Raw genomic sequence first — 115,343 nt, forward strand, 5'->3', positions numbered from 1 at the left:
CGAGGTACTCCTAGGTCTTAGGGTCCTCATATGCTGGGCCGGACGGACCTCCTTTGATTAGGACGATGGTAAGCTTCCCTGTCATATCGTGCGATGTTCCAGGCAGGCAGGTCGATATGGGCGCAGTTCCAGACAGAATGAATGAGCCGTCCGCTCGTTCGTCAGCGCGGCAGTCGGTCTTGATTGGCGTCCGCGTGCGCCGCAAGGGCGAGAGCTGGTTCAAGAGCCGGATTTCGGACATGTCGCTCACCGGTTTTCGCTTGATGAGCTACGTCAAGCTTCAGGTCGGTATGGAAGTGTGGGTGATGTTTGCCGGCTTTGAAGGACGCAAGGCGTTCGTCACCTGGGTGTGCGACCATGAAGCGGGGTGCGAGTTCGAGACACCGATGCATCCGGCGATTTTCGACCATATCGTGCGTGGGGCGAGCACGGACTGACGACCTCGGGCCAATCAAGCGCGCGGGCTCGACATGATCCGCTTCGCCGGAAAAGGGCAAGAGGGCGCGCTGAGGCTTGCTCGCCGGCATCGTGGGACACGCTCGGTCAGTTCCGTGCCGCGCTGCAGACCCATTGCCGGTTTACTGCACACGACAGGCAGCACCGAAAGGGACCCCGCTTCCGCGGTCGACGGGGCGTGGCTCGCGAACCTGCTAAGGACTCGGTTGATGCTTCGATACATTCTGCAGGCGTTTTTTAGGACCTGGAAGTGCAGGCTGCGCATGGGCGTGTCGCCGGTCTCGGTGCTTCCACGTGAGACCCTGAACCCAACGCAGCCGACTTATGTTTGAGCGTCGCTCACTCGGCTACGCGGCTGCCGGGCCAAACATTGCCGAGCTGAGCAGCTAAGAGCCAGCGCCGCATCAGCAACAACTGATCACCGCGCCGACGTCCGTCAACTCTCCGGCGATCAGGCCGGTTCGTCGAATTGCAGCGACGCCAGCCGAGCGTAGAGGCCACCGCGGGCGATCAGGTCCGCGTGGGTGCCGATGTCCGCGATCCGGCCCTGATCGAGGACGACGATGCGCTCGGCGGCGCGGACGGTCGCCAGGCGATGGGCGATGACGATAGTCGTGCGATCCTTCATCAGCCGGGCGAGGGCATCCTGCACCAGGCTTTCGGATTCCGCGTCCAGCGCCGAGGTCGCTTCATCGAGCAGCAGCAGCGGCGCGTCCTTGAGAAGCGCGCGGGCGATCGCAACGCGCTGGCGCTGGCCGCCGGAGAGGCGGGCGCCGCTCTCGCCAAGTTCTGTGTCCAAGCCCTGCGGCAGCGCCTTGAGAAAGCCGTCGGCATTGGCTGCGCGCGCGGCCTCCATCAACTGCTCGTCGGTGGCATCCCAGCGTCCGTAACGCAGATTGTCGCGCGCACTGGCCGCAAAGATCACGGTTTCCTGCGGCACCAGCGCGATCATGCCGCGCAGGCTCAGCAGGTCTGCCTCGCGCAGGTCGACGCCGTTGAGGAGGACCCTCCCGTGGGACGGATCGTAAAACCGCTCTGCAAGCTGAAGGAGCGTGGATTTGCCCGCGCCGGATGGGCCGACGATCGCCACGGTCTCGCCCGGCGCGACGTCCAGCGAGAAATCCATAAGGGCGGGCAAATCGGGCCGCGTCGGATAGCGAAAGGCCACATTCTCGAATGTCAGCCGCGCCTGACCGGGCTGCGGGATGGCGACCGGCCGCGCCGGTTGGCGGATTTCGGAGACGGCGCTGGTCAGTTCGCTCAGCCGGGTGGCGGCCCCGGCCCCGCGCAGCAGATCGCCATAGACCTCGGTGAGGGCCCCGAAGGCACCCGCGACAAGGCCGCCCGTCATGACGAAGGCTGCGATGCTGCCGCCGGACATCCGGCCCGCCGCGACGTCAAGCGCGCCCTGCCACATGATGAGCGTGATGGAGCCGAAGATCACCAGAATGATCGTCGCGGTCATGGCCGCTCGCAAAGTGATGCGCTGGCGGGCCGTGCGGAAGCTGTCCTCGACCGCGCGCCGGAATCGTCCGGCCTCGCGCTCTTCCTGACCGAAGGCCTGGACGATCTTCATGGCGCTCAGCACTTCGTTGGTGATGCTGCCGACCGCAGCCAGCCGATCCTGACTGTTGCGCGAGAGCGCGCGCAGGCGCCGACCGACCAGAATGATCGGCCCGAGCACGATGGGAATTCCGAACAGCAGCATCGCCGTAAGGCGCGGCGCGAGCATGAACAGATAGAAGATGCCGCCAAAACCGGTGAGCAGATTGCGCATCGCCACCGAGACCGTCGAGCCGACGACCTGCTCGATGATGGCGGTATCCGCCGTCATGCGAGAGGCGATCTCGGAGGGCCGGTTATGCTCGAAGAAAGCCGGCTCCTGCCGCAGCAGATTGGCCTGCGCGGCGATCCGCAGATCGGCCACCACGCGCTCGCCCAGCCAGGCGACGAAATAAAAGCGCATGGCGGTCGCAAAGGCCAGGATGACCACGATAAGCAACAGATACTGGAACCAGCGGCTGATGTCCCCGTCCAGACCAGAGGCGAAACCGCGATCGATGACAAGCTTGAAACCACTGGGGATGGCAAGCGTTGCTGCAGAGGCGAGAACCAGGGCGAAGCCGGCGCCGGCTATGCGGCCGGGGTAGCGGAGCGCGGCGCGCCAGATCAGTCGAAGATTGCCAAGATCGCCCGCTTTGCGCCGATCGTCATTGTCTGGGGTGGACGCCGAGGTAGCCATGGCCGCGCCCTAGACCAACTTTGCAACCAAGGGGAGGGCTTTTGCACCTGCGCTGTGCCTTCTGGTGTGGCAAAGGAGACGCGTCGGCACTATTTAATGCTTCTAAGCTCGGCATCGGCGCTGGCGTCAGGGCGTTGGATGTGCTGGTTTAGACAGATGGCCCCGAGTAAGGAAACACATGCTCTATAGTGCCTATGAAATTCAGCGCAGCTTTCTGGCAAGCGCCAGTGCCATGGCGACCGCGAGCGTAGAACTGCTCCAAAATCCCGCAAATCCCTTTGCTTATTTCGGTGGCGGTCCGATGCTCGCCTCCGCGCTGGATGTGTTCGCGCATGCCGCCGCGCCGCGCGGCAAGCCCGCCTTTGATCTGCCGACCACCGAGGTGGATGGGCAGACCGTAGCGGTGCACGAAGTCATCGAGGCGCGCCAGGTCTTCGGCCAGCTGCGTCATTTCGTGCGGGAAGGGCAGGAGGGCCGGCACCCCAAGCTGCTGATCGTCGCGCCCATGTCCGGCCATTTCGCGACGCTCCTGCGCGGGACGGTGGCCCGGATGCTGCCGGGGCATGACGTCTACATCACCGACTGGCGCGATGCCCGCGATGTGCCGCTTTCCGATGGGTCGTTCGATCTGGATGATTATGTCGATTATCTCGTCGGGTGGCTCGAGCACATCGGCCCGGGCGCACATATGCTGGCGGTCTGCCAGCCGTCGGTGCCCTGTCTGGCTGCCGCGAGCCTCATGTCCGCCTCCAAGCATCCGTGCCGTCCGCGCACCTTGACGATGATGGGCGGCCCGATCGATACTCGCGAGGGGCCGACCGCCGTTAATCAGCTGGCGCAGGAGCGACCGCTGAGCTGGTTCAGCCAGAATGTCGTGACCTCGGTTCCGTTCAATTACCCCGGCGCCGGTCGGAAGGTCTATCCCGGCTTCATGCAGTTGGCCGGCTTCATGACCATGAACCTTGGCAACCACCTGATGAGCCACTGGCAGATGTTCCGCCACCTCGTTCAAGGAGATGACGAGAGCGCGGACGCGACCAAGAAGTTCTACGAGGAATATCGCTCGGTCTGCGACATGACCGCCGAATTCTACCTGCAGACCGTCAATGAGGTCTTCAAGAAGCACAGCCTGCCCAAGGGCGAGTTCATGCATCGCGGCGTCCGCATCGACACCGCGGCGATCACGGATGTCGCGCTGCTCGCCGTCGAAGGCGAGAATGACGATATTTCGGGCATCGGCCAGACGAGGGCGGCGCTCAAGATTTCCCCGAAGCTGCCGGACGAGATGAAGCAATATTATCTCGCCGAGACGGTCGGCCATTACGGCATCTTCAATGGCTCGAAATGGCGCAATCGCATTGCGCCAGTGGTCGAGGCATGGATTGCCCGCCACGATGATCTGCCGCGCGGCTGATCGCCCGTTCTCATGAGGTCGGATTCGCAGTGATCGACATTGGCCTGCAGCAAGTCGCGGTCGAGCGCTTCGCCGTGCGCAACGCCTTCACCATCAGCCGTGGCGCCAAGACGTTTGTGGATGTGGTCATGTGCGTGGTTACGGATGGCACGTTCACCGGGCGGGGCGAGGGCACGCCGATCTATTATCATGGCGAGACGGCGGAAGGGTGTGCGGCGGCGATCGAGGCGCTCGTGCAGGCGCAGGGCGCCGTGCCGGACCGCGAGACGTTGCGCACCCTGATGCCACCGGGCGCCGCACGCAATGCGCTGGATTGCGCACTGTGGGATCTGGAGGCAGCGCGGACCGGCAAGCCGGTTTGGGCGCTGGCCGGACTGAAGGCGCCCCAGCCGGTCCGGACGGCCTATACGATCAGCCTCGATACGCCGGAGAAGATGGCGCAGGCGGCCGCAGACGCGCGGGCGCGGGGGTTCACGCTGCTGAAATGCAAGCTCACCGGCGACGGTGATCAGGCCCGTATCGAAGCGGTGCGGCAAGGTGCGCCGGATGTCGACCTGATCGTGGATGCCAATGAGAGCTGGGCCGATCTGGACGTTCAGGCGCAAGCCCGTGCACTGGCCGATCTGGGCATCGCATTGATCGAGCAGCCCTTGCCTGCACAGGCAGATGCGGCGCTGGCCGGGCTGGCCCTGCCGGTGCCGATCTGCGCGGACGAGAGCTGCCAGTCGCTGGCTGATCTGGCGGGGCTCGGGGCCTATCAGGCAATCAACGTCAAGCTCGACAAGGCCGGTGGACTCACCGAGGCGCTCGCCATGGCGCATGCGGCGCGGGCAGCGGGCAAGCGCATCATGGTCGGCTGCATGCTCGCAAGCTCGCTCGGCATTGCGCCTGCCTTTCTGCTTGCACAGTTCGCCGATTGGGTGGACCTCGATGGCGCCTTGCTGCTAGCTCATGATCGCGAGGGCGCCATGAAAGTCGCCAACGGATATCTTTGGCCCGGAACTTTATGGGGCGAGGCGATTATAACGGATGCTCAACGAAGTTGAACGACAATAGGGTTTTGAAGCGGTCGTAAAGGCCGAGGACCGGCAATTGCCGGGTCGCGATTGGAGGAGGCTGTACGTGCGCCTAGCACGAATTCTCGCATTATTGGTGGTACTCGCGACTGTCGGCGTGTCGGCCTATTTCCTCTATCGCATGCCCTTTGCCTGGCTGCAGATCGTCCCTGCGGCGATTGGCGTTGGCCTGTGCCTCTGGTTCTGGCGTACGGCCCCCAAGCGCAAGAAAGCCCGCAAGCGCGCCGCGCTCGCGACGGTTCTGTTCGTGCCGCTGCTGATGGCCAGCGCGGTGCTGAGCCTCATGGTGTCGCCGGAATCGGTCTGGCCGGTGTTCACCGCGCTGGCGCTGCTCGCGATGATGGTTGCCGTGCTTGCGCTCATGCGGATCGAGCGCAAACAGAACCATGTGTGGGCCGGCTATTATTCCGACGTGGCCTGATCGGCGCTCCCGATACTGCGCGGGGCCAGAGCGCCCGGCAGTTCGTGGAGGACCGGGTAGGGCATGATCATCTTGCCGGCCGGATCGGCGGTAAACGTGGTCTGCGTGGGATAGGCAAATTCCAGCCCCAGATCGTTGAAACGGCCGAGAATATCGAGGCCGATCGCATGGCGGACCATGTAAACCTCGTCCCAATCATGCGAGTGCACATCGAACTCCAGCTCGAAATCCAGTGAGCTGGCCCCAAAGCCGATGAAGCCCGAGCGCACGAAGTCGCCGCCATGCGCGTTGACGATCTCTCGCAGCAGATCGGGAATCTTCGCCGCTTCAGCGGGTGCGGTCTGGTAGATGACGCCGATGGCGAACTTGACCCGGCGGCGATCGAGGCCGGTGTAGCTCGTGATCTCCTTGTTCAGCAATTGCGCATTGGAAACGATCATGCGTTCGCCCGTCACCACGCGCAGGCGCGTGGACTTGAGGCCGATGCGCTCCACAACGCCCGTCTGCGTACCGAAATTGATCGCATCGCCGACCTTGAAGGGCTTGTCGAAGATGATCGAGAGGGACGCGAACAGGTCCGAAAAAATGCCCTGCGCCGCCAGACCAATGGCAATGCCGCCGATCCCGAGACCGGCGACAAGACCAGTGACATTGACGCCGAGATTGTCCAGCACGACGATGGCGGCCACGGCAAAGATCGCGATGGAGAGGAGGACTTTGATGAGGCCGCTGGCATTGGCCAAGGCCTCGCTGCCGCCCAGCTCCGGGTCCGAGCGCATCTGGATGAAGCCGAGCGCCATGTGGCGCACCCAGACCGCGATCTGCCAGGCCGTCACCACGATGAACAGGAAGTTGATCGCATTGAACAATGCGGGCGGCACCGGGAAATAATTGACGACGAGGCGGGCCGCGATGAGCATCATGAACAGATGCCCGGTTTTCCCGACGGTGCTGGCGGCGACGCCCATGATCGGGGCGCTGTGCGCGGCCTTGAGCAGCAGGCGCTGCACGATCCGCTTGAGCAGCCCCAGCGCAAAATAGATGGCGATGCCGATGGCCACGGCGATCGCCACCTCGATCCAGTTCTCGCCCAGCCATGTCATGGCATGTTCGAGACCGCGGAGGGGATTGGCGTGGGATGAAGTTGTCATCGGGGCAGCAGTCATCAGGCCGGCGTGCTCGCAAATTGGGGGATGTCGTGCGATGAGAACGCCGCAGAGAGGATGTAGTTCACGGACAGATTGTCACTGAGCACGAAGCCATATCGCGGATCGGCCATCAGGCCCTTGGTCGTCATGACGTGCAGGCCACGGTCGGTCAGCAGCGCTTCCATTTCCTCCGGGGTGATGAAGCGGTCTGCGTCATGCGTGCCCGTAGCGATGCGGCCGAAGCCCTCTGCCAGCGTCACCACCATCAACTTGGAGAGCGGCGTCCGGTTTGGCGTCGAGATAATCAGCAGCCCATTCGGCTTGAGCAGCCGCGCGACAGCAGAGAGAAACATCGCAGGATCGGTGACATGCTCGATGACTTCCAGCGCCGTGATCAGGTCGAATTGCGGATCGGCCAGCGTCTCCACCCCGCAATTGCGATAATCGATGGACAGGCCCATTGCGGCGGCATGGTCGCGGGCGACGGCGATATTCTCCGGCGCCGCATCTACAGCCGTCACGGCGCCGCCCATGCGGGCGAGCGGCTCGGCGACGAGCCCGGCCCCGCAGCCGACATCGAGAACGCGCTTGCCGGCCAGCGGGCGCAGATCCTGAGGCGATCCACCCCAGTGCGCATCGACAGCGGCGCGGATGAAGCCAAGGCGCACCGGTCCCAGCTTGTGGAGCATGGCGCTGGAGCCATTGGGGTCCCACCAATCGGCCGCGTGCGCGCCGAAATGCGCGGCTTCTTTGGGGTCGATGGTGCTGCTGTGCGGTTCGCTTGCCATTGCCGATCCTGCTGACTAATAGGGCGCCGGCTCGAAGGCCGGTGAATACCGATCCGTCGGCATTTCATGCCCCCTTGATAGTCCAAGAAAGGTCCGCGGCAAGTCCATGGCGCGTATTGTGATGAAATTTGGCGGCACGTCGATGGCCGGCATGGAGCGAATCCGCAACGTTGCGCTTCGGGTGAAGCATGAGGTTGGCCTGGGCAACGAGGTCGCGGTCGTCGTCTCCGCGATGGCCGGCGAGACCGATCGCCTGGTCAACTTTTGCAAGGAAGCCAGCCCACTTTACGACCCCGCCGAATATGACGTGGTTGTCGCGTCAGGCGAGCAGGTGACGTCCGGGTTGCTGGCGATGACGCTCAAAGCGCTGGGCGTCGATGCGCGCAGCTGGCTGGGCTGGCAGTTGCCGATCCGCACGAGCGAGGCACACAGCAAGGCGCGGATCGACACGGTCGAGACCGAAGGCCTGCTGGCGGCGATGACCGCCGGGCAGGTCGCGGTCATTCCGGGCTTTCAGGGGCAGATGGAGAGCGGCCGGGTCTCGACCCTGGGTCGTGGCGGGTCTGATACCTCCGCCGTGGCGGTCGCGGCCGCCGTGCAGGCCGATCGGTGCGATATCTATACAGATGTCGATGGCGTCTACACGACCGATCCGCGCATCGTCAGCCGGGCGCGCAAGCTCGACAAGGTCACCTATGAGGAAATGCTGGAGCTGGCGAGTGTCGGCTCGAAAGTGCTGCAGACGCGGTCCGTCGCGCTGGCGATGAAGGAGAAGGTGCGCGTGCAGGTGCTCTCGTCCTTCGACGCGCCAGGGGACGATCCCGAACCCGGCACGATGATCGTCAGCGAAGCAGAAATTGAGGAAAGCGACATGGAACGGCAGCTCATCACCGGCATCGCTCATGACAAGAACGAAGCCAAGATCATCGTCACGCGCGTGCCGGACAAGCCCGGTGCGGTTGCCAGCATCTTCGGCCCGCTGGCCGATGCGAGCATCAATGTCGACATGATCATCCAGAATGACAGCAAGGACAATGCCGAGACGGACGTGACCTTCACTGTCCCCCGCACCGACCTCGCGCGCAGCGTGGACATTCTGGAGAAGCTGCAGGACGAGATCGGCTTCCGTCGCATCATCACCGACGATCAGGTCGCCAAGATCAGCGTTGTGGGTGTGGGCATGCGCAGCCATGCCGGCGTTGCGGCGACGATGTTCAAGACGCTGGCCGAGCGCGGCATCAATATCGAGGCGATCTCCACCAGCGAGATCAAGGTCTCGGTGCTGATCGACGAGGACGAGACCGAATTGGCCGTCCGCGTGCTCCACACCGCCTACGGTCTCGACGCGGAGCAGGCGCCCGCTTGATCAATTTGGAGCCGCTTCCATTGGGGAGAGGCTCCGAGGCAGCGTGCCGGCATTCGGTCGGCCGCTGATCTCCTCTTTGCCGTCACTTCCCGGTGGGAAGGTCAGATTGGGTATCGTGATGACCGACCGTCTTTCTTCCCTCATGGCCCGCGGCACCGCATTTCTCGGCAGCGAGACCGCGATCATCTGTGGCGCGATGAGCTGGGTGTCCGAGCGGCATCTGGTGTCCGCTGTCAGCAATGCCGGCGGCTTCGGCCTGATCGCGTGCGGCGCGATGACCCCGGATCTGCTCGATACCGAGATCGCGGCGACCCAGGCGATGACGGACAAGCCCTTTGGCGTGAACCTCATCACCATGCACCCGCAGCTGTTCGATTTGATCGCAGTCTGCGCCCGCCATTCGGTGACGCATATCGTGCTGGCCGGCGGCCTGCCGCCCAAGGGGAGCATCGAGGCGATCAAGGCCAGCGGCGCCAAGGTGATCTGCTTCGCCCCAGCCTTGTCGCTGGCCAAGAAGCTGCACCGGTCGGGTGTCGATGCGCTGGTGATCGAGGGTATGGAAGCGGGCGGCCACATCGGCCCCGTGGCGACCAGTGTGCTCGCGCAGGAAATCCTCCCGGTGATGGCAAGCGAGCTGCCGGTCTTCGTTGCCGGCGGCATCGGCCATGGCGAGGCGATCGCTGCTTATCTCGACATGGGTGCGGCCGGCGTTCAGCTGGGCACCCGCTTTGCCTGCGCCAGCGAGAGCATCGCCCATGCCAACTTCAAGAAGGCGTTCTTCCGGGCCTCGGCGCGCGATGCCATTGCCAGCGTGCAGATCGATTCGCGGCTGCCGGTGATTCCCGTGCGCGCCCTGCGCAACGCCGGAACCGACGCCTTCACCGCCAAGCAGCGTGAAGTCGCGCAACTGCTCGACGACCGCAAGGTCGACATGGGTGAGGCGCAGCTGCAGATCGAGCATTATTGGGCCGGTGCCCTGCGCCGGGCGGTGATCGATGGCGACATCGAAAATGGCTCGCTGATGGCCGGCCAGTCCGTGGGCATGGTGACGAAGGAAGAACCCGTCGCCGAGATCATCACGACCCTGATGGCCGAGGCGCGGGCCGCGTTGACCCGCCGGGTCGGCTGATCACGGCGCTGCTCTCGCAGCCAGCCTGTCGGTCATTGGTTAACGGGTAGCGATATCACGGCGTTCCGTTTACAGCGGTGCGAACGCGCCGACTGGTGCGACCGCCGAAAAGAACAAGACGTCGGGAGAGGTGCCGTGCTGAAGGGCCGGTCAAATGACAGGTGCATAAGGGGCGCGTTGTTGCGCGTTTCAACGCCTGCTTGCGTGTCTGCCGCGTCTCCTTCTTTTCCGACTGGCTTTCTTCCTCTGCTGCTCGCCATTCCGTCATCGTCTTTGCCGGGTTTCTCGCCCGGAAAGATCGAGACGAGGTTGGTTCCCGGCGGCAGTTTCTGATAGCAGGAACGCATGGATCAAACGCGGCGCCCGGAATCCCCATCGAGCAGTGCGGCCACGGCCGCGCGCAGAATTCTCTCTCGCCTCCATGAGGTGATGGCGGCGCGTACGCAGACGCAGGTGAAACTCAACAAGGTCGTCGAGATTGTCGGACAGGAGCTTTCGAGCGAGGTCTGCTCGATTTACTTGCTGCGCGATGGCATGCTGGAGCTGTTCGCGACGCGCGGCCTCAAACAGGAGGCCGTTCACGTCACGCGCCTGGCGCCCGGCGAGGGCCTTGTCGGCACGATTGCTCATAATGTCGAGACGCTCAACCTTGAGGAAGCCTCCGGCCATCCCGACTTCGCCTATCGGCCGGAAACGGGCGAGGAGCGCTTCCACAGCTTCGCCGGGGTGCCGATCGTCCGCCGCGAAAATGCGATTGGCGCGCTGTGCGTCCAGCATCTCGACCCGCGCGGCTATGAGGAAGTCGAGATCGAGGCGCTGCAGACGGTGGCGATGGTGCTCGCCGAGCTGATCAACAACGCCAATCTGGTCGATGAAAATCCCGGCGAAGATCGCCCGCTCGAAACGGGCGCGAGCATCCTCTCGGGCTTGCAACTCGTGATGGGCATGGCGCGCGGTCACGCGGTGTTCCATCAGCCGCGCGTGACCATCGAGCATACCGTCGCCGAGGATGTCGAGGTCGAGCGCCAGCGCGTGTATTCGGCGTTCGCCAAGATGCGCGAGCAGATCGAGCGCATGGCGGGGCAGGCCGAGTTCGGCATGGACGGCGAGCACAAGGAGGTGCTCGAGACCTACAAGATGTTCGCCTATGATGAAGGCTGGTCGCGGCGGATCAACGAAGCGATCGACTCCGGCCTTACCGCCGAGGCGGCAATCGAGCGGGTGCAGCAACGCACCCGGATGCGGATGCGGCAGATCGACGATCCGCTGCTGCAGGACCGGATGCACGATCTGGAGGATCTCTCCAATCGCCTGCTGCGCATCGTGGCCGGGCAGCTCGGCACGGCGGCGCAACTGGGGCTGCGGCAGGACACGATCCTGATCGCCCGCAATCTCGGGCCCGCGGAACTGCTGGAATATGACCGGCGGCGGTTGAAGGGCGTCGTGCTGGAAGAAGGCTCGCTGACCGCGCACGTCACCATTGTGGCGCGGGCCATGGGGGTGCCGGTGCTGGGCCGGGTCAAGAACACCCGGGCGCTGATCAACGAGGGCGATCTGCTGCTGCTCGATGTCAACCAGAACCGCCTTTACATCCGCCCCTCCGAGCCGATGGACGAGGCGTTCGAGAGCGGCCTTGCGCTCACGCAGAAGCGGCGCGCGGCCTATGCCGGCCAGCGCGATCTGCCGGCGGAGACAAAGGATGGCCAGCGCATCGAGCTGATGGTGAATGCCGGCCTGCGCGACGATGTCGCCGCGCTGGATGTGACGGGCGCCGATGGCATCGGCCTGTTCCGCACCGAGTTCCAGTTTCTCGTCTCGGCGACCCTGCCGCAGCGCGAGCGCCAGCAGCGGCTCTACAAGGAAGTGCTCGACGCGGCGGGCAGCCGTCCGGTCATTTTCCGCACGGTCGATATCGGCGGGGACAAGGCCCTGCCTTATCTGCGCAAGAGCGATTCCGACGATGAGGAAAACCCCGCCATGGGCTGGCGGGCGGTTCGCCTCGCGCTGGAGCGCGATGGCCTGATGAAGGCGCAGGCGCGGGCATTGCTGGAGGCTGCGGCCGGGCGGACCTTGCATGTCATGTTCCCGATGATCTCCGAGCCATGGGAACTGACGCAAGCGATGACGCTGTTTCGCGAGCAGAAGGACTGGCTTGCCAAGCGAGGCCGAAAGCTGCCGAAGAGCGTCAAATATGGCGCGATGCTGGAAGTGCCGGCGCTCGCCGAGGCGCTCGACTTCGTGCTGCCGGACCTGGACTTTCTCTCCATCGGCACCAACGATCTCACCCAGTTCCTGTTCGCTGCCGACCGCGCCAACCCCAAACTGGCTGAGCGTTACGATTGGCTGAGCGTTGCGATCCTTCGCTTTCTCGCACGCGTCACGCGGACCTGCTCCGAACATGGGGTGCCGGTGGGGGTCTGTGGCGAAATGGGCGGGCGGACGCTGGAAGCCATGGCCCTGCTCGGCCTTGGCATTCGGCGCCTTTCCATCACGCCGGCCTCGATCGGCCCGGTCAAGGCGATGGTCCGTTCGGTGGATCTCACGGCCTTGTCGCAAGTCACGGTCGATTTGCTGAAGGGCGGGGTTGCCAACCTTCGCGAGCCACTCTCGCAGTGGGCCGACGATAACGGCGTCGATCTCGGTTGAGAGCCTGTGCGGTGCCGCGCCAGCGAATTCGCGCGTTGACACCGCATAGCGACTGATGAAACAAAGGAACTGGCAAAAAGACCGAAAATAGACGGAAAAAGGCCTCAATGCGCGAAGATGCGAACGAAAATGAGACCGTCGCGCGCAGCGGACTGAGTGCATCGGCGCAGATGCGGCAGGCACGTGAGGCTGCGGGCATGTCGCTCGATGATGTGGCGAACCGCACGCGGATTACCTTGCGCCATCTCACCGCGCTGGAAGCCGGTGACTATCAGGCCCTTCCCGGAACGACCTATTGCGCAGGTTTCTCGCGCGCTTATGCCCGCGCGGTCGGCATCGACGAACATGCCCTTGTCAGCAAGGTGCGTGAAGAAATCGCGGAAATGGGCGTCGAGCAGGACCCTTATGAGATTGAGGAGCCGGTCGATCCCAGCAGCGTTCCACCGCGCTATCTGGTAATCGCCGCCGCCGTCATCGCGCTGTTGTTTGCGGGCGGTTACGCGATTTGGCGGACCCAGTACATCACGCCGCCGACCGACGACCAGCTTGCGATCGAACAGCGAACCGAGCCGCGCATCGCCGACCCGCGCAACAAATCGGCGGCGCCCGCGCAGAACCCGGCGCAGGCGCGTCCCAATGGCCCGGTGGTCCTGACTGCGGTGAACGAGGTTTGGTTGCGCATCTATCAGCCGGACGGAAAGCGTCTCTTCGAAGGGACGCTGGAGAAAGACAAGAGCTTCACCGTCCCGGCCGAGGCGCAGGACCCGATGATCCTCACCGGACGCCCGGATGCGCTGGCGGTGACTGTTGGCGGGCAGGCTATCCCGCCACTCGGGACTGCCGAGCGGACGATATCGGATGTTCCGCTGACGGCTGCGGCTTTGCTTGAGCGCCGCGTTCAGCCCACAGACACCGATCCGGCGGCATCGCAGACTAGCAATGGTGATGCACCGCCGGCGGGTTGATGCTACCAGGCACGGCCTCGCCAACGGATGGGGTAGCGCTCATTGCGCCTCCGCCACCGGCCAACATGATTTGAGCATATCAGGAATTTCACCATGGCAGCAGAGCTTTCCCCCCACGAGATGACCAGTAAACGGACCGGCGGCGGGATTGTCCGCGCCTTGCTCCTTGCCGGCGCCGGCCTGCCGCTGCTCTTCAGTGCCCCGGCAAGCGCCCAGCGCACGGTGGAAGGCCGCGTCGATCGGCTCGAGCAGGAAATGCGGGCCGTGCAGCGCAAGGTGTTCCCCGGCGGGGCGGGCCAGATCATGGCGCCGGAAGTCACGCCGCCTGCGCCGACGCCCGGTGTCGCAGCCGGCGCGCCCGCGACGACGCCGATTGCCGATCTGACGGCGCGAATCAACGCCGTCGAGGCGCAGCTCGCTCGCCTCACGGGTCAGGTCGAGGAGAATGAGCACCGGCTCCGTCAGCTGGAAGAGAATTTCAAGGCGATGAGCGCCGCACAGGCTGCTCCGGCGGTCGATCCGGCCAGTCCCTTCGGCCCGCCCAGCGCGCCGCTCCCCGATCGCACTACGCAAGCTGCTCCGGCGGCAACCCCGCGTCCGGCCGCACAGCCGTCTCTCGTCGCCCGGACCGAAGCGGTGGCAGCGGTCGAGCGCCCCAGCACGGGTAATGCCGCACTGGATAGCTACACCTATGGCTTCCGGCTGTGGACCGCGAAATTCTATCCCGAGGCGCAGGTGCAACTGCAGCAGACCGTCGACAAATATGGCAAGGACCCGGTCGCCAGCCGTGCCCATAATCTGCTCGGCCGTGCGTTTCTCGATGACAAGAAGCCGGCGGCTGCAGCCAAGATCTTCTACGAAAACTACCGGCAACGCCCGGCTGGCGACCGCGCGGCCGAGAGCCTTGCCTGGGTGGGTGAGTCGCTCATCCAGCTCAACCGGCTGAAGGACGCGTGCCTCGCCTATGATGAGTTGAACGAGGTGTTCGGCGCCAACATGCCGGCCAGCGTGCGCGACATGATGACCAAGGGCCGGACCCGCGCCAAATGTAGTGGCTGACACGCTCGCGCAGCGTCTGCTCCAGGCGGTTCACCATCTGCTTGGGCGCCCCCTCGAGGCATCCGAGCGCGTTGGCATCGCAGTCTCGGGCGGAGCGGACAGCATGGCGCTGCTCTCGCTGGCTGCGCGTTGCTGGCCCGGGCAGGTTGAGGCGGCGACAGTCGATCACCGATTGCGAGCCGATTCCGCCGCGGAAGCAGCCATGGTCGCGCGCTGGTGCCAAAGGGAGGGCGTACCGCACGCGACTTTGACCGTCGCGCGGTCCCTTGACGGCAATCTTCAGGCGGCGGCACGTGCGGCGCGCTATGCCCTGTTGGAGGACTGGCAGCAGGCGCGGGGCCTCGACTGGCTGATGACGGCGCATCAGGCGGACGATCAGCTTGAAACGCTGGTCCTGCGGCTCAATCGCGGGGCGGGGGTGGCGGGACTCTCAGCCATCCGGGCCCGACGCGGGACGTTGTTGCGGCCGCTGCTCCATGAGCGCCGCGCTGATCTGCGCGCGTGGTGCCAGAGCGAAAACGTCCCGTTCATCGACGATCCGAGCAACGAGAACCAGCGGTTCGACCGCGTAAGAGTTCGGCAGGCCCTGACTGGCTGCGATCTCATCGACCCCGGTGGCATGAACCGCGCGCTGGAAGCGCTGGGCGAAGCGGAGGACGCCATCGCGTGGATGCTGGACCGGCTCGCCGCCGAGCACCTTGTGCTGGCCGAGGATCGCGCCGACCTCACCCGAACGGACCTGCCGCCGGAGCTCCTTCGCCGCCTGATCTTGCGCATGGTTGCCCATCTCAATCCGCAGGCAGAAAAACCGCGCGGGCCATCGCTGGATCAAGCGCTTGTTCAACTTTTCGATGGTAAGACCGTCACCTTGGCAGACTGCCTAGTCACCGGAGGGGCGCGATGGACGATGCGGCGGGCACCGCCGCGCAGGTCGTGCTGAGCCCAAAGCCGTTCCGGGCATTGTGTTCCGGGCAGGAAGTCCTATTTTGGACCGCGAAAGCGAGTGGTTGATGAACGATAACAAAGAGCCGCAAGGCAATCCATGGATCAAGAGCGCCCTCATATTGGCGGGCGTGTTTCTTGCGCTGCTGATGTTCGTGACGGTGTTCGACAGCAAGGGCATGAGCAACAACGGCACCGCGATTGCCTATTCCGATTTCCGCGACCGGGTTTCGGCCGATGCGGTGAAGGAAGTGGCGATCGGTCCGGACCGGATCAGTGGCGTGCTCAAGAACGATCAGCGTTTCGTCACCTACGCCGTGCCGGACCCGCAGCTCACGGCGCTGCTGGACGAGCATAAGGTCAAATATAGCGGGCAGCCCGAGGAACAGCCGAACTTCTGGATGATCCTGCTCTACCAGTCGCTGCCGTTCATCCTGATCCTCGGCATCGCCTTTTTCGTTCTGCGCCAGATGCAGAAGGGTGGCGGCGCCGGCGGCGCGATGGGCTTTGGCAAGTCCAAGGCCAAGCTGCTCACCGAGAAGCAGGGCCGGGTGACGTTCGACGACGTGGCCGGCATCGATGAAGCCCGTGAGGAGCTTCAGGAGATCGTCGAGTTCCTCAAGGACCCGAGCAAGTTTGCGCGACTGGGCGGGAAGATCCCCAAGGGCGCGCTGCTGGTCGGCTCGCCGGGCACGGGCAAGACGCTGCTCGCCCGCGCCATCGCGGGCGAGGCGGGCGTGCCGTTCTTCACCATTTCGGGCTCTGACTTCGTCGAAATGTTTGTCGGCGTCGGCGCAAGCCGCGTGCGCGACATGTTCGAGCAGGCCAAGAAGAATGCGCCCTGCATCGTCTTTATCGACGAAATCGACGCCGTCGGTCGCCATCGTGGTGCGGGCCTGGGCAATGGCAATGACGAGCGCGAGCAGACGCTGAACCAGCTGCTGGTCGAGATGGATGGCTTTGAATCCAACGAAGGCATCATCATCATCGCCGCGACCAACCGGCCTGACGTGCTCGATCCGGCGCTGCTGCGTCCGGGTCGTTTCGACCGTCAGGTCGTCGTGCCGCGCCCGGATATCGAGGGGCGCATCAAGATACTCGAAGTCCATATGGCTAAGGTGCCACTGGCGCCTGACGTCGATGCGCGCACGATCGCGCGTGGTACGCCCGGCTTCTCCGGTGCCGATCTCGCCAATCTCGTCAACGAGGCGGCGCTGATGGCCGCGCGGCGTGGCAAGCGTCTCGTGGCCAGCGCCGAGTTCGAGGCGGCCAAGGACAAGGTGATGATGGGCTCCGAGCGGCGCTCCATGGTCATGACCGAGGACGAGAAGAAGATGACGGCCTATCATGAGGCTGGTCATGCCATCGTCGCGATCCACGAGCCGGCGTCCGATCCGATCCACAAGGCCACCATTATCCCGCGCGGCCGCGCGCTGGGCATGGTGATGCGTCTGCCGGAGCGGGACAGCTACAGCTATCACCGCGACAAGATGCACGCCAATCTGGCGGTCGCCATGGGCGGGCGAGTGGCTGAGGAAGTGATCTTCGGCCACGAGAAGGTGTCGTCCGGTGCCTCCGGCGACATCCAGTACGCCACGCGGCTCGCGCGCGACATGGTCACTCAATGGGGCATGTCCGACGAGCTGGGGCCGCTGCAATATGAGGAGCCGCAGGGCGAGACCTTCCTCGGCTACTCGCAAAGCCAGCGCGTGCACATGTCCAATGAAACCGCGCAGAAGATCGACGCGGAAATCCGTAAGGTCGTCGAGTCCGGTTATGATCGGGCCAAGACGGTGCTGAGCGATCATCTCGACCAGCTTCACCTGCTGGCCAATGCGCTGCTGGAGTTTGAAACACTCTCGGGCGACGAGATCAAGACTTTGATCGACAAGGGCGAACTCGTCCGTCCGAGTGGTGAGAAGATCCGGCCCTCTCCCGTCCCGGTGACCGGCACGTCGATCCCCAAGACGGGCAAGCGCAAAGGCCCGATCAGCGATCCGACGCCGCAAAACGTCTGACCCTCATGAGGGTGGACACGAAAGACTGATTGTCGCCGCGAGCCCACGGGCTTTGCGGCGACATTCATTTCAGCAGGCGGCTATTACAAGAAGCGGCACGGGAGGACGGATGCCCATCTATATCGACGAAAGCGGCAGTCTTCCCGCGGGCGCCATGATCATGGCTGGCGTCGAGATCGAGGCGGATGCCGCCGACCGGTTGCTGGCGCGGTTTCGTGCGGTTGTGGGTTTGCGCGGCGAGCTCAAGGGCAGCCGGATCGGTCTGGTCGAACGCGCCTTCTTCTTCGAACTGCTCGACCGGTTCGGTGCCCGGGCCAAGATCTGCATCATCCGCGCCGACCCGCAAGACGCCGGTCACCGTCCCGAAGACCTCGACGTCTATGTCGCGCTGCTCACGCAGCTGGTGGACGAATGGCGACCGGACGCGGAGGAGGATTGTCTGCAGGTCTTCATCGACGCGGGTCGTTACGACACGCTGGTGCTGGAATCCGTGCGGCACGACATTGCCAAAAGGCTCGCGCGATGCGGCAGCGCGCAGATGATCGACAGCAGGCGCTCGGCGGGGGTGCAGATTGCCGATGTCGTCGCCAACAGTTTCTACAACATCGCGATCCGGTCTGGTCGCTCCGCGCGGATCGAAACCATTGTCGACCCCTTTCTTACAGGCGGCGTGCTGCAAACCAGCGATTTGCGCCACAGGCCAGCACCCCGCGCGCCGCGTCCGGTGGCGGCAAGGCACGATTGACGCCGAATTCAGTCCCTAGCCGCATCAAAAAAGGCGGCTTCGACTTGTGCCGAAACCGCCTTTCGATCTGATGTTCTCAGGGCTTAGCCGTCGTAATCGGCACCCAGGCTGTGCGAGCGCGGGGGCGTCGCAGCGGTGAGGCGCAGCGCCTCGGCAGAGCGTGCGATCGAGCCGATTTCGTCCGGCGTGTCGTCGTCGTCGATCTGCATCTTCTGCATCGAACCGACGAGATCATGCTTGAGGTCGTCCGGCATGATCGTCTCTTCGGCGATCTCGCGCAGAGCCACGACCGGGTTCTTGTCGCGATCCCGATCAACGGTCAGTTCGGCGCCACCGGAGATGGTCCGGGCGCGCTGCGCCGCCAGGAGAACGAGGTCGAACCGGTTGGGAACCTTGTCGATGCAATCTTCGACAGTAACGCGCGCCATGCTTGGCTCCTGAGCAGATTAAGGAGAATGCGGGAAAGGCTGTCGGCTAACAGTCGAGGGAGCGAAAGTCAAGAAAATCGCAGGGGCGATGGGAGGCTCGCGGCGCTGCGATCATGGAAACAATAGTGTCCATCCGGCATTGAAAGGGTGGGATGCGCGCGTGATGATTGGCAAGGCAGGGTGGTTGACGCATGAGGGGGGCATGACAGGCAACGTCTCTACGCTGGCACCGCGCGTGCAGGATGATCGCCTGCACGAGGTGGCCGGTAACAAGCTCAGGTTGCTGCCCGGCGGGCAGGATCGGCTCGATACGCTGCTCGATCTGATTGGCAACGCGCGCGAGACACTCGACCTCTATTTTTATATTTTCGCGGCGGACGACTGCAGCAGGCTGATCCGTGACGCTCTGGTCGAGGCCTGCAAGCGCGGCGCCGCTGTCACACTGATGATCGACGCGTTCGGATCGGCGCGGACGCCCGATGGGTTCTTCGATGCCTTCATCGGTGCTGGCGGGCGTTTCGCGCGGTTTGGTGCACGCCGATCGATGCGCTACCTGATCCGCAATCATCAGAAGATCGTGATCTGCGACGGTCGCCGGGCGATGATCGGCGGGTTCAATTGCGAGAACAGCTACTTCGCCGGTCCCGAGGATGCGGATGGCTGGTGCGACCTCGGCCTCGCGCTGGAAGGACTGCTCGTCGAAGATCTCGCCCGATGGTATGAGGGATTGGCGAAGTGGAGCCTGGAGAGCCGGCAGCGGTTCAGCCAGTTGCGGCGGTTGGTTCGCACATGGCAGCCCGGCGAAGGAAAGGCGCGCTGGCTGATCGGGGGACCGACGCGCTTTCTCAACAGCTGGGCCAAGTGCGTGAAGACAGATTTGCACCATGGCCGCACGCTCGATCTGGTCGCGGCCTATTTCTCCCCGAGCCCCGGCATTATGCGCCGCATAGCCGGCATCGCCCAGCGCGGGAGTGCCCGGCTCATCACGCCGGAGCGATCCGACAACACGACCACGGTCGGTGCTGCCCGGCACCTTTATCGACGGCTGCTGCGGGCCGGGGTGCGAATCCTGGAGTATCAGCCGCAGAAGCTGCACATGAAGCTGATCGTCATTGATGACATCGTCTACGTGGGATCAGCAAATTTCGATATGCGCAGCCTGTTCCTCAATCTGGAGCTGATGCTGCGCATCGAGGATGCCGAATTTGCCCGCGCCGCCCGTGCGCTGGTCGACACGATGGCGAAGGACAGCACGGTCATCGACGGCCGCACTTATGCGGCGCTCGCCAGTCCGTTCAGTCGGTTTCGCTGGTGGATCGATTATCTTCTGGTCGGCGTGGCCGACTATACCGTTACGCGACGGCTAAACTTTCGGCGTCGCTGAGCGCTGCGCCGGCCTCGTCGCCTTTCCGGGCCCAAAACAGGCGGGCAGGGGGGATGCATCGCCATACCATGCCCTGCGCGACATTCGCGAAATTGCTCTCAAGGCGCGAGAGCACGAAGCGCGAATATTGATAGACGAGAAACTGGCCGCCCGGACGGATCGCGCGGGCCGTCGCGGCCGCGATGTCGTCGGCGACAGCGGGGGGCAGGGTGGAAAAGGGCAGGCCGGAGATGATGTAATCCGCCGCCTCGAAGCCCTCGCGCATGAGAATGGCTTCCACGTCGGCGGCCGATCCCTCCACGCAGATGAGCCTCGGGTCCGCAATATGCTGGCGCAGATGGCTCACGAACATGGGATTGGTGTCGATGGCGATCAGCCGCGCGTCCGGCCCAAGCCGCTCAAGAATACGCCGGGTGAACACGCCGGTGCCCGGCCCATATTCGACGACGCAACGCACATCCTGCCAGTCGACCGGATCGAGCAGGGCGTGGATAGCGATGTCGGACGTGGGGATCACCGATCCTACCATCCGCGGATGGCGGATGAACTGTTGAAGGAACAAAAATTTGGGAGACATTGCCAACGTCGTTGCGGTCACTTTCCGGACTTCCCTCTCTTTGACGTGACAAATTAACGCGCGACGCGCAAGGTCGTTTCTTAAGCCTTGAAGAATATTGCTAAAATTCGTCGGCCGACACCAATTCTTATAGCGCGCTTGTCTTAGGCTGTTGGGCCGCTCTGCTTGTCGCCTAGCTCCAGACCGTGCTTCATGAGCATGGGGACATTGGCCATGGCGAAGAGCATCGAGGCAGCGGTGACACCCCAAACCTTGACCAGCAGCCAGGTATCGAAATCGAGCGACATCCGCATCAGTTCATTCGCCACGCCGAGCGCCGCGAAGAAGAAGCCCCAGTTGCGCGAGAGCTTGAGCCACCCCGTTTCATCCAGCCCGCTATAGGCCGACTGCAGCAGGTAGCGCAGCAACGGGCGGCCGCCCATCCAGCCGCCGATCAGCATCAGCGCGAAGAAGCCGTAAATGATCGTCGGCTTGAGCTGGATGAAGGCCGGATCATGGAAATACAGCGTCAGGGCGCCGAAGAAGAGAACCAGGATCGCCGAGAGCCAGAGCATCGGCGACACCTTGCCCAGCCGCCATTTGCTGACCACCACGGCCACCGCAATCGCGGCCATGAAGGCGGCAGTGCCGGCAAACATGCCGATGAACTTGGTGGCAAGGAAGAAGACGAGCAACGGCCCGAAATCAAGTGCCATCGGCAGCCAGCTTTCGCCCTTCGGGCCGGGTGCGATCGGCGCGGAATCGATGGTCGCATCGACGCGGGGCCGGGCTTTGTCGTCAGCGTGCATAAGCCGCTCCTGCAATGGCGTGGGCGAGTTCGCCGGGGTCGAAGGGGCGCAGATCGTCGATCTTCTCGCCTACGCCGATGGCGTGAATGGGCAGGCCGAATTTCTCGGCCGCCGCGACCAGAACGCCGCCGCGCGCCGTGCCATCCAGCTTGGTCATCACCAGCCCAGTGACATTGGCGACATTCTGGAAAATCTCGATCTGCGACAGCGCATTCTGGCCGGTCGTCGCGTCGAGCACGAGCACGACATCGTGCGGCGCGGCGGGATTAAGGCGCCCCAGCACGCGGCGGATCTTGGCCAGCTCGTCCATCAACTCCGTGCGGTTCTGCAACCGCCCAGCGGTATCGACGATGAGGATGTCCGTGCCGTGCGCGGTGGCTTGCTTGACCGCGTCGAACACCACGCCTGCCGCATCGCCGCCTTCCGGCCCGGTGACGATGGGCACGCCCAACCGCTCGGCCCAGATGCGCAACTGGCCGATGGCTGCCGCGCGGAAGGTGTCGCCGGCCGCCAGCATCACGCTGTAATCCTGCTCCTGGAACAGATGCGCAAGCTTGGCGATGGTCGTCGTCTTGCCCGAGCCGTTGACGCCGATGACAAGGATGACCTGCGGGCGCGGGAAGGCCTCGATCTCGATGGGCCTGGCCACCGGGATCAGCACTTTCTCGATTTCCTCGGCGAGAATCTCACGCAGATATTCCTCGGTCAGCTCCTTGTTGAAGCGCCCCTCGGCCAGCCGGTCACGGATGCGCGCGGCCATCGCCGGGCCAAGATCGGTCGTGTAGAGCGCTTCCTCCAGCTCATCGAGCGTCTGCTCATCCAGCGCCGCCTTGGCAAAGACGCCGGAAATGCTCTCGCCGAGCCGGTCGGAAGTGCGTTTGAAGCCGCCGAAAAGGCGATCGCGCCAGGAAAGTTCAGCCATGCTCGGCTCCATGCGCGATGAGCGTGTTTCCCTCAAGCCCTGTGATGCGGGCGCGGACAATCTCACCGGGCTTTTGGGGGGCAGCAAAGCGGACCGGTGCGAAGCTCTCGCCATGGCCCATGAGGCCGCTGGTCTCGATCAGCACGCTCTGGGTGGAGCCGACGAGGGCGCGAAGCCATACCGTCCGTTCGGCGTCACAGGCGGCCCGAAGCCGCGCGGCGCGCTCGCGGATTACGGCCCGGTCGAGCTGGGGCATCCGCGCTGCCGGGGTTGCGTCACGCGGAGAATAAGGGAAAATATGGCCGTGAACGATGCGGCAATCGCGGACCAGCGCCAAGCTGTTCTCGAACATCGCATCGTCTTCGGTCGGGAAGCCGGCAATGATGTCCGCGCCGATGGCGATCTCCGGGCGCCGCGCGTGCAAGCGCTCGACCAGATTGACTGCCTGAGCACGGCTGTGCCGACGCTTCATCCGCTTGAGGATCATGTCATCGCCCGCCTGCAGCGAAAGATGGACATGCGGCATGAGCCGCGGTTCGCCGGAGATGAGGTCGAACAGCCGGTCGTCGATCTCGATGCCGTCGAGCGAGGAGAGGCGCAGGCGGGGCAGATGGGGCACATGGCGCAGGATGCGCTCGACCAGCAGCCCGAGACTGGGCGTGCCGGGCAGGTCCGGGCCATAGCTCGTCACGTCGACGCCGGTGAGCACGATTTCCTGTACGCCCTCATCGACCAGCGCGCGGACCTGATCCACGACGGCGCCGGCGGGCACCGACCGGCTCGGTCCACGGCCGAAGGGGATGATGCAGAAGGTGCACCGATGATCGCAGCCATTCTGCACCACGACGAAGGCGCGGACCCGCTCGGCAAAGGCGGCCAAAAGGTGCGGCGCCTGATGTTCGAGGGTCATGATATCGGCGACGCGGACCCGCTCGGGCGATGGAATCTCCCCTCCGTTCGTGTCGAGCGAAGTCGAGACACCAGAGGACGAGCTTGGCCGCATCTCGACTTCGCTCGATACGAACGGAGAGGTCCGGAGATGCTCTGCAAAGGCTGCTTTCTCGCCATTCCCGATGACGGCAGTCACTTCCGGCATAGCAGCGAACATTCCGGGGTCGGTCTGCGCCGCGCAGCCTGTGACCACGATGCGCGCCTCCGGCCGGGCGCGGTGGGCGCGGCGAATGGCCTGGCGGGTCTGGCGGACGGCCTCGCCGGTGACCGCGCAGCTGTTCACCACGACAAGATCGTCCCGCTCGCCCAATTGCTGGCGAATGGCCTCACTCTCGGCAATGTTGAGCCGGCAGCCGAGCGTGATGACCTCGGGGCCGGTCATGCGGCGGGTGCGAACTCAGCCGGATCGAGCGTGCCGTCGAACACATGGGCAGCCGGGCCGGTCATGCTGATATGGCCACCCGGCGCCCAATCGATGAGAAGGTCGCCGCCCGGCAGGCTGACGCGCACCGGACCTTGAGCGATCCCCCGGCGAAGCGCGCTGACTGCCGTCGCGCAGGCGCCGGTCCCGCAGGCCTGGGTGAAGCCCGCGCCGCGCTCCCAGACCACCAACCGAATATGGTCGGGCGCGAGCATCTGCGCGAAATTAACGTTCACGCGGGCCGGGAACAGCGGATCATGCTCGATGAGCGGCCCCAGGCGCGCCATGTCGATATCATCCAGCGCATCGACGAAGAACACCACATGCGGGTTGCCAATGCTCACCGCGGACGGCGCCGGCAGATCGTCCCAGCTCACCGGCATGGCGAGCGTATCCATGGCATAAGCCAGCGGCACCTGCGCCCAATCCGTACGCGCCTCGCCCATGTCGACGCTGACCAGATTCCCCTGGCGATGCGCCTCCAGCAGTCCGGCATTGGTCTCGATGGTCACGTCCCGTCCCACGAACAGCGGCACGCAGCGGGTGGCATTGCCGCACGCATCGACCTCGCTGCCATCCTGGTTGAAGATGCGCATGGAGACATCGGCGCGCTCGGAGGCACCGACGACGATCAGCTGATCGCATCCCACCCCTGTGCGACGGTCGGCAATGGCCCGCGCCAGCTGCTCGGTCATGACGACCGGTCGCTCGCGGGCATCGATGACCACGAAGTCATTTCCGAGGCCGTGCATCTTGGCGAAGGAGAGGAGGGCGGGGTTGGCAGACATGCCGCGCATTTAGGCGCGCGAGGCGGCGAAGTCCATGTTTCGCGGAAAAATGCAGCTGCTCGGGGTTGTCACTGCGGCCCCCAACGCCCATTCTCTATCGAAGCTGATGAGATGGAGGAGGCATGATGAGACGATTGACCCTGGTGGCGGCACTGGCGCTTCTTTCTGCCTGCGGCCAATCCGGGTCAAATCTCTCGGAGGACGTCTCGAACAGCCTCAACGTGCTGGAAGGCGACGTCGGATCGCAAGCCAAGGCAGCCAATGCGATGAACAGCGCCGGCAATAGCGCGGCGAATAGCGCAGAACCCGGCAAAGTGCTCGTCGGTGGCCTGCCTTTGCGGCTGGGCTATTACGTGTCCAATGAAACGGCATGTGAGTCAGCCTCCAAAGCCACGGTCACGCTGATCGGCCGAAATGGCTATAGCGGCGCGCGCTACAGTTGCACCTTCGGCACCATCGAGAAAACCGGACCCACCACCTATCGGGTGACCGAGACATGCCGCGAAGGCGATGCCATCGCGAACCGGCAGGAGGTGCGCACCAGCACCCGGACCTATGACGTGACCGATGCGCAAAATTATGCGGCCCAATCGGACAGCGGCTGGGCCAACAAGGCGCGTTACTGCCCGCAGAGCAGCCTGCCGGCACCGTGGAAAGACGAGGATATGCGCGTGCTGACCGGCGCGCCGCCACTCGAAAAGCCCTGACGCTTCACCGGCGGGGCACAAGTACCCGCCACAAGATTGCGCTTTTGCCTCTGCGGCCCTTTTGCGGTATCCGGCCCGCAGTTCCCCTCATTCAACCGCTGGAGAAGCCCCTGTGGGATATCGTGTCGTCGTCGTAGGCGCCACCGGCAACGTCGGTCGCGAAATGCTCAACATCCTTGCCGAGCGGGAGTTCCCCATCGACGAGATCGCGGCCGTTGCCAGCGCGCGGTCGACTGGCGACGAGATCGAATTCGGCGAGACCGGCAAGATGCTCAAGGTGAAGAATATCGAGCATTTCGATTTCAAGGGCTGGGACATGGCCCTGTTCGCCGCCGGCTCCGGGCCGACCAAGGAATATGCGCCCAAGGCTGCGGCGGCCGGCTGCGTAGTGATCGACAACAGCTCGCTCTACCGCATGGACCCCGATGTTCCGCTGATCGTGCCGGAAGTGAATCCCGAGGCCATCGAGGGCTACCGACGCAAGAACATCATCGCGAACCCTAATTGCTCGACCGCGCAGCTCGTCGTGGCGCTCAAGCCACTGCACGATGCCGCCAAGATCAAGCGCGTGGTCGTGGCGACCTACCAGTCCGTGTCCGGTGCCGGCAAGGAGGGGATGGACGAGCTGTTCGAGCAGAGCCGCAACATCTTCGTCGGGGATTCCGCTGAGGCCAAGAAGTTCACCAAGCAGATCGCCTTCAACGTCATCCCCCACATCGACGTGTTTCTCGACGATGGCTCCACCAAGGAAGAGTGGAAGATGGTGGTCGAGACCAAGAAGATCCTCGATCCCAAGATCAAGGTCACCGCGACCTGCGTGCGCGTGCCGGTGTTCGTCGGCCACAGCGAGGCCGTGAACATCGAGTTCGAGGACGAGATCAGCGCGAAGGAAGCGCAGAAGATCCTGCGTGAGGCGCCGGGCGTGATGCTCGTCGACAAACATGAGGACGGCGGATACGTCACCCCGGTCGAGTGCGTAGGCGATTATGCGACCTTCGTCAGCCGCGTGCGCGAAGATTCGACCGTCGAGAACGGCCTGTCGCTCTGGTGCGTCTCGGATAATCTGCGCAAGGGCGCAGCGCTGAATGCGGTGCAGATCGCCGAACTGCTCGGCCGCAAGCACCTGCAGAAGGGCTGAGCCTTATACCTGTCAACGCCCGGCGGCGACTGTCCGCCGGGCCTGGAGCCCACTCACTCGCTGATCGGCGGTGGCGGGGGCGATCCTGGCCCTCGTTTGGGCTTGCGCAGGAAGAAGGCGGCCGGGATGATCAGCGTGCTGACGATGGCCATGGCGTAGAAATCGTCGAGGAAGGCGATCATCGTCGCCTGCTGGTTCACGATGCCATCGATTGTCGCGAGCACGGTCGTGCCGAAGCTGCCGAAGCGTTGCAACTCGCTCGGATCCACCGGGAGATTGGCCGACGAGATATGCTGCGTGAGATCGGCATGGCTGACCTGACTGTTGCGCGCTAGCAGCGCCATAACCACCGCGATGCCGATCGACGAGCCGATGTTCCGGGTAAGGTTGAGCACGGCGGCGCCCTCGGTGCGGGCGCCGGGTGGCAGGGTGCCGAAGGCGAGCATCTGCAGGGGCACGAATACGATGCCGATGCCGGCCCCCTGAACCACGCCGGTGACCACGAACGGCACCCAATTCTGCTCCAGTGACCAGCTGGTCATCATCCACAAAGAACTGGCCGTGACCGAGAAGCCGCCGGCAATCAGCACGCGCGGATCGATGAGGCTGGTGAGGCGGCTGGAAAGGGCCATGGCGACCAGCAGACCGGCACCGCGCGTCGCCAGGATCCAGCCGGTGTCGACCACTGAATAGCCATAGAGGCCTTGGAGCAGCGGCGGGAGCAGCGCCATGGCGGCGAACATCACCAGCCCGATGATGAACATGAACGCAGCGGCGCTCAGGAAATTGCGATCTGCGAAGAGGGCAGGGGCGAAGAGCGGTTTGCGGGCGGTGAGCGTGTGGACTGCGAACATCCACAGGCCGCTAACGGCCAGAGCGGCCTCGACCCAGATCTCCGTCGAGGAGAACCAGTCGGCATGTTGCCCGCGATCGAGCATGAGCTGGAGGCTCGCCAGACCCAAGGCGATCAGCGCGAAGCCGAACAGGTCGAAGTTCCGCCGCTGGAGCGCCTTCTCGGGGAGAAGAGCGTAAAGTCCGACCAGGCAGACGATGCCGAAAGGGACGTTGACGAAGAAGCACCAGCGCCAGTCGATCCACTCGGTCAGCCAGCCGCCGACCACCGGCCCCATGATCGGGCCGATCATGACGCCCATGCCATAGACGGACATTGCCTTGGCGTGCTGGGAGGGGCGATTGATGTCGAGCATCAGGCTCTGTGCCAGCGGGCCGACAAAGGCGCCGCCGACACCCTGCAGGGCGCGGAACAGCACCATTTCCGTCAGGCTCTGCGCAATGCCGCAGAGCACGGAGGCCACCACGAAGACGAAGACGGAAATCAGCAGCAGGCGTCGCGTCCCGATCCGGTCCGCAAGCCAGCCGGTGATGGGAATGGCGATGGCGGCGGCGAGGATGTAGCTGGTGAGCACCCAGCTGATCGTCTCGTCACTGGCACCGAGCGAGGCGCGCATGTGCGGCAGCGCCACGTTGGTGATCGTCGTATCGAGCACCTGCATGATCATGGCCGACATGATGGCCATGGTCAGTAGCGCCTTATGGCGCACCTGCAGTTGCGGAAGATCCGACGTAGGGGCCATGATGCCGGTTTGCGTCAGCGGGCGGAGGCGACTGCGGCGCCAGCTTTGGTCGCGTGAATGTCCACCGTGACCTTCGCGCTCAGGCCAGCGATCATCGGCCGCTCCGGATGGCCGTCGATAGCGATGCGCACCGGCACGCGCTGCGTCACCTTCACCCAGTTGCCATTGGCATTCTGGGCCGGGAGCACGGAGAATTCCGAGCCCGTACCCGCACCGATGCTGTCGACATGGCCACGGATATGCGAGCCGGGATAGGCATCGATCTTGATATCCGCGCTCTGGCCCGGGCGCATCCTGTCGAGATCGGTTTCCTTGAAATTGGCGGTCACCCAGATCCGGTCGCTGGCGACGATGCTGACCAGCGGCAGACCTTGCACCGCCATCTGACCGACTTGCAGGCGACTGGCCTGGCTGATCCGGCCGGAGACGGGGGCATGGACCACGGTGCGATCGAGGTTGAGAGCGGCCTGATCGCGCTGGGCCTGCGCCGCGGCGATTTCAGGATTCACGCCCGGCACCTGCGCGCCGTTGGCGAGCGCCGCCTTGGCCTTGGCGGCATCGGCCTCCGCCGTGCGCAGCCGCGTGCGGGCATTGTCGAGCGCCTGCTGGGATTGCTGGAGACGGGCGCGGGTGGTGAACCCGTCCTTCATTAGCGCCTGCTGCCGGTCGAGATCCTGCTGGGCGTAATAGACATCCTCACGCGCACCGGTGATGTCGACATTCGTTGCCTGAAAATCGGTGCGGAGGCGCCCGACCGCGACCTGCGCGTTGGCGATCTGGGCGTTAGCCTGCTGGAGCGCGACCTTGTAAGGCTGCTGGTCGACGACGAACAGCACGTCTCCGGCCTTCACCATCTGGTTCTCGCGAACCTCCACCTCGATGATCCGCCCTGCTACATCACTGCCGACCGCCACGATGTCCTGCTTCACATAGGCATTGTCGGTCGACACGGTGCGCCCGCTCGTCGCCCAGAACCACGCGCCCACCGCCAGAATGATCAACGGTACCGAAATCATGAGCAGGCGGTTGCGCAAACGCTTGCCGCGCGGCTCCGCTGCGGCTGTTTCATCTGGTGCGGCCACGGTCTCGGCAGGCGCAGGCGCCTGAGCGGTCGGACGCAGGGCAGGATCGGCTTCAGACATGGACTGCCGCCTCCTTTGCGGCCTCGTCAGTGGCAGGCTGGCTATCACCGGAAAGATTGTCGCGGATGCGGCAGAGCACGGAAAGCACGGTTTCCTGCTCCTCCGCTGAAATGCCGGCGAGCGATTCATTCAGAACCCGCTGGCCGATCTGCTGCAATTCGGCGGCGAGCGGCTTGGCCGCCTCGGTCAGGAACAGCTGCCAGGCGCGGCGGTCCTGCGGATCACGGCGGCGCTCGACCATGTCGGCCTGCTCGAGACGGTCCACCATGCGGCAGGTCGTGATCGGCTCGACATCCAGCCGCTCGGCAAGCGCGCCTTGGTTGATGCCGGGAAAGCGCATGATCTGCGCGAGCGCGCGCATCTGCGGCCCGGTAATGCCAAGGCTGCGGGTGCGCTCGTCAAACCTGCGACGATACAGGCGCCCGAGGTCGCCGATTGCAAAGGCGAGATGATTGCCGTCCATGATGCCGGCGCATTTAGTAAGCCGGCTTATTAAAAGCAAGTCCAGACTCTGTACCCCGGCGACGGGACGGCGCGCTCATTTCCCGCGTATTCGCCTTGCCTTCGGTGGGCGATCTCGCCCACAATCAGGCGATGACAGATACATCGACGATCCGCCTCGACCATCTACAGGGCCATGGTGGCACGCGCATCGCCGTCCATCGGCTCGGCGATGGGCCGGCGGTCATCATGCTGCATGGCCTCAGTTCAAGCGCGCAAATCAACTGGCAGCGATATGGCACGGCCCAGAAGATCGCCGATGCCGGTTTCGAGGCGATCATGATCGATCAGCGCGTGCATGGCAGCAGCGATGCGCCGACGGATGCCGATGCCTATCCGCAGGACGTGATGCTGCTGGACCTGGAAGCGGTAATCGGCGCGCTGGGCGTCACGCAGTTCGATCTTGCCGGCTATTCCATGGGCGCGCGGCTATGCCTGGGGTTGATCGACCGGGGCATGACGCCGCGGCGACTGGTGCTCGGCGGCATGGGGCTGGAAGGCCTGCTGGAGTGGACGCGCCGCCGGCAGTTCTTTCTCAATGCGCTCGATCATTTCGAGACGGTACGACCTGGCGACCGCGACTATATGGCGATCCAGTTCATGAAGACCATGAAGATCGATCCGGTCGCCTTGCGCCTGCTGCTGATGAGTATGAGCGATATGGATCGCGCGGTGCTGGCCAAGGTGAAGATGCCGACCCTGGTGCTGTGCGGCGAGGATGATGACGATAACGGCTCGGCCGATGCGCTGGTCACGGCTCTACCCAATGCAAAGCGCGGGACATGCCCCGGCACGCATATGACAGCGATCACCAAACCGGAATTCGGACAGGTCATCGCCGATTATCTCGCGGGTTGACGAACCTAGCCCTGACAGGCCAGCTTGGCCGTAATCCACAGGCTCAGGCCACAGGTTCAGGGACACCAATCATGCTCAATCCCGTTTCGCGCCTTGCCGTAGCGGCAGCGCTCTCATTGGCCGTTTGCGGCGCGCCGGCTTTTGCCCAGGCCGATTCGGCTCCGGCACAGGCAATGCCCACGGCGGCGCAGGCCGATGCCCTCGTGGCGCAGGCGGAGAAGGAATTCTTCGATTATTCGCTGGAGGCCAATCAGGTCTATTGGGTCAACGCGACCTATCTGACCGAGGATACCGATGCGCTTGCCGCCCGCGTCGGCGCCAAGGGCACCGAGATGTCGGTCCGCTATGCGCTGGAGGCCGCCAAGTTCGAGAAGGTGCCGGGCCTCTCCTACGACACCAAGCGCAAGCTCGACATCTTGCGGGCAGGCATCGTGCTGCCGGCGCCGACCACGCCCGGCGCCGCCGCCGAGCTGAACGCCATCGCGACCAAGCTGCAGTCCGATTATGGCAAGGGCCGCGGCACGCTGGACGGCAAGCCGATCAACGGCAGCGATATCGAAGCGGAGATGGGCAATCTCGACCACACGCCGAACGAATATCGCGAGATGTGGACGAGCTGGCACGACAATGTCGGCAAACCGATGCGCGGCGAGTTCGAGCGGCTGGTAACCATCGCCAATGAAGGCGCCAAGGAGCTGGGCTTTGCGGATGCCGGCGCGATGTGGCGCTCCAATTACGATATGCCGCCGGACGACTTCGCCAAGCTGACCGAAAAGCTCTGGCAGGATGTGAAGCCGCTCTATGATTCGCTGCACTGCTATGTCCGGGATAAGCTGAACGCCAAATATGGCGATGCCGTCCAGCCCAAGACCGGGCCGATCCGCGCCGATCTGCTCGGCAATATGTGGGCGCAGGAATGGGGCAATATCTACCCGCTGGTCGCGCCGGCCGGAGCAGGGGATCTGGGCTATGACATCGGCGCATTGCTCAAGGCCAAGGGCTATGTGGAAACCAGCCCGACTGAGGCGGACCCCGCCAAGCGTGGCAAGTGGGAAACGCAGATGTTCAAGTTCGGCGAGGGCTTCTTCTCCTCGCTCGGCTTCGATCCGCTGCCGGAAACCTTCTGGACGCGCACCCAGTTCATCAAGCCGCTCGACCGGGAAGTGGTCTGCCACGCTTCGGCCTGGGATATCGACAACAAGGACGATATCCGCATCAAGATGTGCACCAAGGTGGACAGCGGCGACTTCGTCACCATCCACCACGAGCTGGGGCACAATTATTATCAGCGCGCCTATAAGGACAAGAGCTTCCTCTATCTGAACGGCGCCAATGACGGCTTCCATGAGGCCATTGGCGACACCATCGCGCTGTCGATCACGCCGCAATATCTGGTCGACATCGGCCTGCTCGATCCGTCCAAGGTGCCAGGCACGGACAAGGACATCGGCCTGCTGCTGCGGCAGGCGATGGACAAGATCGCCTTCCTGCCCTTCGGCCTGCTGATCGATCGCTGGCGCTGGGGCGTGTTCGACGGCTCGATCCAGCCCGCAGACTACAACAAGGCGTGGAATGCCATGCGGCTGCAATATCAGGGCATCGTTCCGCCGACGGACCGTCCGGATGACGCGTTCGACGCCGGGGCGAAATATCACATTCCGGCGAGCGTGCCCTATACCCGCTACTTCCTGGCGCGGCTGCTGCAGTTCCAATTCTATGAGGCTGCCTGCAAGCAGTCGGGCTGGAAGGGGCCGCTCCACCGCTGTTCCTTCTACGGCAACAAGGCCGTCGGCGAAAAGCTGAACGCTATGCTAGAAATGGGCGCCTCCCGTCCGTGGCCGGACGCGCTGGAGACCTTCACCGGCTCGCGCGAGATGAGCGGCAAGGCGCTGGCCGCCTATTTCTCGCCGCTGAAGACCTGGCTTGACCGGCAGAACAAGGGAAAGAGCTGCGGCTGGTGAGCCGCCAGCGGGGCAGGGCGAGCCGCTCTGCCCCGTCCTTACACCGAAGCCTTGATAGTCCGCTGATGCGCTAGGCGCGGGCGAGGCGAGTGGACGTGCGAATGATGGTTAACGCAGCAGGGAATGCGCGCAATGCTTAGATAAACATGCTATTTGACAGCATGTTAGATGGTCTGGTGGGCATATGGTCTGGCTTCTCCTGTTAATCGTCTCGGCCGGCATTGGCTTGCTCGCATCGTCCCTTCCCTCGATCCATTCGATCCTCAAGGCCCTCAAAGGTGGCGATTTGTACCGCCGCTGGAATCGCCTTCGCTGGTTGGTCGTCGGCTTCATCATGGCCTATGCCATGTACGGCAGCACCCGCTTTGCCACGGTGTCGGAGCCAACGGATTTGCTTGGCAGTCTGATTCTGTTGGCGGGCGGGTTCTTCGTGCTCGCCGTGGCCCGGCTCTCCGCGCTGACCACGCAGGATCTCGTGCGCATCGCCATCCTGGAGCGCGATGTGGTGCGCGATCCGCTCACCGGCACGTTCAATCGGCGCTATCTCGATACGCGGCTGGACGAAGAGATCAGTCGATCCCGGCGCTCGGGACTGCCCCTCTCGACGCTGATGATCGATCTCGACCACTTCAAAGGCGTCAATGATTTCTATGGGCATCTGGTCGGAGATCAGGTGTTGCGTCACGTGAGTTCGCTGATCCAGAGCCAGGTGCGTCTGAATGACATCGTGGTGCGCTATGGCGGCGAAGAGTTCGTCGTCATCACGCCGGACAGCAGCCTGGAAGATGCGGCGCGGCTGGGGCACCGGCTGCTGCGACAGTTGCGCGACCACAGCATCGATTTGCCCAATGGCGACACGCTGGCGGTCACCGCCAGCATCGGCGCAGCCACGCTTGCGGAGGCGGAGGGGCGCACGACATTCCTGCGCCGGGCGGACGATGCGCTGTATGAGGCCAAGCGCGGGGGCCGCGATCGGCTTTGCGTCGCCGGCCGGCTGGCGGAGGAGAGCCCTGCCTGACGTCCCTTCGCACCGTCAGCGAAACGGCGGCTCGTTGAACGCGCGCAGCTTGCGGCTGTGGAGGCGGTCGCCCTGCTGGCGCAGGCGTTCGCAGGTCTCGATGCCGATGGCGAGGTGCCCGGCAATGGCCTCCTCGTAGAAACGATTGGCTTGGCCCGGCAGCTTGAGCTCGCCATGGATCGGCTTGTCGGAAACGCACAGCAACGTGCCATAAGGCACCCGGAAGCGATATCCCTGGGCCGCGATGGTCGCGCTCTCCATATCCACGCCCACCGCGCGCGAGAGGGAGAAGCGCAGGGCCGAGCGGGAGTAGCGCAGTTCCCAGTTGCGGTCGTCCGTCGTCACGATGGTGCCGGTGCGCAGGCGGCGCTTCATGTCGCCGCTGGCGCCCAGAATATGCTCGCACGCCTCGGCCATGGCCACCTGCACCTCGGCAATGGCGGGCACCGGAATTTCCGGCGGCAGCATTTCGTCGAGCACATGGTCGTCGCGCAGATAGGCATGGGCCAGCACATAGTCGCCGATCCGCTGGCTGGGGCGCAGGCCGCCGCAGTGGCCGATCATCAGCCATGCCTCGGGCCGCAACACGGCGAGATGATCGCAGATGGTCTTCGCGTTGGCGGGGCCGACGCCGATGTTGACCAGCGTGATGCCCGTGCCATCCGGGGCGATCAGATGATAGGCCGGCATCTGATGACGCCGCCAGGCGCTGTCAGCGATCGCGCTTTCCGGATTGGCGGTGTCGGCGGTGACCTCGACACCCCCCGCACCGGAAAGCGCCGTGAAGCGCGTGCCGGGTCGCTTGAGTTCGGTGCAGCCCCAGCGAACGAATTCATCGACATAGCGGTGATAGTTGGTGAACAGAATGTAGCGCTGGACGTGCTCGGGCGGCGTGCCGGTATAGTGCCGCAGACGCGCCAGACTGAAATCCGTGCGCAGCGCATCGAACAGCGCCAGCGGACGCTCGCCTGATGGGCCCGGCAACAGCAGCCCGTCCGCCACCTCATCGCCGATCTGCGCGAGCTCCGTCGACGGGAAATGGCGCGCCAATTCGCTGGGCGGGATCGCAGCAAGTGTGCCGGCGGGCAGCGAATCCAGCACATAGGGGAACGGGATTGCCTGATCGCTCCGGCCGACGCTGACTTCCACCTCATAATCGGCCATCAGCAGATCGAGCTGTTCGGTCAGATAGCGCGCGAACATCTGCGGCCGGGTGATCGTCGTCACATAATGGCCCGGGCGGGAGAGGCGCGCGAAGGAGCGGCGGCTCGGCACGCCGTCATTGGTCTGATGATAGTCGATGATCAGCGATGGATAGCAGAAATCCCGGTCCGCCACCGAGCGGGCGGAAGGCACGGTGCCATCCTTGGCATAAGCGAAAATGGCCTCGCGCAGATTGGCGGTGGCGGTTTCATAGCCCGCGATCAGCGCTTCGACGATGTGGGTGCTGGAAGCTTGGTTCATGCCCCTTCATAGCTGGCCTGTATGACAGGCGGAAGAGGGGCGCGGGGCGGGGCAGCAGCGACCTGTGCCACCGCCCCGCTCGCAATGGTCTTAGAGCTGCTCGAGCATGAAATCTGCGCTGGAGACGCGGAATTCGCCCGGCGCTTCGACATGGAGCTGCTCGACCACGCCATCATTGACCAGCATCGAGAAGCGCTGGCCGCGCGTGCCGAGACCGAACTTGCTGCCGTCCATGGTGAGGCCGACGGCTTCGGCGAAGCTGCCATTGCCATCTGCGAGCATCGTCACCTTGCCATCAGCCGACGAGGCCTTGCCCCACGCGCCCATGACGAACGGATCGTTGACGGCGGTGCAGGCGATCTCGTCGACGCCCTTGGCCTTGAGGTCGCTTTCCTTCTCGATATAGCCCGGCAGGTGCTTGGCCGAGCAGGTGGGCGTGAAGGCGCCCGGAACGGAGAAGAGCGCGACCTTGCGGCCAGCAAAATAATTCTTGCTGTCAACCGGTTCGGGGCCGTTTTCGGTCATCTTGACGAAGGTTGTTTCGGGCAGCGTGTCGCCAACTTTGATCGTCATCGGTGTCTCCTGTTCTGGGGGAAAGGGCGCGGCTGGTGAACCAGCGCGCAGCGAGCAAGTCGGTGTTCGGCCTGCGCCTGTCAAGGTTGATGCTGTGCGGGGCCGGGCCGCTCTGCGGTACGATGGCCGCTGGGCCGGACGGGCCAAGCGCCTGCGGGGTGGACGCATGCTCCCCAACAAGGCATGGTCGCGATCAGGAGGCCCATCGCATGAGCGCGCCCGCGCAACCGAGACTCTCCCTCGCCGGCAAATTGCTGCTGGCCATGCCGGATATGCCGGACGCGCGGTTCGAGCGCGCAGTCATTCTCCTTTGCGTGCATGACGAGGGCGGCGCCCTGGGCATTGCGCTGCACGAGCCGATGGAGGGCATGGGGCTGCACGGTTTGCTTGGGTCATTGGGCATCGACGCGCAGTCAGTGGGCGATGAGCCGGTGTTGCAAGGCGGCCCGGTCGAACCGCGCCGCGGCTTTGTGCTGCACAGTCGGGACTGGATGACGGCGGACAGCCACCCCATCGATGACGAGATTGCGCTCACCGGGTCGATGGAGGTGCTGCACGCCGTTGCTTCGGGCGGCGGGCCGGCCCGCTGGTTGGTCGCCTTGGGCTATGCCGGGTGGAGCGCGGGACAGCTGGAAACGGAGCTGGCCGCGCCGGGCTGGTATCTCAGCAAGGCGCAGCCTTATCGGCTGTTCTCGATGGCGCCGGAGAACCGCTGGGCCGGGGCGTTTTCGCTCGAAGGCATCGATCCCGCGATGCTGACCGGCAATATGGGACACGCCTGACACGGCAGGGCTGGCTTCCTTTATCCCTTCCGCCCGACCCCAATCACATAAAGATATCTTTATATTTGCGAGGGAGCGATAGCCTTGGTAAGGCGCCGCGGTGTTACCGGTGGCGTGCGTAGCGGCCCCGGCTCAGGCAATCAGGAGAATGATCAGTGGCGACCGTGGCCCAGGACTATATCGTAAAGGACATCTCCCTCGCTGGCTTCGGCCGCAAGGAGATCGAGATCGCCGAGACCGAAATGCCGGGCCTGATGGCGCTGCGCGAGGAATTCGGCGCATCCAAGCCGCTCAAGGGCGCGCGGATCACCGGCTCGCTGCACATGACGATCCAGACCGCCGTGCTCATCGAGACGCTGGCTGAGCTGGGCGCAGAGCTGCGCTGGGCCACCTGCAACATCTTCTCGACCCAGGACCATGCCGCCGCTGCGATCGCCGAGCGGGGCATCCCCGTGTTCGCCATCAAGGGCGAGACGCTCGAGGAATATTGGGACTATGTCATCAAGATCTTCGATTGGGGTCAGGACACGACCTGCAACATGATCCTGGACGATGGCGGCGACGCCACAATGTTCGCGCTCTGGGGCGCGCGTGTCGAGGCCGGTGAAGAGCTGTTCGCACCGTCCAACGAGGAAGAGACGATCTTCGTCGCAACCCTCAAGCGCTTCCTTGCCGAGCGTCCCGGCTATCTCACCAAGACGGTCGCGGCGATCAAGGGCGTATCCGAAGAGACGACCACCGGCGTTCACCGGCTCTATGAGCTGGCCAAGAAGGACAAGCTGCCCTTCCCGGCGATCAATGTGAACGATAGCGTCACCAAGTCCAAGTTCGACAATCTCTATGGCTGCAAGGAATCGCTGGTCGATGCCATCCGCCGCGCTACGGACGTGATGCTGGCCGGCAAGGTCGCCTGCGTCGCCGGCTTCGGCGATGTCGGCAAGGGCTCGGCGGCCTCGCTCCGCAATGGCGGCGCCCGCGTGCTGGTGACCGAGATCGACCCGATCTGCGCCCTGCAGGCAGCGATGGAAGGCTATGAAGTCGTGACCATGGAAGAAGCGGCCACCCGTGCCGACATCTTCGTGACGGCGACCGGCAATGAAGACATCATCACGCTCGACCACATGCGCGCGATGAAGAACATGGCCATCGTCTGCAACATCGGCCACTTCGACAGCGAGATCCAGATCGCGGCGCTCAGCAACATGAAGTGGACCGAGATCAAGCCGCAGGTCGACGAGGTCGAGTTCCCCGATGGCAAGAAGATCATCATGCTCGCCAAGGGCCGTCTGGTGAACCTGGGCTGCGCGACCGGCCACCCGAGCTTCGTCATGTCCTCCAGCTTCACCAACCAGGTGCTGGCGCAGATCGAGCTGTGGACCAAGAGCGATGCCTATAAGAACGAGGTCTATGTTCTGCCCAAGCATCTCGATGAGAAGGTCGCAGCGCTTCACCTCGAGAAGCTGGGCGTGAAGCTCTCCAAGCTGACCGACAAGCAGGCCGCTTACATCGGCGTGACGCCCGAGGGTCCGTTCAAGCCTGATCACTACCGCTACTAAGCCGCATAAGGCTGAGAAGACGTGAAAAGGCGCGGGCTAAGTCCGCGCCTTTTTTCGTGATCCCCGCCGCGCCCCTGATCCGTTCCCGCCCTCTCGGGCAACTTGACCTGCGGCGGCAGGGTCGTGAAGACGGGGACATGGATAATCTCACACATAGCATGGTGGGCGCCGTGCTGGGCCAGATCGGGCTCAAGCGCACCTCCGGCCTTGCCATGCCGACGATTATCATCGCGGCGAACATCCCGGATATCGATGCGACCTGCACGTTGCTGGGGACACAGGCGCTGGCACTGCGACGCGGGCTGACGCACGGCCCGATCGCCATGATCGTGCTGCCATTGATCCTCACCGCGATCATGGTCGCGTTCGACCGCTGGCAGGCGAGGCGTGGGACACGGCCAGAGACGCGGCCGCTGGTGAGCATAGTCTGGCTGTGGGTCGTCGCGCAGATCGGGACGCTCAGCCACCCCGCGTTCGACTGGCTCAACAGCTATGGCATCCGATTGCTCTCGCCGTTCAGCGACCAGTGGTTCCATGGCGATACGCTGTTCATCATCGATATCTGGCTCTGGGCGCTGCTGATCGGCGGCTATCTCTGGGCACGGCGCGGCGAACGCACCGGGCCCGCGCCGATGATGCAGCGCGCGCGGATCATCGCGACGGCCGCCTGCGCCTATATCTTCGTCAACGAACTGATCACCGGCTCGGCGGAGGCGAAAGCCGCCGCATGGCTGCGCGCCCAAGGCCGCGAACCGGACCTGGTGGTCGCCAATCCGCGTCCGTTCGCACCCTGGTCGCGCGAAATGCTTTGGCGCGGGGACGGGCGCTTCGGCGGCTTTCCCTACAACCTCGCCACCGGGCTTGAAGCCGATGCAGGCGCAGCGGAAGGGATGCCGACCGGCATGGATGATCCCGGCGTCGAGCGGGCGCGGCAGCGCGATGAGGATGCGCGGGCTTTCCTGTTCTGGTCGCGGATGCCGGTCGCGCAGCGGGCGGAGAATGGCGACCTGCTGATCTCCGACCAGCGCTTTGCGGGGCGCGGCGCCAGCGCGAGCTTTTCCGTGCAGGTGCCGGCGCAAGCATTGCGGTAGGGCGATGTCGGCAGCGAGCATCTTATGGTTCCGGCGGGATCTTCGCCTGACCGATCAGGCCGCGCTCATACAGGCGTGCGCGGACGGGCCGGTGATCCCGGTCTATATTCTCGATGATGAGACGGCGCGGCACCGGGCCATGGGCGGCGCCTCGCGCTGGTGGCTGCATCATAGTCTCGAGAGCCTCGACGCTGCCCTCCGCGCGCGCGGTTCGCGGCTGATCCTGCGCCGGGGCAAGGCCGAGGCGGTTCTCGCCGCGTTGGCCACGGAGACCGGCGCCGCCCGGATCCATGCCTTGCATCATTATGAGCCCTGGTGGCGCCAGGCAGAGAAGGCGGTTGCGCGCTCCCGCGCGCTGATATTGCACGATGGCAATTACCTCATGCCGCCGGGCGCCCTGACCACGGGCAGCGGCGGCCCCTACAAGATCTTCACGCCCTTCTGGCGCGCACTGCGGGAGGTGATGCCGCCGGGTCGGCCCGTGCCGGCGCCTGATACCGTTCCTGCTCCCCCAAAATGGCCGGTGAGCGATCAACTCGAAGACTGGGCGTTGCTGCCGACTTCGCCTAATTGGGCGGGCGGTTTCGCGCATGATTGGTCGCCTGGCGAGGCGGGCGCCCACGATCGGCTCGATGCCTTTATGGACCATGTCGATGACTATGACGAAGGCCGCAATCTGCCCTCCATAGAGGGCTCCTCGCGCCTGTCGCCGCATTTGCATTTCGGCGAGATTTCGCCGGCGACGCTGTGGCACGCGCTCGGCTGTGAGGATGGCGCCAGCGAGGTTTATCTGCGCGAACTGGGCTGGCGCGATTATGCCCAGAATGTCATCGCGCAGATGAGCGATTATGGCAGCCTTAACGGTCGCGCGCAGTTCGATGTCTTTCCGTGGCGCTCGGGCCGTGAGGCGGCGGAGGACCTCAAGGCCTGGCAGGAGGGTCGCACCGGCTACCCGATTGTCGATGCGGGGATGCGCCAGCTCTGGCAGACCGGATGGATGCACAACCGGGTGCGGATGATCGCGGCGAGCTTCCTCATCAAGCATCTGCTCATCGACTGGCGCGAAGGGGAGCGCTGGTTCTGGGATACGCTGGTCGATGCCGATTATGGCAACAATGCCGTCAACTGGCAGTGGGTTGCGGGCACCGGGATCGATTCCAACATGTTCGTGCGGATCATGGCGCCGCTCACCCAGTCCGAGAAGTTCGACGCGGCCGCCTATATCCGGCGCTGGGTGCCGGAGCTGGCGCATGTGAAGGACGCCGCAATCCACGATCCCGAGTCCGCGGGTGTTAGGCCAGCGCAATATCCGGCCAAGTTAATCGAGCATCGCGCCGCACGAGAGCGGGCGCTCGCCGCTTATGCCCGTGTGAAAGGCTGAGCGCGGCCCGGTTGTCTTTGCGGGAGGAATGCGCTCATATGGGCGCATGACCATTCACAATCCCAAAGCCAGCCGCCAGCGCGCCATGATGCGCCGGGCCGGCGCGCAGGTGGGTGGGCGTTTCTGGCGGACGTTGCCGACGCGGCTGTTCGAGCCGATGCTCGTGAGGGTCGACCGGGGTCTGATGCGTGGATCACTCGAACTGCATCTGCCGGATGGATCGGTGCGCTTGCTCGGCGGGCGCAAGCAGGGCTTTTCCGCGATCGTCCGCCTTGCCAATTGGCGGGCCTTGATCCGGCTGGCGGCCTCCGGCTCAACCGGCTGGTATCGCGCCTGGGCGGATGGCGACTGGTCGAGCCCCGATCCGGTTGCGCTGTTCGCCCTGTTCGGCGCCAATGCCCGTTCGCTGGGGAAGTCCGCGCGCTCGACTGGCCTGCCGCGCCTGATGGGCCGCTGGAAGCTGGCGCGGCGGCATAACAGCCGGCGCGGCGCGCGGCGCAACATTGCCGAGCATTATGATCTCGGCAATGATTTCTACCGGCTGTGGCTGGACGAGACGCTGACCTACTCCAGCGCGCGCCCGACGCATCCGCACGAGACGCTGGAAGCCGCGCAGGTCCGCAAGATCGACGAGCTCCTGGCGAGGCTCGATCTTAAAGATGGTCAGCAACTGCTTGAAATTGGATGCGGTTGGGGCGGACTGGCCGAGCGCGCGTTGGCGCGGGCCGATATCGGCTACACCGGTCTCACGCTCTCCACTGAGCAGCAGCAGATCGTCGGGGGCCGGATCGAGGGATTGGGCGCGCAGGACCGGGCTCAGGTCCTGCTGCAGGATTATCGCGACTGTGCCGGCCGGTTCGATGCGATTGCCAGTGTGGAAATGGTGGAGGCTGTTGGGGAGCGCTATTGGCCGACTTACCTCACCTGCATTGCCCGGCTGCTCAAGCCCGGCGGGCGCGCGGCCATCCAGTATATCAGCATCGATGACGAGATTTTCCCGGCCTATGCCGCACGGGCCGACTTCATCCAGCGCTACATCTTCCCCGGCGGTTGCCTGATCGCGGAACGGCGCTTTCGCCATCTCGCCGAGCGTGAAGGGCTGGAGTGGGCTGATCAGACCCGCTTTGGCCTCGATTACGCCTGGACGCTGCGGCAGTGGCGGGCGCGCTTCGACGCAGTGGTGGATGCGGGGCGTCTGCCAGCCCGGTTCGATGCGCGGTTCGTGGACATGTGGCGCTACTACCTCATGTATTGCGAAGGCGGTTTCGCAGGGCGGAGCATCGACGTATCGCAAGTGACGCTGATTAAGCGCTAGGCGGCGTGGACAAATTCAGGGCGCAAGTGGCGTCCGGTTTCAGACAGAGTCCCGAGAGGTCTGTACATCTGATTTGGCGTGGTCACCGGACGTCGGAGATGCAATGATTTCACGGTGTCTGATCAATAACCTGCTTCGGACGCTGGTATCTTCAGCCGATATGGAACATCCGAATTGAGATTGTCATCGCACCACTTCAGCGCTTCGCGGAGGGGTCCAACATCTAATGAGATAGTGCGAAGGGGAACCTCCTCATCGTCGCGAATGCCAATCTCGAAGCGTTTGGCCTCAATCAGCGTGGGAACAATGGTGGACAGCTTCAGCCAGGGCGAACGCACATTGCGGCGGACCATCAAATGTCCACTAAAACTGCTGAGCATGATCTCGTCGCGATCGCCGAGCTTATAAGGAAAATCGCTCAAACGCTCCCTTGGATACATGGTACTCTTAGGCTTGGCCTCGAATTTCGTATGACCGATCTTTACCCATAAGATGTTCAACGTGCTGAACTGGTAAATAGGCATTTCGCTTTCATCGAACGGGCCATTGCCCCTGATGTCGAAACGCATGTCTCCAAACCGGTCGACGCTAAAAAGAAAGCTAGGAGATCTGCTAACGCACTGCACTCCTTGGACAAATGGCTCGCCCTTCAGCCATTTAAGCGAAGAGACGACAGTGAGGTTAAATGCCCCTATCGTGTTTCGCTCAGCTTCGATCTCATGTGGTTCATGGTTGCGTGCGTGCGATGAGTCAGCTCCGAAGCTCAGAGCTAGCGCAACAAAGGAAGGCAAAAGAGCGCAACGAATAGCCATCGCGTTTCTGTACCTCGTGAACGCTAAGACTTTATGTCGGTAATGTCGTCGTATCCGGAATGTCTGCTCCGGGACGGCAACGCCGGATGGCCGACATTGCGCGAAAGCACCGAATTCGTCCACGCGGCCTAGGCGCCGATCTGCGCGATCTCGGCGCGGATGGCCTCAATCTGGCCCGGGATCAGGGTCAGTCTTGGTTCTTCCTCATCCAGAATCGCTTCAAATGCCGCGCGCTTCCATGCCGCCTTGCGGGCGTCATCGGCGGCGATTTCCGGCGGCATGGTGGAGAGCAGGATGTCGATCAGCCGATCAGCCCCATGGAGCCGACCCCAGAGATAGTCGTTCTCGCGATAGGCACGGCTGAAGAACGCCCCGAAGCAGTTGAATTCGATGCCACGCAGCGTCGCTGGTGCGCCGCCCTTGCGGATCGCCACGGCATCTTCGGGAGATATCCGATCCACCTTGATGGGGTCGTACTCATCCAGACCTTCTCCCTGCAGGAGCGGAAAGGTCGCAATGTCGTAATAAGGGAAGCCGAGATAGGCCTTGAGCAAGGTCCGCCGGTCCTCGGCCGGGAGCGCCACACAAGCGGCCGCAAAACGCGCGTCGATCTGCTGGTCCAGATCCCGCAAGCCCCGCGCTTCCGCGATGATCGCAAGGGACGCCATCAGGTCATCGCCATGCGGCCGCAGGGCTTCGCGTGTGCCCGCGCCAAACCATGCGGGCGTCTGACGTTCGGCATAAAGGCCGATGGCCTCGTAGAGCATATCCTGCATGGCGGAGAGCGCGGCGCCGTTCCCCTCATCCTCCTCGCTGGCGCCTTCCACAGTCTGCTCACGGAGCTGGACGAGGCGCCGGGCGAGGAAGCGCAGCCGGCGGATGCGGAACGCAATGTCGTGATTGCGATAGAACAGAATGAGCGCCGCGCTTGCGCCATCGCCCGACCCGGGATCCATCTGGTCCACGCCCGCCGCATGGAGCTGCGCTCGCAGGCGCTCCCGCAGGCTTTCGCGTGTGGCCGTGCGTGGGCCATCGCGGAGTTGGCTGAGCAGATCGGCCAGTTCATCGATGATGCCGGCATATTTGAGATAGCCATAAGCGGGATAGGCAAAGCCCGCCGCCCGCGAAGCCTTTTGCTGCAGCTTCGCGCGCAGATGCGCCAGACGGCGCGGCGAGGGCCGGCTGAGCAGTAGGCTGAGGCCGACGGTCTGGTCCACGGTCCGCTCGATGTCCGGCCGCAAGCGCTCAGTGATTTCCAGCATCCGGTGAATGCGGCTGGAGCGGGCGCCAATCGCCTCCAGATTGTCCCGGATCGGCTGTTCGCGCGGAATATCGCTGACCGCGCCGAAGATCGTGCGGAAGAAGCCCGGGACCGGGCGCTCACCATTCTGCGCATGGTGGGAAGGGGAGGTGAGGCGAAAGCCCGGCGCACTGGGCGTCGGCTCGATGAACACAAAGCGCCGGTCGACCGTCCGCCGCGCCGGGCGGTTCTTGAGCGCATCGATTGCTTGGGCGAAGGGCGCATTGGCCAGCACCGATCCGTCGATCAGCACGGCATCCTCCGCATCGCCGGTGGCGCTGTGACCGGGGAGCACACGGCGCAAAAACGCATCGCGACCGGGCCAGGCGCGGTCGCGGTCGGCAAGCACCTTGTCCATTTCCCGAGCCGTGAACGGCGGAAAGGCGCCCGGAAAACTGGCCGTCGCACGCGCCGCGAAGGCGAGTTCGGCAGGGTCGGCGAGTGTGCGCGGTTGCCCGCCCCGGGCATGGAAGCTTATCGTGAGCCGGTGCTCCGTCTCGCTGATCTCCGGCGGGCTATTGAGGCGCAGCCGTTCCTCATGGCCGGTGAAATCCGTGGCGGTGACGAACAGGTCCAGCGGATGCCCACGCGGCAGCAGCGATCCTCCGCTCTTCTCCGGCTCCGTCTCGCGCGCCTTTTCCATCGCATCGAAGGCATTGAGCAACAGCTCGGTAAACCCCTTGCCGCCGAAGGGAGGCGCGAACCAGCGCGCCCGAATGAAGTTGGACAGCTTGCGTCGCACCTCCGAGCGCGTTTCCGGCGCCACGGTGCGGGACACCGTGTCATTGCGGCGGCGCAGCAGCAGCCAGAGCAGCGGCGCGGCCCAGAATTTGGTGAAGCGCGAGAGCGGGCGCGCGTCCGGATCGAGCAGGATGTCGACATCGGCGCAGCGCAGCCACAGTTCGGTCAGCGGGTCGAGCGACTGACCGCTCTCTATGGCCTGCGCCAGATACACGCCGTTGATGCCGCCCGCGCTGGCCCCGGCGATGATGTCCGGCAGAATCCGCACCCGCAGGCCGGTCTCCGCAAGGCAGGTCTCCAGAATGCGCTGATAAACGAGATTGCCCGGCCGACCGCTGCGGAAATCCCGGCTGGCCTGCGCCAGATGCCAGATTTCCTTGGTGACCCCGTGCATGTAGACCGCGAGGCTGACTCCACCATAGCAGACCAGCGCCAGCCTCAGTTCCTTCTCCCGCATGAGCGCAGATTGGCGCGCTACGGCCGGCTTGTCGAGCCGTTGCACGGATTATCCGCAAATCAGCGAAGGTCGAACGTGGCCCAGACCGGCAGATGATCGGACGCGCGCCGGGCCAGAACGGAGGAATGGACGCCGCTGTCGGTCAGCGTCAGGCCGCCCCGCCACATGATCCGGTCGAGTTCGGCAATCTGGCGGCGGGCGTGGAAACTGCGGCCGCATGGCGCGATGTCATAGTGGCGCGAGAAATCCTGCAGGCACCCGCGATTGGCGGTCCACTCGTTCGTGTCGCCCATCAGGATGGTCGCATCGGCGGGATGCTGGACGTCTACCATATCGACATGATGCTGAACCGCCGCAGCCTGCCGCCGCCGCCAGAGGCCGGAGAGGTCGAGGTGCATCCCCACCGTCCGCAGGCGAATGCCCTTGATCTCGATACAGGCCATCACAGCGCCGCGCGGCTCGAGGCAGGGGAGATGGATCACGCTGGCATCGGCATGGCTCTGGTCGCGCCGGACGAGAAGCGCGTTGCCGTGCCAGCCCATGCTCTCGACTCGCGTCGGCAACTCGATGGCGCGATAATCCGAATGCATCTCCAGCAGGCGATCCGGTAGCACTGCATGGCGGATGCCGAAGCGGCGGTCGGCTTCCTGCAGGGCAATCACATCGGCATCCAGTTCGTTCAGCACATCAATGATGCGCTCTGGCATACGGCGCCGATCGGTGCCGACGGCTTTGCGGATGTTGTAGGAAGCGACCTTGATCATTGCGCCGTAGATTTGGCCTTATCGGCCGCAAGGCAACCCCATGGCCAAGAAAAAGGCAACTCCGCGCCAGCTCAGCCATTCAACTTATATCGCAATCTTGGAGGATGATGATGAAAGTTGCTCATGACGCGCTCGTGATGGTGGTCGATGGCAGCAAGATGCTGCTGTTCCGTAATGCTGGCGACGAGGAGTTTCTCAACCTTCAGGTCGAAGAGGCGGTGGAGCAGAAATCCGAGCAGGATCAGGATCTTTCGACCGATCGTCCCGGGCGCAGCTTCGCCTCGGCACCCAACAGCCAAGATCGCAGCGCGATGGAAGAAACCGACTTCAAGCAGCAGGCGGAAGATCGGTTCGCAGCGGATGCGGTCGCGCTGCTCAACAAGCGCGCCATGGAGGGCTCGTTCGACCACCTCGTCATCGTCGCGGCACCGATCACCCTGGGGGAGATGCGCCGCCATTATCACAAGACGCTCAAGGATCGGCTCGCCGGCGAAATCGGGAAGACGCTCACCAGCCATCCGGTCGACGAGATCGAACAGATCCTCATGAAGAGCTGACCTCGCCTCTGGCGTTCCCTCTTCGTTCTGCTAAGAGGGCGCATGGCGAAAGTGAAACGTCGATATGTGTGCCAGGCTTGCGGGGCGGTGGCGTCCCGCTGGCAAGGGCAGTGTGACGACTGCGGAGAATGGAATAGCCTTGTCGAAGAAGCGCCGCCCACGGCCTTCTCGGCCAAGCACGATCTGCAGGCCGGCGGACAGGCGATCAATCTGATTGGCTTGGATGCGGATATCGCTCTGCCAGAGCGGATGACGACCGGCCTGCCAGAGTTCGATCGTGCAGTTGGCGGGGGACTGGTGGCGGGGTCCGCCAGTCTGATCGGCGGCGATCCAGGCATCGGCAAATCCACCCTGCTGCTTCAAGCTGCCGCGCGGATGGCCAAGGCCGGGCGGCATGTCGTTTATGTGAGTGGCGAGGAAGCTGCCGATCAGGTCAGGCTGCGCGCCCGGCGGCTGGGGCTGGGCGATGCGCCGGTGCATCTCGCCAGCGCTACGTCGGTGCGGGATATTCTGACGACCTTGGGGCAGCGGGAAGAACCCGATCTGCTCATCATCGATTCGATCCAGACCATGCACAGCGACCTGATCGAAGGCGCGCCGGGCACGGTCAGCCAGGTGCGGGCGAGCGCGCAAGAGCTGATTCGCTTTGCTAAGCGGGGCGGGACGGCGCTCATTCTTGTCGGCCATGTCACCAAGGATGGGACCATCGCCGGTCCGCGCGTGCTGGAGCATATGGTGGATACCGTGCTCAGCTTTGAGGGCGAACGCAGCCATCAGTATCGCATCCTGCGCGCGATCAAGAATCGCTTCGGCGGCACGGACGAGATCGGCGTGTTCGCGATGGTTGAGGAGGGGCTGCAGGAAGTCGGTAACCCCTCGGCGCTGTTCCTGACCGACCGCGAGGAGCGCGTGGCGGGTACGGCGGTCTTCCCCGCGCTTGAAGGCACACGGCCGGTGCTGGTGGAAGTGCAGGCGCTGACGGTGAGACTGGCCAGCGGCGCGACCCCGCGCCGGGCCGTGGTCGGCTGGGACAGCGGCCGGCTGGCCATGGTGCTGGCCGTGCTCGAAGCGCGCTGCGGCCTGAGCTTCGCGACTTGCGAGGTCTATCTCAATGTCGCCGGTGGTTACCGCTTACAAGACCCGGCCGCCGACCTTGCCGTCGCTGCTGCCCTGATCTCGGCGCTTTCCGAAAAACCCGTGCCGCATGACGCGGTGATGCTCGGGGAAATCGCGCTGTCCGGCGAGTTGCGCCCGGTCGCCCATAGTGCGCTGCGCCTGCGGGAAGCCGCCAAGCTCGGCTTCGGGCGTGCCTTGTTGCCGGCATCCAGCGCGGCGCAAGCCAGCGGCATTTCGACGACCGGATTCCGCCGGCTCGGCGATCTTGTTGACCATCTGCTTGGGCGGGACTAGCCAGCCGGCATGACCGTGCTGGATTTTGCCGTTCTTCTGCTCATCGGTGGCTTGGCCGTGCGGGGCTTCCTGCGCGGTTTCGTAACCGAATCGCTGTCGCTTGCTGCACTCATTGGCGCCATCGTCGCGGTGCGGCTGTTCCACGCGCCGTTCACCGCTCTGCTCGACACCATTGTGGGGGCGGAATATGTGGCGGCGCTGCTGGCATTCGTCGCGGTGTTCGGCGTCGTCTTCATGCTGGGCACGCTGCTGGCGCGCTGGATCGGCGACAAGACCAAGACCTCGCTGCTCGGCCTGTTTGACCGGACGCTGGGCCTAGGCTTCGGCGCCATCAAGGGCCTGCTGGTGGCGACCATCGCCTTCGTGCTGTTCACGATCGGCTATGATGCCATCTACGGCGTGCAGACCAATCGGCCGGACTGGATGCGATTGTCCCGCTCCTATCCGCTCCTGAGCGCGAGCGGCGCGGCGATGAGCGGCTGGATGGCGGAGAACAGCCGACGCGGTGGCCTGCTCGGTATTCTTGAGGATGATGGCGCTGACAGTAGCAACGCGAGTGGCGAGGACAGCAATGCCGCGCAGTGAAGGCACCGGCGCATGAGCAGCGCGCTCTACAGTATGGATGTGCTGCGTCGCGCTGCCGGTATTTCGGCCTATCCGCCGCTCGATCAGGCTGATTTCGTCGAGGAGCGGCGCTCGCCGACCTGCGGCAGTCGTGTCTCGGTTAGCTTGCGGGTGGATGAGGCCGGCCGCATCACCGCCTTCGGGGTCGATGCCAAGGCCTGCGCGCTGGGGCAGGCCGCCTCGGCGATTCTCGCCGCGCAAGCTGTCGGTGCAGACCACGCAACCATCGAGTCGGTGAGCGAGGCATGGCGGGGCTATCTGGCCGGGGAGCAGGATGCCCTGCCGGACTGGCCGGATCTCGCCTTGCTCGCAGCCGGTCGCGATTATCCCGCCCGGCACCCCTCAATGCGACTGGCATTCGAGGCCACGGCCGCCGCCCTCGCTCGCGCACAAGAGGATGCGCACGGGGAGACGTCGTCATGATCGGCATACTGGCCGCGCTGAGCGCCGCCTTGTCCATTGGTGCGTCGGCATTCGGCGCTCATGCGGCCAGCAGCCCGCAGGCCGCGGAGTGGTTGCGGACCGGTGGCGTCTATCAGCTTGTCCATGCCGTGGCGGTGCTTGCGTTGCTGCGCCTGCCGGTCAGCAATGGTCCTTCATGGACATTGCTGACCGGCAGCGCGCTGTTCGCCGCCACGCTCTACGCCATGGCGCTGGGTGCCCCCCGCTGGCTGGGCGCGGTCACACCGATTGGCGGCGTGGTGATGATCCTGGGATGGCTCTGGTTGGCCTGGCAACTCGCGCGCGCTGACTGAGGCGATCTGCCTGTTTCAGGCGCCGTCGAGATAGGCGGCAACGTCCGCCAGATCGACATCCTTGGCGAGATAGGTCTTGCCGATGCCACGGGCCAGCAGGAAGGGCAGGGTGCCGCTGCTCATCTTCTTGTCATGCAGCATATGCTCGACGAGCCGCGCGCCGGACGCGGACACGCCCGCATCCGCCAGCGACGCCGGCAGGCCGACGGCGCGCAGATGCGCAACGACCCGCTCTGCATCCTCGGGCGGGCATTCGCCGCGCCGCACGGAGTATCCAAAGGCTAGGGCCATGCCCGCCGCGACGCCCTCGCCATGCAGCAGTCGATCCGAAAAGCCGGTTTCCGCCTCCAGCGCATGGCCGAACGTGTGGCCAAGGTTGAGGAGCGCCCGGCGGCCGCTGGTCTCGCGCTCATCCTCGGCGACGATGGCGGCTTTGGCGGCGACGCTGCGGGCAATGGCATGGGCGCGGGCCTCGGGGTCGCCAGCCATCAGCGCCGTGCCGTTCGCCTCGCACCATGCGAAAAACTCGGCATCGTCGATCAGGCCATATTTCACCACCTCGGCGTAGCCGGCGCGCACTTCGCGCGGGCCGAGCGTGTCGAGCGTGTCCGGGTCGATCAGCACCAGTGAGGGCTGATGGAAGGCGCCCAGCAGGTTCTTGCCTGCCCGGCTATTGATCGCGGTCTTGCCGCCGACCGAACTATCCACCTGGGAGAGCAAAGTGGTCGGGATCTGCACGAAGTTGCAGCCCCGCTTGACGATGGATGCCGCGAAGCCGACCAGATCGCCGATCACCCCGCCGCCCAATGCAATCACATAGTCCCGCCGTTCGATGCCATGGGCGATCATCCGGTCGGTCAGGGCTTCGAGATGCTGCCAGCTCTTGGTGGATTCGCCTGCCGGAAGCGTCACCAGCTCGGCCGCCAGCCCGGCCCGCTCCAGCGTGGCCGCCAGGCGTGGCCATTGGGCCGCAGCGACATGCGCATCCGTCACGACCAGAAAGGGTCGGCTGCTGGCAAAGGGCGCCAGCGCCTCGCCCGCGCGCTCCATCAGCCCGGCTTCGATGCGGACATCATAGCTGCGCTCGCCAAGGGAAACGGGGACGGTGATCATTGGTTGAGCGCTTTCACGATCTTGTCGATGGTCGCCTCATGCGGCGAATCCGAGCTTTTGATGTGGATGGGGGCTTGCTGATAAAAGGGCGTGCGCGCCGCAGCGAGGCTCTTGAGCACTTCGCGCGGCTCACGGCCCTTGAGCAGGGGGCGGCCATCGCGCCGCGAAACGCGGTCGACGAGAATGTCGATATCCGCATCCAGCCAGACGGCCGTGGCGTGCGCGAGGATCAGCGCCCGCGTCTCGTCATTGACGAAAGCGCCGCCACCGGTGGCGACAACCTTGGGCACACCGTCAATCAGCCGCGCAATCACGCGCCGTTCGCCATCGCGGAAGGCCGGCTCGCCATAGGTGTCGAAGATTTCCTGAATGGTCATCCCGGCCGCCCGCTCGATCTCGTCGTCAGCATCGACAAAGGGCAGGTTGAGCCGGGCTGCGAGGCGACGGCCGATGGTGGACTTTCCCACGCCCATCAGGCCCACTAGGACGATGGATGGTCCTGCGGATGACCCTGCGATGGCCTCTTCGCGATATTTATCGTTTCGCCCCATGATCTGCGCGGCTATACAGCCGCCAACGTCTGAGGCAACGGCGTTCGAACGCCATCAGGCATATGTCACTGCAACGGTAAGGCCCGATCCCCCATCATGAAACGCAGCCGCCGCGACCCTTATCAACAGTCCTATCGCTCACGCCGTCCGCGCAATCCGCTGTCGCTGATCGGCGTCATTCTGTTGGTCGTCATCGTGCTGCTCCTCGTGCTGTCCTGGTGGAATGGCGCTGAACGACCCGTCACCGAGATCGAGCTGCCGGTTTCCGCCGAGCAACTTGCCGGTTAGGGCAGGGCAGTGCGAGGCAGACAGATTGGCTTGCTGGCGGGGATGAGCGCGCTGGCGCTCAGCATCCCAGTGCTGGCACAGAGCGGCCCTGAATCGCTGCTGCCCCCCGGATTTGGCGATGCCGCACCGACGCCATCGCCCAGCGGGTCGCAGCCGGCGACGCCCCAGCCCGCGCGGCCGGCCGCACCGGCGCCCACGCCGCTACTGCCACCCGGCGCGGTGATCGACCGCGCCGCCAATGCCATGGCGGCCGACGAGGCGGCGAACGAGACGGTAGCCGACGAAATCGCCGAGAAGTACGACCTGCCCCCGTCGGCACGCCGGTCTCTGGACCGGATCGGCCCGCTCAAGGTGGCGCAGGGCGGTCTTGGCGAGAGCGCTTTCGGGCAACGCAATGGGCAAGCTCTTGCCGGCGTAATGCGCACGATGCGCGCGCCGGTCATGTCCCGCTGGGCGAGCATTTTGATGCGTCGGGCGTTGCTTTCTCAGGTCTCCACGCCGTCTGACATCGGTGGTGCGGACTGGGCCGCCGAGCGCGCATGGCTGCTGCTGCGCATGGGCGAGGCGGATAATGCGCGCCTGCTGATCCAGCAGGTCGATGCCGATCAGTATAGCCGCCGGCTCTATTCCGTGGCGATGCAGGTGCAACTCGCTACCGCCGATCCCGCCGGCTTCTGCCCGCTGCTGCCGCGCGCGCGGGATATGAGCGACGAGCCGGGCTGGTTCATGGCGCAGGCCATCTGCGCGTCCTTCTCGGCAGATCAGGGCACGGCGAGCGCATTGCTCAGCCAGGCGCAGCGGCGCGGCATCGCCCGGGGCATCGATTACCGGCTTGCCGAAAAGGTGGTCGGCGCCGGGCCGAACAGCCGCCGCTCGGTGAAGATCGAGTGGGATGGCGTGAGCCAGCTTACGACATGGCGCTATGGCTTGGCGACGGCGACCAATGTCGCTATTCCGCCCGCGCTGTTCCAGACAGCCGGGCCGCAGGTGCTCGCCTGGCAGGCTCGCGCAGCCAATCTGTCGCCGATGGATCGTCTGGCGGGTGTCGGAGTCGCCTCGCAACTGGGCGTATTCTCGGGCGCCGCAACATTGGGCTTCTTCGCTGCCTTGGCCGAGGACGAGTCCGCCGAGGCTGCCGCGAACGATCGCGTCGACTGGTTGCGGACGGCCTATGGCTCGGGCGATACCAGCGCGCGAATTTCCGCGATGCGCGATTTCTGGCAGGCCCAGCCGGCAGGTGGCTGGAGTGCGGGGCCGGGCGGCGTTTACTATGGCGCTTTGCCCGCTGTCGCGCGCGCGGCTGCGGCGCTGCGGGTCTACGCCGAAGCAGGCGAGGATACGCCCTGGCTGATCGCTGCCATGCTTGCGGGCGGCTATGATCGGAGCGCCGCGCGCTGGCGCAGCGTGCTCGAGGGACTGGACGGTGACGCACAGCAGCGCAGCTGGGCCCTACTGGCGACTGGCCTGCCCGATGCGGCGGTGGACCTGTCCGCAAATCGTATCGCCGCATTTGTCGACGCCGATGAGGCAGAAGACAAGTTGCTTGGTCATAGCCTTGTCGCCGTGCTGGGTGGGCTCAATCGCTTGCCTGCCGGCGAGCGGGCGCAGCTTTTGCAGGATGCCGGGATCAACCTGTCCTCGCGGCGTCCATGGGTCCGGGCAATCGTTGCGGCGGCGGCACGTCGGGAGCAGGGCACGGTAGCGCTGCTGGCGGGCGTCGGGATGCAGAGCCTCAACTGGCGCAACATGACGCCCGAGCAGCTTTATTATATCGTTTCGAGCCTGAATGCGGTCGGTCTTGAGACCTATGCGCGGATGATCGGCGCTGAGGCGATGGCCCGGCTCTGATGGCCGGTGCGGACGAGCGCGAGTCGATCGTCGGTTCGCGCGATGCCACGCTGATCAGCCGCTATCTCACTATGATGGCGGCCGAGCGCGGCGCCTCGCGCAACACATTGCTCGCCTATCGAACCGATCTCGAAGACGCCGCGGCGCGCTGCCAGGGGCTGGCAGATGCGGACGCGGCCCGGCTCGCTACGCTGGCTGCATCGTGGCGGGACCTCGCGACATCGACGGTGGCCCGAAAACTCTCGGCCCTGCGGGGTTTCTTTGCTTTTCTGGAGGCCGAGGCGGTGCGGACTGACAATCCGGCCGCGACTCTGGCAAGGCCCAGCCTGCAGCGCCCGCTCCCCAAAATACTGTCTCATCAGGATGTCGATGCGATTTTTGCGGTGATCGCCGAACGAGTGGCGCGCGTGCCGGTCAATCCGCTTGACCTGCGGCTCGCGGCGCTGATCGAGTTGCTCTACGGTTCAGGGCTGCGTGCGACCGAACTGGTTTCGTTGCCCGCCAAGGCCATGGCGACCGATCGCCCCTTTCTTATCCTGCGGGGTAAGGGCGGGCGCGAGCGGCTCGTGCCGATCTCCGACCGGGCGCGCGCGGCGGTGGCCGCGTGGCGAGCGCATGTGCCGGAGGACAGTGCCTGGCTCTTCCCATCGGGCAAATCCTATTTGAGCCGCGTGCGACTCTTCCAGCTGGTGCGCGCTTTGGCCGCCGAGGCTGGTATCGATCCGGCGCGGGTCAGCCCGCATGTCCTGCGTCATGCCTTCGCGACCCATCTGCTGGAAGGGGGTGCAGACCTGCGCGCATTGCAGGCGATGCTGGGCCATGCCGACATCGCCACGACGCAGATTTACACCCATGTCGACGCCGCGCGACTGGTCGCCCTCGTTAACGCACGCCATCCGCTCGTTGACCTCAAGCGACGCGGCGTATAGCGCGCGAGCATGATCAGTTATCTCGACTTTGAGAAGCCGGTAGCGGCACTCCAGGCCCGGATCGACGAATTGCGCGAGACGGCGGACAATGATTCCATCGATATCGATGCGGAGGTCGAAAAGCTGCAGCAGCGCTCGACGGCGATGCTCGGGGATCTCTACGCGCGGTTGACGCCTTGGCAGAAGACGCAGGTCGCGCGCCATGCGCAGCGGCCGCACTTCCGCGATTTCGTCGAGGGCATGTGCAGCGACTTCATGCCGCTCGCCGGCGACCGCGCCTTTGCCGACGATCAGGCCATTCAGGGCGGCTTTGCGACCATCGAGGGCCGCAAGGTGATGCTGATCGGCCATGAGAAGGGCAATGATACCGCCAGCCGGGTAAAGCATAATTTCGGCATGGGCATGCCGGATGGCTATCGCAAGGCGATCCGGCTGATGCAGCTGGCGGACCGTTTCGGCCTGCCCGTGGTAACGCTGGTCGACACCTCAGGCGCCTTTCCCGGTGTGCAGGCCGAAGAACGCGGTCAGGCCGAGGCAATCGCGCGTGCGACCGAGGCCTGCCTCACGCTCGGCGTGCCGCTGGTGGCGGCCGTGGTCGGCGAGGGCGGATCGGGCGGCGCCGTGGCGCTGGCCTCTGCCAACCGCGTGTTGATGTTCGAACATGCGATCTATTCTGTGATCTCGCCTGAGGGCTGTGCCTCCATCCTCTGGCGGACTGCCGACAAGGCGGCGGACGCGGCGCAGGCGATGCAGGTCACCGCGCAGCAACTCGCCAGCCTGGGGGTGATCGACCGGATCGTTCCGGAGCCGGTGGGCGGTGCTCATCGGGCGCCCGACTCGGCCATCGGGAGCCTCAAGGGCGCAATTCTGGAAGAGCTTGGCGTCCTCGCCAGCGAAGATTCGAATGCGCTGCGCACGCAGCGAGCGCAGAAGTTTCTGGCCATGGGCGCCTGACAACGGGAACAGCCCAAGGCGATTTGCATTCCCTCAACGTCTGTCTATTTTCGGTTCGTCGCAAAATAGACCTGAATGAGAAGGGGAGGCCATGGGCCGCAAATATCTGATGCTGTGGTTGAGCGGCGCCCTTGTGGCAGGCTGCGCAACCACGCAATCGAGCGAGGCACAGCAGGGCGGTATCCGCACGGCGACCTCGATGAGCCAGTCCGAGCGCCAGCAGGGCGCCAAGGCACATCCGGAGCTTCTGGCGGAATTCGGCGGCGTCTATAATGGCCCGCAGGCTACCTATGTGACCAGCGTCGGCAAGCGCATCGCCGTCCAGTCAAGCCTTTCGAACCAGCAGAATGATTTTACGATCAGCCTGCTCAATTCATCGGTGAACAACGCGTTCGCGATCCCCGGCGGCTATGTCTATGTGACTCGCCAGCTGCTGGCGCTCATGAACGACGAAGCCGAGCTGGCGGGCGTCCTTGGCCACGAAGTCGGCCACGTGGCGGCCCAGCACGGCCAGCGCCGCCAGAGCGCAGCCACGCGCAATTCGATCCTCGGCGTGCTGGGTCAGGTGCTGGTTGGCGCTGTTGCGGGCGATTCTGGGCTGGGCCAGCTCCTGCAACGCGGCATCGGCACGGGCACGCAATTGCTGACCCTCAAATTCTCTCGCTCGCAGGAATATGAGGCGGACGATCTTGGCATCCGCTATCTCGCGAGCGCGGGCTACGATCCTAAGGCGCTGTCCTCCATGCTCGCCTCGCTGGCCGCGCAGAACACGCTGGACGGGCAGGTACGTGGCCAGGGCACGGCGGTGCCCGAATGGGCCAGCACACACCCCGATCCCGCCTCCCGCGTGCGCCGCGCGCTCACCAATGCGCAGGCGACACGCTCGACCAACACGCTGCGCAATCGCGACCTATTCCTCAATCAGCTGGGCGGCATGATCTACGGCGACGATCCCAAGGACGGGATCGTGCAGGGCAATCAGTTCCTGCATCCGGTGATGAAGCTCAAGTTCACGGCGCCCCAGGGTTTCTCGATCCAGAACGGCGCCAGCGCCGTGGCGGTTGTCGGCCAATCCGGCCAGGCGCAATTCTCGATGGCGCAGTTCAGTGGCAATCTCGACGGCTACGTCCAGTCAGTCTTCAATCAGCTGGCTGGGCAAGGGCAGGCGCCGGACATTCGCGTCCAGCGCACCACCATCAACGGCCTGCCGGTCGCTTCAGGGTCGGCCAGCATGGCCAACAGCCAGGGGACGCGGCTCGACGTGACGGTGGTCGCCTATCAGTTCGGCCCTTCGACGGCCTATCACTTCATTACGGTCACGCCGGCGGGGCGGGGGCTGGGGTCGCTCTCGACGCTGATCAACTCCGTGACGCGCATGACGGACAAGGAGGCGGCGGCGATCAAGCCGCGTCGCTTGCAACTGGTGACGGTGCGTCAGGGCGATACCGTCCAGACACTCGCCAGCCGCATGGCGTTCGACGATTACAAGGTCGAGCGGTTCCTGGTGCTGAACGGGTTATCGTCCAACACTGCCTTGTCCGCAGGCAGTCGGGTCAAGATCGTGACCTACTGAGCGCTGGGCTTGATGAACAAAAACGGGTGGCAACCAAATGGTCGCCACCCGTTCTTATGAGGGAGTCGTCGAAACAGCCTCAGTAAACTGATAACTCGTCAGGATGCGGCTGGCGTCTCGAGCTCGTCCGACACGTTGTTGAACGTGTTGCCGAGGCTACCGCCAATGGCGCTCATGCCGGCGATGGCGGCGACGGCGATCAGGGCTGCGATCAGGCCATATTCGATGGCGGTCGCGCCCTTGTCGTTCTTGAACAACTTGCGAAGGGTCTTCATAGGATGTCTCCTCAATTCCTTGGTATCAATCACACCCGGCCACTGAATGGGGTCAGCAAGCAGGCTATCGATACGGCGGATTGATTTCCAAATTCCTAATCTAGGGCCCTGTTGTAAAAAAATGGTGGTTAATGGCTGGTCACTTCGTTCGATACTTCATTCCAGGTACGGGTCGTCGATGAACCAAGGTGCGATACGCCCGTGACGAGCGCCAGCACGATCAGGGAGAGGATCAACCCATATTCGACGGCGGTGGCGCCTTTTTGGGATGCGAGGAGGCTGTGGATGAAGGCCCGCACGAGGGTTTTCCTGAAAGCAGATGTCGGTCCAACGCGGTGTAAAGCGCAAGCCGTTAACAATTTGTAGGATGATCGCCCGAGCATGACCGGAATGAACCAAAGCAAACCGCCGCTGGTCGTCGTCGCCGCGGCGCTGGTGGATGCGCAAGGCAGGGTGTTCGTGCAGCAGCGTCCGCACGACAAGGCGATGGGCGGCTTGTGGGAGTTTCCCGGCGGCAAGGTCGAGCCCGATGAAACCCCCGAAGCAGCGCTGATCCGCGAGTTGCGCGAAGAACTCACGATCGAGACCGAAACCGCTTGCCTCGCGCCGGCGAGCTTCGCGACAGGCATGATCGGGGAGCGACCGCTACTGCTTCTGCTGTACGTCTGCCGCAAATGGCAGGGCGTCGTTCAGCCGACAGAAGCGCCGGACAGCCGCTGGCTCCACACCCACCAGTTGTTCGCGCTCGATATGCCCCCCGCCGACGCACCGCTCGTGGCGATGCTGGACGCGCTGCTCTAGCGCCTAGTTCTCGGTGGCGCGGGAGGGGCGCAAAGCCTCCGCCAGCGACACCGTGGCGCTGCCACGCCTTGCAGGGCGAGGCTGGTCGGGATCGGGCGCCCATCCGCTGCCATGCAGGACTACGAAGCGTTCCCGCGTCCGCCCATCCGGGTCAGCGGCCTGCGCGAAGTGCGCCGCTGCCAGCGACAGCCCTGCGCGCGTCAGCGGCGGCGGCGGCGAGGCGAGGCACTGCGCTGCGCCCATGCCGCGCAGATCTGCCATAAGGCTGAAGATCGAGCCGTAGCGCACGTCCAGATTGTCGCTATCCGCCACCGGCATGGTGAAGCCGGCACGGGCGAGCAGATCACCGAGCGCGCGGACGTCGATCTGCGGATGGATGCGCTGGGCAGGCCGCTCCCCGTCAGCCGCCAGCAGCGCCGCCTTGAGCCGCGCCAGAGATCCCGCGCCGATCATCGTCAGGAGGAGCAAACCATCGGGCCGCAACGCGCGGTGCAGCGCAATCAGCGCGCCCGGCAGGTCGTTGATCGTATCGAGCGTGCCGCAGCACAGGATGAGGTCGAAGCGTTCCGGCGGGTAGGGGAGGGCATCCTCCCGAATAATGTCGCCACCGCAGGCCTGCGCGAACCGCGCGCCCGGATCGGCTGCTGTTACCGAGCAACCTCGCGCGGCAAGGGCATCGATCAGGCGGCGGTCCGGGCATCCGATGATGAGTGCGGACTCGAAGGCACGCGTCACGTCGTCCAGTCGCTCCAGCATGGCATCGGCCATCGCAGCGTACAGAAAGTCATGCGCCGGAAAATTGCCGGCGACGCGGTCGCGGCGCTGGGCCCGCAAAGCCTCGTTGAAGATCACCGGGACAGTCATGGCCGGGCTTGTGCCGACTCCCGCCGCGTGGAACAAGCCGCTTATGGCCGTTCGGACGATTTTGCAGGCCGCACTCGCGCCTCTGCTCGATTATGCGCTGCCACCGCGATGCCCCGGTTGCGGTGTCGTGGTCGGCGCGGTGGGGACGTTCTGCGCGGACTGTTGGCTGTCCATCGATTTTATCGGCGAGCCGATCTGCGCGACGTGCGGGGTCGACCTGCCGGGTCCGCTCGGCGGGGACATGACGTGCGGGGCCTGCCTCTCCGAGCCACCGCCCTATGATCGCGCGCGCGCCGTCATGACCTATGGCGAGATTGCACGAACCGTGGCCCATCGCCTGAAATACGGCCGGCGGCTCAGCCTCGCGCGGGTCATGGCGGAGCATATGACGCGACTGGTCGCGCAAGACGAAGCCGCAGGATCAGCCGATCCACCCCTCTTCCTGCCAGTCCCGCTGCATCGCTGGCGACTCTGGTCCCGTGGGTTCAATCAGTCCGCGCTGATTGGCCGCCATATTGCCCGCCGGACTGGCGGCGTGCTGGAGCCGGAGCTTTTGCGCCGCGTGAAGGCGACGCCGCCACTCCATATGCTGAGCCGGCGGGAGCGACAAAAGATCGTGAAGGGCGCCTTCGCGCTCGCCCCCGGAGCGGCCGCGCGTTTGGCGGGCCGCCATGTGATCCTGATCGACGATATCTGGACGACCGGCGCCACCGCGAGCGCCTGCGCGCGCGTGCTGCGGTCTGCGGGCGCGCGGCGGATTGAGGTGCTGTGCTGGACGCGGGTGGGCATGGGCGAACATTGACATTCGTTTCCATGCGCACGACATCCGGTCTTAAGACTTATCACAAGGGAAACAGCCACGCATGGCGCATGTCGAGATCTACACGCGGGCCTTTTGCGGATATTGCGCACGAGCCACGGCGCTGCTGCGAGAGAAAGGCGTCGACTTCGAGGAATATGATCTGACCATGGGCGGCGAGAAGCGCGCCGAGATGATCGAGCGCGCCAATGGCCGCGCCACTTTTCCGCAAATCTTCATCGACGGCCAGCATATTGGCGGCAGCGACGATCTGATGGCGCTCGAACGGAGCGGCAAGCTCGACTCGTTGCTGAACGCCTGACCCAGGCTATCGCCGTGCGCGTTGCCATTTTGCAGATGAATGCCGGCATCGATCCGGCCCGCAATCGCGAGACACTGGTCACGGCGGTGCACGATGCAGCGGCCGGCGGCGCAGCCATGCTGTTCACGCCGGAAATGAGCGGCCTGCTCGATCAGGATCGCACCCGATCAGAAGCCGCGCTGGCGACCGAGGATGAGGACGAGACGCTCCGCGCCGTCCGTGAGGCCGCGCAGGCTTCGGGCTTGTGGGTGCATCTCGGATCGCTGGCTCTGCGCGATCCGGAAACCGGCAAGCGCTTCAACCGCGGCTTTGTCATCGACGCCGCCGGCGACATCCGCGCGCGCTATGACAAGATTCACCTGTTCGACGTTAATCTGACGAGCGGCGAGCGCTGGCGCGAGTCCAGTGTGTACCAGAGCGGCCAAGAGGCGGTTCTGGCGCAAACGCCGTTGGGCAGAATCGGCCTGACGATCTGTTACGACCTGCGTTTTCCTGACCTTTTCCGTGCGCTGAGCAATGCCGGGGCGGACATCATCTCCGTGCCCGCCGCCTTCACCGTGCCGACGGGTGAGGCGCACTGGCATGTGCTGCTGCGCGCCCGCGCCATTGAATCCGCCGCCTTCGTCATTGCGAGCGCCCAATGCCGTCTGCATGAGGATGGTCGGCGGACTTACGGCCACAGTCTGGTGGTCGACCCTTGGGGCACCGTGCTGCTCGACGCGGGGGAGGCGCCGGGACTGTATTTCGCGGATGTTGACCTTGATCGCATTGCCGAGGTTCGCTCGAAAATCCCGGTACTGGCTCATAGAAAGTCTATTCAGGACGTTGTTTTCTCGTGATTTCCTTCGATCTCAAATGCGGCCACGATCATGTCTTCGAAGTGTGGTTCCGGTCATCTGCGGACTATGAAACCCAGCGGGGAGGGGGGCTGTTGCAGTGTCCCACCTGCGGGGATGACAGGATCGAGAAAGCGGTGATGGCTCCCGCCGTGGCGGCCAAGGGTAACCAGAGAACATCGCCTGGCACCGATCTCGCCATGCCGGAGGGCGCGGGTGCCATTCCAGTTATGTCCAAGGCGGATGCTGAGCGGATCGGCGCATTGATGACAGCGCTGGCTCAAGCTCAGTCAGAAATGATCGGGCAATCTGAATGGGTTGGCGAACGTTTTGCCGACAAGGCCCGCGCGATGCATTATGGCGAAACCGAGAGCCGCTTTATCCATGGGACGGCCAACGCCAGGGAAACCCGTGAGATGCTGGAAGAGGGGCTACCCGTCGCCCCCTTGCTGATTCCAATCGCCCCGCCCGATCAGGTCAACTGATCGGCGCTGGAAGGTGGTGCGCCCGACAGGATTCGAACCTGTGGCCCCCAGATTAGGAATCTGATGCTCTATCCTGCTGAGCTACGGGCGCGCAGGCATGGCTTTATTGCGCGGAAGCATATGGGTCAATCACGGCAGGCAGACGCGCACGCCCAGCATAAAACTTCTTGTCGTGGTGGGCACCGTTATCATCATCGCGCGTTCACGAGCGAAATGCAGCGGCTTTAACTGGATGTAAGCACGCATCGACTAATCTGAGAGGACAAGCAGCGCTTCATTTGTGTCGCCAAAGCGGCGCAAAACGGGGCGTTTATAGCCTTCGGCTGCAGTTTTCTCCTGCCGGGCTGTTGAATTGACTAGCGTTATGCCCGGATGCCATAGGCCCGGCGCACAGTTCGGAGGTAGGTCTTGGCAATTCGTGTTGCGGTCGTTGGTTTGGGCAAGATGGGCATATCGCATCTTGGCATCGTCAATGCGTTGGAGGATTTCGAGGTCGCCGCAATCTGCGACTCCACCGCCCTGGTTGGGCAGGTCATCGAGAAGTACGGCAAGCTGTCCTATGTGGCCAGTTATGACGACGTGATTTCGCAACCCGGCTTGGACGCGGTGATCATTGCCACTCCCACGACCACGCATGCCCCAATGGTCCGTGCCGCCTTGGAGAAGGGGCTGCATGTCTTTTGCGAGAAGCCTTTGACGCTTTCTGCGGCAGAGAGCGAAGCTCTCGCCCAGCTTGCTCAATCTCGCGGGCTCGTCGCGCAGGTCGGCTATCACAATCGCTTCATCGGCACTTTCAATCAGATCAAATCGCTGCTTGAAGCCGGGGCCTTGGGCCGCGTGAGCCATGTTCAAGCGGAGGCCTATGGCCCGGTAGTGCTGAAGCCCTCAAAGCCGACTTGGCGTGGCAAGGCTGGGCAGGGCGGCGGCTGCCTCTATGATTATGCCGCGCATCCGCTCAATTTGGTCAACTGGTACTTTGGGCGTCCAACCGGCTGCACGGGGGCCATGCTGAAGAGTGGCTTTTCGGCGGAAGTCGATGATGAAGTTTATGCAGGCCTGACCTTTGGCGACGGCCCTACCGCCCAGCTCTCCGTCAATTGGTCCGATCCCTCGGTGCGCAAGATGACGACGCGCATCTCGATCTGGGGCGAGGGGGGGAAGATTTATGCTGACCGACAGGAACTCCAAGTGTTCCTCACGGGTGGCGCGTCCATTCCGGATGGCTATCAGGAAGGATGGACCGTCAAATACATCACCGAGTTGCAGGCCCCCGTCAGCTTCTACCTGCGCGGCGAGGAGTATAGCGCGCAGCTTGAAGCGTTCGGCAAGGCGATCAAGGCTGGCGGCGTCGACGTCCAGAACGATCTCGCTGCCGCCGCTGAAACGGATGCCACGATCGAGATGATCCGCGCCGCCGCGCTCGGCGGGATCAGCAGTGGCGTATCGATGTCGGCACGTCCGCAACGCTCCAGCGGGGTGTTCGGCAGGTTACTCGGCCGATGAGCGATAAGATTCGGCTGGCCTCGCGCCCTGGCTTTGGGACGTGGCAACAATCACGCCTTCTCAACGCCTGGGTAGATTCCCTGACGATCCCCGAGATCATCGATCGACTGGATGAGGGCATGCTTTTCACCCTCAATCCCGATCATCTCTATCACCTTCAGCGCAATCCGGCATTTGCCGCGGCATATTCTGATGCTGTGATGGTCTCGTCTGACAGCAAATATGTCTACTGGGCGCTTGGTCTTATTGGCCGGAAAATCAAATGTAAGACCTCAGGCTCCGATATCGTTCCGGCTTACTACAAGCACCACGCCAATAATCCTGATGTTCGCATCTTCTTTCTCGGCGCGCGGCCGGGGGTTGCACAGCAAGCACTTACACGGGTCAATGGACTCGTGGGACGAGATATTGTTGTCGGCGCTCACGGCCCCTCGTTCAATTTCGTCAATGACGAGGCGGAGAGCGCTGCGGTGATCGATATGATCAACACTTCCGGCGCGACCTGTCTGATTGTGGGGCTCGGCGCTCCCAAGCAAGAGGTATGGATGCATCGGCACCGTCACCTCATGCCCGGCGTGAAGGTCTATATGGGGGTCGGCGCGGTCATCGATTATGAAGCGGACGCAGTAAAGCGGGCGCCAGCTTGGATGAACCGCAATGGACTGGAATGGGTCTATCGCATGGTCACCGAACCCAGGCGCTACTGGCGGCGTTATGCACGAACGATGGAGTTCTTCTGGCTGGTTCTGGCCGATTGGCTGGGCCTTTATCGCCCTCCTGGATTCCCCTCGCCAATGACGGCGACCCCGCGCTCCGGTACCCAAACAGACTCTGCCCCTGAGCGGGCCTGACAAAGATATCGAGGTTTTACAAAACTATGGAACGTATCCTTTTCGGCGATAATCAGTTCTTCGGCATCAATCATATGTCGGAGGAGAAAGCGCGTCAGCAGGCCATGCGGTTTCAGAGTATCGACGCTATCGTAGATGTTTTGCAGATTGCGCTGCATGCCGGGGCGGGGGGCTTCATGTGCACCACCCATGACAAGATCGAGAAGATCGCCGATGACGTCCGGGCCAATCCGGAGAAATGGAGCGGGTTCACATTTTACCCAGGCATGCCTTATGCTCACAAATATGCCAATGCGGTCACCGAGCTTGGCTATTTCGATGCCGTCCGCAAATTTCTGCCCAAGGAAGGCCTGGTCGACACGATCATGCGCGGTTCCAAGGCCGTGCTAAATAAGGACATCGAGAGCATGATGACATTGCTTGTCGATGCCGAAATGAAGATGTTCCGTGGTCTGCACACGCCGGTCGTTTTCCTCCAGAACGTCGTCACGGATCTCGTCCAGGGCTTGGGTTTCGCCGACGCGTTCCATGTTTTCTCGGATCACATCAAAAGCCGCTACAATGCAGAGGCCGGCTTCATCACCATGAATGTGCCGAAGCTTTTGCCGATGCTGAAAAGCGTGGGCATTGAGAATCCGATTGTCTGCGCGAACTATAACAAGATCGGATTCCGCATGTCCGGCGGAATTGATGGCTATCGTGAGGTGCTGGAGAAGCATCCCGCCCGAATGATTGCGATGTCCGTGTTGGGATCAGGCGCCATTCGTCCGCGAGAGGCCATAGAGTGGATTTGTGCCGAGCCGCATGTGGAATCGATTTTGTTCGGGGCATCCAGTCGCGCCAACATCGAGCAGACTGTTGGGCTTATCAAGGAATTCGATAGCGCACGCGTCCCTGCCTGAGGGCCTCATTTAACATAATATATATTATCGAACTTGTGTCAGGGCGGTAGGGTTCGCTTCACGAGCTGGTACGCTCTGCCCCCACACGCGGCGGGATGATTTGAACCGACCCTTCCCTCATGCCCGCGTGTCGGGCGTCCGCCCGCTCAAAGCGGTTTCGGACAAGCGGGGTAACGTGCAGGACGAAACGCTGTCATCCTGCACGCCTGCCAAAATTATGAGGATCCGCCCTCACAGGATATGTTCAGCCCCTTCATGCTTCCGACGAACAGGCTGCCGACCTCGGCTTTGGATATCGGAAACTCTTCCAGCGGGTCTTTCGCGAGGTCGTAATAAGCGCAGGAGGGATTGCCCGTTTCTGACCTGATATACAGCAGCTTATAGCGCTTGTTGCGGATGGCGACCTGCCGCTCCCTGTTTTTCAGAGGGATCACGGTCTCGGATATGATGAAGTCTTTCTCTTCATCCCGGACGTTGTCTCTTCCGTCGAAGAGGACAGGCGCGAGAGACACCGAATCCAGCGGAATCATGTTCCCGGCGCGATTGGGAACCTGCTGAGGCGTGGCCACATGCGCCAGATCGAGGACGGTCGAGTAGATATCGACAACGTGCGTCAGCGCATCGCTGTAGCCCGGCTTGATGTCCGGCCCCAGCATCACCAGCGGAACCCGCATGCCGCTTTCATAGCCGGTGCCCTTGGCCCTACCCTTCGCCGTCAGATACATATTGTCGATGAAATCGACCGCCGGGCGGCCATACATGGGCGTGCCATTGTCGCCCAGAATGATCACATAGGTGTCCGGGCTGAGCTTCTTGAGCTCCTTGAGGAATATCCCGAGGACCGTATCGGTCGAATTGACCCAGGATCGGTTCAGGGCCGGCGGGGAGCAGTTGCCGAGCTCGGTGGTGCCGAACTTTCCGCCACAAACCTCGATCTCGGCGCGGGACTTCGCATCGAGCGTATCTGCGTTCGGCACGAAGGACGGCTGCGGTCCTGCCGTGATATGGACCATGTTGAAGGCGAGCCAGGCGAACCACGGCTTGTCGGGCGCTTCAGCCTGGTTGCGCTTGATCCAGTTGAGCGTATCGGCGGCCCGCACGACCGGCTCGAAACTGGTCGGCGCGATGCCTGGCAGTGAGCGGACCGGCGCCGGCTCGGTTCGCCATTCCGAGTCAGGGCTGGCAGAATCCTGCACTTGATAATCATGATGCCAGTAATCGGTGATCGCCCCGTTCAAATTGCCTTCGAACAGCGCGAAACCGGCTTCCTTGGGCTTCATGCCGGGATATTGGTTAAGGCCAGCCATGTGCCATTTGCCGAACACCGCGGACGTGTAGCCGGCGGCCTGCAGATCCTCCACGAAGGAATGCTGCTTTTGCGACAGCCAATCCTCATAATCGCGCAGTCCCGTATTATGGGCGTACAGGCCCGTGAGCATGGATGCGCGGGTCGGTGAGCAGAAGGGCTGTGCCCAGGCGTTAGTGAAGGTGCGCCCCTCCCCCGCCAGACGATCGAGAACCGGCGTGGAGGCCGGACGCCCCTTGATCGCGCGGTAATTCGGATGATCGAGCCCCGAGGGTCCGTACTGCTCCACGAGACGATCGATCATGCCAGGATACATGTCGGACACCGCGTCAACGCCCACATCGTCCAGGATGACGAGGACGATGTTCGGCCGAGCCTTAGGCGCATCTTCGGTTCGCGCGACGCCCGGTTGTGCCCACAGCATCAGCGAGAGGCCCAGCACGCTTGTGGTGGCCTTGAAGGCGGCGGCCGAGACTTTGACGAATGTTTTCACGCGCTTGTTATCCTAGATTCGGCCAGGACAAGGGAGGCGGCAGCTGGCCGCGGCCCCCTTCCCTCTCAGTTCACTTGGCTGATTTCTCGAAGGTGACTCTGTCGATCGCGAGTTCGGACATGGCCGGCTCGGCCATGTTCTCCAGCAGGGTGCGGACATTGTACCGGCCGATCACACCGCTGCCCCGTAGCGGATAATAGACCGCGACATCCTGCGACTGCACCACCTTGCCATCCACGATCATGGCGATCGTCGCAGCGCGCGGGCCGACCTTGGGCGCGGCCGTGACGGAGATGCTGACATCATGCCGTCCGACGGAGACTGGCTCGCCCTCCAGCCGCACACGCTCGGCTTCCCGCCCGCTCGGGTTGTAGAGATAGGTGGGGCGACCATCCTGCATGATCAGCCCCCCGCCCCCGGCCTCATCGCCGATGATCACGATCGGCCCTTTCGCAGTCGTGCTCGCGGTGGTGATCGCGGCGCGCATGGTCCAGTCCATGCCGAGGGCCGGGAACGTCCCCTGCGGATAACGGGTTGGCCCCGGATAATAAGTGAACTGGTTGCGACCATCGACCAGCGAGGGCCGCTTCCCCGCCCCCACACGGCCGATCAGGTCGGCCTGGATCGGATTGACCTGATAGCGGCGTGCCGCCTCCTCAAAATCCTTCTGCAATTCGGCCAGTTTCTGGGGATATTGAGCGGCCAGATCGCGCGACTGCGAATAGTCCTGCGTGAGGTTGTAGAGCTCCCATTTGAACGTCGACGGGTCCAGCGGGGTGGTAGACCGGTCAAAGGGCGCGCGGGGCGGCGTGGTCGAGGCCAGCCAGCCATCCTTGTAATAGGAGCGGTTGCCCAGCATCTCGAAATATTGCGCGCGGCGCGTGGAGGGCGCGGTCGCGTTGCCAAAGCTATAGACCATGCTGACGCCGTCGATCGGCTGCTGCGTCACGCCATCGACTTCCGTCGGCGGCACGACGCCGGCTGCCTCATAGATGGTCGGCGCGATATCGATCACATGGTGGAACTGGCTGCGGACCTGCCCGGTCGTCTTGATGCGCTGCGGCCAGCTGATGACCAGCCCATCGCGCAACCCGCCGAGATGCGAGGCGATCTGCTTACCCCAGGGGAAGGGTGCATTTTGCGCCCATGCCCAGCCGGCATTGTAGTTCGAGTAGCTATGCGGGGTTCCGTTCTGGTCCGATGTTTCGATCAGTTCCGCTTCGGTCGGCTCGATCCCGATCAGGCTCTGCAACTCCTGCACCGCGCCACGCCGGCTATCCATGCTGGCGCCATTGTCGCCCTGCAGATAGATGATCATGGTGTTGTCGAGCTGGCCATTAGCCTCGATCTCGCGGATCACCCGGCCAAGCTGGTCATCGAAATATGCGAGCTGCGCGGCCGCCACCTCCATCTGATGGGCATAGGTCCGCTTGGCTTCCGGACTGAGGCTGTCCCAGGCCGGCATCGCATCGGGCCGAGGCGTCAGAACCGCATTGGCCGGAATCGTGCCTGACTGCTTTTGCCGGTCGAAGATCTGCTGGCGCATCACATCCCAGCCCATGTCGAACCGCCCCTTGAAACGCGCGATCCATTCTGCCGGCGCCTGATGCGGGGAGTGCATGGTGCCGGGGGAAAGATAGACGAAGAAAGGATTGTCGGGCTTCTGGCTCCACTTCACCCGCAACCAGTCCACCAGATGGTTGGTCATGTCCTTGTCGAAAATGTAATCGCCATCCTTGGGAGGCTCGATGGCGTTGCGGTTCTCGATCAGCTCGGGGCGAAACTGGTCGCTGGCGGCGGCATTGAACCCGTAGAAATAGTCGAAGCCCATCCCGTTGGGCCAGCGATCGAAGGGGCCCATCGGCCCGGTTTCCCAGACCGGCGTATTGTGGTTCTTGCCGAAGAACGCCGTGTCATAGCCATTGTCGCGCAGCACGCGTGCGATGGTCGCCGCGCTTTTGGGCATGACAGAGGTATAGCCCGGCTCATCGATGGCGACATTGGTGATCGAGCCCGACGCGACGGCATGGGCATTGCGGCCGGTGAGGAGAGCCGCGCGGGTGGGCGAGCACATCGCGGTCGTATTGAACTCATTGTACCGCAGGCCCCGCTTGGCAAGGGCGTCGAAGGTCGGCGTCGGGATCAGGCCGCCGAAGGTGCTCGCCGACCCGAAGCCCACATCGTCGGTCATGATCAGCAGCACATTCGGCGCGCCCTTGGGGGCGCTCGGTGCCTTCGGATAATAGCGCCATTCCGGCGCTTGCGTGCGATCTGCGGGCTCTTTCGCCATCGCTGCGCCGCCGTGGGCCAGGACCAGGAGCGAGAGCGCCGTCGATCCTGCGATGCGGGCGATACGGGATTTCATGGGCATGATCGGTCTTTCCTGGTTTACCGGGCGTTCTTGCTGATCGTGACGGATGCGATGTCGCAGGTGCAGCGGCTTGCGACTGGCGCCACGGACGGGGTGTAGGAGAGCGGCGCCGTACCGGTGCGCCCGATATAGGCATCGCCACGGCCGCGGAGGGCCTGGCTTACCGTCGTGGACGCGACCTCGGCGCCGTCGACCCTGAGGCGTACGGTAGTGCCGCCTGCGGGGACGGGTTCGAAATCTACCGCAATCTTGTAACGCCCCGCTGGCAGCGCATCTTGGGGAGAAATCTCCACCGGCGTCCCGGCACTCCCGGGATTTACGATGAAGGTGGGGCGCCCTGCGTTCAGCACCAGCGCTATGCCGCCAAAATGGTCCCCCTGCACGTAGATCGGCCCACTGGAGCTTGGGCCCGCAGTCGATACGTCGGCGGTCACGGTCCACCCGGCCGCGATCGTCGGGAAGGCGTAGTTCGTATACCGCGTATCGCCGGGGTAGTAAGTGAAGCTGGTCCGCTGCCCGAGCAAGGATGGCCGGAACTGCGGCGCCATCCGCGTATGAAGATCGGCGTTCAGGGGGTAGACCGCGTATCGACGCGCGGCGGCGTCGAAATCCGCTTTGAGCTCTTCCAGTTTCGCGGGATGTTGGGAGGAGACATCCTCCGTCTGGGACCAGTCGCTCCGGAGGTTGTAGAGCGCCCATTTGAAATCGGCCGGCTGCGTCTTGGCCGCCCCGTCCCACGGGACCCGGCCCGGCAGGGTCGATGCCATCCAGCCATCCTTGTAATAGGCCCTGTTGCCCAGCATCTCGAAATATTGCTCGCGATGCCGCTCTGGCGCCGCCGCATCCTTGAACGTGTAGAGAAAGCTCGTCCCATCGATCGGCTGCTGCTGGACGCCGCTCACGACGTCGGGCGCGGACACGCCTGCGGCCTCGAAAATGGTCGGCGCGACGTCGATGACATGGGTGAATTGCTGGCGGATCGCCCCGCCCTTCTTGATCCCCGCCGGCCAGCTCACCACCATCCCATCGCGCAGGCCGCCCAGATGCGATGCGACGCGCTTGCCCCATTGGAACGGCGCGTTGGTCGCCCAGGCCCAGCCGGCCGGATAAGTGCCGAAGGATTTGGGGCCACCGTAGTCGCCCATCGCGGCAATCAGGTCTTGGTCGGTCGTCGGATTGCCGGCGATGACCCGGAGCAGGTCCGCACTGCCGCGCAGGTCTTCCTCGCTCGCGCCATTGTCGCCCTGGATGTAGACGACCATGGTATTGTCGAGCTGGCCGTTCCGTCGCAGCGTATCGAGCACGCGCCCGATCTGGAAATCGAAGAAAGCAAGCTGCGCGGCCGCTACTTCCATCTGCTTTGCGTAGGCGCGCTGAACCTCGGGGCTGACCTGATCCCAGGCCGGAATCTGCTCCGGACGCGGAGAGAGCTGGGCATTGGCCGGAATGATGCCCTGCCGCTTCTGCCGCTCGAAGGTCTGCTGGCGCAGCATATCCCATCCCTGATTGAACTGGCCCCGGAAGCGCGCGATCCACTCGGGCGGTGCCTGATGCGGCGCATGCGTCGAGCCAGAGGCGAAATAGGCAAAGAAGGGATGCTCCGGCCGCAGGTTATGCTGCACGTCAATCCAGTGGATCAGCTTGTCGGCAAGATCCCGGTCCAGAATGTAATCGGGGTCCTCTGGCGCCCGCACCGTGTTGCGGTTCTCGATCAACGCGGGATTGAATTGATCGGCATAGGGTGCGTTGAACCCGTAGAAATAATCGAATCCCATGCCGTTGGGCCAGTTGTCGAACGGCCCGACCGGCGTGTTCTCCCACACCGGCGTATTGTGATTTTTGCCCACGAAGCTGGTGTCATACCCGTTCAACTTGAGCACTTGGGCGATCGTCGCCGCGCTCTTGGGAATGACGGACGTGTAGCCGGGCGCATCGAGCGACACGTCGGCAATCGATCCGCTCCCCACCGCATGATGATTGCGCCCGGTCAGGAGTGCGGCGCGGGTCGGGGAGCACATCGCGGTCGTGTGGAAGGCATTGTAGCGCAGTCCGCTCTGCGCCAGGGCATCGAAGGCCGGCGTGGGGACAGGTCCGCCAAAGGTCGAGGCCGCGCCGAAGCCGACATCGTCGGTCATGATTAGCAGCACATTGGGTGCGTCCTTGGGAGCGACCGGCTCCTTGGGATAGGCCTGCCAAGTCTGCACCGGCTCATCGGCCGCGACGGCCGGCACCGGTTGCATGGTCAGGACCGGCAATGAGGCGACAAGGAGAGAGAGGCGGAGCTTGGCAGAGCGGGGTGACATTGGGGCAGTCCTCTTATTCTGGCTCACGCATCCCGCGCGCAGCGAACTCTCACTTTCCGGGCCGGCGCTTCTCCCGGATCCTGATCGTCAGACCCCATTGTGAATGTTGTGCCGGCGATCAGTTGCATCAGGGAAACCCTCATATTCCCTGCCGCCCGGCGCGTGTCCGGGCGGCAGGAACCGATCAGAACGCCCGCCTGACGGTGAGCGACCATTCACGCGGCGCGCCGGGCGTCCCGATGACGAGGCCGATCGGCAGGCGTGTCTTGTTCTGATAGTAGAACTTGTCGGTGAGGTTGGTCACGGCGAGCGAGACCTTCCAATCTTCGTCGGCGGACTGCCAGGTCAGTCGACCATTAAGCATCGTATAGGCCGGCACCAGGGACGCCGGGTTATTGTCCGAGTTGGTGTAGAAGGACGACTGGTAGGCGAGATCGAGGCGCGGGGTCAGCGTGCCCGCGTTCCCGACGAGGATCTCATATTGCGCACCAGCGCTGACCTTCCACTCGGTCACGAAAGGCGCGATCGAATTGAGCGTGATGCCGGCAATCGTGGCGCCCGCCGCGCCCAGCTTCGTGAGCTGGAAATCGAGGTAGCTGACACTGCCGTCGAACGACAGGCCACGGAGCGGATTGACGGTCAGTTCCGCCTCGAACCCCTTGAACCGGGCGTCGCCGGCATTGGTGGGGGTCGCGTTTTGCGGTGTCAGGACAACCCCGTTCACAACGGTTGGCGCCGTGTTCGAGAAGATGATGTCCTTGTAATTGTTGATGAAGGCAGAAGCATTCAACCGCACCGCGCGATTCAGCAGATCGCTCTTGAAGCCGATTTCATAGGCTTCCAGCGATTCAGGATTGAACGGCACCACCTGCTGAATGACGAACGGCCGCGGATTGACGCCACCACCGCGGAAGCCCGTGGAATATTGCGCGAACACCATCAGATCGTCGGTCAGGCGATAATCAATATTGGCGCGATAATCCCAGCGCTTCCCGCTGTAACTGCCCACGGCACCGTCGATGAGGCGCTGTGCGGTATAGCTCACCTGGCTCGTGTTGAACGGGTTGAAGCGGCGGAAGTTATAGTCCTTCTTATCGTCGGTGTAGCGAATACCGCCGGTCAGATTGAGGCGATCCGTGAGATGCGCCGTGACATGGGCAAATCCGGAAACGCTGCGTGCCGGAATGGTGTCATCCGAATAGAAAACGGACGATGTCGCAGCCCCCGGCGCAATGATGCTGCCGCCTTCGATATAGCTGGTGGCCTTGTAATAATAGCCGCCCAGCGTCCAATCCAGCAGCCCCGAAATGCTCGTGCCATTGAGGCGCAGTTCCTGGGTGAACTGGTGGTGGGTATTGGTGATGTTGTTGGTGTTGATGCCATAGGGCGTCGTGTCAAAATCCGTGCCATAGCGGCCGGATATGCTTTGATACGAGGTGATCGACTTCAGAGCCAGATCAGGGCCGAGCTTCCAGTCAATCGAGCCAGAGACTTCCCAAGTGCGAAGACGCGTATTGGGCTGCCACACGACCGTATTGTGGCTGCCGCCGGCATCGGTGAATGCGGGCGTCGTGTAATTCGCGTAGTTTGTGTACGATTCCGGTCCGGTGATGAAGACGTTGCGGTTGGTGATGCCGGGCGTCAGCGTCGGCGCAACCGTAATCGCGAGCAGCTTGGTTGCGCTCGGTTCTGAGTCGTCCACCAAACGGCTGGCCGCCACATTGACCTCGATGTCGTCACTGGCGACCCAGCGCAAAGCGACACGCCCGGCGGTGTATTTCGTGCCGCCTTCCTGTCCGATCACGCAATCTTTGCCCACCGCAGCCGAGGCCGTGAACACCCCGTTATTCGGGTAGACGCAGCCGAAATCCAGTCGGTCGAGATAGCCCTTCTTGCTGCGCGTGGCGCCCGATACACGCACGAAGAGCCGGTCCGGCACGAGCGCGAAATCGCCTGCACCGCGCAAGTCGAGGCGGTCGAAGCTGCCCGTTGTGGCCTCGATGAAGCCGCCTTCGCCCGAGGGTTTCTTGGTGAAGAGCTTGACCGCGCCGCCGATGGAGTTCTTGCCCGCCAGCGTTCCCTGCGGCCCGCGCAGGATCTCCACGCGCTCGAGATCGAGCAGGTCCAGCTGAGAACCAAAGACCGTGCCATGATAGACATCGTCGACATAAAGGCCGACGCCCGGCTCATAAGCGAAGTTGGTATCCGCCTGTCCGACGCCGCGCACATAGATCGCCGCGCCAGGGCCGAAAGCCGAGGTGGTCGGCTTCAAGACGACGTTGGGCGCGCTGTTCGTAAGATCAGTGACGGTGTTATAGCTGCGCGACTCCATCATCGCGCTATCCATCGCGGTAATGGCGATCGGCGTGTCCTGAAGACGCTGCGAGCGGAACTGGGCGGTCACCACAATATCGCCGACGCCCCCATCGGCCTCCTGCGCGCTATTGTCGATTGTGGCTTGTCCCTGTGCCATAACAGGCGTGACGGCAGATAATGCGACGGCCACGACGCTGGCCCGTACGAGTAAAGCGCGAATTTTGGACACGATTCCTCCCCCTTATAAACATTGATCCGTCCCCTCTCGCGGGCCGGTTGATCGTCAGTTCGGAGGAAAGCGCTTGAGAAGCAATGTACCGGCGGGCTATCACCGTGATAACCAATTGGTTATCGGCACGGTGTGGGTATGGCGACGACGAGGCAGCTCGAGATTTTTCTGGCGGTGGTGGAGGCAGGCGGATTCCGCCGGGCTGCGGATAAGCTCGACATCAGTGAAGCCTCCGTCAGCAAGCAGATAAAAGCTCTGGAACGCGCGTGCGGCACCGCCCTCTTCGACCGCGCGGCTGGAAAATCGCCGGAGCTAACCAGCGGCGGTCAGCGCACGCTGAAACTGGCGAACGAAACCCTTCAGCTTAAAAAGCAGATCCAGTCGCCAAAATTGAACGCAGGTATCGAAGAGGATCTGGAGTTTATAACGAGGCCATATTTCTTCGAAACATTCGTGAAGCCTAAAATAAAAATTATAAATGAAGCCGTTTTTCCGAGTAAATTGCGGTTGACGATTCTTGAATCGACATCGGAGATCGTGAGCCGTCTCTCCACAAATCACAGTGCATTCTGCATCGCGAGATTATATGTGCAGCAGAATGATCAAGTGAATTTTCATTATCTCAAAAAGTCTCTGGCCTCGGTCTATGTTCCTACGAACGTTTATAAAATGTGCGTAGATGGAAAAATAAACATCGACGATTTGCCTTATGTGACTCCGAGCTCCAATCACGGGGTTAACGAGATTTGCATGAAGGAAATTCAATCCCGCGAATTTAATCACAACATAATCCAGTCTCAGGTTTTTTCAGACCAGATTATTGCGGAAGCCATCGAAAGGGGCGCCAAGACGTTCCTGCTTGATCATCATGCCCGCTCCGCCGTTGAGAATGGCGACATCGTGAAATTATCTCATGACGAAACGACCTTCTGGATTACGTTCGTCTGCAGCAAGAAAAGCTCGGACGATATCCAAAAGAGAGTTTTGAACTCGATCAGGAAAGTCTTTGATCAGGAGGTGTTTTGACGGGTCAGGGGCTTCGCCTTCTCAGCCGTGCCGATGCTCTTCCGCGCAGGCGAGATCGGGCGCTTCGGTCTGCACCGTCACATGGTGAATGGCGAAGCGCGATGCTATGGCGTTTGTCACCGCCATGCGGACGGCATCTGCCCGCCCCTCCCCGCTCAGGGTAACATGACAGGTACAGCTGATATCGTCGTTCGACATCGACCAGACATGGAGATCATGGACACCGGCGACACCGGGCACATGAGCGATAACGCGGCGCACCTCGCCCAGATCGAGCCCTTGGGGCGTGCCTTCCAGTAGGATGTTGGTTGTATCGCGCAGGAGGACCCAGGTCCGCGGCAAGACCCACAGGCCGATCGCGATCGCCACGGCGGGGTCAATCCATGTCGCCCCGGTGAGGCGAATGGCAATGGCACCCGCGATAACGCCGATCGAGCCGATCATGTCGGCCCATACCTCCAGATAAGCCCCTTTCACGTTGAGGCTCTTGTCCTTGCCGGCCGAGAGGAGCCGCATCGAGACAAGGTTCACCACCAGCCCGATCGCCGCCACGATCATCATGCCTAGGGATTGCGTCTCCTGGGGCGCGTTGAAGCGCGAGATCGCTTCGATGAAGACGTAGATCGCGATCATGAAGAGCAGAACCGCGTTGAAAGCGGCTGCCAGAATTTCGAACCTTCGATAGCCGAACGTCCGCTTGTCATCGGCGGGCCTGCGGCCGATGCGGATGGCTAGCAGCGCGATCCCCAGAGCTGCCACGTCCGTCAACATGTGCGCTGCGTCGGAAAGCAGGGCGAGGCTGTTGAAGACGAACGCGCCCACTACCTCCGCGACGAGATAGATCGAGGTGAGGATGAGAGCCAGAACCAGCATCCGGGCGCTGGCTCCGGCGGTATGATCATGGGCGTGCCCACCACCGTGATGATCATGCGCCATGTCGGACTCCTTCCATCGCCAGCTTGTGGGCATTCGCTGCCTACGCCATCCGTGCGCCTTAGCGCGCGTATAATGTCAGCAGAACGAACAAGCTCAGCAAGGTTGCCGATATGAGGCCGCCAGGCCGGCCCGCCTCAGCCAAAAGAAACAGGCCGCACCAACCCAGTGGTGCGGCCTGCCCTGTTTTTGCTTTCGCCGCTGTGGCTCAGATCTTGAAAAGCTGCTGCGCGTTGGTGCCCAGGATCTTGTCCCGCTGCACCGGCGGCAGCGCGCTGACCCTTGCCTTCACGCCGACCATGTCCTGGATGGAGAAGGGATAGTCCGAGCCGTAGAGCACCCGGTCCTCGCCCACTTGCTTCACAAGAAATTCGAGCGTGGGCTGGTCATAGACGATCGCGTCATACCAGAACTTGCGGAAATAGGCGCTCGGCGGCTTGTTGACGAGCCGGCGGCTGGTGGTGTTCTCCCACATCTTGTCCATCCGGGCGATGAGGTAGGGCAGCGTGCCGCCGCCGTGGCAGGCGATAAGCTTCAACCCTTCGAACTTGTCCATGAAGCCTGTGAGGATGAAGCGGGCATACACCAGCGCGGTGTCGCTGGTGAAGCCGATGGTGTTGGCGAGGCCGAAGGACTCGACGCCCCACTTCTTGATGTCAACCATCGGCACAGTCGGGTGGATGAACGCCGGTAGGCCGGATTCCTCCACCGCCTTCCAGACCGGATGGAAATGCTCATTGTCCGGCAGCATGCCGACCATGTTGGTGATCAGGCAGAGGCCAGCGGCGCCCATGCCGCGCACGCGCGCGAGTTCCTCGATGGCGGCATCGGGATATTGCCACGGTAGCGAGGCCATCCATTTGATGCGGCCGGGATATTTCTTCTCCGCCGCCGCGAAGTCGTCATTCACCTCGCGCGCGGTCTGGATCGCAACCTCGCGCGTGCTCCAGAACACGTTCGGCGCCGTAAGGCTGATGATCGCGATATCGACCCCGGCCTTGTCCATGGCGGCAATGCGCATGTCGAGATCGGTCATATCCGGCGCCAGCCGCACGATCGGCGCGCCACGATAGGAGATCGTTTCGTCCGGCTTGGTCGGGAGGAGGCTCGTGTCCGCATCCGGATGCTTGCGCAGCATTTCCACCCAGCGCGGGGTGAAATTGTGGGTGTGAACGTCGATGACAGGCACTTTCGCGCCGCCGCGTCGCTGTGCGCCGGCGCTGCCGGCCATAGCAGCAAGGCCGAGGCCCGCCGCGCCGGTCAGAATATCTCTGCGTTCCAGGGTCATCTCTTTCTCTCCTCTTAAAATTTCAGACGCACGCCGGCGCGGTAGCTGCGGCCGGTCTGGTCAAAGAAAACAGGGTTGGTCACCGAGTTGCCCGGCGCGATGGGTGGGTCCGTATCGAACAGATTGTTGATCGCGGCATAGATCTGCATCGTGGAATCCCCTGCCCCACCGATGGTGTAGCGCAGCGAGAGATGGAAGGTCAGCATGTCGTCCACGACATTATTGTCGATGCTGTTGGCCAAGGTGTTGCTGTAATTGGGATCATCCGGCCCGATCAGGCTCGCATCGTAGCTGCCCTTGGGAATGTAGTGCCCCTGCACCGTGGCACCGAACGGTCCCTTCTCGAAGGTGAAGGTCCCATCCAGCGTATATTTCGGCACGCCGATCGGGCCGCCGACCTGACGGCCGGTCTGCCCGGCGCGGTCCAGAGAGCCCGTGGCATCGACCTGGATCAGATCGAACACGCGGGTCGCCAGCAGGTTGATGGCGATGCGGTTATCGGCCCCGAAGCGCTTCGAGAAATCCAGCTCGAAGTCGATGCCGCGCGTCTTGATCTGGTTGACGTTGAGATACTGGTCCACCACGTCCGTGATCAGGCCGCTGGGGCCGGTGTCGCGCGTGATCAGCGCGCAGTAGCTGGCCCCGCCCGCGTTACAGCGATCCGTGATCACCTGCGCGCCGACGAGGTCGATCGCGTCGCGGATCTTGATATCGTAATAATCCGCGGAGAAGCGCAGCCCCGGGATCATCCGCGGCTGAAGCACGACGCCGGCGGTGGTGGTATCCGCAATTTCCGGCCGCAGCGACTGGTTGCCGCCGCGGAACACGCGTGCAAGCACCTGACTGCTGTTCGAGATGTCGAAGATGGAGCCCTGAGAGGCGACCAGCGGCGTATAGAGTTCGGCGGCATTGGGCGCGCGGATGTCGCGCGACCGTGTGCCGCGAAAGCGCACGCCCTCGACCGGCTCATATATGCCGCCGAGCTTCCAGGTCGTCACAGAACCGCTGGTGCTGTAATTCGTGCGGCGGATCGCGCCGTTGAACTCGAGCAGTTCTATGCCGGGCATGTCGCGCAGCAGCGGCACGACGGTTTCCGCATAGCCTTCCACGATGTTGATCGTTTCCGGCCCGAAGGACGAGGCGTTCGCGATGTAAAAGCCGTTGGTCAGCGAAATCGGGTCTGCCGTGCCGCTCACACGCTCGCTGCGATACTCACCGCCCACCGCGATGGAAACCGGCCCGGAGCCGAAGTCGAACAGATCGCCCCGCAGGTTGGCGGCGACCACATGCTGCTGAAAGCGCGTGCGCTGCTCGGAAGTGCCGAAGCTGTAGGCGCGCGCCGCCTCCGAGAAGCGATACTGGCCGAACAGGTTGAGCGGCTGACAGCCCGTCGCGGCGGCGCGGACCGCAGCATTGGGGCTGAGGGTCGCACGGCACACGATATTGCCATTGTCTACGCCGGTCCGGAACCGGCCTTCGTCCACGGCGTCCAGCGCTCGGGTGAAGTTGGCGGTGATGCGGTTGTTCTCGACGATCTGGCTCGCGTCGGTCTGGCCGAATTGATAATAGGCGTCCGCCTTCCAGCCATTGCCCAGATCGGCATCGAAACCGCCGACGATGCGGAAGGTCTTGGTGACATTGTCTCCGACCGCCACGCCGAGGTCCTGCCCAACGCGCCCGAAGGTGAGCGTCTGCGCGCCAAGCGTGGTCATCTGGTTGACGATCGACCGCGGCAGATAGGGGTTGTCGCGATTGATGGTCAGATTGGTGTCGCGGGTCTGCGCGCCCGGCGTGATGACGCGCACCCGGCCATAGGACACATCAATGAAGGGTGTCACCGCGCCCAGCTCATATTCGGTGCGTCCGTAGAGGGCATAGCGCTCCACAGGCACTTTCAGAACGCCGGCGGACCGGAAGGCGTTCTGCCCCTGCCCGCTCCCGCCCTGCATGAACAGCGTCGCATATTGGCCCCGCACGAACGGAACCGGGTTGCCCGCGTCGTCGAACTGGATCGTCGCGAGCGCGGTCGGGGCGTTGATCTTGCCCGCATAGGTCTGCGTCGCCGTATGGACGTTCGGGCTAATGATCCGCGCCGCCTGGCCGTTGGTGCGGTAGGCGGTGTTGGTCAGAACCTGCCATTCCTGCGCACACAGATCATAGCTGTAGCAGCCGCCCATGCCGCGGTTATTGTTATACTCGCCGCCGATGATGACGTGGCCGCGTCCACCGGCAAAGCTGGTGCCTGCTGCGGCGGCGATCAGCTGATCGCTATCCTCGCCTCGCTCGGAGATGCCAGCCTGCACATTGACCCGGAAGCCCTGCAGCTTCTTGTCGAGAATGAAGTTCACGACGCCGGCGACGGCATCCGAGCCATAGGCCGCCGAGGCGCCGCCCGTCACCAGCTCGACGCGGTTGATGAGGATGCCGGGAATGAGATTGGTGTCGACAGCGCCGGCAATCGTGCTGGGCACGAACCGGCGCCCGTCGACCAGAACCAGCGAGCGCTGCGCGCCCAGACCGCGAAGATCGACCGTGCGGGCACCACCGGCGCCGATGGTCACGCCGGACGTGGTTGGCGAAGTGGTGGCGCGAAAGGCCGGAAGCTGGGCAAGCGCCTCACCGACGCTGGCCGCCGAGGTATTCGCCAGACGCTCGCTGCCGAGCTGCGTGACAGGCGTCGGCGCGGTAAAGCCGGAACGGGCGATCCGTGAGCCGGTGACCACAATCGCATCGCCCTCTTCGGCCTCCGGCGCCGGCTCAGCCTGAGCCATGGCTTGCGGCGCAGGCGCAGCAGGCGCTGGTGCGGCCATGGCGGCGGCAGGCCGCGGCTCCATGCGCACGATGGTGAAGCCGCTGCCGCGCTCCAGCGGCTGCAAAGGGGCGCTTCCCAACAGCCGGGCCAGCGCTTCCTTGGGCTCATACTGCCCTTTGATCGGCACCGACGGCCCATAGCCGGTGGACGAGGCGGAAAAGACGATCGACGTGCCGCTCTGCAGCCCGAACGTCCGCAGGGCTGATGGCAGAGGCTGCGATGGAATATCGAAATCGACCGGCTTGGCCTGCGCCGCCGAAGCGACCAGCGCGATCGCCGCCGCGCCGAGCATCAAGGCGCCACGCGTGTTGAAACCAGACATGAACATGAAAATCCCCTCACCTGTTTTTAGACTTCTCTACCTGATGAGGCGGTTCGCGCGACTTACCTCAGTCGTGCGTTCAGATTTCTTTCGCGGGCGATGTCCAGCAACCGATATTCGCCGTCGGAAACCCGCGTCCACCGGGCCACGCCCATGGCATCGATGGCCGAAAGAAATGTCGACACGTCGCCGGCGCGGAGAACGGCACTCATCCGCCGCTCGGCAATGGCGGGCGTGCCGATGAGGATTTTGGTCGGGAGATAGCGGTTCATCTCGGCCACGATGTCGCCGAGCCGGGCCTCGTCGAAAATCAGGACACCCTCCCGCCAGCGCGAAACATTGCGCAGGTCGACCGGGGCGAGTGTCCAATTGCCGTCCCCCGCGACGAGGCGGTAGCCCGGGCGCATAAAGACGGTCGATGCCGTGTCCGACTTTGTCTTGAGGCCCTGCACGACGACATGGCCCTCCATGAGCGTCAGCTCGACACTGCGCTCGACGAGATTGACGTCGAACTGGGTGCCGAGCGCCTTGATCCGCTCACCACCAGCCATCACCACGAAGGGCCGCTCGCGATCTTTCGTCACCGCAAAGTTGGCGCGGCCGCTGAGAAGCTCGACGCGCCGGGTCGTCTCCCCCATGCTCGCCTTGAGCGCGCTGCTCGCATCGAGGAAGACCTTGCTGCCATCGGGCAGGACGATCGCCGACGTCTTGCCCTCCGGCGTTTCGTAATAGGCTGTGACGACGGACGCTCGCTGCTCGCTGCTGGTGGGCAGCAGATCGAGCGCAACGACGGCCGTCACGGCACCAGTGAGCAGCAGGCCGAGAGCCGCCGCGATGGCGAGCCGGCGTTTGCCCCGCGGCGCCTGGCGCGCCTCCTCGCGCAAAGCCATGATTTCGGGATGGGAGCGGAGGCGGTCTAGTTCGAGAAACTGGGCAACCAACGCGTCATAGTCGCGCCGGTTCTCGTCACGTTCGGCAAGCCAGCGCTCGAACTGGCGAACCTCTTGCTGAGGCAATGTGCCTGAGCGCACACGGGCGACCCATCCGGGGGCATCCACGGGCGTCGGCCGGTCGGCGGGTCGCACGAGGCGAGGCAGAAACTTCATTCCGTCCCCCTGGCATTGTCGTGCAATGCTTTCAAAGCCTGCATGATGTGCTTTTCGACCGCGCTCGCCGAGATGCCCAGATGCGCTGCGATCCGGGCGTAGGTCATCTCCTCGAAGCGATGAAGGACGAACACCTGCTGGGTGCGCGGAGGCAGCGTGCGGATCACCTCCAGAGCGGCGGTGAGGCTTTGCTGCCCGATCAGGATGCGTTCTGGCGAGAAGGGATCGATCTGATCCGGCACCTCTTCGTCGGCATAGCGCAACTGGGCATTTTTATGATGCCGCCGCGCCAGCACATGGGAGGCGATGGTGAAGAGATAGCCCTGCACATTCTCGATTTCCGCGCTTTTCTGGCGGCTATGCAGATTGGCCAGGACTTCCTGCACGAGATCCTCGACCTCGCCGATGGGCACCCGTTTGCTGAAATAGCGATGCAAAGCGCGCCGGTGCAGCGACACGCGTTCGTCATCCAAAACAGGCACGGATTTATCCTGCACCTATGCCATCTCCGTGAGAGGTCCATTTGTTCTGTTTTCTATGAGCGTCGTTACCCGGAATTCCTCAGCGCATTCATAAAAAAAGAAAATTCGGCTTCACTTTTCAGATGCCTCCCTGCCCGATGGGGGCTCTGTCCGGTCGGTGCTGGAGTTTGGCCATCGACCTGTCTACCGTCTTGCGAGCTTTCCTATCGTGACGGAACCTTCATTGAGCAAGACACCCGCAGACATCGCACCGCTTCAGGACATCATGGCGCGGCTTCGCAATCCGGATGATGGCTGCCCGTGGGATGTCGCCCAGACCTTCGCCACCATCGCGCCTTACACGATCGAGGAGGCCTATGAGGTTGCCGACGCCATCCAGTCCGGCGATATGGCGGCGCTCAAGGATGAGCTGGGCGATCTGCTGTTCCAAGTCGTGTTTCACAGCCAGATGGCTTCGGAGCAACAGGCCTTCGATCTTTCCAATGTCATCTCCGCGATTTGCGAGAAGATGTTGCGGCGCCATCCGCATGTTTTTGCAGCGCCCGGGTCGGTCTCGCCCGGTTGGGACGAGATCAAGGCCGCAGAGCGCGCCGGCAAGGCCTCGGAGGATCGCTCGGCCTTGTCAGGCGTTGCGCTCTCCTTGCCCGCCCTTTCGCGTGCGGAGAAAATCCAGAACCGTGCCGCGCGCGTCGGGTTTGATTGGGACGACATCGCAAATGTGCGGGCCAAGGTGCTGGAAGAGCTGGAGGAGGTCGAACAGGCTACCGATCAGGCAGAGTTAGAGGACGAGATCGGCGACCTGTTGTTTGCGGTCGTCAATCTCGCACGGCATCATCATGTCGATCCCGAGACGGCGCTCCGCCGGGCCAGCGGGAAGTTCGAGCGGCGGTTCCGCGCGATGGAAGCCGATGCGGGCGAGTCATTTCCCGGCTTGTCGCTGGATGAGAAGGAAGCCCTCTGGCAGAAGGTCAAGCGCGCCGAGCGTTGAGGGCGAGCCTCAGGCGATCAGCCCGGCCTGGTCGCCGTGCAGGCGCACGAAGCGATCATAATCGGCCGGCTCCATCCGCACAGAGACGTGGATGGTAACCTCGCCCCCGTCGGCCTCCGCCGTTTCCGACAGCACTTCGCCATGGGCATGAAGCCAGGCAAGCGCCGCGCCTTCACGTCCGTTCAGATCGAACTCGTAGCGCCTGTGGCTCTTGCCGAGAATATCGGAAAGACGCCGGCGTAGCGCCTCGATCCCCTCGCCCGTCAGCGCGGAAACGAGGGCGACATCGGGCTCATGCTCGGCCCGGTTGCGGATCGCGGCCTGATGGTCGGAATCGTCGATCAGATCGACCTTGTTCCAGACTTCCAGCACCGGCACGGCGCTGTCCGCAGGCGCCTCGTCATCCTCACCGGCGACGGCCCCCAGATCGGCCAGCACGTCCAGTACATCGGCTTTCTGTGCGTCGCTGTCGGGATGCGCGATATCACGCACATGGAGGATGAGATCGGCGGAGAGCACCTCTTCCAGCGTTGCGCGGAACGCTGCAACGAGCTGGTGCGGCAGGTCCGACACGAAGCCCACCGTATCCGAGAGAATAGCCTTGTCGATGCCGGGCAAGCTGATTTGCCGCATTGTGGGGTCGAGCGTAGCGAACAGCATGTCCTGTGCAATCACGGCCGATCCGGTCAGGCGATTGAACAGGGTCGATTTGCCGGCATTGGTATAGCCGGCGAGCGCGATCACCGGCCAAGGCGCGCGCTGGCGCCGGGCACGATGAAGTCCACGGGTTCGCGTGACCTGCTCAAGCTCGCGCCGGATGCGGGCCATGCGATCGCGGATCATCCGTCGGTCGGCCTCGATCTGCGTTTCGCCGGGGCCGCCAAGAAAGCCAAAGCCGCCCCGCTGCCGCTCTAGGTGGGTCCAGCTGCGCACGAGCCGGCCGGCCTGATAATCGAGATGCGCCAGCTCGACCTGCAGTCGCCCCTCGGCCGTGGCGGCGCGCTCGCCGAAAATCTCCAGGATAAGGCCGGTGCGGTCGATGACCTTGGCGGCGCAATTCTTCTCTAGATTGCTCTGCTGGACGGGCGTCAGATTATTATCGACCACGATAAGCTCGGCCTGCTCACGCACGGCGAGCGCGGCGATCTCTTCCACCTGCCCGGAGCCGAACAGCGTGGCCGGGCGGGATTGTCGCACGCGGAACGCCGCGGTCCCGCACACGTCCAGTCCGATGGCGAGCGCGAGGCCTTTGGCTTCCTCCAGCCGGGCCGAGACGTCCCGCCGCTGGCGTCGCCCGAGATCGGCGTGGACCACGATGGCCCGCGTTCCACGCGTCACTTCTTCCTGATCGAGATGAAAACTAATGGGTCATCCCCATCTGTTCAGTCCTCATCTTCATCATTTTCGCCCGAGAGATCGAGCGGATGGGTGGGCTGAACGGTCGAGATGGCATGCTTGTAGACGAGTTGCACGAGACCATCGCGCTGGAGCAACATGCAGAACAGGTCATAAGCCGCGATCTCGCCCTGAAGCATCACGCCGTTGACCAGAAACATAGTCACCGGGTCGCCGGACTTATGGACCGCCGATAGGAAAATTTCCTGCAAAAGCTTCGGCTTGCGCTCATTTGATGAGAAGGCGGATTCAATCTTGGCGAGATCCATCGGATGCGCAGGCATGACCGTGGAAATGGCGTGCTTGTAGACCAGTTGGGTTTGACCGTCCCGCCGAAGCAGGACCGAGAAATTATCAAACCAGGTGACGATGCCCTGAAGCTTGACGCCCTTGACCAGAAACATGGTCACCGGGGTCTTGCTCTTGCGAAGGCTGTTGAGAAATATGTCCTGTAAGTTATTGAGTTTTTCGGCCATTTTCTACTCCATTATTGGCGGCTCGCTGTCCGCGTCGCGCTCTGTCAAAGCGTCGATATGCCCCATGAGTGGGGTGACTGGTGCACGCTATGTGATTCCCAGGGAGAAATCCAGCCCCGGCTTGTTGCGCTGCACAAAGGTTTTCAATGCTCAACTATCGCGTTCATCTCCCAAGCCAAGCGACTTCAGCTTGCGGTGCAGGGCCGAGCGCTCCATGCCAATGAACGCAGCGGTGCGCGAAATGTTGCCGGAGAAGCGCTTGATCTGGATGCGCAGATACTCCCGCTCGAAATTCTCGCGCGCTTCCCGCAGCGGCGCCCCCATGATCGCGGTGGACATGCCCGTGTCGTCGCCACCGCCGGTAGCCTCCGCGGGCAGCATCTCCAGCTCGATGACCCCGCCCGAGTTCATCGGCGCCAGGATGACGGTGCGCTCGACGACATTGCGGAGCTGGCGGACGTTGCCCGGCCAATCAGCCGATTGCAGGGCGGCCATCGCATTGGGCGCCATGTTCGGGGAGGCCATGCCGCGTTCGGCGGCAAAGCGCGCCAGATAATGCTCGACCAGACCGGGAATGTCATCCCGCCGTTCTGCCAGCGGCGGCAAGGTGAGCGGCACGACATTGAGCCGGTAATAAAGATCTTCACGGAACCGCCGCTCAGCGATCTCTTCCTTGAGATCACGCGCCGTAGACGAGATAACCCGGATGTCGACTTTCACCTGCCGCTGGCCGCCGATGCGCGTAAAGCTTTGGTCGGTCAGCACCCGCAGGATCTTGCCCTGCGTGGTGAGGGGCATGTCGGCGATTTCATCGAGGAACAGCGTGCCGCCATGGGCCTGCTCCAGCAGGCCGGGCCGGATCACCCCGTCGGAGCCCTCCACGCCGAACAGCGCTTCCTCGGCGCGCTCGGGCTCGATCCGCGCCGCCGTGACGATCACGAACGGACCGCTCGCCCGCGTCGACCAGTTGTGGAGCATTCGCGCCGCCACTTCCTTGCCGACGCCGGCCGGGCCGGTGATGAGCACCCGGCTACCAGTGCCAGCGACCTTCTTGATCGTGGCACGCACCGTGTTGATGGCATTGCTGGTGCCGGTCAGTTCCTCTTCCTGGCCGAACCGCGCGCGCAGCACCTGATTTTCCCGGCGCAGGCGCTCGGTTTCGGTCGCCCGGTTGACGATGTGAAGAAGCTGGTCGGATTCAAACGGCTTCTCGATGAAGTCGACTGCCCCGCGCCGGATCGCCGCGACGGCCGTATCGATATTGCCATGGCCCGAGATCATCAGCACCGGAATGCTGGGGTCTCGCTCCTTGATGATGTCGAGCAGTTCAAGGCCATCCAGCTTTGACCCCTGCAGCCACACGTCCAGCAACACCAGCGAGGGGCGCCGCGCGGCGAGCGCTTCCAGCGTCTCGTCACTATTGGCGGCAAGGCGCGTCTCGAACCCCTCATCCTCGAGGACACCCGCGACCAGTTCCCGGATATCGGCTTCGTCATCGACGATCAGAACATCAAGCGCCATTCAACGTCTCTTTCATATTGTCTCGGCCTTCTCGTCGCCCTCTGCGAGGCGCGACAGCCGTTCCACGTCGAAGCGGAGAGTCACGACCGTGCCTCCGCTTTCGGCATCGCCGAAGGTGATGGAGCCGAAATGCTCCTCGACGATCTTCTTCACGATCGCGAGCCCGAGGCCGGTGCCCTTGGCGCGCGTCGTCATATAGGGTTCGATGATCCGCTCGCGCTGTTCCGGTAGGCCGATGCCGTCGTCGGTCACGGAAATGGCGAGCTGCCCTTCCTCACGCAGCACGAGCATCGTCACATGGCCATGCGGGGCATTGGCGAGCGGTTGATCGCCCTCCCCCTTCGGCGTGTCGGCAAGATGCCGCTGCTCGATGGCCTCGACCGCGTTCTTGACGATATTTGTCAGCGCCTGGCCGATCTGCCGACGATCGCAGACCAAGGCCGGGTCGGCTTCCTCGCTGGCGAAGGTGAAGGTAATCTCGGGGTGCGCGACCTCATGCAGGAACATCGCATGGCGGGCGATGTCGATCACCGCTTCCTCCCGGAAGACCGGCTTGGGCATGCGCGCGAATGAGGTGAACTCATCGACAATACGGCGCAGATCGCCGACCTGCCGCACGATCGTCTCGGTCAGGCGGCGGAAGGTGCTGGGATCGGACTCGATCTCCTTGCCGTAGCGCCGCTGCAGCCGCTCGGCGGCGAGCTGGATCGGGGTCAGCGGATTCTTGATTTCGTGGGCGATGCGGCGGGCGACATCCGACCAGGCGGCGCGGCGCTGGTCGAGCAGTTGCTCGGTGATATCATCGAAGGTCAGTACCTGATTGCCGTCCTCGACGACCACCCGAACCGCGAGGGTCCGCACTTCGCCCCGGGCGCGGATTTGGATAATGTCGGCGCCGGTGCCGGCCTCCATCAGCGCTGCCAGCTCCTCGGACACATCGGCAAGCCGTTGGCCGACTGCCTGTTCGCCGGGGCGCACGAGCAGACCCGCTGCCGAGCTGTTCAGGATCTGGATGGTCCCGTCGCGGTCGACAGACACCACGCCCGCGCTGACACCGGATAGCACGGCCTCGATGAGCGCCCGCCGATCTGCGAGCTGATTATTGGCCGAGACGAGCGCGCCGGTCTGCGCCTCCAACCGCTGGGTCATTCGGTTGAACGCGCTTGCCAGTGTGCCCAGTTCGTCGCGAGAATGAGAGTCAGTGACCCGCGCCGACAGATCGCCTGCCGTCACACGCCGCGCGGCATCCACCAACTCTCCCACCGGTCGGACGAGTCGATCCGCCACGGCCAGCGCAATCCACACCGCCGTGCCGACCAGCATCAAGGTGCCGATGAACAACGCGATGTTGAAGCGCAGCTGTAGCTGCCGCGACCGGGCGGCAAACTCGTCATAATCGGCGAGCACAGCCTGGGCGCGCTCCATCTCGCTGAAAGCGGAGACGGCCGAATCGCGGGTGGCGTAGAGGAAGGTGTTGGACTCGGGATAGAGCAGCACAAAGGCTTCGATCTGGTTGGGCTTGGCCTGCACCACGACGGGCTGGCCATTGCGCAGATCGCGGATGATCTCCGGCGTCAGCATATCCGTGGCCGTCTGTCGTTCCGGATCGACCGTCGCTGCCGTCCGCGCGACGCCATCCTTGCCGATCTCGATGATCGCTGAGCGGTTCAGTTTCCGCGTGACCACCTGATAGATATAACCCTCCGCGAAGGACGGGCTGGAAATGCTTGATTGGGAGAGATAATTGCGCAGGTCTCCCGCCATCGTCACGGTCTCGTCGCTCAACTCCTTGAGGTTGGACTGATAATAGCCGCGCGCGAGATCGGAGGCGTTCTGGAGCATGCCGCGCGCGTCGGCCGAGAACCAGAACTGCACGCCATATTGGAAGAGCAGCGAGGCAAAGATCACCACCAGCAGGAGCGGAAGGCTCGCGATCACCGAGAACAGGGCGACGAGGCGGACGTGCAGACGCCCGTTGCCGCCCACGAGACTGCGATTGGCGCGCCGCCGGGCGATCCTCTGGCCGAGCAGAACGAGCAGCAGAATGGCCGGCAGAAGATTGAGGACCAGCAGCAGCGCCACCACGGCGGCGCTGAGCAATGTGTCGTCATCCTGCGGACGTGTGAGTAACCACCAGGTGAACCCCGCCGTGGCGACAAAGACCCCCGCTGTGAGCGGAACAGCCAGACGACTGAGCCGCTGCCAGATGCGGAACGGCCGCGACGGATCGCTCACATTGTCCAGCACGGTCGATCTTTGATCCATCGTGGCACCGATACAACATCGGCGTGGCGGAGCAAACACGCTTAACGCGCGATGGCGGAAGTTACGGCGCTGGCCGGCCCCGGTCTACCGCACCGCAATCAGCGATGGCGCAGCGGCATGGTGGGGTCGATATCATAGTGGTTGAGCTTCTTGCGCAAGGTGTTGCGATTGAGCCCCAGTGTGGCCGCTGCCCTGATTTGGTTGCCATCCATCGCGGCGAGAACTTCGCTCAGGAGCACAGGTTCGATGACGTCCAGCAGCCGGTCGTAAAGCTCGCAGGGGCTGGCATTGCCGCCGACCGCGAGGTGATCCCGCGCCCAGCGCCGCGCCGCGTCCGCCAGATCGGCGGCGCTGCTGTCGGCCGGATCACCGACGCTATCCTGCACGCGCAGCACCTGCCGGACATGCTGGACCTGAATCTCCTGATCGCGCGTGAGCACGGTCAGACGCTTCATCAGGTTCTGGAGTTCGCGCACATTGCCGGGCCAGTCATAGCGCTCGAGCAGCGCGGCGGCCTGCTCGGAGAGCAGCTTGCTCGGCAACCCCTCGAAGACAGCCTGATCGAGAAAATGCCGCGCAAGGATCGCGACATCACCCGTTCGCTCGCGCAGCGCCGGCAGGCGAATCGGCACGACGTTGAGCCGGTAGAACAGGTCTTCGCGGAACCGGCCTTCGCTAATCAGGGTTGGCAGATCCTGATTGGTGGCGGCAATGATGCGCACGTTCACCCGCACCGGCCTCGTGCCGCCCACCGTCGTGATTTCGCCGGACTGGAGCACGCGCAGCAGCCGCGTCTGCGCATCCATCGGCATGTCGCCGATTTCGTCCAGAAACAGCGTGCCGCGCTCGGCCTGCTCGAACCGGCCCGCCGTTCGCGCGAAGGCGCCCGTAAACGCGCCCTTTTCGTATCCGAACAGCTCGGCCTCGATCAGCTCGCGGGGAATGGCGGCCATGTTGATCGCCACGAACGGTTCATTGCGGCGCGGCCCCAGGCTGTGGATCGCCTCGGCCACCAGTTCCTTGCCGGTGCCGGATTCGCCCAGAACCAGAATGTTGAGATCATTGCCCACCACCCGCGCGATGGTGCGATAGACCTCCTGCATCTGCGGCGAGCGCCCGATGAGCGGCAGGCCGTCGTCCGTGCCCTCACCAGCCGCCGGTTCCGCCAGCTTGCCCTTGGCCCGAACGCTGAGCGCTTCGGCTACCGCGCGGCTAAGCTCATTCAGATCGAACGGCTTTGGCAGATATTCAAATGCACCCTGACCTGTGGCGCGAACGGCCGTGTTGAGCGTGTTCTGCGCCGAGAGGATGATGACCTTGAGGTCAGGCTCGGAGGCAAGGATATTGCCGACATCGTCGAGACCATCGCCGTCCGGCAGGATCACGTCGGTAATCAGCACATCGGGCGTGAAGCTCGCCAGCGCCTCATGGCGCTCGGCTATCGAGCCGGCGGTGCGGATGATGTGGCCTTGCCGCTTGAGCGCCTCGCTGACGACCATGCAGATCGCCGGATCGTCATCGACCACCAGAACCTTGCCGGTCAGGCGCGTCATAGGCTCCCTCCCATGGGCAGGAGAACCCGGAAGATCGACCGCGCGGCCACCTTGTCCCGCTCATACTGCACTAGGCCGTTCATATCGCGCACCAGCTTGTCGACCAACGCGAGACCAAGGCCCTGTCCGCTGCGCTTGTTGGAAATGAAGGGATTGAACAGCACATCGCGGATATTGTCCGGCACGCCGGGGCCGTTGTCGATCACCTGAATCTCGATCTGCAGCGGCGCTGCGCCCTTGCCGCGAGCGCCCATCACCGACAGGCCATGGCGATAGGCCGTCGCAACCTGAACCGCGCCATCCGCCATGCCGTCCACGGCCTCCACCGCATTCTTGACCAGATTGAGCATGATCTGGACCAGCGCGTCGCCATTCACCTGTGCGAACGGGAGAGACGGGTCGTAGGTGCGGGTGATCGTGCAATTGCGGGCGAACCCGGCGCACGCCAACTCCACCGCCCGGTCGAGCAGCGGATAGATATTCTCCGGTCGGCATTCGAGCGGCTGATTGCTGGTGAAGTGCTGCATCCGGTCGATCAGGGCTGCGATCCGGTCTACCTCGTCGCAGATCAACTTGGTGAGCGGACGGGTTGCCTCCCCGGCATCGCCCTCCAGCAATTGCGCCGCGCCGCGAATGCCCGAAAGCGGGTTCTTGATCTCATGGGCGAGCATCGCTGCCGCGCCGGTCGCCGAGCGCACGCCCATGGACGTGCGCCGCGTGCCGAGCGCCTGCGATTGGCCATGGACATGCAAGGCGACGATCCGCCAGCGATCGTCTTCCAGCAGCGGGTGGATGAGAATATCCATCTCCAGCGCTTCATTCCGCCCGGCATGGACCTGAATATCATAGGCAGACAGCGGCTTGTCCGTCATCCAGATCGCCGCATCGACGCGTGGATCGGCAATGCGCAGCACCCGCCCGATGGCGCTGCCGACCAGTGCCGAGCGCGCCATGTTGAGCAGATTCTCCGCGCGGGCATTGGCCAGGACAATGCGGCCGTCCGGGTCGATCATCAATGTCGCGACAGGATGCGCGGAGACGATTTCAGCGGCGGCAGGCATGGATCGGATCGGTGCATTCGCATCCGCCCCAGCCCTGAAATCGGCCTCAGGCTGCATTCCTGGCCTGTTCCTGTTCCAGATCGAGCCGTTCAGGGTGCGTCACGAACGGCGCGTAGAAGCGCTCCAGCATATCGAGCACGGTCGCCGCATCCGGCACCTGATTGACCATGTTGCGAAACTCGGCAGAACCGGGCAGGCCCTTGGTGTACCAGCCCAGATGCTTGCGGGCCATGTTGACGCCGGTCGTCTCGCCATAATGGTCGAGCATCGCGCGATAATGCTCGACGATCACGGCATATTGCTCGGCAATGTCGGGGTTCTCGACGGTCCGGCCGCTCACCAGACCCTGCATAACCTGCCCGAGCAGCCACGGCCTGCCATAAGCGCCACGCCCGATCATCACGCCATCGGCGCCACTCTGCGCCAGCGCGGTGCGCGCGTCGTCGAGCGAGCAGATGTCGCCATTCACGATGACGGGCAACTTCACCGCATCCTTGACGCGCCGCACGAACGCCCAGTCCGCGCTTCCCTTGTACATCTGGTTGCGGGTCCGCCCGTGAACCGTGATCAGCTTGGCACCCAAATCCTCGGCGATGTGCGCCAGCTCGGGTGCATTCAGGCTGTCATGGCACCAGCCCATCCGCATCTTAACGGTCACCGGCACGTCGACCGCCTTCACGGTCGCCTCGATCAGTCGGGCAGCGAGCGGCAGATCACGCATCAGCGCCGAGCCGGCATCGCCATTCACCACCTTCTTGACCGGGCACCCCATGTTGATGTCGATGATCGCCGCGCCGCGGTCGGCGTTGAGCTTGGCCGCCTCGGCCATTTCAGCGGGCTGGCAGCCGGCGAGCTGAAGCGACACCGGTTCCTCGACGGGGTGCCAGGCGGCCTTCTGCAGCGATTGCCGCGTCTCGCGGATCATCGCGGGTGAGGCGATCATTTCGGTGACGTTGAGGCCCGAACCATAGCGCCGCACGAGCGTGCGGAACGGCATGTCAGTCACGCCCGTCATGGGCGCGAGAACGACCGGTATCTCGATCCGCACGGGACCGATCTGGATAGGTTTGAGCAGCGTCATGTCCGGAATGTTGCCTAAAAAACAGGCAGCCCTTACCGCGAATGACGCTGGCGGGCAAGCAAGCCGTGCGCTAAGCGCGCCTCCATGCCCGATCAAGCCCCTCGCGCAGGCCTGTCAGCCGCGGTTTTGCTCGCTGCCGGTGCCGGCTTGCGCACCGGTCACGAGACACCCAAGCAGTTGCGAACGCTCGCCGGCAAGCCGGTTGTGGCCCACGCGCTGGATGCGTTGCGCGCCCATCCCGGCGTTGGCCCTGTGGCGCTCGTCGTGACGCCGGGCAGCGAGGATGCGATGCGCAGCCTGCTCGGCCCCCGCGCGGAAGGTCTGACGATCGTTGCAGGGGGCAGCAGCCGGCGCCTCTCTGTTCTCGCTGGCCTGGAGGCATTGGCCGGCAGCGAGCCGGGCAGCGCCCATGTGCTCGTTCATGACAGCGCCCGACCGCTGCTTCCGGTTGCCGTTATCGACCGAGTGCTCGGCGCCCTCGCCGATGGCGCCCGATGCGTGGTTCCTGTGCTGCCGGTCGTCGATACACTGGTGCGGTCCAGCGGTGATGAGGCCGGCCAGGTGGTCGATCGGTCGACCCTTGCGCGCGTGCAGACCCCGCAGGGCTTCGATTTTGCCGCGCTCACTGCCGTCCATCAGAACTGGACGGGGCCGGAGGAGCCGACCGACGACGCACAGATGCTACGGCGCGCGGGCATCGACGTGGCATTGGTGCCAGGCGACAGCGCGCTTGAGAAGATCACGGGACCGGGCGATCATGAACGGATGGAGCGACTATTGACGGTCGGCATGAGCACGCGCGTGGGCATGGGCTTCGATGTGCATCGCCTCGTGGAAGGCGAAGATCTCTGGCTGTGCGGCGTGCAGATCCCCCACAGTCATGGCCTCTCCGGCCATAGCGATGCCGACGTGGCGATCCATGCGCTGGTCGATGCGATACTTGGCGCGTTGGCCGAGGGGGATATCGGGAGCCATTTCTCACCCAGCGACCCGCAATGGAAGGGCGCGGCTTCGGATCGGTTCCTGGCCTTCGCCTGCGATCGCGTCTCGGCGCGCGGCGGGCGGATCGATCATGTCGACGTGACGATCATCTGCGAGGCGCCCAAGATCGGGCCGCATCGCGCCGCGATGCGCACCCGTTTGGCGGCGATCATGACCTTGCCGGAAACCCGGATCAGCGTGAAGGCCACCACGACCGAGCGGCTCGGCCTGACCGGCCGCGGCGAGGGCATCGCGGCACAGGCGTTGGTCACCCTGCGTCTGCCGGATGACGATGTTGAAGCGGCATCGTGACGCGGTCCCAAGGCAACCAAATGCCGCCCACCACCGTTCCCGCTCATCAAGGCCGTCATTATTGGCGTTGGCTTTTCACCCCGATGCGATCATGCGTGGACGATTATGAGTGAGTCGACCCTGAACCAAGCCGATGGCGTTCTACCGCCCGAACTCGTTGCCTTGGCCCGCCGCGTTATCGCAGAGAACCGCGCCATTGGCCGCACTGTGGCGGTGGCGGAGAGCTGCACCGGGGGACTCGTCGCTGCGGCACTAACCGAAATTCCGGGCTCGTCGGCCGTCTTCGAGGCAGGCTTCGTCACCTATTCGAACGCGCAGAAGGTCAAATTGCTCGGCGTCAGCGAAGATGTGATCGATGCCTTCGGGGCGGTCTCCATCGCCACCGCCTGGGCGATGGCGCATGGTGCCCTCAACCGGACGGGAGCCGATGTCGCCGTCTCGATCACCGGCGTGGCCGGCCCAGATGGCGGAACGGAGCTGAAGCCTGTAGGCACGGTCGTGTTCGCCCGCGCCGAAAAGGGCATGCAAGATGCCGATGCCGTCGCCGACTTGCGGAAATTCGAGGATGAAGGCCGCGCGAAGGTGCGGCTTCAGGCGGCGCTATGTGCGCTCGAACTGCTGCTGCCCGAGGCATCGGCCCCATAAAGCGCTGCCGCGCGCTCTTCGAAAGCGCCGATCATCTTGCGCAATGCCCGGTCGAACACCTGGCCGGCCAGCATCTCGAACATACGGCTCTTGAACGCAAAATCGACTTCGAAGTCGATCAGCACCCCGCCCTCCCCATCCGGCCGGAAACGCCAGTCGTTGGAGAGATGGCGCAACGGCCCGTCGATATAATCCACATGCACATGATGCGGCCGCTCCTTCACGACGCGCGAGGTGAAGGTCTCCCGCAGCCCCTTGAAGCCGACCACCATGTCCGCCAGCATCTCCGTGTCGCTGTTCGAGCGGACGCGCATGGCGCTGACCCAGGGCAGGAACTCCGGATAAGAGGCGACGTCTGCGACCAGATCGAACATCTGCTCGGGGGAGTAAGGCAGGTGGCGTGTTTCGTTATGCTTGGGCATGAGCGTTCAGAGGCTGCTTTTCATCGCGGCTTTGGCGAGCGCAGTTTCGCGCGCGGCTCGCATCTGGGCGAAGTCATCGCCGGCATGATAGCTTGAGCGGGTGAGCGGGCTGGAAGCGACCTGCAGGAAGCCCTTAGCCCGCGCGATAGCGGCATAAGCCTTGAACGCTTGCGGGGTCACAAACTCCGCGACGGCGGCGTGCTTGGGCGTCGGGCGCAGATACTGGCCCATGGTCAGGAAATCGATATCCGCCGAGCGCATGTCGTCCATCACCTGATGGACCTCGAGGCGCTGTTCGCCGAGGCCCAGCATGATGCCGGACTTGGTGAAAATGGAGGGATCGAGCCGCTTCACCGTCTCCAGCAGCCGCAGCGAAGCATAGTAGCGCGCGCCCGGGCGGATCGTGGGATACAGCCGGGGCACGGTCTCCAGATTGTGATTATAGACATCCGGCCGCGCCGCGACGATGGCCTCCACGGCCGCTTCATGCTTGTTGCGGAAATCCGGCGTCAGAATTTCGATCGTCGTTTCCGGCGTCGTGCGGCGCAGCGCCTCGATCACCTTCACGAATTGCCCTGCCCCGCCATCGGCGAGATCATCGCGGTCCACCGACGTCACGACAATGTGCTCAAGACCCATTTCGGCGCAGGCATCGGCCAGATTCTGCGGCTCGCGCGGATCGACGGGCCGGGGCATCCCTGTCTTCACATTGCAGAAAGCGCAGGCCCGGGTGCAGGTGTCGCCCAGGATCATCACCGTGGCGTGCTTCTTGGTCCAGCACTCGCCGATGTTCGGGCAGGCCGCCTCTTCGCAGACCGTCGCCAGCCCCTTGTCCCGCATCAGCTTGCGTGTGGCTTCATAACCGGCGCTGACCGGCGCCTTGACGCGGATCCAGTCGGGCTTGCGCGGGCGGAAGCCTGCGGGATCGGACGAGAGATCGTTCATGCCGCCCAGATAGCGACCGCAAAGCCCGCTTGCCAGCCCCCACGATCATCGGCAAAGAAATTGCCATGGTACAGTTTACAGACATGCTCGAAGGGTATCGCCGGTTTCGCGGTCAGGACTGGTCTGAACAGCGCACGCGCTGGGCGGAACTGAGCGAGGGCCAGAGCCCCCGCGTGATGGTGATCGCCTGCTCGGATAGCCGCGTCGATCCGACCCAGATTTTCGACACCAGTCCCGGCGAAATCTTCGTCGTCCGCAACGTCGCCGCGCTGGTCCCTCCGTTCGAGACCAATCCCGGGCGGCACGGCGTCTCCGCTGCCGTCGAGTTCGCCGTGCAGTTCCTCGGCGTGGGGGAAATTCTTGTGATGGGCCACGGCATGTGCGGCGGCTGCAACGCGGCGCTCACCCGGGCCATGCACGATGCGGCGCCCGGCGAGGGCGGGTTCATCGCGAACTGGATATCCCTGCTCGATGACGCGCGGGCGGAGGTCGTCGCGACGCATGGCAGCGACCATGGCGGCGCGGCGGGGCGGGCGATGGAACTGGCAGCCGTCAAGGTCAGCCTCGCCAATCTGCGCACCTTCCCGTGGATCGCGGAAAAGGAAGCGAGCGGTGCGCTGGCGCTCCGAGGCGCATTCTTCGCCATATCGGATGGCGTCCTGCACGTGCTCGATGAGCAGAGCGGCGAATTCGCTCCGTTCGAATAGGCAATGGACACAGAAGTCGCCTTCTTCGTCTACGGACTGTTGATGACAGGCGGCCCGGGCTTCGCTGCGCTCGGCATGGAGGGCGGCGTGCGCCGGCTCGGGCCGGACCGGGTGGTCGGCCGGCTCTATCATCTGGGTGATTATCCCGGCCTGGTAACGGGCGAGTCCGGCGTGGTGCATGGCGAACTGATCGGCATCCGCGATCCACTGCTGCTCGAGAAGATGGATGCCTACGAGTTGTACGATCCCGAGAAGCCCGGCGCGTCAGAGTATCGCCGCATCGAGGTCGACCTGCTGGATAGTGGGCGCCGGGTCTGGACCTATGAATATAATCGCAGCGTCGAGGGTCTGCCGGTGATCGCCACCGGCCAGTGGCGCAACGCGTAGCTCGGCGTCGCGCTGACATCCCGCGCGCTCGCCACATTGGGTCGATCCGCGCCGAGTCGGCGGACGCTGGTGGAGCTGTTGGTCTTAATCGCCAGCACGGTGGCGACCCCTTGTCCGTCAAAAGCAATCCGCCGAGCACCAGACCGGGCCCGATTCTGCAGTGAGGGGCAGCCGAGCGGCCTGACGGGAGCGGCGATGAGTCTCTGACTCACCGAGCCCCTGCCCCTCCCTGCAAGCCTCCGTTAGCGGGTCAGCTTCTTGTACGCGAGTCGCGTCGGCCGATCCGCCGCGTCGCCCATGCGGCGGCGCTTGTCTTCCTCATAGGCCTCGAAATTGCCTTCGAACCATTCGACATGGCTGTTGCCCTCGAAGGCGAGGATGTGAGTCGCCAGGCGGTCGAGGAAGAAGCGGTCGTGGCTGATGACCACGGCGCAGCCGGCGAAGTTCTCGAGCGCGTCTTCCAGCGCGCGCAGCGTCTCGACGTCGAGGTCGTTGGTCGGTTCGTCGAGCAGGAGGACGTTGCCACCCTCCTTGAGCATCTTGGCCATATGGACGCGGTTGCGCTCACCGCCTGAGAGCTGGCCGACCTTCTTCTGCTGGTCCGGCCCCTTGAAGTTGAAGGCGCCGACATAGGCGCGCGTCTGCAACTCATGCTTGCCGATGGTCATCAGATCATGGCCGCCGGAGATTTCCTCCCAGACGTTATGATTCGGATCGAGCGCATCGCGGCTCTGGTCGACATAGCCCAGGCGCACGGTCGGCCCGACCTCGATGCTGCCCGAATCGGGCTGTTCCTGCCCGGTGATGAGCCGGAACAGCGTAGATTTACCCGCGCCGTTCGGGCCGATCACGCCGACAATGCCGCCCGGCGGCAGCGTGAAGGAGAGATCATCGAACAGCAGCTTGTCGCCATAGGATTTGGTGAGGTTCTTGGCCTCGATCACCTTGCCGCCAAGGCGCTCGGGTGTCTGGATGACGATCTGGGCCTTGCCCGGCGCGCGATTCTCCTGCTTCTCGACCAACTCGTCGAACGCCCGGATACGCGCCTTGCTCTTGGTCTGGCGCGCCTTGGGCGACTGCCGGATCCACTCCAGCTCCTCCTTGATCGCCTTCTGGCGGCCGGCATCCTCACGCTCTTCCTGCGCCATGCGCTTGGCCTTGGCGTCCAGCCAGCTCGAATAATTGCCCTCGAACGGGATGCCCCGACCGCGGTCCAGCTCCAGCACCCAGCCGACGACATTGTCCAGGAAGTAGCGGTCGTGGGTGACGAGAATCACGTTGCCGGTGTAGTTGATCAGGTGTTGCTCCAGCCACTGGACGCTCTCGGCATCGAGGTGGTTGGTCGGTTCGTCGAGCAGCAGGATGTCCGGCTTTTCCAGAAGCAGGCGGCACAGAGCGATACGGCGCTTCTCACCGCCCGAGAGATTGTCGACGCTCCAGTCGCCCGGCGGGCAGCGCAGCGCCTCCATGGCGATCTCAAGCTGATTGTCGAGCGTCCAGCCGTCGACCGCGTCGATCTTCTCCTGAAGCTCGCCCATCTCGGTCATCAGCGCGTCGAAATCGCAATCTTCCGGCGGGTCGCCCATGATCGCGCTGATCTCGTTGAACCGGTCGACCAGATCGGCGACTGGCCGCACGCCGTCCTTCACATTCTCGATCACCGTCTTGTCGGGATCGAGCTGCGGCTCCTGCGGCAGATAGCCGACGCGAATCCCCTCGGCGGCCCAGGCCTCGCCCGTGTAATCATTGTCGATGCCGGCCATCACCTTCATCAGCGTCGATTTACCGGCGCCGTTGACGCCGATGATCGCGATCTTCGTTCCCGGCAGGAACTGAAGGTGGATGTTATTGAAAAGCGGCTTGTTTGCGCCGGGGAAGGTCTTGGTCAAACCCTTCATGACAAAGCTGTACTGGACGGCCATTGGGAAACGGTCCTCTTGAGCGGAATGGAGTGTCTTTGAATTGGCGCCCGGTTAGCTTACGGCGGGTCCATTGGCAAATCCCGGGTTGTCCCGCTCCGCCGCTCTTCGCCCCATCACCATCAAAGCGCTGTCCCACGCGAAAAACCGTCCCTTATTGCCAAGCACTTTGGTTGATAAGGCTATTGATTTCCCTGCGGCATGCGTTAATTGGGCCGCTCGTGCCCTTTGCTGTGCACGACCTTTGCTATGGGAGCCTAATAATATGAAGAAGTTTGCTGTGGCCGGCGCCGCGATCGCGCTCATGAGCCTTGCAGCGTGCGGCGAGAAGCCGGCTGCTGAGACCAACAACGTCTCCAACGAGCTGGTTGTGAACGAGCTGGACGCCGCTGCCAACGCTGCTGACAATGCTGCGAACGCGATGGACAACCTCGCCAACGTCTCGAACAACGCGGCGAACGCAGCAGAGTAATCTGCGACTGCGCTTCTGCGCATTGTTCAAGGGCGGCGTCGATCATCGGCGCCGCCTTTACATTTGGCGGTACGGTCGCCGGCTCTGCCGTTTGGATCGTGCCCGCCAGTTACAGGCACCGGTGATCTCCTTGCGATCATCGCCGCCTCGCCACCGGGCACATCCGGCATCGGCGCGGCCTTTGTGCTTGCATCAAGGGCAAAGCGAAAGCTAAGGCCCGCCCTGGATCGGGGAGTAGCGCAGCCTGGTAGCGCATCTGCTTTGGGAGCAGAGGGTCGCAGGTTCGAATCCTGTCTCCCCGACCACTTTTCCCTTATTTTCTGAATATCATAACCCGCGCGGCCATGATTGGGCCGGGCGGTCGCTCTGCCTTTGCGGCAAGCGCAAGGCGCAGCAACGTCCGCTCTTCGATGGATGGTGGGCCCGGCAGGACTCGAACCCGCAACCTAGCCGTTATGAGCGGCCAGCTCTAACCATTGAGCTACAGGCCCCATTCTCCACCGCAGCGCATGGCGCCGGCTCTGGGCGCGTTAGCTTGCGGCGATCCTGCTTGGCAAGTCTTGATGCATGGTGGCGAGCGGAGCGAACAGGCGTCGGATCAGCCGTTATGGCCCTGCTCGCGATAGGCCTCGGGCGCGGTCGGCAGCACGATGCCGAAGGCCTGTGCCGTGATGGCGAACTCCCCGCCGAGATGGCGGACGATTCCCCGCACCAGTTTGAGGGTGAACGCAAGGCCGAGCGGCGGCGTGTCGCCATAGAGACGCTGCTCGACTACATAACCCTGTTCGAGAAAGGCGCGCGCCTCAATGCCGCGCAAGGCCGTCGGGCGACTCATCGTCAAGCTCACGGAGGCGCGCTCCGGCGCCGGACAGACGCACAGGACAAGCTGTTCCCCCGCAGCCAAGCCGGCATGGCCGATGCGGATCAGGTGATTCAACATGCGTTCGATCTGGTTGCGGTCGCCATGCACGAGGCTGGAACCGCTCTCGACCGAGAGATTGACGGTCTGGCCAAAGCCGGCCGCGTCCACCACCCTGTGAAGGGCAGCGGTCAGATCGACATCATCCTGCTGGGCAGAGAGGTCTCCCCGCTCCAGTCGGCTCGCCGCGTCGAGATCGTCGAAGGTCGTCAACAATGCGCGCGCATCGGCCAGAATGGCGCGGGCGATGTCGCGATAGACCTCGGGGACCGGACCGAGGATCTGCGCCTCGATCATTTCGCCATAGCCTTGCACGGCATTGAGCGGCGTGCGCAGCTCATGGATCAGTTGCCGCGTGCTGGTAGCAGAGAGCGTGGCGCCCTCGTCGCTCGCCTGCGTTTCAGTGGGGCGAACCGGCGCCTCGAACCGCCGCTCGCGCCTGGCAATGCCGGTATAGCCCCGGAAGCGACCGCTCTGTCGGTCAAAATGCGGTTCGCCGGAGATGCGCCATTCGCCCGCCAGCGCACCGTCCTGCAAGGTCAGGCGGCTATTCTCGAACGCGGCGCGGTGCCGAAATGCCCCAAGCGTGGCGCCATCCACCCCATGGCTGACATCCACGCCCGGCGTCGCAATGCTCAGGCCAATGATCGCCTCGGGAAATGCGCCGTCGGTCAGGCGGACGAGGCCCGAAGCATCGGTCTCGAACTGAAAGCTGTCGACATCGGCATCCGGCGTGTCCTGGACCCGAGACTCTTGCTGGACTGCATCCGGCACCGGGTCAGCGGCGCCGGCCGCCTTGAACGGGTTCGCCTTCTTAAACCGCTCGATCTGCGCAACGAGACGGCCGATCTGGCTTGCCTCGTCTGTGCTGCCCGAGCGATCAAGCTCCTCGGTCGCAACGACCCGGTCCGCACTCGGCGTCCCGGCTTCCGCCTGCCGAACCTCAGTTGGGGGCAGCGACAGATCGACTTCGCCGAAGCGTCGTAACGCGGCCATTGCGGCTTCCGGCAGATCCGGACGGCGACGGAGCACGCTGCGGGCCAGCGGGCCCAGATGGGGTATCATCGCGGCCCAGTCTTCGCCGGTCAGGCGGACAGATTTCATCATCGCCACGATAACCGAAGGATGATCGCCCGCCAGCCACTGCACCAGCGTGGGGGAGCGGAGTCTGGACCCAAGTTCCACGACGGATGCGATGCGGCCTTCCAAGCTCACCTTCGGCCGGGCTTCCTGCAGGATGGTCAGGATGGTGTGGGCCTCGTCCGGCGAAAGCTTCTGGGTTTCCGCGCCGGAGACATCATATTGGGCAAGCAGATCCATGCACTGGCGCCAGCGCGTCACGGCGGCACCTGTGCCCTCGCCGCCATTGGCCAGCACCGTCCGCAGAAGATCGTTGAAACGCATTCAGTTGGCCCCTGTAACGGAACCGCGTGTACTGATGGTAAACCGACCCGCCTAGCGTTAAAAAATGGGACGTTGCATTGTGGGACAATTACGTTGCAGCGACATTATATGTCTGCAAGAACATCTACCGTGAAAGGAAATGTCCTCTATGCCCGGTAGTTCGCTGGATGAGACCGACGTCAAATTGCTCGACCTGCTTCAGGAGGATGGTCGCTTGACCAATGTCGAGCTGGCACGGCGCGTCGGCCTGACCGCCCCGCCCTGTCTGCGCCGGGTGAAAAGCCTGGAGGATCGCGGCTTCATCGCCTCCTACCACGCCCATCTCGATCCGGTCGCCTTGGGCTACACGACGACAGTGTTCGCCATGGTCAGCCTGAAAAGTCAGGCGGAAGAGGATTTGCAGGCATTCGAGGCCCATGTCGCGGCGCTGCCGGAAGTCCGCGAATGCCACATGCTGAACGGCGAGATCGATTTCATCCTCAAGGTGGTGGCGCAGGATCTGCGCAGCTTCCAGCAGTTCCTCACCTCGCAGCTGACGCAAGCGCCCAATGTGGCCAGCGTGAAGACGTCGCTGACGATCCGCACGTCCAAGAACCTGCCAGGCGTTCCGGTCGGCCGCTGAGCCCGGGCGTGGCTGAGGGCTGAGGCAGTCCGTCCAACGCCCAGCAAAAATGCCGGCGACAGAGCCGCCGGCATTTTAACTTTTTCGATCCACCCGCAGGGGTTCAGGCGTTGGGGCTGTTCAGCCACACCGTCCAGAGGTCGGCCGTCCGCTTGCGCACGCCGGTGCCGCTGACCTTGCCGAATGCCTCGAGAGCACCTGCCTTGTCGCCCGACCGTGCGAGCGCGATGCCAAGGCGCGTATTCACCTCGTCCGCATCCACGCCGCCCTTCTGCAGCGCGAGGCGATAGAGGGTGACGGCCTTGGCATTGTCGCCATAGCTCATGAAGGCGCTGGCGGTGTTGGCTGCGGGCTTGCCGGTGGCGGCAGAAGCGGCACTCTTCTCAGAGGTTGCCAGCGATGCGCGATCCTGCGTGATCCCGCTGGTCGCGACCTGATAGAGGTCGGACAGCGTGGTGCCGCTCAGAACGCCGCTGGAGCGGCCCTGATCGATCACCGCCTTGACCTCGCCGGGCAGGCCGAGGCGATTGGCCGCCTCTGCATATTCATTGTAGTTATAGGCGCTCTTGAGCGACTTGGTGGCCGCCATCAGACGCATGATGTCGATGCTCTCGTCGCGGGTCGCATTGGGATATTCGTCCTGCAACATCCGCAGCACCAGCGCCCAGTTGTCCGGCGTGCCGCTGACCGGCAGTGCCAGCTTGGTCCAGTCGGAGAGCGTCGGCGATTTGGCGAATACCGCCATGCTCAGGCCCTTGTTGTACCAGCTCGCATCGACAGGCTGGCCGGAAGCCTTCTGCAGTTCGATCGCGCGCTTGAGGTGCGGCAGGCCCTGCTCCACCTTGGCCTTGCCGGCATCGGTGAACTGGTTGTTGACGATCTGGTCCTGCGCCTCGTTGAAATAGGTGTTGGCGATCAGCACGTCCGGCGTGGGGCCGCCATAGCCGCCGTCGATCGCCGACTGGAAGTGCGTGCGGGCCTGATCATATTGCTTGGCGTTGAAGGCGAACTGGCCGACGAAATAGTGGAACTTCGCCACTTCGGTCGCCGGCGTCATGCCGGAGTCGATCATCGCTTCCAGAGCCTGGCGCTGGATGGCCTCATCCTTCTGGTTGATGCCGACCTGCAGCAGCAGGCTGCCGAAGAAGTAGCGATCGTCGGGCTTCGTCGCCGTGGACTGGATCTCGTCCAGCTTCGCCTTGGCGCCCGCAAAATCCTGCTTCTTCACCAGCTCCTGGGCTTCGACCGCTCCCTTCTGGAAGCCGCGGCTCAGCGAAATCTTGGGTGCCGAACTCTGTTCGGCCTGCTTGCCATCCCGGCTCTGCGCCGATGCGGGAGCCGTTGCGAAGGCGCCCGCCGCAAACGCGGCCAGGGTGATCGTAAGAGCAGTGGTATTGAACAGACGCATCAAATATTCCTCCAGAACTAAGATCTCGGCCCCCAAGTCGCGGATCCCGCTGACTTCATGAGCCTGCACTGCAGGATCACGCGTGAACGGGAATTGAATGTCGCTATAACCACGGTTCCGGAGCTTGTCATGAGGGCGCGACGCCGGTTGGCATGGGAAATCCGCAAGCCGTCGCGCTCCCGCCCCCATTCGGCTTCGACCGGTTCGAGACAGCGTGCAATTTTGCCCTTTTCTCTGGCCTTTTCTGCAGTCGCGGGCTAGTCACACCGCTTCGAGTTCCCACCACGTAATCATAAGAGAAAACGCTTGAGCGACGAGACAATCCTCGCCGAACCCTCGGATATCAGCCCGATCAACATCGTCGATGAGATGAAGTCGAGCTATCTCGACTACGCCATGTCGGTGATCGTGTCCCGCGCGCTGCCGGATGTGCGCGACGGGCTGAAGCCCGTGCATCGCCGCATCCTGTTCGGCGCCCACGAAATGGGCTTCACTTATAACAAGCCCTACCGCAAATCGGCCCGCATCGTCGGCGACGTGATGGGTAAATACCACCCGCACGGTGACAGTTCGATCTACGACGCATTGGCGCGTATGACGCAGGATTGGTCGATGCGCGTGCCGCTCATCGACGGTCAGGGCAATTTCGGCTCGATGGACCCGGATTCGCCGGCGGCCATGCGCTACACCGAGGCGCGCCTCGCCAAGGTCGCCAATGCGCTGCTCGACGATCTCGACAAGAACACGGTCGATTTCCTGCCGAACTACGATGGTAGCGAGAGCGAGCCGCAGGTGCTTCCTGCCCGCTTCCCGAACCTGCTGGTCAACGGCGCCGGCGGCATCGCGGTCGGCATGGCCACCAATATTCCGCCGCACAATCTCGGCGAAGTCCTGCGCGCCTGCAAGGCGTACATGGATAACGGCGCGATCTCCGCCGAGGAGCTGATGGAAATCGTGCCGGGGCCGGACTTCCCGACCGGCGCGCTCATCCTCGGCCAGTCCGGTGCCCGCTCGGCTTACACGACTGGGCGCGGATCGATCATCATGCGCTCGCGCCATATCATCGAGACTCTGCGCGGGGACCGCCAACAGATCGTCCTCACCGAAATTCCGTTCCAGGTCGGCAAGGCCGGTCTCGTCGAAAAGATCGCCGAGGCGGCCAAGGACAAGCGGATTGAGGGCATCTCGGACATTCGCGATGAATCCAACCGCGAGGGCGTTCGCGTCGTCATCGAGCTGAAGCGCGATGCCACGGCGGATGTGGTGCTCAATCAGCTGTGGCGGCACACGCCCGCCCAGTCGAGCTTCCCCGCCAATATGCTCGCCATCCGTGGCGGGCGGCCCGAGTTGCTGACGCTGCGCGACATCATCGAGGCCTTCGTGCGCTTCCGTGAGGAAGTGATCACCCGCCGGACCAAGTTCGAGCTGGCGAAGGCACGGGACCGCGCGCACATCTTGCTCGGCCTCGTCATTGCAGTCAGCAATCTCGATGAAGTCGTGCGCATGATCCGCGGGGCCAGCAGCCCGGCGGCGGCCCGCGAGGCGCTGCTGGCGCGCGCTTGGCCGATCGGGGACATTGCGCCCTATCTCAAGCTGGTCGAGGCCGCGGATGATGAGCCCTCGGGCAGCGTCTATCATCTGTCGGACGCGCAGGTTCGCGCCATTCTCGATCTGCGCCTGCACCGGCTGACGGCGCTTGGCCGCGACGAGATCGGCAATGAGCTCAAGGGGCTGGCCGATGCGATTGCTGGCTATCTCGAGATCCTCGCCAGCCGCGTTCGCCTGTTCGAGGTGATGCGCGCAGAGTTCGACGCGATCGAAGCTGAATTCGCCACGCCGCGTCGCTCCACCCTCGCCCCCGCTGCCGACGGCATTGAGGATGAGGATCTGATCGAGCGCGAAGACATGGTCGTGACCGTGACCATGTCCGGTTACATCAAGCGCACGCCGCTCGATACCTTCCGCGCCCAGAACCGCGGCGGCAAGGGCCGCGCCGGCATGGCGACGAAGGAAGAGGATGTCGTCACCGAGCTGTTCGTGACCTCCACGCACACGCCGGTGCTGTTCTTCTCGACGCTGGGCAAGGTCTATCGCCTAAAGGTCTGGCGCTTGCCGGAAGGCGGGCCGGCCACACGCGGACGTCCGATGGTCAACCTGCTGCCGCTGGCCGAGGGCGAGACCATCCAGACGGTGCTGCCGCTGCCGGAAGACGAGAATGAATGGGCGCAGCTCCATGTCATGTTCGCCACCGCCAAGGGCAGCGTGCGCCGCAACAGCATGGATGCGTTCGCGAATATCCCCTCGAACGGCAAGATCGCGATGAAGTTTGAGGGTGAGGACGCCGACGACCGCCTGATCGGCGTCGCGCTCCTCAGCGAAGAAGATGACGTGCTGCTGGCCTCCCGCCAGGGCAAGGCGATCCGCTTCCGCGGCGATGATGTGCGCGAGTTCCAGAGCCGCAACTCCACCGGTGTGCGCGGCATGACGCTGAAGGAAGGCGACGAGGTCATCTCGCTCTCCGTGCTCCAGCGTGCCGGTATTCAGGACATGGAAGAGCGCGAGGAGTATCTGCGCTTCGCGCCATGGAAGGGCGAGAAGGAGGGCGAGCCGAAGATGGCCGCCGACCGTTTCGAGGCGCTGCGCGCCCGCGAGCAGTTCATCCTGACCGTCTGCGCCAATGGCTATGGCAAGCTCTCCTCGGCGTTCGAGTATCGCCGCACCGGGCGTGGTGGCCAGGGCATCACCAATATCGACAATATCGAGCGTAACGGCCCGGTTGTGGCGAGCTTCCCGGCGACCCGCGAGCATCAGCTCATGCTGGTGACCGATCAGGCCAAGCTCATCCGCATGGGGCTCAGCAGCTTGCGCGTGATCGGCCGTGGTTCTGCAGGCGTGCGCCTGTTCGACGTTGCGCAGAACGAGCATGTCGTGAGTGCCGCTCGGATTGAGGAAAGCACGGACGAGGTCGACGCGGACATGCCGGCGACCGAGGGCGAGGTATCCGACACCGCAGAGTGAAGAACAGGCCCGTCAGCGTTGCCTTGAGCGCGCTGGCGGGCGGTTCATGATCAGACCCAGCGCCGCTCGAACCGCTGGCCCAGTCCGGTCAACAACTCATATTGAGACAGACCGGTGTGCGCTGAGGCGGTGGGCAGATCATAGTCCACCTCCAGCGAGTCCCCTTCCTCCAGATCCGGTGCCGCGCTGACATCGACGGCGATCAGATCCATGGAGACGCGCCCCAGCAGCGGCAGCCGCTCTCCGCCATGGAGCATCGCCCCTCCCCCGGCAAAAGCCCGCAGATAGCCGTCTGCGTAGCCAAGATTGACGATTGCCGCCTCGACGGGCGCCTTCGCGGTGAAGGTCGCGCCATAGCCCACTGTTTCGCCAGCTTCGACCCGGCGCCGCTGGAGGATTTGCGCATGGGGACGCACGACCGGGCGGATATGGCCGGTCGCAGTTGGCGTCGGCAGGCCGCCATAGAGCGCGAGCCCGGGCCTGGTCAGATCGAAAGCGTAATCGCTCCCAAGCAAAATGCCTGCGCTGTTGGCCAGGCTGTAGCGCCGCGCCGGCACCTGCTGCCGCACGGCCTCGAAGCGCGCGCGCTGCACCGCGTTCAGATCGGACGTTTCATCGGCGCAGGCAAGGTGGCTGCAGAGTGTCTCGATCTCCAGCCCGTCCAGCACGCCAGCGCCAAGTTCATCGGGGCGTAGGCCCAGCCTGTTCATGCCGGTATCGATCATGACATCGCACGGGCCGCCGCCTGCAGCTTTCCATCGGGCGACTTGCGCGGCGCTGTTCAGCACCGGTCTTGCCTGTGCCGCCAGCGCAAAAGCCACATCTTCGGCGCGCACTCCGTGCAACACACTGAGCGATGCGCCTTCCAGCAATGGCAGCAGAGCCGCCGCTTCCTGCCATGTCGCGACGAAAAAATCCCGGCACCCGGCGGCGAGCAGATGCTGAAGAACCTCGGTCGCGCCGAGCCCGTAGCCATTGGCCTTAAGGGCTGCCCCGCAGGCTGCCGCCCCACTCTGCCCTGCCAGCCAGCGCCAATTGGCGATCAGCGCGTCACGATCCAGATGCAGGGCCAGCGGCGATGAGGGACAGTCGATCATGTCGGCGGGGTAGCGCGCTCGCCCCTGCCCGTCGAGAGCAATCCGGCCACCCGCGCCCTGCTGGAGGGCACGGGTGGCACGGGGTCAGAACGCCTTGCGGACTGTCAGCGAGACAAACCGGCCGAGCGGGTTTGCCACAGTCGAGTCATAGACCTGATTGTTGGCAATCGCCGCGAAGGGCGGCGCGGCATCGAACAGGTTGAGCGCACTCAGCGAGAAGGACAGGCCGCTCAGCACGCCATCCGCCTTGGGCACGTCGTAGGTCAGCGTCAGATCGACCGTCGTGTAGGAGTCGACGGACTGCGATGGCGCGATGGTGCCCACCGTGTTGGTGTAGGCATTGGTATAGTTCACGAACATCGTGGCGCCGAAATTGTCGCCCCGCCACCCGAGATTGGCGCGGCCCCGGAACCGCAGCGGGAAGTTGGCGAGGTTCAGTCGGTCCACCGTTGGCGAGGTCGGGCCGGTCGCTCGCCCATAGCTGAGCAGATAGGTGCCCGAGACGCCGATATTGGCCGATCCACCGCCCAGATCGAACGCATAGTTCGCGAGGAAATCCAGCCCGTCCATCTTGATGCGCCCGACATTGTTGCGGCGGGCGTCGACAATGGCATCGACATCCGAGGCTGCAATGATCGCCGGCGGCGCCCAGGGCAGATTGTAGATCGCGTTCACCTGCGCGACGGTCGGGTTGAAGGTCACGAACGGCGCGTAGGCCGGGTCGGTGAACACTTGCACGCTGAACACCGGCGCCGTCTCGATGACGTCGTTATAATCGATGCTGAAGTAATCCAGCGAGGCGGTGAAGCCGCTGCTCGGCGGGGTGAACTTGACACCAACCGACCAGGTCGTGGCCTTCTCCGGCTTGAGATCGGCATTGCCGCCGACATATTCGATCACATTGCCGAACGGCCCGAAATTGGGGATGGAAAACACCGTCGCTGTGCTGGCAGGGTTGGTATCGGACAGGGTGGGCGCCCGGAACGAGGTGCCATAGCTGGCATGAGCCGAGACGCCCGGCACGGGATCGTAGCGAATGCCGAACTTCGGATTGGTCGTACCGCCGACATCACTATAGTGATCGTAGCGGCCGGCAATGTTGAGTTCGAGACGCTCAATGCCCGGCATGGCATTGGCCGCACCGACCAGCGGCACGTTCACCTCCGCAAAGGCCGACCAGACGTCGCGCGAGCTGGCCGTATCGCCAAAGAGGTTGATCTGCGAGAGCGACGGCCCGTTGATATTCTCGGCGGCGGTGTTGCGGTAATAATCATGGTGGAACTCGCCGCCCACCGCCATGCGCACCGCGCCGCCGCCGATGTTGAAAAGCGCACCGTCCGTCTTCACGTTGATGAGGTCGACCGTGTAGAGGCCGGTCACGTCGAAAAAGGCGACTAGCTTTTCGATCTGCTCCCGAGTGTTCTGCCCTGTCCCGTAGACGTTCAAGGCAGTCGCCGGATTGGAGTCGGCCAGTGCGGCCGACAGCAGAGCCGTGTTCAGGAAGCCGTCCGTCTTGGCGCCGCCTTCCGTGGCGCCATGGGAGCCGTAGATGGAAAGCTGCCAATTGCCATCCAGCGAATAATCGAACCCGGTCGCCAGCTGGTAGGAGCTTTCGTAGATGTTGCCCTGGATCGGCCCATATTCGTTAAAGGCATATTCGACGATCTGCGAGGTCTGCCCCGGCGCGAACTCGATGAAATAGGGATTGCTGCTCGGAACAGGCGTCGCGGCGCCCAGCGTCAGAGACCCCGCGCGCTGGTTCAGGGTCCGCTTGGAGTAGAATCCGCTGGCCCACATCTTGAGCGCAGGCGTCAGTTCCTGATCCAGTCGTCCAATCACACTCCAGCGCTTGAGCTGCGGCAGAAGATCATTGTTCACATAGCTTTGCTGGAAATTGGGCGTCGTAGACAGATTCGCCGGTGTCAGATTCTCACCGCTGCCACCCGGATGTCCGTAGCGGGTGAAGGTCGCGGGATCGATCACATTGCCCGGCGAGCTGGTGAAGGCGCAGTTGTTCAACCCGCCAAAAGCACGCTGATCGCACTGGAACAGCTCCGCGCGATCTTCCTGGCGCAGGCGGCTGTGGTAATAATAGTCGCCGGCAATCATCACCGAGCCGGTGTCCCACTTCTTACCGAGAATGGCATTGCCCTGCCATTCGTCATAGCCATCAGCGAAGCCGTAACGCGCGCTGGCCTCCAGCCCGTCAAAGTTGCGGCGCAGGATGAGGTTGGCAACGCCCGCGACAGCATCCGAGCCGTAAGTGGCCGAGGCGCCGTCTGCCACAATGTCGATCCGCTCAAGGGCGATGGCCGGGATCACCGAGGCATCGAAGAGTTGGCCGGCGACACCACCCGGAGGCGCGCGGCGTCCATCAAGCAAAGTCAGCGTCGCCTGCGTGCCGAGGCCGCGCAGGTTGACGCCATTGGCGCGGGTGCTGTTGAGCGTCGCGCTGTTGACGTTGGTGCCCAGCGTGGCTTCGCCCGGCCCCAAGGCAGAGACCTGCGGAATGGTCTTGAGGATATCCGATGTCGTGGCCAGCCCCGTGTCGCGGATTTCCTGCTGACCGACTGCAATCACCGAGGAACCCACCGGCGCAACCCCGCGCAACTGGGTGCCGGTCACCACGATGTCAGCGGTGTTCGCGGCATCATCCTCGGACTGATTGGTCTGTGTGGTGCCCGTCTGAGCGCTGACACCCTGCGACGCAACAAGCGCGGTAAACGACACGAAGCCAAGCGCAGATGCGCGCCGGAAGCCATTTTTGGCCATGATCCTCCCCAATATGACAGCGCGATCGGCCCTACTGTCGATCGTCAATATCGACTTACGAAAATGAATACACTTTGTCTAAACATTTTTGCAATCGATTGCTCAGACAAATGCAACTGCTTTAGATTAGGTCGGATTCTGCTGGTCGATCGTTGGGTAATCCGCTCTTTCCTGATCACTGAGCGAAGGAGAACAAATCGAACTGCGTCGAAAGGAGATGTCGGCTATTCTAATCAGCCTTGCTCTGGCAAGCCCGTAGAAATCGCCGATAAACGCGATTCAGGCCGGTCGCCCGACTTCGACAATCACTCGCGCCGCATAGACTCCGCCGGGTTTTTGCCCGGTCGCAGGCGAGATCATGATGCCAAGCCGCGCTCTATGGCGCGCTGGGCACGTGGGAAACCGATTGCAGGTTTCCGAGGCTGGGCACCACCACCCATCGCGCTGCGGCTTCTTCGGCCAGCACTGCCGCGATGCGCGCGGCGGCTTGGCCATCCCCGAAAGGACTATGGGCATGGGCCATGGCGGCATAGGCCTGCGGGTCGTCCAGCAACCGCGCGACTTCAGCGACGATGCGATCAGGGACGGTGCCGATGAGACGGGCGGTGCCTGCCTCGATGCCCTCTGGCCGTTCGGTCGTCTCCCGCATGACCAGCACCGGTTTGCCGAAGCTGGGCGCTTCTTCCTGGATACCGCCACTATCCGTCAACACCAGGGAGGCTGCATCCAACAGGCCTACAAATCCTGGATAATCCAGCGGCTCAATCAGCGCGACATTCTCCAGGCCGGAAAGCGCGGGCTCCAGCGTGGCGCGGACCTGTGGATTGGGGTGGACCGGCCAGATGATGGCCACATCGTCGCGCTGGGCGAGGGTGCGGATGGCGGCGGCAATGTTCGAAAGCCCCTGCCCCAGATTCTCCCGCCTGTGGCTGGTGACGATAACGATCCGGCGCCCTGCAAAGCGCCGCAGCACGGGTGCGATCGAGCCCGCCAAAAAAGGCTGCTCCCGCAGCCTGCCCTGAGTCGCGAGCAAGGCATCCACCACCGTGTTGCCCGTCACGATGATCTGCCCTTGCGTTTGCTCGGCTTCCAGCGCTGCCGCTGCCCCCGCCGTCGGGGCGAAGTGCAGATTAGCCGCGCAGGCGATGATGCGGCGATTCACCTCTTCGGGCCATGGGTTGTAGATATCGCCGCTGCGCAAGCCCGCCTCGACATGCCCAACCGGAATGCGGCGGTAATAAGCCGCAAGGGCGGCCATCATTGCGGTCTTGGTATCGCCGTGGACCAGCACCCTGTCTGGCCGCTCGGCGTCGAACACCGCACCCAAGGCAAGGATGAGCCGCGCCGTCAACGTATCGAGCGTCTGGTCCGGCGCCATGATGTCGAGATCGAAGTCCGGCACAATCCCGGCGAGGTCGAGAACCTGGTCGAGCAAGGCGCGATGTTGAGCTGAAACGCAGACCTTCGTCTCGATCTGCGGCAGAGATTTCAGCGCATCATAGACAGGAAACATCTTGATGGCTTCGGGCCTCGTGCCGAAAACCAGCATCACTTTATAGCGCACCATCGTTCGCTTGCCCCCCACAGACAAGGCCTGTCTAACCGATGGTTAATGCGTGGTAAACATTTGTTAACCGGAAAAGAAAATGGCCCGCCAGCAATGCCGACGGGCCAATCTCTCAAAGCAGGAGGCCACTAGCCTCCTTCAATCTTAATTGATCAGAACAGACCTTCGATCTGACCCTTGTCGTCCAGACGGATGAAGTCCGCCGACGGTGTCTTGGGCAGGCCGGGCATGCGCATGATGTCGCCGCACACCGCGACGATGAACTCGGCGCCTGCCGACAGGATCACATCGCGCACAGGCACGACGTGGTTGGTCGGCGCACCACGCAGGCTCGGGTCGGTCGAGAAGCTGTACTGCGTCTTGGCCATGCAGACGGGCAGATGGCCATAGCCATCGGCTTCCCAGCCCTTGAGCTTGTTGCGCACGCTGCTGTCGGCGGTCACTTCGCTAGCGCGGTAGATGCGCTTGGCGATCGTGTCGATCTTGTCGAACAGCGAGAGGCCGTCCTCGTAGATCGGTGCGAAGTTGGACGAACCGCCCTCGGCCAGGGCGACAACCTTGCGGGCCAACTCTTCGGTGCCCTTGGAGCCATTGGCCCAGTGGCTGCACTCGACCGCTTCGGCGCCAGCGGCTTCCGCGATTTCCTGAACGACAGCCATTTCCTCGGCCGTGTCGGTGACGAACTGGTTGATCGCCACGACCACGGGCACGCCGAACTGACGGACGTTCTCGATGTGACGGGCGAGGTTGACGCCGCCCTTGCGCACCGCGTCAGGGTTTGCCGTGCCGAGATCGGCCTTGTCGACGCCACCATGCATCTTGAGCGCACGGATGGTGGCCACGATGACGGCCGCGGAGGGCTTCAGGCCAGCCTTGCGACACTTGATGTCGAAGAACTTCTCGGCGCCAAGGTCAGCGCCGAATCCGGCTTCGGTCACCACATAGTCGGCGATCTTGAGCGCCGTCTTGGTGGCGAGCACCGAGTTGCAGCCATGCGCGATGTTCGCGAACGGTCCGCCGTGGATCAGCACGGGGTTGTTCTCGAGCGTCTGCACGATGTTGGGCTGCAGCGCGTCCTTGAGCAGAACGGTCATCGCGCCCGAGGCGTTCAGCTCGCGGGCCAACACGGCCTTGCGGTCGCGCGTGTAGCCGGCGTGGATGTTGCCGAGGCGACGCTCCAGATCCTTGAGGTCCGAAGCGAGGCAGAGGATCGCCATAACTTCCGACGCCACGGTGATGTCGAAGCCATCCTCGCGGGGATAGCCGTTGGACACGCCACCGAGCGAGTTCACGATCGAGCGCAGCGCACGATCGTTCATGTCGAGCACGCGACGCCACGCGATACGGCGCGGGTCGAGGCCGAGCTTGTTGCCCCAGTAGATGTGGTTGTCGATCAGCGCGGCGAGCAAGTTGTTCGCCGAGGTGATGGCATGGAAGTCGCCGGTGAAGTGAAGGTTGATGTCCTCCATCGGCACGACCTGCGCATAACCGCCGCCGGCAGCGCCGCCCTTGACGCCGAAGCACGGGCCGAGCGACGGCTCACGCAGCGCCGCGACCGTCTTCTTGCCGATGGCGTTCAGGCCGTCAGCAAGGCCGACCGTCGTCGTGGTCTTGCCCTCGCCTGCTGGCGTCGGGTTGATCGCGGTGACGAGGATGAGCTTGCCATCCTGATTGCCCTGGACGCTGTTGATGAAGTCCCAGGACAGCTTCGCCTTGTAAGGGCCGTAGTTCAGCAGCGCGTCCTGCGGGATGCCGACCTTCGCGCCGACCTCGGCGATGTTCTGCATCTTCGCTTCGCGTGCGATTTCGATGTCGGAGCCTTGAGCCATGATTCTCCTAGCCTTTCCATGATACGGCCCGGAACGGGCCGACCGTCTTTGTCCGGAATTAATTAAGCGGCAACGGACGCGAGCGCGTCAGATACCCTGCTTGCCCTTGAAGTTCACGATCCACTCATTGGTCTTCACCAGACCGCCGAACGGATAGAAATGGAGGTGGACCTTCCCGTGCTCCTCGCCCAGCGCGGGGACGAGATCGGCGATCACCGGATCGGGACCGGCGCTGCCGATCAGGCTGGTGATCGACAGGCCGTACTTCTTGACGACCTTGGCGGAGGTGCCGACGCCGCAGCGCGCGGCGAAGCGGAGCAGCGTCTTGATCGAGGCCGGGCCGGCAAGGCCGATGCGCACGGGGCCGTCAATGCCCTCGGCGCGGATCTGCTTGAGCCAGTCGAGCACCGGATCGGCATCGAAACCGAACTGGGTCATGATCGAATAGTCGACCCCCTGCTCCTTGAGCGAGGCGACCTTGTCATGCATCGCCTTGACGAGCTTTTCGTTAGTGATGTCCGGGTGACCTTCGGGATAGCCGGAGATGCCGACATGCTGGATGCCATATTCCTTGAGCGTGCCCGAGGAGATCACGGCCAGCGCGTCGTCATAGGGCCCGAGCGGTTCGGAAGGATCGCCGGCGATCACGAACACATGCTTGAGGTCGATCTGGGCGGCGAGCATGTCGAGGAAGCGGTTGAGGTCTTCCTTCACCAGCAGGCGCCGTGCGGAAATGTGCGGAACCGGCTTGAAACCGAGGTCCTGAATGGCCCGAGCCGCGCGGACGCGATCCTCGAACTCGGCACCCGGCAGGAAGGTGCAGGAAATGAGCGTGCCCTGCGGGATCATGTGCGCGGCATTCTGCAGCGCTTCCACGTCCTTGGGCGTGATTTCGAGCGAGTAGTCTTCAAACAGCCGCGCCAGTGCGGTCTTGTCCAGGGTTGCCGTAGCCATGAAAAGTCCTCGCCTCGATTAGGGCTTACTGTGTTTTTAGAAGGTGTCGGGGCGGCCACCCCGGAGGATGGCCGCCCGCAACGGATCAGGATCAGGCGTCGACGCGAGCGCTGCGCCAGCCGCCTTCGTAGGTCTCGCGCGCGGTCACCGAATAGGGAACCGGGCTCACGACGGCACGAACAGCGATCTGCTTGTGCGGCTCGACGGTGGACTTGCGCGTGCCACCATTTTCTTCGCCCCACAGGACGGTCAGCTCGGTGCCAACCGGGATCTCGTGGTCGATCGTCGCGAGCGAAAGCGCGCGCTTCTCGTTGTACGAGTAGCCGGTGAACATCGAGATGCCGACCGTGTTGCCAGCGGCGTCGAGGACGGCGTCGGCATTGGTGTTGGCATAGTTGGCCAGCGGCAGGTCGAAGAACTTGTAGTGCGAGTCGGCGTCGGCATCGAACAGCGAACCATAGATCTTCGCCATGTCGTCGCCGTTCCAGGCCAGCGTGACCTTCTTGCGCTGCGTCGAAGCGTCGAGGGCTTCGAGCGCTTCGCGGCCGATGAAGTCGTGGTCGAACTTCACGAACGGACCGTAACCGATCTCATAAGGATTGGTGTAGTAATCCTCGATGTTGTTCGAGACGAACGAACCGCCGATCGCGCCGGTGGCTTCGTAGCTCTTGGCCGGCAGCCACTCACGATAGGCCTTCAGCTTCTCGCCGGTGTAGATGGCCGGCAGCGGGCTCGGGATCCAGCCGGATTCCAGCGTGTTCGAGGGATAAGCGCGCGAACCGACCTGCACCAGGCCGAGATCCTTGCCAGCCTCGACGATGGCGCCGCGGATGTCTTCCATCTCTTCGTACGGACCCCAGATTTCGAGGCCCGGCGCACCGGCCATGCCGTGACGGAGCGTGCGCACCGAGCGGCCAGCGATGTTCATGGTGGACATGTTGAAGAAGCGGAGTTGCTCGAGCTTGCCGCCATGCAGCTTCTCGATCACGTCCCAGGCGTTCGGGCCCTGGATCTGGAAGCGCCAGTAGCTGCGGTTGACGGGCTTGCCCATCGGACGCGAAGGCGACCGGTCGTCATAGACGATCTCGACGTCGTAGCCGCCGGTCTCGGCGTGGTACTGCAGCCAGTTGGCAGCCGGCGCACGGCCGACATAGCAGAACACTTCGGGCTCTTCCCAGAAGATGATGCCGTCGCCGATGACGTGGCCATAAGGCGTCACGGGCACATACTGCTTGGCCTTGTTGACTTCCCAGCCCTTGGGCGAGTTGATCATCGTGTCGGTCAGGAGCTTGAGCGCGTCCTTGCCCTTGATGAACAGGTTGACCATGTGGTGCGACTGATCGAACAGCACCGCAGCGTTGCGCCAGGCCCACTGCTCGGAGCGCCAGTTGGAGAATTCCGGAGCAACGACCGGATACACATAGGCGCCGATCTGGCTGTTGCGCAGCATTTCCACCGGATTGCCGGCGGCGTTGAGCACTTGCTCAAGATTGGTAGGGTTGGACATCAGAGAGCCTCTCCATTTGGATCGCGAGAAACAAGGGTCTGCGTTCGACGACAACGTCG

At 63.7% G+C, this 115,343-nt stretch carries 99 protein-coding genes and 3 tRNA genes; 51 read left to right on the forward strand and 51 right to left on the reverse strand.

Annotation, left to right across the window (positions count from 1 at the left end):
- Positions 1-116: 116 nt before the first annotated feature.
- Positions 117-437: a PilZ domain-containing protein gene (locus M2343_RS04235; RefSeq protein ID WP_264575705.1), complete on the forward strand. Its 321-nt coding sequence runs from the start codon at positions 117-119 to the stop codon at positions 435-437.
- Positions 438-907: 470 nt separating this feature from the next.
- On the opposite strand, the gene M2343_RS04240 is transcribed toward M2343_RS04235, so the two are convergent.
- Positions 908-2,698, reverse strand: a complete 1,791-nt coding sequence (locus M2343_RS04240) for an ABC transporter transmembrane domain-containing protein (protein ID WP_264575706.1) — start codon at positions 2,696-2,698, stop codon at positions 908-910.
- A gap of 178 nt (positions 2,699-2,876) precedes the next feature.
- Here M2343_RS04240 and M2343_RS04245 point away from each other — a divergent pair, with 178 nt between their 5' ends.
- The 3 genes from M2343_RS04245 to M2343_RS04255 all read left to right on the forward strand — a co-directional run bounded on the left by M2343_RS04245 (position 2,877) and on the right by M2343_RS04255 (position 5,609).
- A complete protein-coding gene (locus M2343_RS04245; RefSeq protein ID WP_264570379.1) occupies positions 2,877-4,112 on the forward strand; it encodes a polyhydroxyalkanoate depolymerase in 1,236 nt (411 codons plus the stop codon).
- A 29-nt stretch (positions 4,113-4,141) separates the two neighbouring features.
- Positions 4,142-5,158, forward strand: a complete 1,017-nt coding sequence (dgcA, locus tag M2343_RS04250; protein WP_264575707.1) for an N-acetyl-D-Glu racemase DgcA — start codon at positions 4,142-4,144, stop codon at positions 5,156-5,158.
- A 76-nt stretch (positions 5,159-5,234) separates the two neighbouring features.
- A complete protein-coding gene (locus tag M2343_RS04255; protein WP_181559754.1) occupies positions 5,235-5,609 on the forward strand; it encodes a hypothetical protein in 375 nt (124 codons plus the stop codon).
- Here M2343_RS04255 and M2343_RS04260 read toward each other — a convergent pair.
- Both M2343_RS04260 and ubiG read right to left on the reverse strand, forming a co-directional pair.
- The gene (locus tag M2343_RS04260) at positions 5,591-6,760 is read right to left on the reverse strand and encodes a mechanosensitive ion channel family protein (RefSeq protein WP_264575708.1); all 1,170 of its coding nucleotides are present in this window, start codon (positions 6,758-6,760) and stop codon (positions 5,591-5,593) included. The genes M2343_RS04255 and M2343_RS04260 overlap by 19 nt on opposite strands.
- 14 nt (positions 6,761-6,774) lie before the next feature.
- Positions 6,775-7,545 (reverse strand): bifunctional 2-polyprenyl-6-hydroxyphenol methylase/3-demethylubiquinol 3-O-methyltransferase UbiG, encoded by a 771-nt coding sequence (gene ubiG / locus M2343_RS04265; RefSeq protein WP_264575709.1) that lies wholly within the window; start codon positions 7,543-7,545, stop codon positions 6,775-6,777.
- Positions 7,546-7,651: 106 nt separating this feature from the next.
- On the opposite strand from ubiG, the gene M2343_RS04270 reads away from it, so the two are divergent.
- The 8 genes from M2343_RS04270 to M2343_RS04305 all read left to right on the forward strand — a co-directional run bounded on the left by M2343_RS04270 (position 7,652) and on the right by M2343_RS04305 (position 18,415).
- A complete protein-coding gene (locus M2343_RS04270; RefSeq protein ID WP_264575710.1) occupies positions 7,652-8,911 on the forward strand; it encodes an aspartate kinase in 1,260 nt (419 codons plus the stop codon).
- A 118-nt stretch (positions 8,912-9,029) separates the two neighbouring features.
- Positions 9,030-10,040: an NAD(P)H-dependent flavin oxidoreductase gene (locus M2343_RS04275; RefSeq protein ID WP_264575711.1), complete on the forward strand. Its 1,011-nt coding sequence runs from the start codon at positions 9,030-9,032 to the stop codon at positions 10,038-10,040.
- 345 nt (positions 10,041-10,385) lie between these two features.
- Positions 10,386-12,686, forward strand: coding sequence for a phosphoenolpyruvate--protein phosphotransferase (gene ptsP / locus M2343_RS04280; RefSeq protein WP_264575712.1), 2,301 nt, complete (start codon positions 10,386-10,388; stop codon positions 12,684-12,686).
- Between the two features lie 107 nt (positions 12,687-12,793).
- Positions 12,794-13,651 (forward strand): helix-turn-helix domain-containing protein, encoded by an 858-nt coding sequence (locus tag M2343_RS04285; protein WP_264575713.1) that lies wholly within the window; start codon positions 12,794-12,796, stop codon positions 13,649-13,651.
- Positions 13,652-13,744: 93 nt separating this feature from the next.
- On the forward strand, positions 13,745-14,710 hold the full coding sequence (locus tag M2343_RS04290) for a hypothetical protein (protein ID WP_413716003.1): 966 nt from the start codon (positions 13,745-13,747) through the stop codon (positions 14,708-14,710).
- Positions 14,703-15,650 carry a tRNA lysidine(34) synthetase TilS gene (gene tilS, locus M2343_RS04295; RefSeq protein WP_264575714.1) on the forward strand — a complete coding sequence of 316 codons (948 nt, stop codon included), beginning with the start codon at positions 14,703-14,705 and terminating at the stop codon, positions 15,648-15,650. Before M2343_RS04290 ends, tilS begins: the two co-directional genes overlap by 8 nt.
- 70 nt (positions 15,651-15,720) lie before the next feature.
- Positions 15,721-17,670, forward strand: a complete 1,950-nt coding sequence (ftsH, locus tag M2343_RS04300) for an ATP-dependent zinc metalloprotease FtsH (protein WP_181559746.1) — start codon at positions 15,721-15,723, stop codon at positions 17,668-17,670.
- A 109-nt stretch (positions 17,671-17,779) separates the two neighbouring features.
- Positions 17,780-18,415 carry a DUF3800 domain-containing protein gene (locus tag M2343_RS04305; RefSeq protein ID WP_264575715.1) on the forward strand — a complete coding sequence of 212 codons (636 nt, stop codon included), beginning with the start codon at positions 17,780-17,782 and terminating at the stop codon, positions 18,413-18,415.
- 83 nt (positions 18,416-18,498) lie between these two features.
- On the opposite strand, the gene rpoZ is transcribed toward M2343_RS04305, so the two are convergent.
- Positions 18,499-18,843: a DNA-directed RNA polymerase subunit omega gene (gene rpoZ / locus M2343_RS04310; protein ID WP_181559744.1), complete on the reverse strand. Its 345-nt coding sequence runs from the start codon at positions 18,841-18,843 to the stop codon at positions 18,499-18,501.
- Between the two features lie 202 nt (positions 18,844-19,045).
- Here rpoZ and M2343_RS04315 point away from each other — a divergent pair, with 202 nt between their 5' ends.
- Positions 19,046-20,227 (forward strand): phospholipase D-like domain-containing protein, encoded by a 1,182-nt coding sequence (locus M2343_RS04315; RefSeq protein ID WP_264575716.1) that lies wholly within the window; start codon positions 19,046-19,048, stop codon positions 20,225-20,227.
- Here M2343_RS04315 and M2343_RS04320 read toward each other — a convergent pair.
- The 5 genes from M2343_RS04320 to dapF all read right to left on the reverse strand — a co-directional run bounded on the left by M2343_RS04320 (position 20,196) and on the right by dapF (position 24,674).
- The gene (locus M2343_RS04320) at positions 20,196-20,744 is read right to left on the reverse strand and encodes a class I SAM-dependent methyltransferase (protein WP_264575717.1); all 549 of its coding nucleotides are present in this window, start codon (positions 20,742-20,744) and stop codon (positions 20,196-20,198) included. The genes M2343_RS04315 and M2343_RS04320 overlap by 32 nt on opposite strands.
- A gap of 203 nt (positions 20,745-20,947) precedes the next feature.
- On the reverse strand, positions 20,948-21,592 hold the full coding sequence (locus M2343_RS04325; RefSeq protein ID WP_413715131.1) for an inner membrane-spanning protein YciB: 645 nt from the start codon (positions 21,590-21,592) through the stop codon (positions 20,948-20,950).
- Positions 21,582-22,514 carry a signal recognition particle-docking protein FtsY gene (gene ftsY / locus M2343_RS04330; protein WP_264575718.1) on the reverse strand — a complete coding sequence of 311 codons (933 nt, stop codon included), beginning with the start codon at positions 22,512-22,514 and terminating at the stop codon, positions 21,582-21,584. Before ftsY ends, M2343_RS04325 begins: the two co-directional genes overlap by 11 nt.
- Positions 22,507-23,847, reverse strand: coding sequence for a tRNA (N(6)-L-threonylcarbamoyladenosine(37)-C(2))-methylthiotransferase MtaB (mtaB, locus tag M2343_RS04335; protein ID WP_264575719.1), 1,341 nt, complete (start codon positions 23,845-23,847; stop codon positions 22,507-22,509). Before mtaB ends, ftsY begins: the two co-directional genes overlap by 8 nt.
- On the reverse strand, positions 23,844-24,674 hold the full coding sequence (gene dapF / locus M2343_RS04340; RefSeq protein WP_264575720.1) for a diaminopimelate epimerase: 831 nt from the start codon (positions 24,672-24,674) through the stop codon (positions 23,844-23,846). Before dapF ends, mtaB begins: the two co-directional genes overlap by 4 nt.
- 122 nt (positions 24,675-24,796) lie before the next feature.
- Between dapF and M2343_RS04345 the strand changes: the two genes are divergently transcribed.
- A complete protein-coding gene (locus tag M2343_RS04345) occupies positions 24,797-25,381 on the forward strand; it encodes a hypothetical protein (protein WP_264575721.1) in 585 nt (194 codons plus the stop codon).
- A 112-nt stretch (positions 25,382-25,493) separates the two neighbouring features.
- Positions 25,494-26,519 (forward strand): aspartate-semialdehyde dehydrogenase, encoded by a 1,026-nt coding sequence (locus M2343_RS04350; protein WP_264575722.1) that lies wholly within the window; start codon positions 25,494-25,496, stop codon positions 26,517-26,519.
- Positions 26,520-26,572: 53 nt separating this feature from the next.
- Here the strand turns inward: M2343_RS04350 and M2343_RS04355 are convergent, their stop codons facing one another.
- The 3 genes from M2343_RS04355 to M2343_RS04365 are packed head-to-tail and all read right to left on the reverse strand — an operon-like array spanning position 26,573 to position 29,719.
- Complete coding sequence (locus M2343_RS04355; RefSeq protein WP_264575723.1) at positions 26,573-28,114, reverse strand: DHA2 family efflux MFS transporter permease subunit; 1,542 nt, start codon at positions 28,112-28,114, stop codon at positions 26,573-26,575.
- Positions 28,115-28,128: 14 nt separating this feature from the next.
- The gene (locus M2343_RS04360) at positions 28,129-29,256 is read right to left on the reverse strand and encodes an HlyD family secretion protein (protein WP_264575724.1); all 1,128 of its coding nucleotides are present in this window, start codon (positions 29,254-29,256) and stop codon (positions 28,129-28,131) included.
- Entirely contained in the window at positions 29,249-29,719 is a 471-nt protein-coding gene (locus tag M2343_RS04365) for a MarR family winged helix-turn-helix transcriptional regulator (protein WP_264570360.1), read from the reverse strand. The genes M2343_RS04360 and M2343_RS04365 overlap by 8 nt, the downstream gene beginning before the upstream one ends.
- Before the next feature lie 131 nt (positions 29,720-29,850).
- Here M2343_RS04365 and M2343_RS04370 point away from each other — a divergent pair, with 131 nt between their 5' ends.
- From M2343_RS04370 to M2343_RS04380, 3 genes are all read left to right on the forward strand, one after another.
- A complete protein-coding gene (locus M2343_RS04370; RefSeq protein WP_264575725.1) occupies positions 29,851-30,615 on the forward strand; it encodes an alpha/beta fold hydrolase in 765 nt (254 codons plus the stop codon).
- 71 nt (positions 30,616-30,686) lie between these two features.
- Positions 30,687-32,576, forward strand: coding sequence for a M2 family metallopeptidase (locus M2343_RS04375; RefSeq protein ID WP_264575726.1), 1,890 nt, complete (start codon positions 30,687-30,689; stop codon positions 32,574-32,576).
- Between the two features lie 184 nt (positions 32,577-32,760).
- The gene (locus M2343_RS04380; protein ID WP_264575727.1) at positions 32,761-33,594 is read left to right on the forward strand and encodes a GGDEF domain-containing protein; all 834 of its coding nucleotides are present in this window, start codon (positions 32,761-32,763) and stop codon (positions 33,592-33,594) included.
- Positions 33,595-33,609: 15 nt separating this feature from the next.
- On the opposite strand, the gene M2343_RS04385 is transcribed toward M2343_RS04380, so the two are convergent.
- On the reverse strand, positions 33,610-35,058 hold the full coding sequence (locus M2343_RS04385) for an AMP nucleosidase (protein ID WP_181559728.1): 1,449 nt from the start codon (positions 35,056-35,058) through the stop codon (positions 33,610-33,612).
- 90 nt (positions 35,059-35,148) lie between these two features.
- Complete coding sequence (locus M2343_RS04390) at positions 35,149-35,631, reverse strand: peroxiredoxin (RefSeq protein WP_181559727.1); 483 nt, start codon at positions 35,629-35,631, stop codon at positions 35,149-35,151.
- Positions 35,632-35,840: 209 nt separating this feature from the next.
- Here M2343_RS04390 and M2343_RS04395 point away from each other — a divergent pair, with 209 nt between their 5' ends.
- The 5 genes from M2343_RS04395 (at position 35,841) to M2343_RS04415 (ending at position 41,756) form a co-directional block, all read left to right on the forward strand.
- Complete coding sequence (locus tag M2343_RS04395) at positions 35,841-36,413, forward strand: YqgE/AlgH family protein (protein ID WP_264575728.1); 573 nt, start codon at positions 35,841-35,843, stop codon at positions 36,411-36,413.
- 155 nt (positions 36,414-36,568) lie between these two features.
- The gene (gene ahcY, locus M2343_RS04400) at positions 36,569-37,969 is read left to right on the forward strand and encodes an adenosylhomocysteinase (RefSeq protein WP_264575729.1); all 1,401 of its coding nucleotides are present in this window, start codon (positions 36,569-36,571) and stop codon (positions 37,967-37,969) included.
- 137 nt (positions 37,970-38,106) lie between these two features.
- Positions 38,107-39,060: a metal-dependent hydrolase gene (locus M2343_RS04405; protein WP_264575730.1), complete on the forward strand. Its 954-nt coding sequence runs from the start codon at positions 38,107-38,109 to the stop codon at positions 39,058-39,060.
- Between the two features lie 4 nt (positions 39,061-39,064).
- Positions 39,065-40,441, forward strand: a complete 1,377-nt coding sequence (locus M2343_RS04410; protein WP_264575731.1) for a cryptochrome/photolyase family protein — start codon at positions 39,065-39,067, stop codon at positions 40,439-40,441.
- Positions 40,442-40,487: 46 nt separating this feature from the next.
- The gene (locus M2343_RS04415; RefSeq protein WP_264575732.1) at positions 40,488-41,756 is read left to right on the forward strand and encodes an SAM-dependent methyltransferase; all 1,269 of its coding nucleotides are present in this window, start codon (positions 40,488-40,490) and stop codon (positions 41,754-41,756) included.
- A gap of 122 nt (positions 41,757-41,878) precedes the next feature.
- Here M2343_RS04415 and M2343_RS04420 read toward each other — a convergent pair whose 3' ends face one another.
- The 3 genes from M2343_RS04420 to M2343_RS04430 all read right to left on the reverse strand — a co-directional run bounded on the left by M2343_RS04420 (position 41,879) and on the right by M2343_RS04430 (position 45,830).
- Positions 41,879-42,325, reverse strand: a complete 447-nt coding sequence (locus tag M2343_RS04420; RefSeq protein ID WP_264575733.1) for a hypothetical protein — start codon at positions 42,323-42,325, stop codon at positions 41,879-41,881.
- A gap of 371 nt (positions 42,326-42,696) precedes the next feature.
- Positions 42,697-45,066, reverse strand: a complete 2,370-nt coding sequence (locus tag M2343_RS04425) for a patatin-like protein (RefSeq protein ID WP_264577491.1) — start codon at positions 45,064-45,066, stop codon at positions 42,697-42,699.
- Between the two features lie 59 nt (positions 45,067-45,125).
- On the reverse strand, positions 45,126-45,830 hold the full coding sequence (locus tag M2343_RS04430) for an endonuclease/exonuclease/phosphatase family protein (protein ID WP_181559721.1): 705 nt from the start codon (positions 45,828-45,830) through the stop codon (positions 45,126-45,128).
- Between the two features lie 110 nt (positions 45,831-45,940).
- Here M2343_RS04430 and M2343_RS04435 point away from each other — a divergent pair, with 110 nt between their 5' ends.
- From M2343_RS04435 to M2343_RS04455, 5 genes are read left to right on the forward strand one after another with little or no spacing between them, the layout of a single operon-like run.
- Positions 45,941-46,387, forward strand: coding sequence for a host attachment family protein (locus tag M2343_RS04435; RefSeq protein WP_264572878.1), 447 nt, complete (start codon positions 45,941-45,943; stop codon positions 46,385-46,387).
- Between the two features lie 42 nt (positions 46,388-46,429).
- A complete protein-coding gene (radA, locus tag M2343_RS04440; RefSeq protein WP_264570350.1) occupies positions 46,430-47,797 on the forward strand; it encodes a DNA repair protein RadA in 1,368 nt (455 codons plus the stop codon).
- A 9-nt stretch (positions 47,798-47,806) separates the two neighbouring features.
- The gene (locus tag M2343_RS04445) at positions 47,807-48,382 is read left to right on the forward strand and encodes a CvpA family protein (protein ID WP_264575734.1); all 576 of its coding nucleotides are present in this window, start codon (positions 47,807-47,809) and stop codon (positions 48,380-48,382) included.
- Positions 48,383-48,394: 12 nt separating this feature from the next.
- Positions 48,395-48,844, forward strand: a complete 450-nt coding sequence (locus M2343_RS04450) for an iron-sulfur cluster assembly scaffold protein (RefSeq protein ID WP_264575735.1) — start codon at positions 48,395-48,397, stop codon at positions 48,842-48,844.
- Complete coding sequence (locus M2343_RS04455) at positions 48,841-49,176, forward strand: DUF423 domain-containing protein (RefSeq protein WP_264570348.1); 336 nt, start codon at positions 48,841-48,843, stop codon at positions 49,174-49,176. Before M2343_RS04450 ends, M2343_RS04455 begins: the two co-directional genes overlap by 4 nt.
- A 15-nt stretch (positions 49,177-49,191) precedes the next feature.
- Here the strand turns inward: M2343_RS04455 and aroB are convergent, their stop codons facing one another.
- Entirely contained in the window at positions 49,192-50,289 is a 1,098-nt protein-coding gene (gene aroB / locus M2343_RS04460; protein ID WP_264575736.1) for a 3-dehydroquinate synthase, read from the reverse strand.
- Positions 50,286-50,840 (reverse strand): shikimate kinase, encoded by a 555-nt coding sequence (locus M2343_RS04465; RefSeq protein ID WP_264575737.1) that lies wholly within the window; start codon positions 50,838-50,840, stop codon positions 50,286-50,288. The genes aroB and M2343_RS04465 overlap by 4 nt, the downstream gene beginning before the upstream one ends.
- Before the next feature lie 96 nt (positions 50,841-50,936).
- Here M2343_RS04465 and M2343_RS04470 point away from each other — a divergent pair, with 96 nt between their 5' ends.
- The 5 genes from M2343_RS04470 (at position 50,937) to M2343_RS04490 (ending at position 56,432) form a co-directional block, all read left to right on the forward strand.
- Positions 50,937-51,128, forward strand: a complete 192-nt coding sequence (locus M2343_RS04470) for a hypothetical protein (RefSeq protein WP_264575738.1) — start codon at positions 50,937-50,939, stop codon at positions 51,126-51,128.
- 42 nt (positions 51,129-51,170) lie between these two features.
- Positions 51,171-52,976: a hypothetical protein gene (locus M2343_RS04475; RefSeq protein ID WP_264577492.1), complete on the forward strand. Its 1,806-nt coding sequence runs from the start codon at positions 51,171-51,173 to the stop codon at positions 52,974-52,976.
- On the forward strand, positions 52,976-53,905 hold the full coding sequence (locus tag M2343_RS04480) for a tyrosine recombinase (RefSeq protein WP_264575739.1): 930 nt from the start codon (positions 52,976-52,978) through the stop codon (positions 53,903-53,905). Before M2343_RS04475 ends, M2343_RS04480 begins: the two co-directional genes overlap by 1 nt.
- Positions 53,906-53,914: 9 nt before the next feature.
- Complete coding sequence (locus tag M2343_RS04485; protein ID WP_264575740.1) at positions 53,915-54,859, forward strand: acetyl-CoA carboxylase carboxyltransferase subunit alpha; 945 nt, start codon at positions 53,915-53,917, stop codon at positions 54,857-54,859.
- A 91-nt stretch (positions 54,860-54,950) separates the two neighbouring features.
- Complete coding sequence (locus M2343_RS04490) at positions 54,951-56,432, forward strand: M48 family metalloprotease (RefSeq protein WP_264575741.1); 1,482 nt, start codon at positions 54,951-54,953, stop codon at positions 56,430-56,432.
- Between the two features lie 98 nt (positions 56,433-56,530).
- Here the strand turns inward: M2343_RS04490 and M2343_RS04495 are convergent, their stop codons facing one another.
- Together M2343_RS04495 and M2343_RS04500 are read right to left on the reverse strand one after the other, a co-directional pair.
- A complete protein-coding gene (locus M2343_RS04495) occupies positions 56,531-56,707 on the reverse strand; it encodes a Flp family type IVb pilin (RefSeq protein ID WP_181559709.1) in 177 nt (58 codons plus the stop codon).
- 128 nt (positions 56,708-56,835) lie between these two features.
- Entirely contained in the window at positions 56,836-57,006 is a 171-nt protein-coding gene (locus tag M2343_RS04500) for a Flp family type IVb pilin (RefSeq protein ID WP_264570342.1), read from the reverse strand.
- 91 nt (positions 57,007-57,097) lie between these two features.
- Here M2343_RS04500 and M2343_RS04505 point away from each other — a divergent pair, with 91 nt between their 5' ends.
- Positions 57,098-57,508, forward strand: coding sequence for a (deoxy)nucleoside triphosphate pyrophosphohydrolase (locus M2343_RS04505; protein ID WP_264575742.1), 411 nt, complete (start codon positions 57,098-57,100; stop codon positions 57,506-57,508).
- A 3-nt stretch (positions 57,509-57,511) separates the two neighbouring features.
- On the opposite strand, the gene M2343_RS04510 is transcribed toward M2343_RS04505, so the two are convergent.
- A complete protein-coding gene (locus M2343_RS04510) occupies positions 57,512-58,372 on the reverse strand; it encodes a class I SAM-dependent methyltransferase (protein ID WP_264575743.1) in 861 nt (286 codons plus the stop codon).
- Between the two features lie 43 nt (positions 58,373-58,415).
- On the opposite strand from M2343_RS04510, the gene M2343_RS04515 reads away from it, so the two are divergent.
- The 4 genes from M2343_RS04515 (at position 58,416) to M2343_RS04530 (ending at position 60,814) form a co-directional block, all read left to right on the forward strand.
- Positions 58,416-59,174 (forward strand): ComF family protein, encoded by a 759-nt coding sequence (locus tag M2343_RS04515; RefSeq protein ID WP_264575744.1) that lies wholly within the window; start codon positions 58,416-58,418, stop codon positions 59,172-59,174.
- A gap of 61 nt (positions 59,175-59,235) precedes the next feature.
- Entirely contained in the window at positions 59,236-59,493 is a 258-nt protein-coding gene (gene grxC, locus M2343_RS04520; protein WP_264575745.1) for a glutaredoxin 3, read from the forward strand.
- Between the two features lie 14 nt (positions 59,494-59,507).
- Positions 59,508-60,332, forward strand: coding sequence for a carbon-nitrogen hydrolase family protein (locus M2343_RS04525; protein WP_264575746.1), 825 nt, complete (start codon positions 59,508-59,510; stop codon positions 60,330-60,332).
- Positions 60,329-60,814: a DUF1178 family protein gene (locus M2343_RS04530; protein ID WP_264575747.1), complete on the forward strand. Its 486-nt coding sequence runs from the start codon at positions 60,329-60,331 to the stop codon at positions 60,812-60,814. Before M2343_RS04525 ends, M2343_RS04530 begins: the two co-directional genes overlap by 4 nt.
- Before the next feature lie 14 nt (positions 60,815-60,828).
- On the opposite strand, the gene M2343_RS04535 is transcribed toward M2343_RS04530, so the two are convergent.
- Positions 60,829-60,905: transfer RNA gene (locus M2343_RS04535), tRNA-Arg, on the reverse strand.
- A gap of 317 nt (positions 60,906-61,222) precedes the next feature.
- Here M2343_RS04535 and M2343_RS04540 point away from each other — a divergent pair.
- From M2343_RS04540 to M2343_RS04550, 3 genes are read left to right on the forward strand one after another with little or no spacing between them, the layout of a single operon-like run.
- Positions 61,223-62,317 carry a Gfo/Idh/MocA family protein gene (locus M2343_RS04540; protein ID WP_264575748.1) on the forward strand — a complete coding sequence of 365 codons (1,095 nt, stop codon included), beginning with the start codon at positions 61,223-61,225 and terminating at the stop codon, positions 62,315-62,317.
- Positions 62,314-63,168, forward strand: coding sequence for a WecB/TagA/CpsF family glycosyltransferase (locus tag M2343_RS04545; protein ID WP_264575749.1), 855 nt, complete (start codon positions 62,314-62,316; stop codon positions 63,166-63,168). The genes M2343_RS04540 and M2343_RS04545 overlap by 4 nt, the downstream gene beginning before the upstream one ends.
- Before the next feature lie 26 nt (positions 63,169-63,194).
- Entirely contained in the window at positions 63,195-64,070 is an 876-nt protein-coding gene (locus tag M2343_RS04550) for a hypothetical protein (protein WP_264575750.1), read from the forward strand.
- Positions 64,071-64,285: 215 nt separating this feature from the next.
- Here the strand turns inward: M2343_RS04550 and M2343_RS04555 are convergent, their stop codons facing one another.
- The 4 genes from M2343_RS04555 to M2343_RS04570 all read right to left on the reverse strand — a co-directional run bounded on the left by M2343_RS04555 (position 64,286) and on the right by M2343_RS04570 (position 73,088).
- Complete coding sequence (locus M2343_RS04555) at positions 64,286-65,869, reverse strand: sulfatase (protein ID WP_264575751.1); 1,584 nt, start codon at positions 65,867-65,869, stop codon at positions 64,286-64,288.
- A gap of 70 nt (positions 65,870-65,939) precedes the next feature.
- Positions 65,940-68,240, reverse strand: coding sequence for an arylsulfatase (locus M2343_RS04560; protein ID WP_264575752.1), 2,301 nt, complete (start codon positions 68,238-68,240; stop codon positions 65,940-65,942).
- 17 nt (positions 68,241-68,257) lie between these two features.
- Positions 68,258-70,543, reverse strand: coding sequence for an arylsulfatase (locus tag M2343_RS04565; RefSeq protein ID WP_264575753.1), 2,286 nt, complete (start codon positions 70,541-70,543; stop codon positions 68,258-68,260).
- A gap of 184 nt (positions 70,544-70,727) precedes the next feature.
- Complete coding sequence (locus M2343_RS04570; protein ID WP_264575754.1) at positions 70,728-73,088, reverse strand: TonB-dependent receptor; 2,361 nt, start codon at positions 73,086-73,088, stop codon at positions 70,728-70,730.
- Between the two features lie 138 nt (positions 73,089-73,226).
- Between M2343_RS04570 and M2343_RS04575 the strand changes: the two genes are divergently transcribed.
- Positions 73,227-74,114, forward strand: a complete 888-nt coding sequence (locus M2343_RS04575; protein ID WP_264577493.1) for a LysR family transcriptional regulator — start codon at positions 73,227-73,229, stop codon at positions 74,112-74,114.
- A 21-nt stretch (positions 74,115-74,135) separates the two neighbouring features.
- On the opposite strand, the gene M2343_RS04580 is transcribed toward M2343_RS04575, so the two are convergent.
- The 5 genes from M2343_RS04580 to M2343_RS04600 all read right to left on the reverse strand — a co-directional run bounded on the left by M2343_RS04580 (position 74,136) and on the right by M2343_RS04600 (position 81,057).
- Positions 74,136-75,050 carry a cation diffusion facilitator family transporter gene (locus M2343_RS04580; protein WP_264575755.1) on the reverse strand — a complete coding sequence of 305 codons (915 nt, stop codon included), beginning with the start codon at positions 75,048-75,050 and terminating at the stop codon, positions 74,136-74,138.
- 205 nt (positions 75,051-75,255) lie between these two features.
- Positions 75,256-76,335, reverse strand: a complete 1,080-nt coding sequence (locus tag M2343_RS04585) for an amidohydrolase family protein (RefSeq protein ID WP_264575756.1) — start codon at positions 76,333-76,335, stop codon at positions 75,256-75,258.
- Between the two features lie 14 nt (positions 76,336-76,349).
- Entirely contained in the window at positions 76,350-79,475 is a 3,126-nt protein-coding gene (locus M2343_RS04590) for a TonB-dependent receptor domain-containing protein (RefSeq protein ID WP_264575757.1), read from the reverse strand.
- Between the two features lie 56 nt (positions 79,476-79,531).
- The gene (locus M2343_RS04595) at positions 79,532-80,575 is read right to left on the reverse strand and encodes a FecR family protein (protein ID WP_264575758.1); all 1,044 of its coding nucleotides are present in this window, start codon (positions 80,573-80,575) and stop codon (positions 79,532-79,534) included.
- The gene (locus M2343_RS04600; protein WP_264572854.1) at positions 80,572-81,057 is read right to left on the reverse strand and encodes an RNA polymerase sigma factor; all 486 of its coding nucleotides are present in this window, start codon (positions 81,055-81,057) and stop codon (positions 80,572-80,574) included. The genes M2343_RS04595 and M2343_RS04600 overlap by 4 nt, the downstream gene beginning before the upstream one ends.
- A gap of 223 nt (positions 81,058-81,280) precedes the next feature.
- Here M2343_RS04600 and mazG point away from each other — a divergent pair, with 223 nt between their 5' ends.
- Complete coding sequence (gene mazG, locus M2343_RS04605; RefSeq protein ID WP_264575759.1) at positions 81,281-82,045, forward strand: nucleoside triphosphate pyrophosphohydrolase; 765 nt, start codon at positions 81,281-81,283, stop codon at positions 82,043-82,045.
- Positions 82,046-82,054: 9 nt separating this feature from the next.
- Here the strand turns inward: mazG and hflX are convergent, their stop codons facing one another.
- The 7 genes from hflX to dusB all read right to left on the reverse strand — a co-directional run bounded on the left by hflX (position 82,055) and on the right by dusB (position 91,397).
- On the reverse strand, positions 82,055-83,383 hold the full coding sequence (gene hflX / locus M2343_RS04610) for a GTPase HflX (RefSeq protein ID WP_413716004.1): 1,329 nt from the start codon (positions 83,381-83,383) through the stop codon (positions 82,055-82,057).
- A gap of 44 nt (positions 83,384-83,427) precedes the next feature.
- Positions 83,428-83,916: an RNA chaperone Hfq gene (gene hfq / locus M2343_RS04615; protein WP_264570320.1), complete on the reverse strand. Its 489-nt coding sequence runs from the start codon at positions 83,914-83,916 to the stop codon at positions 83,428-83,430.
- Positions 83,917-84,066: 150 nt separating this feature from the next.
- Positions 84,067-85,437 (reverse strand): sigma-54-dependent transcriptional regulator, encoded by a 1,371-nt coding sequence (locus M2343_RS04620; protein ID WP_181559687.1) that lies wholly within the window; start codon positions 85,435-85,437, stop codon positions 84,067-84,069.
- 12 nt (positions 85,438-85,449) lie between these two features.
- Entirely contained in the window at positions 85,450-87,702 is a 2,253-nt protein-coding gene (locus M2343_RS04625) for an ATP-binding protein (RefSeq protein ID WP_264575760.1), read from the reverse strand.
- Between the two features lie 98 nt (positions 87,703-87,800).
- The gene (ntrC, locus tag M2343_RS04630; RefSeq protein WP_264575761.1) at positions 87,801-89,255 is read right to left on the reverse strand and encodes a nitrogen regulation protein NR(I); all 1,455 of its coding nucleotides are present in this window, start codon (positions 89,253-89,255) and stop codon (positions 87,801-87,803) included.
- Positions 89,252-90,316, reverse strand: a complete 1,065-nt coding sequence (locus tag M2343_RS04635; protein WP_264575762.1) for a two-component system sensor histidine kinase NtrB — start codon at positions 90,314-90,316, stop codon at positions 89,252-89,254. Before M2343_RS04635 ends, ntrC begins: the two co-directional genes overlap by 4 nt.
- A gap of 46 nt (positions 90,317-90,362) precedes the next feature.
- Positions 90,363-91,397, reverse strand: coding sequence for a tRNA dihydrouridine synthase DusB (gene dusB / locus M2343_RS04640; protein WP_264575763.1), 1,035 nt, complete (start codon positions 91,395-91,397; stop codon positions 90,363-90,365).
- Between the two features lie 84 nt (positions 91,398-91,481).
- On the opposite strand from dusB, the gene M2343_RS04645 reads away from it, so the two are divergent.
- Both M2343_RS04645 and M2343_RS04650 read left to right on the forward strand, forming a co-directional pair.
- A complete protein-coding gene (locus M2343_RS04645; protein ID WP_264575764.1) occupies positions 91,482-92,690 on the forward strand; it encodes a bifunctional 2-C-methyl-D-erythritol 4-phosphate cytidylyltransferase/2-C-methyl-D-erythritol 2,4-cyclodiphosphate synthase in 1,209 nt (402 codons plus the stop codon).
- A 105-nt stretch (positions 92,691-92,795) separates the two neighbouring features.
- A complete protein-coding gene (locus tag M2343_RS04650; RefSeq protein WP_264575765.1) occupies positions 92,796-93,335 on the forward strand; it encodes a CinA family protein in 540 nt (179 codons plus the stop codon).
- Here the strand turns inward: M2343_RS04650 and M2343_RS04655 are convergent.
- A complete protein-coding gene (locus M2343_RS04655) occupies positions 93,281-93,757 on the reverse strand; it encodes a type II toxin-antitoxin system RatA family toxin (protein WP_264575766.1) in 477 nt (158 codons plus the stop codon). The two genes, M2343_RS04650 and M2343_RS04655, sit on opposite strands and share 55 nt — an antisense overlap.
- Positions 93,758-93,763: 6 nt before the next feature.
- Positions 93,764-94,702 (reverse strand): lipoyl synthase, encoded by a 939-nt coding sequence (gene lipA / locus M2343_RS04660; RefSeq protein ID WP_264572844.1) that lies wholly within the window; start codon positions 94,700-94,702, stop codon positions 93,764-93,766.
- 65 nt (positions 94,703-94,767) lie between these two features.
- On the opposite strand from lipA, the gene M2343_RS04665 reads away from it, so the two are divergent.
- Positions 94,768-95,409, forward strand: a complete 642-nt coding sequence (locus M2343_RS04665) for a carbonic anhydrase (RefSeq protein WP_264575767.1) — start codon at positions 94,768-94,770, stop codon at positions 95,407-95,409.
- 3 nt (positions 95,410-95,412) lie between these two features.
- A complete protein-coding gene (locus M2343_RS04670) occupies positions 95,413-95,796 on the forward strand; it encodes a gamma-glutamylcyclotransferase (RefSeq protein WP_264575768.1) in 384 nt (127 codons plus the stop codon).
- Between the two features lie 242 nt (positions 95,797-96,038).
- Here M2343_RS04670 and ettA read toward each other — a convergent pair whose 3' ends face one another.
- The gene (gene ettA, locus M2343_RS04675; RefSeq protein WP_264572842.1) at positions 96,039-97,718 is read right to left on the reverse strand and encodes an energy-dependent translational throttle protein EttA; all 1,680 of its coding nucleotides are present in this window, start codon (positions 97,716-97,718) and stop codon (positions 96,039-96,041) included.
- Positions 97,719-97,980: 262 nt separating this feature from the next.
- Between ettA and M2343_RS04680 the strand changes: the two genes are divergently transcribed.
- Both M2343_RS04680 and M2343_RS04685 read left to right on the forward strand, forming a co-directional pair.
- Positions 97,981-98,187, forward strand: coding sequence for a hypothetical protein (locus M2343_RS04680; protein ID WP_181559675.1), 207 nt, complete (start codon positions 97,981-97,983; stop codon positions 98,185-98,187).
- A 228-nt stretch (positions 98,188-98,415) separates the two neighbouring features.
- Positions 98,416-98,492 (forward strand) — tRNA-Pro (locus tag M2343_RS04685).
- A 110-nt stretch (positions 98,493-98,602) separates the two neighbouring features.
- Here M2343_RS04685 and M2343_RS04690 read toward each other — a convergent pair.
- Together M2343_RS04690 and M2343_RS04695 are read right to left on the reverse strand one after the other, a co-directional pair.
- Positions 98,603-98,678 (reverse strand) — tRNA-Ile (locus M2343_RS04690).
- Positions 98,679-98,785: 107 nt separating this feature from the next.
- Positions 98,786-100,510 carry a sensor histidine kinase gene (locus M2343_RS04695; RefSeq protein ID WP_264575769.1) on the reverse strand — a complete coding sequence of 575 codons (1,725 nt, stop codon included), beginning with the start codon at positions 100,508-100,510 and terminating at the stop codon, positions 98,786-98,788.
- A gap of 148 nt (positions 100,511-100,658) precedes the next feature.
- Between M2343_RS04695 and M2343_RS04700 the strand changes: the two genes are divergently transcribed.
- Complete coding sequence (locus tag M2343_RS04700) at positions 100,659-101,132, forward strand: Lrp/AsnC family transcriptional regulator (protein ID WP_181559673.1); 474 nt, start codon at positions 100,659-100,661, stop codon at positions 101,130-101,132.
- Between the two features lie 103 nt (positions 101,133-101,235).
- Here M2343_RS04700 and M2343_RS04705 read toward each other — a convergent pair whose 3' ends face one another.
- Positions 101,236-102,540, reverse strand: a complete 1,305-nt coding sequence (locus tag M2343_RS04705; protein ID WP_181559672.1) for a hypothetical protein — start codon at positions 102,538-102,540, stop codon at positions 101,236-101,238.
- Positions 102,541-102,846: 306 nt separating this feature from the next.
- Between M2343_RS04705 and gyrA the strand changes: the two genes are divergently transcribed.
- A complete protein-coding gene (gene gyrA / locus M2343_RS04710) occupies positions 102,847-105,558 on the forward strand; it encodes a DNA gyrase subunit A (protein WP_264575770.1) in 2,712 nt (903 codons plus the stop codon).
- A gap of 50 nt (positions 105,559-105,608) precedes the next feature.
- On the opposite strand, the gene alr is transcribed toward gyrA, so the two are convergent.
- The 6 genes from alr to ligM all read right to left on the reverse strand — a co-directional run bounded on the left by alr (position 105,609) and on the right by ligM (position 115,284).
- Entirely contained in the window at positions 105,609-106,655 is a 1,047-nt protein-coding gene (gene alr / locus M2343_RS04715) for an alanine racemase (RefSeq protein ID WP_264575771.1), read from the reverse strand.
- Positions 106,656-106,739: 84 nt separating this feature from the next.
- Positions 106,740-109,427, reverse strand: coding sequence for a TonB-dependent receptor (locus M2343_RS04720; protein ID WP_264575772.1), 2,688 nt, complete (start codon positions 109,425-109,427; stop codon positions 106,740-106,742).
- Between the two features lie 376 nt (positions 109,428-109,803).
- Positions 109,804-110,994 carry a non-hydrolyzing UDP-N-acetylglucosamine 2-epimerase gene (wecB, locus tag M2343_RS04725; protein ID WP_264575773.1) on the reverse strand — a complete coding sequence of 397 codons (1,191 nt, stop codon included), beginning with the start codon at positions 110,992-110,994 and terminating at the stop codon, positions 109,804-109,806.
- Positions 110,995-111,146: 152 nt separating this feature from the next.
- Positions 111,147-112,823: a formate--tetrahydrofolate ligase gene (locus M2343_RS04730; protein WP_181559667.1), complete on the reverse strand. Its 1,677-nt coding sequence runs from the start codon at positions 112,821-112,823 to the stop codon at positions 111,147-111,149.
- 87 nt (positions 112,824-112,910) lie between these two features.
- On the reverse strand, positions 112,911-113,777 hold the full coding sequence (locus M2343_RS04735; protein WP_264575774.1) for a methylenetetrahydrofolate reductase: 867 nt from the start codon (positions 113,775-113,777) through the stop codon (positions 112,911-112,913).
- A 91-nt stretch (positions 113,778-113,868) separates the two neighbouring features.
- Positions 113,869-115,284, reverse strand: a complete 1,416-nt coding sequence (gene ligM, locus M2343_RS04740; protein WP_181559665.1) for a vanillate/3-O-methylgallate O-demethylase — start codon at positions 115,282-115,284, stop codon at positions 113,869-113,871.
- Positions 115,285-115,343 lie beyond the last annotated feature (59 nt).

This window comes from Sphingobium sp. B8D3B, from assembly GCF_025961875.1.
Taxonomy (GTDB): Bacteria; Pseudomonadota; Alphaproteobacteria; order Sphingomonadales; family Sphingomonadaceae; genus Sphingobium.

What these genes read in the sequence shown, in the direction of transcription:
- M2343_RS04235 (WP_264575705.1), top strand. Translation starts at nt 117, where the DNA reads ATGGGCGCAGTTCCAGACAGAATGAATGAGCCGTCCGCTCGTTCGTCA.
- M2343_RS04240 (WP_264575706.1), bottom strand. Translation starts at nt 2,698, where the DNA reads ATGGCTACCTCGGCGTCCACCCCAGACAATGACGATCGGCGCAAAGCG.
- M2343_RS04245 (WP_264570379.1), top strand. Translation starts at nt 2,877, where the DNA reads ATGCTCTATAGTGCCTATGAAATTCAGCGCAGCTTTCTGGCAAGCGCC.
- M2343_RS04260 (WP_264575708.1), bottom strand. Translation starts at nt 6,760, where the DNA reads ATGACAACTTCATCCCACGCCAATCCCCTCCGCGGTCTCGAACATGCC.
- ubiG (WP_264575709.1), bottom strand. Translation starts at nt 7,545, where the DNA reads ATGGCAAGCGAACCGCACAGCAGCACCATCGACCCCAAAGAAGCCGCG.
- M2343_RS04270 (WP_264575710.1), top strand. Translation starts at nt 7,652, where the DNA reads ATGGCGCGTATTGTGATGAAATTTGGCGGCACGTCGATGGCCGGCATG.
- M2343_RS04275 (WP_264575711.1), top strand. Translation starts at nt 9,030, where the DNA reads ATGACCGACCGTCTTTCTTCCCTCATGGCCCGCGGCACCGCATTTCTC.
- ptsP (WP_264575712.1), top strand. Translation starts at nt 10,386, where the DNA reads ATGGATCAAACGCGGCGCCCGGAATCCCCATCGAGCAGTGCGGCCACG.
- M2343_RS04285 (WP_264575713.1), top strand. Translation starts at nt 12,794, where the DNA reads ATGCGCGAAGATGCGAACGAAAATGAGACCGTCGCGCGCAGCGGACTG.
- M2343_RS04290 (WP_413716003.1), top strand. Translation starts at nt 13,745, where the DNA reads ATGGCAGCAGAGCTTTCCCCCCACGAGATGACCAGTAAACGGACCGGC.
- ftsH (WP_181559746.1), top strand. Translation starts at nt 15,721, where the DNA reads ATGAACGATAACAAAGAGCCGCAAGGCAATCCATGGATCAAGAGCGCC.
- M2343_RS04305 (WP_264575715.1), top strand. Translation starts at nt 17,780, where the DNA reads ATGCCCATCTATATCGACGAAAGCGGCAGTCTTCCCGCGGGCGCCATG.
- rpoZ (WP_181559744.1), bottom strand. Translation starts at nt 18,843, where the DNA reads ATGGCGCGCGTTACTGTCGAAGATTGCATCGACAAGGTTCCCAACCGG.
- M2343_RS04315 (WP_264575716.1), top strand. Translation starts at nt 19,046, where the DNA reads ATGACAGGCAACGTCTCTACGCTGGCACCGCGCGTGCAGGATGATCGC.
- M2343_RS04325 (WP_413715131.1), bottom strand. Translation starts at nt 21,592, where the DNA reads ATGCACGCTGACGACAAAGCCCGGCCCCGCGTCGATGCGACCATCGAT.
- ftsY (WP_264575718.1), bottom strand. Translation starts at nt 22,514, where the DNA reads ATGGCTGAACTTTCCTGGCGCGATCGCCTTTTCGGCGGCTTCAAACGC.
- mtaB (WP_264575719.1), bottom strand. Translation starts at nt 23,847, where the DNA reads ATGACCGGCCCCGAGGTCATCACGCTCGGCTGCCGGCTCAACATTGCC.
- dapF (WP_264575720.1), bottom strand. Translation starts at nt 24,674, where the DNA reads ATGTCTGCCAACCCCGCCCTCCTCTCCTTCGCCAAGATGCACGGCCTC.
- M2343_RS04345 (WP_264575721.1), top strand. Translation starts at nt 24,797, where the DNA reads ATGATGAGACGATTGACCCTGGTGGCGGCACTGGCGCTTCTTTCTGCC.
- M2343_RS04355 (WP_264575723.1), bottom strand. Translation starts at nt 28,114, where the DNA reads ATGGCCCCTACGTCGGATCTTCCGCAACTGCAGGTGCGCCATAAGGCG.
- M2343_RS04360 (WP_264575724.1), bottom strand. Translation starts at nt 29,256, where the DNA reads ATGTCTGAAGCCGATCCTGCCCTGCGTCCGACCGCTCAGGCGCCTGCG.
- M2343_RS04365 (WP_264570360.1), bottom strand. Translation starts at nt 29,719, where the DNA reads ATGGACGGCAATCATCTCGCCTTTGCAATCGGCGACCTCGGGCGCCTG.
- M2343_RS04370 (WP_264575725.1), top strand. Translation starts at nt 29,851, where the DNA reads ATGACAGATACATCGACGATCCGCCTCGACCATCTACAGGGCCATGGT.
- M2343_RS04375 (WP_264575726.1), top strand. Translation starts at nt 30,687, where the DNA reads ATGCTCAATCCCGTTTCGCGCCTTGCCGTAGCGGCAGCGCTCTCATTG.
- M2343_RS04380 (WP_264575727.1), top strand. Translation starts at nt 32,761, where the DNA reads ATGGTCTGGCTTCTCCTGTTAATCGTCTCGGCCGGCATTGGCTTGCTC.
- M2343_RS04385 (WP_181559728.1), bottom strand. Translation starts at nt 35,058, where the DNA reads ATGAACCAAGCTTCCAGCACCCACATCGTCGAAGCGCTGATCGCGGGC.
- M2343_RS04390 (WP_181559727.1), bottom strand. Translation starts at nt 35,631, where the DNA reads ATGACGATCAAAGTTGGCGACACGCTGCCCGAAACAACCTTCGTCAAG.
- M2343_RS04395 (WP_264575728.1), top strand. Translation starts at nt 35,841, where the DNA reads ATGAGCGCGCCCGCGCAACCGAGACTCTCCCTCGCCGGCAAATTGCTG.
- M2343_RS04405 (WP_264575730.1), top strand. Translation starts at nt 38,107, where the DNA reads ATGGATAATCTCACACATAGCATGGTGGGCGCCGTGCTGGGCCAGATC.
- M2343_RS04410 (WP_264575731.1), top strand. Translation starts at nt 39,065, where the DNA reads ATGTCGGCAGCGAGCATCTTATGGTTCCGGCGGGATCTTCGCCTGACC.
- M2343_RS04415 (WP_264575732.1), top strand. Translation starts at nt 40,488, where the DNA reads ATGACCATTCACAATCCCAAAGCCAGCCGCCAGCGCGCCATGATGCGC.
- M2343_RS04420 (WP_264575733.1), bottom strand. Translation starts at nt 42,325, where the DNA reads ATGCGTTTCGACATCAGGGGCAATGGCCCGTTCGATGAAAGCGAAATG.
- M2343_RS04425 (WP_264577491.1), bottom strand. Translation starts at nt 45,066, where the DNA reads ATGCGGGAGAAGGAACTGAGGCTGGCGCTGGTCTGCTATGGTGGAGTC.
- M2343_RS04430 (WP_181559721.1), bottom strand. Translation starts at nt 45,830, where the DNA reads ATGATCAAGGTCGCTTCCTACAACATCCGCAAAGCCGTCGGCACCGAT.
- M2343_RS04435 (WP_264572878.1), top strand. Translation starts at nt 45,941, where the DNA reads ATGAAAGTTGCTCATGACGCGCTCGTGATGGTGGTCGATGGCAGCAAG.
- radA (WP_264570350.1), top strand. Translation starts at nt 46,430, where the DNA reads ATGGCGAAAGTGAAACGTCGATATGTGTGCCAGGCTTGCGGGGCGGTG.
- M2343_RS04445 (WP_264575734.1), top strand. Translation starts at nt 47,807, where the DNA reads ATGACCGTGCTGGATTTTGCCGTTCTTCTGCTCATCGGTGGCTTGGCC.
- M2343_RS04450 (WP_264575735.1), top strand. Translation starts at nt 48,395, where the DNA reads ATGAGCAGCGCGCTCTACAGTATGGATGTGCTGCGTCGCGCTGCCGGT.
- M2343_RS04455 (WP_264570348.1), top strand. Translation starts at nt 48,841, where the DNA reads ATGATCGGCATACTGGCCGCGCTGAGCGCCGCCTTGTCCATTGGTGCG.
- aroB (WP_264575736.1), bottom strand. Translation starts at nt 50,289, where the DNA reads ATGATCACCGTCCCCGTTTCCCTTGGCGAGCGCAGCTATGATGTCCGC.
- M2343_RS04465 (WP_264575737.1), bottom strand. Translation starts at nt 50,840, where the DNA reads ATGGGGCGAAACGATAAATATCGCGAAGAGGCCATCGCAGGGTCATCC.
- M2343_RS04470 (WP_264575738.1), top strand. Translation starts at nt 50,937, where the DNA reads ATGAAACGCAGCCGCCGCGACCCTTATCAACAGTCCTATCGCTCACGC.
- M2343_RS04475 (WP_264577492.1), top strand. Translation starts at nt 51,171, where the DNA reads ATGAGCGCGCTGGCGCTCAGCATCCCAGTGCTGGCACAGAGCGGCCCT.
- M2343_RS04480 (WP_264575739.1), top strand. Translation starts at nt 52,976, where the DNA reads ATGGCCGGTGCGGACGAGCGCGAGTCGATCGTCGGTTCGCGCGATGCC.
- M2343_RS04485 (WP_264575740.1), top strand. Translation starts at nt 53,915, where the DNA reads ATGATCAGTTATCTCGACTTTGAGAAGCCGGTAGCGGCACTCCAGGCC.
- M2343_RS04490 (WP_264575741.1), top strand. Translation starts at nt 54,951, where the DNA reads ATGGGCCGCAAATATCTGATGCTGTGGTTGAGCGGCGCCCTTGTGGCA.
- M2343_RS04495 (WP_181559709.1), bottom strand. Translation starts at nt 56,707, where the DNA reads ATGAAGACCCTTCGCAAGTTGTTCAAGAACGACAAGGGCGCGACCGCC.
- M2343_RS04505 (WP_264575742.1), top strand. Translation starts at nt 57,098, where the DNA reads ATGAACCAAAGCAAACCGCCGCTGGTCGTCGTCGCCGCGGCGCTGGTG.
- M2343_RS04510 (WP_264575743.1), bottom strand. Translation starts at nt 58,372, where the DNA reads ATGACTGTCCCGGTGATCTTCAACGAGGCTTTGCGGGCCCAGCGCCGC.
- M2343_RS04515 (WP_264575744.1), top strand. Translation starts at nt 58,416, where the DNA reads ATGGCCGTTCGGACGATTTTGCAGGCCGCACTCGCGCCTCTGCTCGAT.
- grxC (WP_264575745.1), top strand. Translation starts at nt 59,236, where the DNA reads ATGGCGCATGTCGAGATCTACACGCGGGCCTTTTGCGGATATTGCGCA.
- M2343_RS04545 (WP_264575749.1), top strand. Translation starts at nt 62,314, where the DNA reads ATGAGCGATAAGATTCGGCTGGCCTCGCGCCCTGGCTTTGGGACGTGG.
- M2343_RS04550 (WP_264575750.1), top strand. Translation starts at nt 63,195, where the DNA reads ATGGAACGTATCCTTTTCGGCGATAATCAGTTCTTCGGCATCAATCAT.
- M2343_RS04560 (WP_264575752.1), bottom strand. Translation starts at nt 68,240, where the DNA reads ATGCCCATGAAATCCCGTATCGCCCGCATCGCAGGATCGACGGCGCTC.
- M2343_RS04565 (WP_264575753.1), bottom strand. Translation starts at nt 70,543, where the DNA reads ATGTCACCCCGCTCTGCCAAGCTCCGCCTCTCTCTCCTTGTCGCCTCA.
- M2343_RS04575 (WP_264577493.1), top strand. Translation starts at nt 73,227, where the DNA reads ATGGCGACGACGAGGCAGCTCGAGATTTTTCTGGCGGTGGTGGAGGCA.
- M2343_RS04580 (WP_264575755.1), bottom strand. Translation starts at nt 75,050, where the DNA reads ATGGCGCATGATCATCACGGTGGTGGGCACGCCCATGATCATACCGCC.
- M2343_RS04585 (WP_264575756.1), bottom strand. Translation starts at nt 76,335, where the DNA reads ATGACCCTGGAACGCAGAGATATTCTGACCGGCGCGGCGGGCCTCGGC.
- M2343_RS04590 (WP_264575757.1), bottom strand. Translation starts at nt 79,475, where the DNA reads ATGTTCATGTCTGGTTTCAACACGCGTGGCGCCTTGATGCTCGGCGCG.
- M2343_RS04595 (WP_264575758.1), bottom strand. Translation starts at nt 80,575, where the DNA reads ATGAAGTTTCTGCCTCGCCTCGTGCGACCCGCCGACCGGCCGACGCCC.
- hfq (WP_264570320.1), bottom strand. Translation starts at nt 83,916, where the DNA reads ATGGCCGAAAAACTCAATAACTTACAGGACATATTTCTCAACAGCCTT.
- M2343_RS04620 (WP_181559687.1), bottom strand. Translation starts at nt 85,437, where the DNA reads ATGGCGCTTGATGTTCTGATCGTCGATGACGAAGCCGATATCCGGGAA.
- M2343_RS04625 (WP_264575760.1), bottom strand. Translation starts at nt 87,702, where the DNA reads ATGGATCAAAGATCGACCGTGCTGGACAATGTGAGCGATCCGTCGCGG.
- ntrC (WP_264575761.1), bottom strand. Translation starts at nt 89,255, where the DNA reads ATGACGCGCCTGACCGGCAAGGTTCTGGTGGTCGATGACGATCCGGCG.
- M2343_RS04635 (WP_264575762.1), bottom strand. Translation starts at nt 90,316, where the DNA reads ATGCCTGCCGCCGCTGAAATCGTCTCCGCGCATCCTGTCGCGACATTG.
- dusB (WP_264575763.1), bottom strand. Translation starts at nt 91,397, where the DNA reads ATGACGCTGCTCAAACCTATCCAGATCGGTCCCGTGCGGATCGAGATA.
- M2343_RS04645 (WP_264575764.1), top strand. Translation starts at nt 91,482, where the DNA reads ATGCCCGATCAAGCCCCTCGCGCAGGCCTGTCAGCCGCGGTTTTGCTC.
- M2343_RS04650 (WP_264575765.1), top strand. Translation starts at nt 92,796, where the DNA reads ATGAGTGAGTCGACCCTGAACCAAGCCGATGGCGTTCTACCGCCCGAA.
- M2343_RS04655 (WP_264575766.1), bottom strand. Translation starts at nt 93,757, where the DNA reads ATGCCCAAGCATAACGAAACACGCCACCTGCCTTACTCCCCCGAGCAG.
- lipA (WP_264572844.1), bottom strand. Translation starts at nt 94,702, where the DNA reads ATGAACGATCTCTCGTCCGATCCCGCAGGCTTCCGCCCGCGCAAGCCC.
- M2343_RS04665 (WP_264575767.1), top strand. Translation starts at nt 94,768, where the DNA reads ATGGTACAGTTTACAGACATGCTCGAAGGGTATCGCCGGTTTCGCGGT.
- M2343_RS04670 (WP_264575768.1), top strand. Translation starts at nt 95,413, where the DNA reads ATGGACACAGAAGTCGCCTTCTTCGTCTACGGACTGTTGATGACAGGC.
- ettA (WP_264572842.1), bottom strand. Translation starts at nt 97,718, where the DNA reads ATGGCCGTCCAGTACAGCTTTGTCATGAAGGGTTTGACCAAGACCTTC.
- M2343_RS04680 (WP_181559675.1), top strand. Translation starts at nt 97,981, where the DNA reads ATGAAGAAGTTTGCTGTGGCCGGCGCCGCGATCGCGCTCATGAGCCTT.
- M2343_RS04695 (WP_264575769.1), bottom strand. Translation starts at nt 100,510, where the DNA reads ATGCGTTTCAACGATCTTCTGCGGACGGTGCTGGCCAATGGCGGCGAG.
- M2343_RS04700 (WP_181559673.1), top strand. Translation starts at nt 100,659, where the DNA reads ATGCCCGGTAGTTCGCTGGATGAGACCGACGTCAAATTGCTCGACCTG.
- M2343_RS04705 (WP_181559672.1), bottom strand. Translation starts at nt 102,540, where the DNA reads ATGCGTCTGTTCAATACCACTGCTCTTACGATCACCCTGGCCGCGTTT.
- alr (WP_264575771.1), bottom strand. Translation starts at nt 106,655, where the DNA reads ATGATCGACTGTCCCTCATCGCCGCTGGCCCTGCATCTGGATCGTGAC.
- M2343_RS04720 (WP_264575772.1), bottom strand. Translation starts at nt 109,427, where the DNA reads ATGGCCAAAAATGGCTTCCGGCGCGCATCTGCGCTTGGCTTCGTGTCG.
- wecB (WP_264575773.1), bottom strand. Translation starts at nt 110,994, where the DNA reads ATGGTGCGCTATAAAGTGATGCTGGTTTTCGGCACGAGGCCCGAAGCC.
- M2343_RS04730 (WP_181559667.1), bottom strand. Translation starts at nt 112,823, where the DNA reads ATGGCTCAAGGCTCCGACATCGAAATCGCACGCGAAGCGAAGATGCAG.
- M2343_RS04735 (WP_264575774.1), bottom strand. Translation starts at nt 113,777, where the DNA reads ATGGCTACGGCAACCCTGGACAAGACCGCACTGGCGCGGCTGTTTGAA.
- ligM (WP_181559665.1), bottom strand. Translation starts at nt 115,284, where the DNA reads ATGTCCAACCCTACCAATCTTGAGCAAGTGCTCAACGCCGCCGGCAAT.